A 115,343-nucleotide genomic window follows, 5' to 3' on the forward strand; every position below is an offset into this window, starting at 1 on the left:
TGTGTTAAGCACGCCGCCAGCGTTCGTCCTGAGCCAGGATCAAACTCTCCAAGATATCTTGAAGCTATTTGAATAGCTCATTTGTTTTGTTGTCGCTACCATTAAGTAGCTTTGAATTATGGTTGGTTTTGACTGTGTCAAAACCCGCACTCTGGCATATGTTCAATCATTTCGATTGATTACCTATCATTGTTCAGTTTTCAAAGATCTGTACCAGTCTACACATTCTTTCGTCGAAGTGTTTCATCAACTGGCGACTTGATTATTCTATCAAGTTAAGCTCATTACGTCAAGTGCTTTTTTTAACTTTTAAGAAGTTTTTTATACTTATCATTTGAGCTGTGTCCTAATGACTTGTATTAGTATAGCATAAATATAATAAACGTCAATATATAAAATTGCCGCCTTATCATTTTCATCTTTCTTTCATTATTTTCTTAACATTCTATATATAATATCTCATTAAAACCCATTTTAACTTGTTAAATACTTCTTTACCAATTTTTACCTTAAAATATCTATAGTTCTAAAGGAGTATATCTTTTTACCCATATATGATACAAAGCAAGTGCTATCACCATAACCAATGCAGTGAACATATATAAATATTGATAGCCCCAAGCACTAGCTAATACTGCAAGTATAACTGATCCAGCACCGACACTTATATCTAATGCTAAAAAATATGTTGCTGTTGATACACCCGCACGCTCAATAGGAGCTGATTGTATAGCCAGCGCTTGGAATGCAGGTTGTGCTGCACCATAGCCTAACCCCAATAACGAAGCGGTGAATAGAATAGCTAATGGGGTTATAGCCAATCCCAATACAAATAAGCCTAGTATAAATAATCCTAATCCTGTATAGATAATAATTTTTGAACCATATCGAGCATATATTTTTCCTACTATGGGTCGACTAATAATAATCATCAACGCAAAAATAGCAAAGAAAGCACTTCCCCATATTCCTGCCCCCATGCTATTAAGTTCTATAGGTATAAAAACTAAAACACCAGAATAGGTAAACCCAATAAATAAGCCCATTAAAGCCCAAGGTAAACTTTTATTTTCTATAAACTGGGAAATATGCCAACCTTTATATTTTGATTGTTTAGGTAATGCTAACTCTTTTGATAGGGGAATAATATTACTTAAGACCATAGCCAATCCAGTCATAACCGTTAAAAATATGTACAATGCCATACTACCGTATGACGATAAAGCATATAGGCCGATAGCAGGTCCTAATACCATTGCTATATTTGAAAAGATAGCAAACATATTAACTCCCTCACCTTTTCGACTAGGAGGTAATACTAATACTGCTAGAGTAGCCATTACAGTTGTTCCAAGGGCAAACACAACACCATGTAACCCACGTAGTACGAAAACAGCCTCTAAGGATGTAGTAAAATTAAATAATCCCATAATAATGAAAAACAAGGCTGTTGATATTAATAGAACAATACGCTTATTAAGACCATCTATTAATCGTCCTGCAAAAATCCTACATAAAATTGTACCAATTTGAAAATATGTCATCGCTAAGCCCGCATCGAGATCGCTGCCACTCAGTTCAGACGTGATTACAATTGGCAATGCCGCTACGAGAACATATTGAGTCATATATAAAATACCACTACTAATACCATAATTAGTAAAAGCAGGGCTCCATAATCTATTTGAATCCATATTTGTATCTCCCTTTTGTATCGTGTCACCTAGCCATTTTACGCCTCTATCTTATAGAATTCAAGAACAAGCCTTTTTAAATTTTATATAGTTAAAAATGACTGTTATCTGTAAAATACCTATACCGTTTTACATAATAAAAGATGGCAAAATAAAAGAACCTCTCTAAAAATAAATCAAGAGAGGTTCTTGTACTTTAATCATTAACACAATAATAATTTATAACTTATTATTGATTACGTACGTCATTTTTATTGCGGCTCTTCCACATAACCCACAAGGATGTAGCTACACAGATAGAGGAGTACGCACCGCTAGCAAAGCCAATAATCATACAAAGAGCAAAGTTCTTTGTAGTATCTCCACCAAATAAATAAAGGGATACACAGGCAAACATAACTGTTGCCAATGTATAGAAACTACGATGAATACTTTGTGTAATAGACGCATTCGCCAAATCTGCAAATGTATCAGAACGTTTATGTGTATGCGTATTTTCACGAACACGGTCAAAGATAACTACAGATTCATTCATGGAGTAACCTACAACCGTAAGAATGGCAGCTAAGAAGGATGCATCAATTTCTAGTTGGAAATAAGAGAAAACACCAAGAACCATAATCAAGTCATGGAAAATGGCAACTAACGCAGAAATGGCAACCTTATATTCAAAACGATAAGAAATATATAGAGCTAATGCTGCGAATGCTATAACAAGATTCAATAATGCATGTTCTGTAACCTCAGAGCCAATTACAGCACCTACAGTTTCAATACGTTTAACTGTATTGTTACCAATAGATTTAGTCAAAGAATCAACAACAGCGGCACTTTCACTAGACTCTAGATTACGTGTACGAATCATTACGTCTTCGCCTGCTGTATCACCAGTAGTATCACCAGAAAGCTGAATTTGTGCATTTTCAAGATTATATTCTTTTAGAACGTCACGAACTTGACTAACCTCTACAGGTTGATCAAATACAACTTCAACAATCGTACCACCAGTATAATCAATACCAAAGTTAAACCCTTTAGTAAATATGGAAATTAAGCTGATTATAACGAGTGTGGAGGAAATAGCAAACCACCAACGATGATGTTTAATTACGTCTAATGTCATTTGCGTTTACCTCCTTTCAACGATTTTGGTGCAAATGCGTCAGCACTTGTGCTTGGAGAAATATTCGCACCAAACCAGAATGGATGGTTCGTAAAGTTACAGTCAATAAGTAAGCGCAATAAGAAATGGCTCACAGTAATCGCTGTGAACATACTTACCACAACACCTACGCCTAAGCTGATAGCAAAGCCTTTTACCGGACCAGAACCTAAGATTGTCAAGATACCAGCCGTAATAATAACGGATACGTTCGCATCTGTAATTGTTGCTAAAGCACGACTGAAACCGGCTTCCATAGCTACACGCATGGACTTACCAGAGAACACCTCTTCTTTAAAACGTTCAAAGATAAGAATATTCGCATCTACAGCAACACCCATAGATAAGATAATACCCGCGATACCTGGTAATGTCATAGTCGCATTAAAGCCTTTGCCTAATACGAGCAATAAGAGCATAACATATACAAGTAAGGCAATATTAGCTACGATACCAGAAAAACGATATAAAATAACCAAGAAAATCATGATCATTGCAATACCAGCACTGAAGGCTACAACAGATTTATCCTTGGAGTCTTGACCCAAAGAAGGACCAACTGTACGCACTTCTAATACATTAATTTTAACAGGTAATGCACCGGAACGTAATAAAATAGCTAAGTCTTTAGCTTCTTCTAAACTTTGACTACCAGAGATAGTGGCTTTACCACCTGTAATTGCTTGTTGTACTACAGGATTAGTCAATTCTTTACCATCCAATGTAATGGCAATACGACGACCAATATTTTTAGATGTTAAATCAGCAAACTTCTTAGCCCCTTCATCACTTAATTCAATAGCAACGAGTGGTTGTTTATTTTGACCTAACTCTTCTTTCGCATCTTTTAAGTCATCACCAGTCATAACGGTTTGACCTTGGTCGTTTTTAAATTCCAAGACCGCTGTTTTACCGATACGTTTAATCGCTTCGTCAGGATCTTTTACACCTGGCAATTCAATGATAATACGACGAGCACCTTCACGTTGTACCAATGGTTCAGATAAACCCATTTCATTAATACGACGTTCTAAGATTTGCTTCGCCCGTTCCACTGCATCATTGTCAGCTGTACCAGTCGCAGAGTCCTCTGCTTCCAATACGATATGCGTACCACCTTGCAAGTCTAGGCCTTGTTTCAAAGAGCCTGCTAATGGTTGAATAAAATACGCAAATAATCCAATGATGGCAGCAATGACTACTAAAAACTTGATAATAGCTTTACCGTTCAAAATAGTTGCTCCCTTCTGCTATACACAATGTATAATGCCTTGCTCTGTCACAATTTTACTCATTCGTTGGTCTAATGCTTCCATTGGGATTGGTGTTTCCCATAATTGTACAGTCCAACATACGCCCATAAATGTACTTGGTGAAAGTTCCTTGAGAAATCGATCATAATACCCATTCCCCATTCCCATGCGACCACCTTGACGGTCAAAGCCAGCACCAGGCACTAAAATCAAATCCAAGTCACACGGATCAATAATATCGTATGGCTCAGCGGGAATACGTATATTTAACACACCCCGAGTGATAGATTCTAGAGACTTAAGACGAACTGCAATCATAGTCGTCTTATCAGTACATACTGGAACGTATACAGATTTACCATGTTCTAAAGCATGACGAATCACATCGTCTAAATTGGCCTCTTTAGGCATCGCCAAATAGGCCATAATGTTTTTTGCCGATATATACTCAGGACTATTAACGATTTGATTCGTCAACATCGGCGTCCACGACCTACAATCAGCAACGGATAAAGCAGCGCGCTGAGACTTACACGCCTGGCGCACTGCTTCCTTTGTATTCATTATTTTTCTTCCTTGTTTTTCTTAGACAGTACATTAGCAACTGCTGTACGAGCAAATGTTAATTCAACTTTTTCAGATACCTGTACCTTGACTTTTTCATCATCAAGTTCAACAATTTCGCCATAAATACCACCAATAGTAACGATTTTTTGGCCTTTTTTTAAGCTACCTAACAAGCTAGCACGCTCTTTTTGTTGTTTCTTTTGTGGACGCCACAATAAAAAGTAAAAAATCACTACCATTAACAAAATAGGCCAGCTAGTTTGCAAGATTTGTTGAATATCTCCCATGTTATCCTCCTAGGTTAATAAATATGTATTTCTTTTCTAGTATAGCCACCTAATATAAATTTGACTAGACTTAATTACTATTTTTTAAAGCTATCCCAAAATTGCATTCTAAATTGTGGGAACCGATCTTCTAAGATAGCTTGTCTCATTTGACGCATAAACTCTAATAAGAAATAGAGATTATGATATGTTACAAGGCGTAATGCCAAAATCTCTTCTGCCTTATATAAGTGACGAATATATGCACGGGAATAATTTTTACATGTATAACATTGGCAACCTTCTTCTAAAGGACCCCAATCATGAGCAAATTGAGCATTTCGAATATTAAGGCGACCATTCCAGGTCATGGCCATCCCATTTCGAGCAACACGAGTTGGATATACACAATCAAACATATCAACTCCACGTGCTACACCTTCTACCAGACAATCTGCGGTGCCAACGCCCATCAAATAACGAGCCTTGTTAGTTGGCAATAATGGCGTAGTATATTCTAAGATTTCATTCATTAAATCATGAGGTTCCCCAACGGATAAACCGCCGATGCTATAACCTTCAAAATCCATAGCTACAAGTTCTTCCGCACTTTGTTTGCGCAAGTCTTTGTACATGCCACCTTGAACGATACCAAACATGCCTTGCCGGTCATGAGCTTTACGAGCCTCTTGGCAACGATGCGCCCAACGCGTGGTACGCGCCGTAGAGCGTTTCGCATAATCATGATCCGCGGGATACGGAATACATTCGTCAAAAGCCATCGCAATATCAGAACCTAATTGCTCTTGTACCTTTGTAGCCACTTCAGGAGATAGAAACTGTTTTGATCCATCAATGTGGGATCTAAATGTAACACCATCCTCAGTAATTTTGCGCATATCGCCTAAACTAAATACTTGGAATCCACCACTATCAGTAAGAATCGCTTGATCCCAATTCATAAATTTATGTAAGCCCCCAGCCTCTTCTACAAGCTCCGGCCCTGGGCGAAGAAATAAATGATAGGTATTACTCAAAATAACTTGAGAACCCATAGCCTTTAGTTCTTCTGGTGTCATAGTTTTAACTGTCGCTTGCGTGCCTACAGGCATAAACATCGGTGTTTGGAAGGTACCATGTGGCGTATGCAATAAACCTGCCCGTGCCCCCGTATGAGGACATGTCTTTTGTAATTCATAAATAATACTCGGCATAGTCCCTCCTAACGTATAAACATAGCATCGCCGAAGCTAAAGAAACGATAACGTTCACGTACAGCTTCTTCGTAGGCCGCCAAACAGTGTTCACGACTAGCTAGTGCACTAATCAACATTAACAATGTAGATTGAGGCAAGTGAAAATTCGTTACCAACGCATCAATCATCTTAAATTTATAGCCAGGATAGATAAAAATTTGAGTCCAACCACTCATACCTTGTAATACACCATCATCATTCGTAGCAGACTCAAGAGTACGCACCGATGTAGTACCTACGGCAATGATACGAGACCCTTTTTGTTTGGCTGCATTGATTCGATTCGCCGTATCTTGAGGTACAACAAAGAACTCACTATGCATTTCGTGGTCTTCAATAGTCTCTGCCGATACAGGTCTAAAGGTGCCAAGTCCAACATGTAAGGTTACAAACTCAAGCTCTACACCTTTAGCTTTAATCTTTTCTAAGAGGTCAGGTGTAAAGTGAAGTCCTGCAGTTGGTGCCGCAGCAGAGCCTTTCTCCTTAGCATATACCGTTTGATAACGGTCTTTATCTTCTAACTTTTCATGAATGTATGGAGGTAATGGCATTTCACCAATTTCTTGAATCACATCATCAAACACACCGTTGCATGTGAACTGAATGATACGGCCTCCAAAATTTGTTTTATCTATAATAACTCCACTTAGGCGGTCATCAAACTCTATAACTTGCCCGATAGGACATTTTTTCCCCGGTTTAACAAGGCATTCCCATCGATTTTCACCACATGGTGTGAGTAGAAGTACCTCCACCTTGCCACCAGAACCTTGACGATGTCCATATAATCTCGCAGGGATAACCTTCGTATTATTAAATACAAGCACATCTCCTTCATGGAGTTCTTCTAGCAAATCATAAAAATGCCCTTTATGTTTAACTTCACCACTTACCTTATCTAAGGTTAAAAGCCGTGCTGTATCACGAGGTTCTACAGGATGCTGAGCAATCAGTTCCTCTGGCAATTCATAATCAAAATCTGTAACTTTCATCGTAATCCTTATTAGTACATTTTCTTCAATGTAATGCCACTATAGTAGTGACGCAAAATAGTTTGGTAATAATTTATATCTCCAGGATTAGCACGCTTTGCCATTTCCGCAGCGCCCCATTGAGACATACCAAGGCCATGACCCCAACCGTGGCCTTTAATATAAACAGTATCATTCTTGCCAGTAAAGCTATGATATGCCTTTCCCGTGCCTTTAGCAGGGTTGTGATTTACATAGAAATCAAATAGTGTAGATTTTAAACCTAAAATACTACGCAATGCATCGCCATCTACAGTAGTTTTTCCAGAGGTACCTATGAAAGTAGCACTCTTTATACGACCTGATACACCGCGGTCCGATGTTTGTTGCCCAGGCTTACCAAGAGGAGTCAACTGAATGCTCTTCAATTTACCTACCCCTTTACTTGCCGCATTAAGTTTACTTTCAAGAGCTTGACGAGAGGTAGTAACAGTCCAATTCGATGTAGATGTACCAGTACTAAAGTCTTTTACCCCTTTTAAGTATGGCACATCACTTCCCCAAACATTTACACTATCCTCTGTATAGCCACCGCCATCAGAATGGAATAAGGCATTAATAGGACGTTGATCATAAAGCATAACTACGCCTTTAGTTTTATTTACTGCATTTGTGGTAGCTTGAGATTCACCACTCACACCACTGTATACTTGATGATCCGTGGAATTACTCACATCGTAGAATTTACCTTTATTTTCTTCCATCGTATGAAGAGCATAGGTGCGAGCTGCTACAGCTTGTGCCTCTAATGCAGCAGCCGGCCAAGACGGTACTACCTCTTGTGGGACAACACCATACAGGTAATCCTCAAGGGGCACAGAATTAATGACCATCATGGTTCCATTATTGGCACGTAATGTTAAACCGCCACGATAACCTTTACCTTCGAACAAGAATGGTGCATCACTATTTGCAGGCTTCAATGTAACCACACTATCAATAGCCTTTCCATTTACAGCAATCTTGCCGCCGCGAATGCCAATAGATGTACCACGATTAGCACTGATTGTGCTAACTTGACCATTGCCGCTGTTCAATACAACCATACTAGCTGTAGATGTAACAGTAGCATCGGAGCTACGACTACCTAGTAGAACACGTACATTTGGCATGTTTTCTTTACGTTCTGTAGCAGGCGTCACTACGGAGCCCACTTTGTTGCGAGTAATAACTGCTGTATTGGCTTGAATGCTATTCACATCCGTTGTTTTTACTACCTTTTTAGTAGCAGTTTTTTCAGTAGCTCTTTTTTGTGCTACAGGTTTATCACCAGTAACTGCAGGTTTAGTAGCTGGCTTTGCAGTAGCAGAAGCCGCAGGTTTTGTAGCCGTTGTAGCTTTACCTGTAGCAGCTGATTTCGTAGCTGTTGCATTAGTACTAGATTTCGCAGTACTAGTTGATTTTGTTGCACTAACTGGTTTAGCCATCGTTACCGGCTTTGTAGCTGTAGCAGGCTTTGCTACATTAACCGGTTTTGCACTAGGTTTAACCACCGTAGATGTAGCAGTTGACTTAGAAACCGTTTTAGTTGTTGCGACCGGCTTTGCAACTGGTTTAGTAGCAAGTGGACGAAAACTAGATTTCTTCGTCGTATTTACTTTCGATACAGTTGTATTAGATACTGTTGATTTTGGCGTTGGCTTTTTCGTTACCACTGCACTTTTATTTTGCAGCGTCGCTCCATGTGCTACAGAAGCACCGCCAATGTTTACACCTAAAAATAAAGTGGCCATTATCATCAATTGTAATCGTTTCGTTTTCATTGTTATTTCCCTGTCTGTGAAATACCTAAATGCTCATAGGCCAATTTAGTAGCCACCCTCCCACGCGGTGTACGTCCTAAAAATCCTAATTGCATCAAATATGGTTCATACACATCTTCGATGGTATCTCTCTCTTCGCTGATAGCCGCCGCAATGGTATCAATCCCTACAGGGCCGCCATCATATTTTTCAATAATACATTCCAACACACGTCGATCAATTCGATCAAGTCCCATTTTGTCTACATATAAACGTTGTAATGCTTCATCTGCAATTTCTTGAGTGATAACCCCATCACCAATGACTTGTGCAAAATCGCGTACCCGTTTAAGCAGACGGTTTGCGATACGCGGTGTTCCTCGTGAACGACGTGCAATTTCGCTTGCCCCAGTCGACACAATACCAATATTAAGTATTTCTGCGGCTCGAGTCACAATAAATTCTAACTCTGGTTGTTTATAATATTCCAACCGATTAATAATACCAAATCGGTCCCGTAACGGTGCCGCCAAAGCACCCGCTCGAGTCGTGGCACCTACCAATGTAAATTTTGGCAAGTCAATGCGCACAGTTCGAGCACTTGGACCCTTACCGATGATAATATCAATAGCATAATCTTCCATAGCAGAGTACAACACTTCCTCTACACTACGAGACAAGCGATGAATTTCATCAATAAATAATACATCATGGTCGTCCAAATTTGTTAATATTGCAGCTAAGTCACCAGACTTTTCAATAGCAGGACCAGAAGTTATGCGAAAATTAACACCCAATTCATTCGCAATAATCCCTGCTAATGTTGTCTTGCCAAGACCTGGAGGCCCATAAAGTAGCACGTGATCCAATGCTTCCCCACGCTGTTTTGCAGCTTGAATATACACATTTAGATTGCCTTTAGCCTCTTCTTGCCCTACATACTCATTAAAAAGCTTAGGCCGAAGGCTATATTGCCATATATCCTCTTCGTGCTCGCCATTGCCGACAAGGCGTACTTCTTCATTCATCCTTATCGTCCTTTCCCAAGCTCAATTAAGCTGACTTTTATCAACTCAGATACATCACGCTTACCATCATCTAAAGACTCTACAATATCTGCTACATCCCGTTCCAAGTATCCTAAGGATACGAGGGCTTCAATGGCTTCTCCTGCAGCACCGTTTGCAGCAACACCAACAGGCTGAATAGTCGCAGGTGATTCCGCAGAAATATGTGTCATCTTAGCGATTTTATCCTTTAACTCTAAAACAAGTCGCTCCGCAGACTTCTTACCAATACCAGGTAACTTTGTTAATTGCTGTACCTGTCCATTGATAATCGCTAATTTGAAAGCCTCAGGTGTCATGCCTGACAAGATGCCAAGCCCCACCTTGGGCCCGATACCAGAAACAGAAATGAGGAGTATAAACAACTCATATTCTTCTTCCGTCCAAAAGCCATAAAGTTGCATTGCATCTTCTCGTACATTAAGATACGTGAATAGCGTCGCCTCATGGCCCTCTGTCAGCTGTTGACGCGTAGTGGTCGGCACATATACGCGATACCCTACGCCATGTACATCAACATAGCACGATTCTTTAAAAAGATGTGTTACGATACCTCGCACATACCCTATCATTATACCAACCTCTTTAATCGATCATTGTGAGAACTATGAGCCGTACAGATAGCAACAGCTAATGCATCTGCCGTATCATCAGGCTTAATTTTCTCACGAATCCCCAAAATATTCATCGTCATATAAATGACCTGATTCTTATCAGCTTTACCATAACCTGTGACAGCTTGTTTAATTTGTAATGGTGTATATTCATAAATAGGAATCCGTTGTTGTTCAGCAGCCAATAAAATAACACCACGTGCTTGCCCTACCTTAATGGCTGTTGTTACATTACGGTTAAAAAATAATTCCTCCACACCGAACTTATCAGGCCTATATTCCTCCAATAAATCACTAAGATCATTAAATAGAATTTCCAGTCGCTGTGAATCAGTCAATTCCTTAGGAGTTGTAATAGCCCCATAGGCTACTGGTGTTAGTTTGCTACCCTTCACGTCAATAATGCCATATCCGCATATAGCCGTGCCTGGGTCAATTCCTATAATGCGCACCCCAACCCCCTTAGTTTAAAAATGAGATAAGCTACCGCCTACCTCCATTACATAATCTATTTTATTATAGCATAATTTCACATCGAAGTTCATGAATTCCCCTATGAATTATATATGAGACATATTAATTTTCTTAACTTTAATAAATATCCGAGTTTAATTTCAATAGAAAAGGAGCACCCCATAGAGTGCCCCCTTTATTATTATTCTTCTTCATCGTCCGGCAAAATACCATTATGATATACGTTTTGTACATCATCAAGATCATCCAATACGTCAAGCATTTTCTGCATTTTCACAGCATCATCACCAGTCAACTCAATCGTTGTATCTGGAATCATCGTGATTTTAGCTACTACAGTTTCGATACCCGCATCAGCAAGCGCTGCTTCTACCGCATCAAAATCCTCTGGTGTTGTATAAATTTCAAATACATCATCTTCAGACTTAAGATCTTCTGCACCTGCATCAAGAGCAAGCAAAGTCAATTCATCTTCGTCATGACCTTCTTTATCGATAACGAAAACGCCTTTAGATTTGAACATCCAGCCTACACAGCCGCTTTCACCAAGGTTACCACCTTGTTTAGAGAACGCATGGCGCACATCTGCTGCTGCACGGTTACGATTATCAGTCATCACCTCAACAGTAACGGCAACACCGGCAGGGCCATAACCTTCGTATACGATTTCTTCATATGCATTCATGTCCATAGCACCGATGCCTTTGTCGATAGCACGTTGAATGTTATCCTTAGGGATATTATTTTCACGAGCTTTTTGCAAAGCCAATTTCAAACGCATATTACCAGTTGGATCTGCACCACCCATGCGTGCTGCAACGGTAATTTCACGACCGATTTTTGTAGCCAATTTAGCTTTTAATGCATCGGTTTTACCTTTTTTATGTTTAATATTTGCCCATTTAGAATGTCCTGACATAGACGCCTCCTATTTATTCCACCATGCTTCGCCCCGCAGCCGATCTAAGATGATTGATACGGCACTACGCACGGATAAATGATTGTATTCACCATGGCCATATATAGGTTCTAAAATATAGTCAAAGCTTTCCATCGTTTCTTTTGTCATACCATAACCGGTACCAAATAATACTAACACAGGGCGCCCCTCATTTTCAAGATGTTCACGCATCCGTGCATAGGAAATCGTATTATCATAGGTGCGAGCATCTGTTGTAGCTACTATAGGTTTTATACCTTCTATGTCTTCAATTGTTCGCACCGCTACCGCAATTGAGTTTACCAATTCTACACCTGTAAAAGCATCCTTACGATCTGGATTGTAAGTAGAGCCAAATCCAGATTTCCAATGTTCCATGATAGTACGCACCAACTCACGCTGCGCAGGTATATTGTGAATCACAAAATATTTAGACACATCATAAGTAATAGATGCTCGTGCAATATCATGAATATCATAATTTGTAATGGCCGTCGTAATGACCTCTTTATGCTTGTTCATAATCGGATAATGAACAAGTCCGATATATAAATTAGCCAATACTATATCTCCTAAATTCTAAACTAACCTTCATTAACATACATTGCCATCATATCCATTACGAAGCACTAGACCGTGCGCCAGCACTACCAAATCCAGACTTCTGTCCTATGGAAGACGCCTTTTTACTTCTATTGCGTTCATAAGTTCTATAAAAGCTCCGCCCCATAGCGCTATGTACATTCGACCCTGATGCGGTATATACATAGGGCTCCTCATACGTTTGTAATGGTGCTGCTATGCGATATGTCATGGTTCGTCCATCCATGCGTGCAGTAGGTGGATTAAAACCGTGAAATATATAATATCCTGCAGCAATACTTGGTAAGAGCCCTGCTAGCCCCGCATCCCACACCAAATTGCCACTATTATCTCGGTGAAAGGTAACGGATCGATTATCGTCGTATAAGGCTGTTTCTTTACCATCACCATGATTTAATAAAGAATATCGGTTTCCTTGGTTATCCTTTAATCGAACCTCCCCTTCATTTGCTTCTGGGTAAACCTTGTCGCACACAGCATAGGAGATATCATTCCAGTAGGAATATACACCTACAAGACCAGCAACGGCAGCGAAAGCACCTGTAAGGTATATGGTTTTCTTACTTGGCTTATACATAGAACACTCCCTTAGTGCACAGCACCGCTAATAACAAGGGCAAGACCTACGAAGATGCCAAACACGAGAATGCCTGCCGCGGTATTACCTCTCATGATTTCTTCGGATAATTTATATTTACGATGCCAAATATTGATAAAGATATAGCCAGTAACAAATAATACAATACCAAGCACAGCATATACAACACTGGCTACGATACCATGTAACAAGGAAGTATCAGCTGTAGTCACGGCTGGTGACATAATAACAGCGCGCAAAATTTCACCGATACCGATAAATGATCCCGCTGAAAGCCACGCCACAGCACAGTTACCACGCTTAATTTCTTCACTAAATTTTCCAGGCACGAAGAAATCGATAACCGTATTCGCCGTTAACATCAATATAATGCCAAAGCAAGCATAAAAAATTGTCAATAATACATCTGGTATATAAATCATAATGAGCCTCCTAATATTATAACTTTGTATTGGATGTATTGCCAGAATTGGTAGTAGGATACAATCGTTCGCGTCCCGCATTATCCCGTAGGCGAACCATGGTCGCATAGTTATCGAGTATATGAGAGCTGATTAATGTATGATCAATAATTTTCCAATCCTCTTGTGTCAATTTTGATTGTTCACATACCTTAACCTTAGTTTGTCCATCCGTATTGGTAATAATATACACTAAGTCCCCAGAATAAAATACAATAACTTCATGTCCCTCTTCTAAGTTATCCCGCTCATTCTTAATATCACCATTCACAGAATCAATCAAGTCTAATGCGGTGCTAACGGGATCCAACGAAGACGTGTATACATAGTCGCTATCCGAGTCTGCTTTTGTATAATACACAGAGGTATCTTGCATATGTTCTTTTATGGTATAAGGGAACCCAACCATATCCCGTATACTATGCCAAGACAGGTCATCCTCTAACCCAAGCAGAAATAGCATAAATAGTACAGCGTATCCTAAGCCAAAAGCGATAGATTTAAATCTCTTTCTCATAAATTTGTTACGCATCTTTTGCTTAATGGCTTGAGCGGCTGCATCATTACAAAGGCGAATATTCACTAAGGGCACTCGTGACCCTTCGGCAAACATTTTTTCACCTTCAAACCACTCTTCTTCAAAGAATACACTAGCACCACCCTCACATGGTAGCTGATATTCTCTATATCCAGCGCGGTCCCCTACGGAGGCACCACTTTCACCATCAACGTTGACAACCTTTTCTAATCCGATTTGATGTAATGTAAAATCTTTCCCCGGCCGTGTATGAAAAGATGTTCTAGATACGGTACACCATTCATTATCATTGTACTCAATGGTTAACCATATTTTATCAATTCCCTCAACAGCCTCCAGTCCATATTCATGCCAATAATCACCAGGTGATTTTGTCATAGACGGCTGGCCCCTATAGGATTGTTCCTTATCTGCTTTTGGAATAATCTCTATGTATTTAATTTTCTCAGTGATTACATAGCGGCTGCCATGAACCTCTAAGACATCATAACAATTAAACTCCATACGCACCCTCGCTAAAGTAGACATAAGCACGACTGCTGCTAAATACACCTATTATCATTCGTTTGCCCATACTATATGGTCACAAATTTCATAATATTTCGCTTACTCTATTAATAATGGTACAAAGTATGCTTCTGTACCAGCTATCTCTTCCGGAGAAAAACGGCATCCTACCGCGGAAGCTTGATCACCAAGCATAAAACAGGATAAGGTTAAAAATCCATCTTTCACTCCACAATCCACTGTATGAGTAAAACGTTTCTGCTGTATAAAGTCTTGATACATAACCTTTTTACTGTCGCGACAAATGATATCATCATAGTTATCAACTAGCTTTTCCATGTAAAGCTCAGATGTATCACCACGTTTTTGAACAACTTGTACATGCCTTCCTTCACGGCCCCAAATCTCCTTTTGAATATAAAGTCCATCATCAAGAGCGGAAAAGTCATTTTCAAAATAGGATGGTGCCAAATACTGTTCGATTATATCTCGATCAGGTTTCGTAAAAAATTGATCTGTTAAATACAACGCATACACTAAAGACATAAATGATTTGTTTTGTAAAATAATTGCCTCTGGCGGATTAAAAAGAGCAAATCTATTCTCCTCGTAAAGATCTAAAAACATCTCACCCAAAGGTTCATTATCTGGTGTTTGTTCATCAATTAAAAGTTCCATAGGATGCAATCGATACAATAGAGTCGCATGACTACAATTAGCTAAAGGAATGCCCTCATCATCAATCTTCATATCATAAAAGGATATGAATCGCGTGTCTGCCTCAGGACAGGCTGTTTTTAATTCCTTCATAAGAAATTGTGTTGTACCGTAGTCTTCAAAATAATCATGAAAGCAGGAGAATACAAAGGGATCCTTAGGTAGTCTTTCTCTATTTGCCAGCATAGACTTATATTGATTTCTACCATACTTAGCTGATAAAACAGCATCATACATGCGCTTTAAAAATGTATGTAATTCTTTTCGGCATTCTGTATTAGGATGTTTTCGTCCTACATAATTAGCTCCAATTTCATTGGCATAATAGCTTTCAATGAGAAAACATGGCGTATCCGCATTAAGTTCTACCATGCGCAAATTGCCATTTATATCGAGAACAAAATCAAAACGAGATAACCACGTCGGTAAACCTAAGGCATTCGACTTATGTAAGTAAGGAATTAAATTGTCTGGCATATCCATATTTCGAGCAAAGTCATCTGGTGCCATTTGAAATACTTTTGCTGCTTTACAAAATATTTGAAATAATCTACGTGAAGCATGGCGAATTTCATCGTAAAAGTCGGATGAAAAGGCCTGCATAGACAATGAAGGATACCGATCATCATATCCTTCATATTCCACAAAATTAAATATATTTCTATCCAGCTCATCAATATAGGATTTCATTGTTTATCCTTTCATCAGGAGGTCCCGCTTGAAGTTCGGGCGCCTACACTACCAAAGCCATATTTTTCACCAATTCTATGTGCTCGATTACTCGTTTTAGTATTGTAACGATTTCTAGTCATTTCATTAATAGTTCTAGCCACTCTTTCACTATTAGATTTACTAGCGCCTGTATTTGCATCAAAAGGTGTAAGAGGCGACGTAACGCGATAAGTCATACTTGGTGCATCCATATATGCCATTGGGGCTGAAAATCCATGAAACGCATAATACCCTACAGCCAGAGTCGGAATCAAGCTGGCTAAGCCTGCATCCCATATAATATTGCCTTTCTCATCGCGATGAAAGGTAACAGACTTCTCAGCATCATCATAAAGTGCCGTTTCTTTTCCATCACCATGATTAATCAAGGTATAGCTTTTACCTTCATCATCAACGAGCCGTACTTCACCATTATTTAATTCTGGTTTAACCACATCACATAGGGCATAGCTAACATCATCCCAATACGAATAAGCGCCTACTAGAGCTGCTATAGATGTAAAGGCTATGGCTATGTAAACAGTATTCTTACTTGGTTCATACATAAAATATTCCTTCGTTTGATTTCGTGACTGGAATCAATACTATTTCAATCTTTTATTTCTTTTAATAAAGTCTGACGTCCCTGCTTATTCTTTAATTCCACCATATACGCATACCGCAACAATATGTCACTGTCGTTTCTAATATTCGCCAATCGTGTATCCTCTGAATCAGGCAAATTTTTAAGCAATCCGACCTCAACATAAGTAGTATCATTAACCGTACTAATAACAGATACCTCATTCGTTGTATAAATAACAATCCACTTCTCTGGAGACTTTGTGTCTTGTTTAATGGTATAAACCTTGCCATACACGGCATCGATAAGATCGATAGCCGTTGCATTAGGATCTTGTTTTGACGTATACACCTTTAAACCGTCTTTTATACCTTGTGATTCATAATAATAGGAATCCTTAATGCGCTCCTCCATAGTATAGGGAAAACCCACTTCATCACGAAGCTCGTGCCAAGACAAATCTCCTATAAACAAATACCCCAAAAAGAGTAAAATAATTCCCCAACTTAGACCCAATTGAGTCCATTCTTTTCTGCGCGCTGCATTTCGCACTTTTTTACTCGCCGCTTGTGCAGCCTGATCTCTCCGTCGATGTATATCAGACAAACGAATCCGTTCGCCTTGAGCCTGATCTGTTAAACCACCACGCCAGTTCTCTATAAAAAATACAAAGGTCTTATCCTTTTGAACCGCTCTATATTCTTTATAATCTGCTTCGTCGCCACTTCTAGCCTTCGATTGCCCCTCCACAGCTACGACACGTTCTATACCTTTATCATGTAGTCTATATCCTGCAGGAGGGGTTGAACGTAAAACTGTTTCAGAAAAAGTGCAATATTCTTTTTCACCGTTTACAATGGTAAGCCATTTTTTATCCGTCCCATTAACGGGCATAAGACCATATTCGGTCCAAGACTGAGCTCCTTTGGAAACACCTAGTTCTTTTTTATAATTTTCATCATTAAGATCATAACGTATTGTTTTATCAACGATAAACTCTTGATAAGAAAGGACCTCCCCGACTACGTATCGTTTTCCCTGAATCTCTACAACATCATAACACTTAAATTTCATAGCCTAGACTCTTCTGCAATAATTTCTTTTAAAAGCTTAACTTCTTCGTTTGTTAATGGTCGTTCCAATAAATCAGGCCGTAATAATCGTGTCCGTTTTAGTGCTTCCTTTTGACGCCATGCGGCAATATTTTTATGATGACCACTGCGCAATACATCTGGAACAGCCCACCCTCTAAATTCTGGAGGCTTTGTATATTGCGGGCACTCCAAAAGAGACTCATAAAAAGAGTCCTCTTGTGCCCCACTGGCCGCACCTAATACACCAGGTATCATGCGAGCCACTGCATCAGTAACTACCATGGCTGGCAACTCACCACCGGTCAATACATAATCACCAATGGAAATCGTTTCATCTACAAGATGTTTCTCTACGCGATAATCTACACCTTCATAGTGACCACAAATAAGGACCACTTGATCATAGCTAGCCAATTCACGAGCCTTCTCCTGTGTAAAAGGCTGTCCTGTAGGTCCCATAAAGATAATACGACGTCGTATACTTTCATTAGGATTACCAATAAGACTCATTTCATCACACATCTCATCTGTGGTATAAGTATCATTAATATCACTATCATATTGAGCAATAACGGATTCTACGGCTTCAAAAATAGGAGGTGCCATCATGAGCATACCAGCCCCGCCACCATATGGTGTGTCGTCTACTTGACCATGCTTATTATGGCTAAAATCTCGAGGATTCGTTACACCTACAGATAGACGTTTTGCCTCGATAGCTCGTTTTATGATGGAATGATTAAAAAACGCATCAAAAAACTCTGGAAATAAAGATACAATATCAATACGCATAAACCGTCCCCTGTACTTATTAACTCACATTAACTCATTAGTATTATCTATATATAGCTATATTATATACCTTTTACGATAATATACCTATATGTAGATAAAACAAAACCGCCCAAAGGATTATATCCATTCAGGCGGATCTACGATCATCAATTTATTTTCCACATCGATGTCTTTAACGACCTCTTCAATGGCTGCAAATAATTGATCTGGTTCCCCATCTTTAGAGACCACATAGACATCATTAGCACCTGGTTGTAATACATCAGTAACTATGCCAAGCACATTACCCATAGTATCTTGTACCTCAAGGCCAATGATATCAAAGATATAATAGCGACCTTCTGGCAATTCCACTAAATCTTCACGGCGCACTTGAATTTCTTTCTTACTCAATAATTCAGCCGTATTACGATCAGGAATTTCCTTAAAGGATGCTAATACAAATTGTTTGTGAAATCGTGCGGATGCAACGTGGTATTCTTTACCATCGATGTAACAGGCATCCATATGCATAAACCGTTCTGGAAAATCGGTTTGAGGCATAATACGAAGATCACCCCGCACGCCGTGCGGGGCGATGATAACACCTATTGTGATGAAATCGTTATGTTTCATTATTGACGAAACGCAACGATCTTACCGTCTTCTAATAGGATTTCAGCGCCCATCAAGGCATCCAAATTATCCCCGATTTTAACGGTAACTGTTTGCTCTAATGTACCTTGAGGAATTTCAGTTCCTAAAGACAACTCCTTAGCATCCTTCAATTTAGCTGTTACTTCTTCTTTGAAAGCCAAGCGTTTATTTTTTTCTTCGTCGATTTGTTGACGAATAGCAGTGAGACTTGTAGCATCAACTTTAGCTGCATCAGCCAAAATACGTTGAGCTTGGAACTCAATTGCTTCCAAATCTTTATTCACCATATCAAGACGAGTTTCAAGATCGGAAACAATTTTCGCTTTCAAGTCATCTGTTACTTTTGCTTTTACTGCTACAGGGACACGTAATGTCATTTCTTCCATTGGAATACTCCCTTTTAAACAATATCAACAGATATCTTTTTGTTCTCTTTAATAGCCGCCGCTTTCACCACAGAGCGAATCGCTTTAGCAATTCTACCTTGCTTTCCGATGACTTTACCCATATCCTCTGGGGCTACATGAAGTTCATAAACTTCCACATTCCCCTTTTGGACCATGGTAACAGAAACGGCATCAGGCTGCTTCACTAATGATTTCGCAATTAATGAAATTAATTCTATCATCACAGTATGCCTCTCTATTAATTACTTTTTAGCGTCTGCAAATTTTTGCATAACGCCTTGTTTTTTGAACAAGGAGCGAACAGTGTCAGTAGGCTGAGCACCTTTAGCTAACCAAGCCAAAGCTTTTTCTTCGTCTACATTAACGATAGCTGGTTGTTTAGTAGCATCATATTGACCAATTGTGTCAACAGGACGACCTTCACGTGGAGCACGTGCGTCAGCAACTACGATACGGTAGAAAGGAGCTTTTTTAGCACCTAAACGAGTCAAACGAATTTTTAACATTGTGAAATTCACCTCCTTATACTGATGTGGATGGACAAGTTCAGCGCCCCTGCCCATGTATTACATAAACGGTAATTTAGGCATTCCAGGGAAGCCGCCCTTACCGCCACGTAAACCTTGCATGCGCTTCATCATCTTCCGCGCTTCTTCAAATTGTTTCAACAAGCGATTTACATCTTGGACCTGTGTACCAGAACCTAATGCAATACGCTTGCGGCGAGAACCGTTAAGAATACTTGGATTTTCTCGCTCTGCCGCCGTCATGGATGTAATGATAGCCTCAATACGACGCACCTCTTTACTATTCAAATCAAGGTCCTTTAATTGATCCTTAATTTGTCCCATGCCTGGCAACATTCCAATAATATTTTGTAATGGCCCTAACTTTCGCACCTGGTTCATCTGTTTTAAGAAGTCATCCAAGGTGAAATTGTTTTTCGCCATTTTCTTTGCCATTACACGAGCTTCTTCTTCATCGATGGCGCCTTGTACATTTTCAATCAATGTTTTAAAGTCGCCCAAATCGAGAATACGAGAAGCCATGCGGTCTGGATAGAATACATCAAAGCCATCCATTTTTTCGCTCACACCAGTGAACTTAATTGGCAAGCCTGTTACAGCTTTGATGGATAATGCGGCACCACCGCGCGCATCACCATCGAGTTTAGTAAGGATAACACCATCAACACCTAATTTTTCGTTAAAGGTTTGAGCGGTTGTTACTGCATCTTGACCGATCATAGAATCTACAACGAGCAGAATTTCATGAGGTCGAACAGCAGCTTTGATGTTTGACAACTCATCCATGAGGACTTCGTCTATAGCCAAACGTCCTGCGGTATCGATGATAACAACATCTTTCAACATATGCGTGCTTTGCTCTACAGCGCGACGCGCAATATCTACTGGATTTGCACCATGTGTTTCATCCGCAAATACTGGAATATCAATTTGCTTACCTACAACTTGCAACTGAGTAATCGCAGCTGGACGATATACGTCGGCAGCGACAAGCATCGGACGTTTACCTTGTTTACGTAGGTATACAGCTAGTTTACCAGCTGTTGTAGTCTTACCAGCACCTTGTAAACCAACGAGCATAATAATCGTTGGAGGCTTGCTAGAAATCATGATACGACTTTGCGTACCACCCAAGAGAGCCGTTAACTCATCATTTACGATTTTAATAACCGTTTGGGCTGGATTCAAGGATCCGAACACCTCTTCACCAAGGGCCTTTTCCTTAATGGACTTAACAAAGTCCTTTGCTACCATAAAGTTAACGTCAGCTTCTAATAAAGCTGTACGTACCTGACGCAACGCAAGATTGACATCATCTTCTGTAATTTTGCCCTTCCCTTTTAAGGATTGAAAGGCTTCTTGCAGTTTTTCTGACAAGCTATCAAATGCCATAATATCCCTCCATTTGCGCCAATACTTGTTGCACCTTGGTTTCGGCTAACACCTCTTTAGGCAATGTTGCTTTCAACTGTGAAAGCAAGCCTTCCCGTTGTTCATATTGTGCCACCAAGTGCAATTTAGATTCGTAATCATTTAAAATGTGTCGAGCACGCTGTAAGTTATCGTGTACAGCCTGTCGTGATACGCCTAATTCCTCAGCAATCTCGCCAAGGGACATATCATCTTCGTGGTGAAGTTGTAAGGACATGCGTTGCTTGTCCGTCAACAATGGCCCATAGAAATCTAAGAGCAAACTTATAAGTACTCGTTCTTCCATTTCGCCACCTCCATCACTGTCAAGTCATATTACTTTACATATGGTACATTATAAAAAAAGATGTGTCAAGTAGAAATACTTAACACACTTAATTCATTACTATAATACATATAAATCACAGTTATACAAGCTATCTCATCCCCTTAAATGAACAAAACCATAAACTAATTGACTACCTTAACATAATCATTCTAGACAAATTTAATTCATAATCAATGATAATTAATTCTAATTTCTACTTTTATATCTATAATAATATGCTATAATATCAATATCTAATATTTTCAATATAAAAAAACAGGAGGTATTATATGAATACCAAACAATATGACATTATCGTCTTAGGTTTCGGCAAGGCTGGCAAAACATTAGCCGCAAAATTTGGCTCTATGGGCAAATCCGTAGCCATGATTGAAGAAAATCCACTAATGTACGGTGGTACATGTATTAATATCGCATGTATTCCTACTAAAACGATGATCATTGCCGCATCAAAAGGCTTATCATACGATCAAGTATTAAATCAACGTGAAGTTGTTACATCTCGCTTAAGAAATAAAAACTTTACTATGTTAGATTCTAATGATCATGTCGATGTCTATACTGGACATGGTGCATTTATTAGCAATAAAGAAATCTCTGTTACCGCTGGCGAGGATAAGATTATATTATCTGCTGACACTATCGTTATAAACACTGGTGCTGTAGCGATTAAACCTAATATTTCTGGCATTGATACAGCTACAGGTTTCTATAATAGTACAGAAATTCAACAATTACCTACTCAACCTAGTACATTAGGTGTTATCGGCGCTGGTCCTATCGGTCTTGAATTTGCAAGTCTATATGCAAAACTTGGTGCTAAGGTAACTGTATTCAACATCGAATCTAGCATCTTAAAACGCGAAGAACCTATCGTTCAAGAGCTAGCTACTGAGTACTTAACTGAACAAGGCATTACCATTCTTAATAATGTAACATTAGACTCTGTATCCAATGATGACAACAAACCAGTTATCAAAGCTAATAATCAAAACTATACATTTGATGCTGTTCTATATGCTACAGGTCGCAAAGCCAATACAGCTAATATCGGTTTAGAACATACTGATATCGCTACTAACGAACGCGGTGCTATTGTAGTTAATGATACTTGTGAAAGCTCCGTTCCTGGTGTATACGCAGTCGGCGATGTAAACGGTGGTCCTCAATTCACATATGTATCTCTTGATGACTTCCGTATCGTATTTGGTGCACTTACAGGCAACGGCCACTATACCTTAAAAGATCGTAAAAATATACCTTATACTACCTTCCTAACACCTCCACTTTCTCGGGTAGGTCTTACAGAAGAAGATGCAATCAACCAAGGATATACGATTAAAACCAAGGAAATGCTCGTAGCTACCATGCCAAGAGCACATGTAAACGACTATTTAAAAGGTGCTTTTAAAATTGTTGTAGATGCGGATAACGACTTAATCCTGGGCGCTACACTCTATTCCCAAGGCGCAGAAGAATTGATTAACTTAATTAAAATGGCTATGGATAATAACATTCCATATACATATTTCAAAAATCAAATCTTCACACACCCTACAATGGCAGAAAACTTAAACGACCTTTGTAATTTCTAATAGTTTAATAGCTAATACAATCACTAATTATAAAATAATAACCTAACCAAAAAGCCTTTAGACGCTAAACTAATTTAGCAACTAAAGGCTTTTGTATTTATCGATATGATAGTTTATTTATCAATGTATCAGATTATTATAGCTTTTTTAGCAGTGCCTAACTAAAACATGCTAAGACATTGTAGCAATTAATTTTTAGTAAACAATCTGCGCACTATCGTTTGTAATTTAGGGGTTAATACAATAGCAACCACAATCCCTGCGGCACTTGTAATCAAAGAGTATTGAATTTTACTAGCCGCCACGACCGCACTTTCAAGAACGAACCACCACGCAAGGAAGTAGCCTAAAGCTGTCCAAACAGCACCAATAATAAGGGCTACTAAAATACGACCAAAGGATGCAGTTGGTTTTGTAATAGAGGGTGGCAGATAGCCTGCAGTCATACCACCTACGATAAGTCCTGCAATTCCTTTAATAAAGAAAGAGAATACGATGTACTGTGTATGACCACCAAAGAGATCAAATAGTGCAGATCCAATTGCCGCACCCAAGCCTCCATATAATCCACCAAAAAGTATAGATGTTGTAAAGAGTGCAGCCGATCCTAAATGAACCATAGCGCCACCTGGTATTTCAATGCGAATTGTAGTAGCCACTGCACATAACGCGGCAATAAAACCAATATAGACAATGTCTCGAGTACTTAATTTCATAATCATGAACCTCTCTTTTAAATCAATTACTATATTCAGTATAACAAATCATAAGCCGTCTAAAAACACCATTATCGTAGAAATTAAATATCCATTTCACGTCTCAATATAAGATATAAATATATACTTAACTATATGTCTGTAGATATAATAAAGCACCTATACCCCTGTATAGGTGCTTTATAGTATTCAATTATATGTATAATCTTAAATTTTAGCTCGCTTCAAACGAAGCGAGTTACCTACGACTGTTACAGAGCTAAATGCCATCGCTGTACCCGCAATCATTGGATTTAATGCACCTATTGCGGCCAACGGAATACCGATACAGTTAAAGATCAATGCCCAGAATAAGTTTTGTTTAATATTGGTCATTGTCTTACGGCTGAGTCGTACTGCTTGTACCAAGGTATGTAAATCATTTCGTACAAGGACGATGTCGGCTGCTTCTACCGCAATATCTGTACCACTGCCAATAGCAAAACCAATATCTGCCGTAACGAGAGCAGGAGCATCATTGATACCGTCACCAACCATCCCCACTACAAGACCTTTATCTTGCAATTCTTTTACCTTGCTAGCCTTATCTTGAGGCAATACTTCAGCTATAACATGGGAGATACCCGCCTGTTTAGCAATATATTGAGCAGTTCGACGATTATCACCAGTAAGCATCCATACATCAATACCTTGAGCATGTAACTCTTTTACAACCTCGATAGTTTCTGGACGTAATTCGTCTTCTACAGCCCACAAAGCACTAACAACTCCATCTACAGCGAGAACAGATACGGAGGCGCCTTGTTCTTCAAATTGTAAAATATCTTCTTGAACCGCCGTTAAATCATAACCTAGTTCGTTCATCCAACGACTGTGCCCAAGTTGTACGGATACGCCTTGGTAGGCACCTTGTAACCCTTTACCTGGTACATCGGTGAAACTTTCAAGTTCAACAGCTTTACCTTTGTAGCCCTGATCTTCACCGTAGTAAACCATAGCCTTTGCAATCGGATGAGATGTGCCACTTTCAAGAGCCATCATAATAGACATATTCGTACTTTCATCACCATTGTAATTTTTAAAAGCCGTCACATCCAATACACCCTGTGTAAGGGTACCGGTTTTATCCATAACAATGGCATCGAGCTTACCCGCCTTTTCAAGATATTCTGCACTCTTGATGAGCACGCCGTGTTCCGCACCAAGTCCAGACCCAACCATGATAGATGTTGGTGTAGCAAGGCCAAGCGCACAAGGACATGCGATAACAAGTACCGCTGTTGCGTTAATGAGAGCAACGTTAATAGAATCTCCCATAATGAAGTACCATACGAGACCTGTCAAAACAGCAAGTCCAATAACAGTCGGTACGAAATATTGAGCCACGATATCTGCAATGCGTTGAATACTAGCCTTAGAGGTTTGTGCCTCTTCGACAACCTTGATGATTTGAGATAACATCGTATCGGAACCGATACGCTTTGCTTCCATGGTAAAAGCACCACTTAGATTTATAGTAGCACCAATAACTTCAGAGCCAACTTGCTTTTCAACTGGTAAGCTTTCACCGGTCAGCATAGCCTCGTCTACTGTGGAATACCCCTCAGTAATTGTACCATCAACAGGGATTTTTTCGCCTGCACGAACTTGTAAAATATCACCCGCTACCACCTTAGATGTAGGGATATCAATAAATTCTCCATCACGCAACACATGAGCTGTTGCAGGTTGTAAAGCAATTAATTTTTGAAGTGCTTCAGAGGTACGCCCTTTTGCAATTTCTTCTAACAGCTTACCAAGAAGGATAAACGTAATAAGCCACGCAGAGGTTTCAAAGTAAATTCCATGAGGTCCTAGTTCGGGGTGGAACTGCCAATTATAAATACTAAATAGATACGCTACGGTTGTGCCCATTACTACAAGCACATCCATCGTAAGCGCTCCATTTTTTACAGCGCTCCAAGCACTCTTATAGAACATGAGACCAGGACCGAACTGAGCAATAGTAGCAAGAACAAACTCTACCCATACAGGCAATGCCTGAATACCAAATCGATGTAACGTCATATTAATCATCATCGGTACCGCCATACAGGCGGCAATAATAAGGCGTGTAATATGAGGTTTTAAGTTAACCTTTTCTATTTCTTGCTTTGTTTCGTCTGCTTCTGTAGCACCAAAGCCGATATTCGTAATGGCATCAATAATCTGTTGTGAATCTACAGCAGCCCCGTCTTTATATTCAACGCTCCCCTTTCGAGTTAAGAGGTTAACCTTAACAGATTCTACGCCATCAAGTTTAGAAACAACGTTTTCAACACGTTTTACACAGGCTGCACAGTGCATACCTGTAATATCAAATTCTTGTTTTTTTACGCTCATATTCACAGGCCTTTCTACTCTGTAGATATATCTTATCTTACAACTTACTATATTATTACAAATTCGTACTATATTTTGTATTTATGTACTTAAATATACGTCTAAACATCTATCTATAAAAAGCTATATATCCTATTGTAAATAAAATAGCAATAAACAGGTTCACTAAGAATGTTTCAATATATTCTAAAACTTCAATATATGAACATATTACATGACTAACTACTCATATATCTATATTTAATGATAACATAAATTCTCATTACGTCAATATCCTACCAAATATAGAGGGTTATTTCTTTTTTATAAGGGAATTAACCGCTTTTACCTATACATAGCCTTCATAAATAGATTATAATAAAGTGATGATGAATAAACATAAGCTTTGATTCCAAAGGAGGTGAATATATGTCTGAATCAGTAAGCCCTACGGTGGAATTTATTTCTCTAGCAAAAGAATTTCGCCATGAATATGTTGTTGAAAAATCACGGTTTATAACAACTGTACATCCTTGCAAGACTGAAGAGGAAGCCCAAACCTTTATAAGCCGCATCAATAAAGAATTCTGGGATGCACGTCATAACTGCACAGCCTATGCATTAGGACCACAGCAAGAACAACAACGATCTTCCGATAATGGAGAACCATCAGGTACAGCAGGTAAACCAATGCTAGAAGTACTCAAAAAGACTGGCATTACCAATGTAGCCGTCGTCGTAACGCGTTATTTTGGAGGTATTAAATTGGGCGCTGGTGGCTTGATTCGGGCCTATTCACACTCTGTTGCGGAAACCTTACGTCTTGCCCCTAAAGAACTACATACAACACGAACCCGACTACAAGCAAAGATTGACTATTCGCTGTATGGAGCAGTAGAAAGATATGTCCAGGACGAAAAATTACATTATGAAGCAAGCTTTGGTGAATATGTAGACATTACAATTCTAATACCACCTACTGATGTAGAGCGCATACAAAAAGAGCTCCAAGACATAAGTCATGGAGCTGCTACTTGTACTGTATTAGATTCTATTGAGGTGGTACTACCACTAGATAAATAATCTAGTTAGTAGATTCCAAACTTTTAATTGCCGTTATTAACTAAACCGGCTATGCCTTGACCGAGTTCACGACGTTTTTCCTTAGTCATAGGATAAGGCCATACTCGTTCTAATTGTTTTTTCCGGCTAATTTTATTACGAGCCGTCATTAATCTACGTGCTTCCCAATTACGAATTGCTTGACCTAAGGTTCTTTTTACCACGCCCATAGTAGTACCTACTTTCTTAACTCTTGTTGTATATCAAAATTTGTGATAAGTATAGAAAGATAATTTAAAACTCAATTTACTTTCTATTACTTTGTTGAATTTAGTATATATAGCATTTTATTAAATGTGAAATGACCGTTACTTAGTTCGTTATAATTTTTATTTATCATATTATGTGTATAATAGGGAGATTCTATGGATACATCTTACTACCACAATTTTATTACCCTTGTTCAAACGGGCAATATGACACAGGCCGCAGAGATTCTTCATATTACACAACCAGCGTTAAGTAAGCAGTTGAAATATTTAGAGGCTGAATTTGGGGCTCAATTAATCAACATTAAACGCGGCCAACGAGGATCAAACTTGCAATTAACAGATGCTGGTAAAATCTTCTACGAAAAAGCGCAACAACTCTGCTCTATTGAAGAATCTACATATAATGCTGTACAACAATTGAATTCACGCATTGAAGGTACTTTACGCATTGCGACGTCTGCATCTCGTTCAACGCCAATCGTACAGCAATATTTACCAGCTTTTTCCATGAAATATCCATCTGTCCATTTTGAAATTTATGAAGGACTTATGACAAATGTAGTGACCCAACTTATCAACGGTAGCGCCGAATTAGGTATCGCCAATATTCAAATGGTAGATATCGATAAATTTGATATTCTGCTTACCCAAGAAGAGCATTTATACGCTATTTTCCGCCGTGATGTATTCTGGACAGATCGTGAACATGATACCATCACGTGGGAAGACATAAAAAAATGTCCTCTATCCCTTTCTGGTGGATCTGTCCGAATGATTATGCAGTCTAGCTTAACAGATATGGAGCAACTTAATGCGGTAGCTATCACCACCACAAAAAGCTCAGCTATTGAATGGGCCTCTTCTGGTCGTACAGTTTCTTTAGTCCCAATGGACGCTAAGGAACTCATCAATCATCGCAAAATGGCCCGCATCAAATTGCCAGAATTCTCGGGGGATTTCAAAAAAGCTTTTATCACACTTAAAGGCCATGCACTTTCCCCAGTAGCACAGCAATTTATTGACTTCTACAAAGCATATGTATAATCATAATTATACATATTATTACCATACTATGACATTAACAGTCTATATAATTGGCATCTATGTAATTATAGACCCCAATTCAATACATAAGAAAAGACCTAGTACTAAATGTACTAGGTCTTTTTGTATCATATCCTATATAACGACAAATCTTATGGTTGTTTAAGCTCGCCGTATATATGATTCTGTTATACTTGATGAACAGCACCTACAATATCAGTGATGCTGTTAAGATTATATTGTTCTACATATTCACTCATTTCACGGGCAATACGTGAAATTGCTGTTGGATCTACCATCGTAGCTGTACCAACTTGAACGGCTTGCGCCCCTGCCATCATAAATTCGATAGCATCTGTGCCAGTCATGATACCACCAAGACCAATAATAGGAATAGTTACCTCTTTATAAACTTGGTGCACCATGCGAAGAGCCACGGGCTTTACGGCTGGGCCAGATAATCCACCATAAGTGTTCCCCAATACAGGCTTGCGACGATGAATATCTATAGCCATGCCCAACAAGGTATTAATTAGACTTACTCCATTACCACCGCCTGCTTCAACAGCCTTTGCGATTTCTACAATGTCTGTTACATTTGGTGAAAGCTTAACGATAACAGGTTTATCCGTTACCTTACGAACCGCTTTAGTTACCGATTCAACGACCTTTGGATCTACGCCAAAGGCCATGCCTTCACATTCTACATTTGGGCAAGATACGTTGACTTCTAATCCTGCAATGCCATCTACAGATAATGTCTCTGCCATCCATGCAAATTCATCAATTGTACCAGCAGACATATTCGCTAGCAATGGTACATCATATTTCTTAAGCTCTGGTAGAATTTCTCTAACAAAATGTTCAGCTCCAGGATTTTCAAGACCAATACAGTTCAATACGCCAGATGGTGTTTCTGCAATGCGAGTACCAGGATTGCCATGACGTCCTTTTGGTGTTAAACCTTTTACGGAGATAGCTCCTACCTCATTGCTAAGGTCTAAATACCCAGCATACTCAGGGCCATTACCAAAGGTGCCAGATGCAGCGATAATAGGATTTTTCATCTTAATACCGCAGTAATCAACAGCAAGCTTTGGATTAGGCGTAACGGTGTTATTTAAATCGCGTTCACGCATTAAAAGAACACCTCCTCAGCTGGGAATACAGGACCATCCTTACAAACCTTATAGCGTTTACCTTCTGCACCATCACAAGCACAGCCTAAACAACCTCCAGTACCACAGCCCATACGCTCCTCAAGAGAAACTTGGCAAGGCACATTCAGTTCTTTAGCCACTTGAGCTACGCCTTTCATCATCGGCATAGGACCACAAGTCATGATAGAGGTAAAGGAATTAGCATTAATTAGGTCTGGCATAATAGCCGTAGGGAAACCTTTTATGCCCACACTACCATCATCAGTAGTGATATGTACTGTAACAGGCCTATCTTTAAATAGATCAGCCCAGAAGGTTTCGCTTTCATTTCTAAAACCAAGAATAACTTGTGCTTCTTCACGTTTTTGCAAATGCGACGCGATGCATAGCATCGGTGCGATACCAACGCCACCGCCAATGAGAAGCATATTATTAGATGTTACAAACGGTTCGCCCAAAGGGCCTAAACAATCTAATGTATCACCAGGCACGAGACGTGTCATAATTTCAGTCCCCTTACCTACGACGCGATACAAAAGGGTAATAATACCCTTTCGGGCATCGAATCCAGCATAGCTAATAGGGCGACGCAATAATGGCGCCGTAGAGTCCGCTACGCGAACATTACAAAACTGTCCTACCTTTGCTTCTGCTGCTTGTTTTGGTGCGTGAATATCCATAATCCACACATCAGAGCCTATTTGCTCATTGCGAACGACTTCGCCCTGTTCTACATAGCCACTCATGGTTATTACTCCAATTCAAAATCTTGTAACGCTTCTACAGAGTAGTTAGCATCATCTTTACGATTCGCCACAACACGCAATACTTCCCGTGCTGTATCAAGACTTGTTAAGCAAGGTGTACCCATTTCTACAGCGAGACGACGTAATTGGAAGCCTTCGCGTTCAGGACGTTTACCTGCAGTCAATGTATTAAGTACAAGATCCACTTTATCTTGACGAATGTGATCAGCACAGTTGTCATCACCTTCAGAGATTTTATTAACCACCTTACAATCAACACCGTGTTCGATAAAGTATTTACCTGTACCACCAGTTGCTTCAATATGATAACCAAGATCGATGAACCCTTTTGCAAGTTCACAAGCTTCTGCTTTATCACGGTCTGCTACTGTCATAAGAATTGTACCATCCTCTGGAATACGCATGTTTGCACCATTGATAGCTTTGAATAAAGCTTCAGAATATGTACGACCAATCCCCATAACTTCGCCAGTAGATTTCATTTCAGGTCCAAGAGCGATTTCCACAAGCCCCATTTTGGAGAAGGAGAATACAGGTGCTTTTACAGCTACATAAGGTTTATTAGGTACAAGACCTAGTGGCAAGCCCAAATCTTTTAAGCTTTCACCAAGCGCAATACGTGTTGCACATTCTACCATATTGATACCTGTTACCTTAGAAATGAATGGTACGGTGCGGCTAGAACGAGGGTTAACTTCGATTACATTAAGTTCACCATCAGCCACGATATATTGAATGTTAAGCACACCTTTAACATTAAGACCTACTGCAATACGACGTGTATAGTCAACAATTTGATCAATCAATTCTTGACTCAAGTGTTGAGCTGGGTAAACGGCCATGGAGTCACCAGAGTGAACACCGGCACGTTCGATTTGTTCCATAATACCAGGGATACATACATCAGTACCGTCGGAAATAGCATCAACCTCTACCTCCATACCAACCATGTAACGGTCGATAAGAACAGGATGCTCCTTAGATGCTACTACGGCTTCCTTCATGTATACATCAAGCTCTTTATCATTGTATACGATTTCCATCGCACGCCCCCCCAATACATAGGAAGGACGAACGATTAATGGGTATTTTAACTTTTTAGCTGCTTCTTGTGCTTCTTCATCAGAGGTTACCAGAGCACCTACTGGACGAGGAATGCCAAGTTTCGCCAACAATTCATCAAAGCGTTCACGGTCTTCTGCCATATCGATGCTATCCACGGATGTACCAAGAATTTTTACACCGCGCTTAGCCAATGGGCCTGCCAAGTTAATCGCTGTTTGTCCACCGAATTGAGCGATAACGCCAACTGGCTGTTCTTTATCAATGATTTCCATAACATCGTCCACAGTCAATGGCTCAAAGTATAAAGAATCAGAAATATCAAAGTCTGTAGAAACTGTTTCTGGGTTGTTATTAATCATAATGGATTGGTAACCCGCTTTACGGAGTGCCCAAGATGAGTGTACGGAACAATAGTCAAACTCTACGCCTTGACCAATGCGAATTGGCCCAGAACCAAGTACTACTACAGATTTTTCACCTAGTGGTTTAACTTCATCTTCTTGCGCATAGGCACTATAATAGTACGGCGTTTTAGATTCAAATTCTGCCGCACATGTATCTACGTATTTATATGTTGGTAGAATGTTCCATTCTTTACGTTTTGCGCGAACTTCTTCTACAGTTGTATTAGCATAGCGAGCAATAACAGAATCGGTGAAGGAATAGCGTTTTGCTTTGCGCAATACATCTTCTGTTAAGCCCTGTTCAGCCAATGCTTTTTCTACATTAACAATGTTTTTGATTTTTTCAATAAAGAATGTATCAATTTTTGTAATATAGTGGATTTTTTCTACACTAATCCCCTTGCGAAGAGCTTCTGCCACAACATAGATACGTTCATCATCTACTAAGTGTAAACGTTCGATAAGCTGTTCCATGGATTCATGGGCGATTTTCTTAAGCTCAATATGGTCTAAACCGATCTCCAAGGAACGAATTGCTTTTAACAAAGACCCTTCTAAAGAGCGGTCGATAGCCATAACTTCGCCAGTAGCCTTCATTTGAGTGCCCAATGTGCGGTCCGCCAAATTGAATTTTTCAAATGGCCAACGTGGAAACTTCGTTACTACATAGTCGAGTGTAGGCTCGAAGCATGCTTTTGTTTCGCCTGTTACAGCATTTGTAATTTGATCCAATGTCATGCCTACTGCGATTTTAGCTGCTACCTTCGCAATTGGATAACCAGTTGCTTTAGATGCCAATGCAGAGGAACGAGATACGCGAGGGTTTACTTCGATAACGATATATTCGTTGCTATTTGGATTCAAAGCGTATTGTACGTTACAACCACCTTCGATTTTCAAATAACGGATAATCTCTACAGATGCGGTACGCAGCATTTGGTATTGAATATCATTTAAAGTCTGGCTTGGTGCCACAACGATAGAGTCCCCAGTATGCACACCAACAGGGTCAATATTCTCCATATTACATACTATGATGCAATTATCTGCACTATCGCGCATTACTTCGTATTCAATCTCTTTCCAGCCTGCAACGGAACGTTCTGCTAGGATTTGGTGAATTGGTGAAAGTTTCAACCCACGGCGTGTAATTTCATACATTTCATCTTCGTTATGGGCAATACCGCCACCAGTACCGCCTAACGTGTATGCAGGGCGGATGATAATAGGATACCCAATGCGATTAGCAAAGGTTACTGCTTCTTCAAGATCGTTAAAGATATCGGATTCAGGAACTGGTTGATTAATTTCCTTCATCGCTTCTTTGAAGAGTTCACGGTCTTCGGCTTGTTTAATAGCTTCAAGAGTTGTACCAAGAAGTTTTACACCATATTTTTCTAATACGCCCGCTTCAGACAATTGTACGGTCATATTAAGGCCTACTTGACCACCTAATGTAGCCAACAAGCCCCAAGGGCGTTCTTTTTTAATTACTTCTGTTACGAATTCAAGACTAATCGGTTCTACATATACGCGGTCTGCAATATCTGTATCAGTCATAATAGTAGCAGGGTTAGAGTTAACCAATACTACTTTATAACCCTCTTCTCGAAGGGAACGGCATGCTTGTGTACCAGCATAGTCAAACTCTGCAGCTTGGCCGATAATAATTGGACCAGAACCAATTACAAGTACTTTTTTTGCTTCTGAGGTCATATTATTTTCCCTTTCTCATTAAGTCTTCAAATTCGTCAAATAAATATAGGTTATCAGTAGGTCCTGGGGATGCTTCTGGATGGTATTGTACGGAGAAGATTGGCAATTCTTTATGACGCATACCTTCTACGGTGCCATCATTTACACTACGATGTGTAATTTCTACAAAAGCTGGCAAAGAAGTATCATCTACCGCATAGCCATGATTTTGAGATGTAATATATACCCGACCAGTACGTAAATCTTGTACAGGATGGTTAGAACCACGGTGACCAAATTTCAATTTGAATGTAGTCCCACCATAGGCTTGTGCCAATACTTGATGCCCCATACAGATGCCAAAGATTGGTTTCTTACCAAACATCTTCTTTACTTCTTCTACTGCATAGCCAAGATCTTGAGGGTCTCCAGGGCCATTAGATAAAAAGATACCATCTGGATTTGCTGCCAACACATCTTCGGCCTTAGCATCTGCAGGAAATACAGTAAGACGACAGCCTGCAGCTTCTAGAGAGCGAAGGATATTTTCCTTTACACCATAATCCATTACCGCTACGTGGAATTCAGCATTTTTATCGCCACGCATACCTTGCCATTTTGTAGTTACACGCATAACTTGATCTGTTGGCAAGTCTTGTTTAAACAATTTTTGAATATCCTCCATAGGATAATCAGAGCGTACAAGTACACCCTTCATTACACCATGGTTACGAAGAACACGTGTAATCGCACGTGTATCTACATCATAAAGGCAAGGGATGCCGTGCAAACGAAGATACTCACTAAATAACCCCTCATTTTGCCAGTTAGATGGAAAGTCACATAGTTCACCTACAATAAAACCTTTACAATATGGCTTAGGACCTTGAGTGATAGAATTTAAAGTACCATAATTACCAATTAAAGGATAGGTTAATGTAATAATTTGATCCGCATAGGATGGGTCAGTCAAGATTTCTTGATACCCGGTCATACCTGTGTTAAATACAACTTCACCTACCGTTGGGGCGCCACCTAATAAGGAACCTTCAAACACGGAACCATCTTCAAGAACTAACTTGCCTTTCATTATAAGACTACGCCCTCCTTCATAACAATTTTGCCATCAACTACTGTAAGTTTAGCTTTACCTGTAACAGTCATACCATCAAATGGGCTAACTTTACCTTTTGTATAAAATTTATTTCTATCTACTGTCCACTTTTCAGTTGTAGAGAATACAGTAATATCCGCTGGCTTACCAACTTCAAGAACACCTGCATCAAGGTGCATCAACTCAGCTGGTCGAGTACTCATATAGTACACAACTTGATCAATGCTAAGTTTATCAGGACCATATGCATTTGTAATAACCGCTGCCAAAGATGTTTCGAGGCCACTGAAACCATTTGGTGCACAGCAGAATTCATGGTCTTTTTCTTCGTATGCATGTGGTGCATGGTCTGTAATAATCGCATCGATTGTGCCATCTTTCAAGCCTTCTAATAATGCTTGGCGATGATCTTCTGAGCGAATTGGAGGAGCCATTTTAAATGCTGGATTATATTCGCGTAGGTATTCATCTGTGAAAGACAAATGTTGGCTTGTAACTTCACAGGTTACATTAAGGCCTTTAGCCTTCGCACGGCGCACCATATCTACAGTATTTTTACTACTTACATGGGCGATATGGATATGACCACCTGTCATTTCAGATAACAAGATATCACGAGCAACAGCCAAATCTTCAGCTACTGCAGGACGACCAATAACACCTAATTCATAAGAAACAATACCTTCATGCATATGGCCATTTTTAGTCAATGTAATATCTTCTGCATGGTCGATAACCATTTTATTAAACATGGAGGAGTATTCTAAGGCACGACGCATAAATGCAGCATTTTCTACATAGTGACCATCATCGGAGAATGCTACTACACCAGCTTCTGCCATATCGCCCATTTCAGCAAGTTCCTTACCTTCTAGGCCTTTGGATACAGCGCCAATAAATTCTACTTTCACAACGCCAGTGAGTTCAGCCTGTTTTTGTAAACCTCTTACAAGTGCAGCATTATCTACAACTGGGTTAGTATTAGCCATAGTGACAACACGTGTGAAACCACCTGCAGCAGCCGCTTGTGTACCAGAGTGGAAATCTTCTTTAGCTTCTTGGCCTGGTTCACGCAAATGTGTGTGAATATCGATAAGACCAGGTGCTACGATAAGCCCTGTTACATCATAAACTTCAGCACCTTCAGCACTCAAGTTTTGACCGATGGCTGCAATTTTACCATCTTTTACGAGAACATCTGCTACTTCGTTTTGTTTTTTTGCCGGATTAACTACCGTACCATTTTTAATAAGCAAGCTCACTACCGTCACCTCCGATAATAGTTAAGTACAATACAGCCATACGTACAGCTACGCCATTACGTACCTGTTCTTGAATTACGGATTGATTAGAATATGCTACATCTGGTGCAATTTCAAGGCCGCGGTTCATAGGACCTGGATGCATTACCATTACATCATCTTTAGCTAATTTTAATACATCATTGTTAATACCAAAGATACGAGCATATTCTCTATTTGTAGGATACAATGCAGAATGAATGCGTTCTAATTGAATGCGAAGTACGTTAACTACATCTGCATCAGCCACTGCTTCACGAATATCATGGTGTACGGTAACACCTAATTTTTCAAATTCTGGATATACCATTGTACGAGGACCAGCTAGATGTACATCAGCCCCCATTTTTGTAAGGCCATAAATGTTGGAGCGTGCTACGCGACTATGCATTATATCGCCAAGGATAACCACCTTTAGGCCTTCAATAGATTTCTTTTTCTCTAAGATAGAGTACATATCTAGTAAAGCTTGTGTTGGATGCTCATGAGCGCCATCACCTGCATTAATGATGATAGGATCTACGGCTTTCGTAGCGTATAAAGGTGCACCTTCTGCGCTGTGGCGCATTACGATAGCATCTGTGCCCATGTAGGACATTGTTAACAATGTATCGCGGAAGCTTTCACCTTTACCCATGGAAGAACCACTAGGAGAAAGATTGATTACGTCAGCCCCTAAATATTTTCCGGCTAACTCAAAGGAACTACGAGTACGAGTACTTGGTTCCATAAAAAGGTTGATAATGGATTTCCCCTTTAATAGTGGAACCTTCTTGTCATCAGAAAGAACGATTTTCTTCATTTTCTTTGCCACATCTAAAATCAATTTGATTTCTTCAGGTGACACATTTTGCAAACCCAATAAATCTTTGCCTTTTAGGCTAACTTGTCCCATGATTTCCTCCTAACTCACGTAACAAAAAAGACCTTTTGCCCAGGGCAAAAGGTCAAATAGTTTGCACAAAGAAGCCCCTATGGGCACTTCAACTATATTCCTTTCTCAGCCTCTCTGGACTAAATTAAAAGGTATTGTATTATGCAATGGTCTCTCGTACCATATATGCATTTCTTTATTTATTGTACTGAATCCACCTTTGAAAGTCAATGTAAAACACAAAATTCATATGTATTTTAAAAAGAGGACAAGCATATAAAATTGCTTGTCCTCTCTATATTTAAACAGCTATTAATACACTTCTATATCTTAAACTTTAATCTAAAATTTCTTTTTTAGAAATTAAGGGTCTTAACCTAATGGATATAATCTTGGTGGGTTTTCTTCATCATTTTGCTGTTCATTTTGTGGAGTATATGGCATTTGATCTTGTTGCGGCTCATTCGCTACAGGATTTATCTGCACATATTGCTGATTTGGCGACAATTGAGGTTGACGTTGCTCACGACGACGTGTATTTTGAGATGCAGTCGGTCTAGGTTTAGTCAACTCATCAATGGATACAGCATTTGGAATAGTTACATTTGATGTATCCCCATGAATATCATCAAGTTCACTGAAGGAAGGAGTCCTCTTAGATGCTTGAGCAGCCTTACGTTCGGCTTCAAGTTGTTGACGGGCAAGTTCTGCACGACGACGAGCGCTTTCTTGTTGATCTCGAACACGTTGAATCGCTTCAGCACGCTCTTTTGCTTTACGCTCTATTTCAGCTTGAGCCAACGCTTGTTGACGGGCAGCTTCAGCTTTACGTTCTGCCTCTAGTTGCGCTTTATATCGTTCCTCAGCAAGGCGTCGTGCCTCGGCTGCTTGACGTTCTGCTTCAGCTCGTTCTGCAGCAAGTCGCTCTTGCTCTGCCTTACGAGCTTCCGCCGCTATGCGAGCCGCCTCTGCTTTACGAGCCTCTTCGGCACGTCTTGCTTCTTCTATGCGACGAGCTTCTTCGGCTCTACGCACTTCTTCGGCACGTTTAGCCTCTGCAGCAATGCGAGCTTCTTCAGCACGGCGCGCTGCTTCGAGTCGTTCCTGTTCAGCTCTACGTTGTGCCTCAAGTCTAGCTGCTTCTGCTTTCCGAGCTTCTTCTGCTCTACGTGCTTCTGCTTCTAAACGAGCTTGTTCAGCTTTACGCGCCGCTTCAATTCTCGCAGCTTCAGCTTTGCGTGCTTCCTCTGCTCGTTTTGCTTCTGCTGCTACGCGAGCGGCCTCAGCTTTACGTTCCGCTTCAATTCGAGCTTCTTCTACTCTACGCGCTTCCTCCGCACGACGAGCCTCTTCTGCTTTTCTTGCTGCTTCCATTTGTTGTGCTTCCAAAGCAGCCTTAGCCTCTGCCGCTCTACGAGCATCTTCTTGACGCTTCGCTTCAAGAGCGGCTTGCTCAGCAGCACGTTGTGCTTCTAAAGCAGCTTTCGCTTCTGCTGCTTTACGAGCTTCTTCGGCACGTCTTGCTTCCAATGCTTCCTGCTCGGCTTTACGTTGTGCTTCTAAACGAGCTCTGGCCTCAGCAGCCAAGCGTTCCTCTTCGGCCTTTTTGGCCTCTAAAGCAGCTTTTTCTGCTGCTCTTTGCGCTTCAAAGCGTGCCTTAGCTTCGGCCGCTTTTCTTTCTTCCTCCGCTTTGCGTGCGGCCTCAATACGAGCAGCTTCAATTCTACGTTCTTCTTCAAGACGTTTTGCTTCCGCTGCTAGTCGAGCTTCTTCTGCTTTACGAGCCGCCTCTAGCCGATCTGCTTCCGCTTTTCTCGCTGCCTCGATACGTGCCATTTCAGCTTTACGAGCCGCTTCCGCCTTGCGAGCTTCCTCTGCTTTACGCTCTGCTTCGGCTTTTTCAGCCATCTTGCGCTCAATTTCAGCATGCTTGGCTTCTGCAGCCTTTCGCAACATTTCGGCTTTTTCTGCAGCTAGTCGAGCCTCTTCAGCTTTTTTACGAGCTAATGCTTCTTTCTCGTCTTTTGCTTTTTTAAGTTGTGCTTCTTTTTTTACATCTGCTACAGCTTTATCGCTTAACTTTTTAGTTTCTTCATGAGCAATTACTTCTGCCCGTTTAGCTGGACTTTCAACAGTAGATTTTTTAGTATCTACGGACCCTTTATCTCCATCTTTACCACCTACAGGTCCTACAGGTATTTGTGTTCCCCCTTGAGTTGGGTTCCCTAAAATATCTTTAACATCTTTTGGTACATTAACAGCAATAGTTTGATGTTTTTGTGGATTTGCAAGAGATTCAGGAATCAACAAGAAACGAATTGGCAAATTCGATGCACCGGCTGGCATAAAGTTTAATGTTAATAAATCGCCCGCATTATAGTTCCCTAAAAGACGGCTATCTAATATAGTACCTTCCCCTAATGCGGAAATACCATCTGCACCACCAATGTGATAAGTCCGTGTATCTGTCTGCCCCCTTCTAGCACCTTGTTGATGCAATGTTTTTACCGTAAAGGAACCAGAATAAGGTCCCCCAAGAGGGTTAAAATACAGTCTAAACGGTTCATTCCCCTTTGTAGGAATTTTTAACGTATACGATACGCCATAGTTACCACGATCTCGAACAAATGCTTTATTTTGCATTTCGTCTACACCATTAATAAACGTATCTTCTCGGTCATTACCAATTTCTACAAAGGCACCACCTAAAGAGGTATCGAATGGTGTAGTAACCTCCATATTACGCTTAGCACCAGTATAAGTACCGCGTAATTGTATTTCATCAATAGGAAGGTTTTTCACCCAATGTGACGCATCTACAGGGTCCATCCCCATAGGCAACATCATGACACGCGCAAATATAGGCCCTTCTGTTTTAATATCTACAATACCCGTAAATAATGCATCTCGATTTACCGGTGTATTTTCTAAGTCACTAAAGATTAATTGGCGCCCTTGTGGTGGGATGCTAAGAGAATATAATGGTCTTGCATCTCGGCTTTCATTAAGAGGTTGCTCCAAATCCTTTCGAGACAAATCACGACCTGCTGCAAAATAATCAGGTGTAGCTACAGATTTTAATTGTCTCATGACATGTACTGAAGTTGGATAAGCCGTTTGGTTTTCTAAGACGATAGCAATCTTGTGAGGTAAATCCATTTCATTTACATGATAGAAATAGATACGACCATTGCCATTAATTGTACCTGCACTTAACGTACCTCCTACGGGGCCTACATATTCAGGACTATCCGATAGGAGCAATGTATCAGTTTGAGACACCAACGATGGTGGCAACGGAGAAAACTGAAAATATCCAATTGATTGTAAATCTATATCACGAGCTTCTACATGGCCTGTAAGGGCAGCCATGGCAGCCATAGCCGCAGCTACACAATATCTTGATTTATAGGAAAACATATATTATTACCTCTATACTTCTTCGAGCCCCAACGGGTCATACGTAAGTGCTAATGCTTCAATCTTCTTTAGTCGATGGCCAATTCCAGATTTAGATAGTTTCCCCTCCATCAACTCTTCAAGTTCTTTTAAACTCGCTTCAGGATTCTCCCACCGAAGTCTTGCAACGACGCGCAACTTTTCAGGTAATTCTTCAATACCGATTTCTCTATCAATAATACGGATTGCTTTTACCTGACGAACTGCTGCATCCACAACCTTCTGTAAATTTGCAGTCTCACAGTTGACTTGACGATTAATTTGATTCCGTACGGTTTTCATAATCCGCACATTTTCAAATTCCATAAGCGCCGATTGAGCCCCCATGATTTGCAAACAGTTTGTTACTGCATCCCCTTCTTTAAGATATACTACATATTCTTCCTTCCGCTCCGTTAAGCCCGCATGAATGTGAAAGAACCGTAGTACATGGATAATTTCCCTTGCAAAGGTCTCGTTTCCCGTCATAAACTCAAGATGGTAATCACTTTGTGGTTTATTAACAGAGCCTCCACCTAAAAAAGCTCCCCTTAAAAAGGCACGTCGTGCTTCCATTGATTTGAGCCAACTGCGAGGGATTTGTTCGGTTACAGGCCATAAAGCGAGATCCTCTAAAGCCTGTCTCCCCTCTATAGAAGGTTCCACAGAGAGCGTATACATATTTTTTTTACGCAGGTTTAAACCTTGTCGTACTAATACATTTGTAGGTAATTCGTATTGCTTTTTCAAAATACCAAGCAACCGACGAGCTACTGCATTATTAGCCGTAGCCAAACGAATGCCAACGGCACCTTTCATCCCCAAAATGATAGATCCGCTCATACGCAATAAGCAAGACGCTTCAATTTTCATGGCCACATCCGCATCACTAGAGGCTTCATATTGGCATAATTCATTTTTTACATCTTCTGCAAATGACATGGACATCCCTTCTCATTAATGATCATCTCGTTGAAGATAATATTCTAAGATATGCGGTTCAGTGTTAGATTGCATAGCATGAATGATATCCATAATAACTTTACCTAACCGTTCAGGATCGTGAACAGCTGGTTTTTGAGGGTTAATTAAGGTAGCTCGTATAGTGCGAATTCCTTTGTCTTGTAACTTTTTAGTATCTAATACCAATGGTTCAGATCCTACAGCACTATATTGTTCAACCATTTGAATTGGCAACGGCCCATCATTGGCAAGAACAGTATCTATAATTCCTTCTCCGCCATGAGCAATTAAAGCCTCTACATGGTCATTTAATGTGTAGCCTGTGGTTTCACCCGGTTGTGTCATAACATTAGCAATATAGATTTTATTAGCCTTACTGGCACGTACATGAGAGGCCAATTTATCAGTTAGTAAATTTGGGATAATACTTGTATATAAACTACCAGGACCTAAAATAATTACATCCGCTTCATCAATGGCACGTAATGCAGCCCCCTCTGGCTTAGGCAATGCTGGATCACTATAGATATGACGAATTCGTTTACCCGAGTGTGGTATATTACTTTCACCTTCTACAATAGTACCATCTGTCATCTCTGCACGTAATTTAATGAACTCTGTAGAGGAAGGAATTACACGACCACGGACACGCAACAATTTACTAGCCGCTTCAAGAGCTTCTTCAATATCTCCATCGTAAACTTGAGCGAGCGCAGTGATAAAGAGATTACCAAAGCTGTGTCCAGAAAGCTCATTTTCCCCTTCGAAGCGGTAACGGAATAAGTTCTCCATTACCCCTTCTTGTTCAGCTAGTGATACTAAACAGTTTCTTAAATCACCAGGTGCTATCATTTGAAAATCTTCTCGCAAGCGGCCAGAAGAACCTCCATCATCAGCAACTGTTACAATCGCAGATAGGTTTGATGTATGTGATTTCAAACCACGCAATAAATTTGATAAGCCTGTACCCCCACCGATTACTACAATTTTAGGGCCCTTATCGAGTCGGATATTTTGAAAGATAATATCCGATACCTTGCTGTCAGGATTAGGTAGTACCGCACGAATAATCGTTTTTATAACTTTACTTGTACCTATGAGCATTAATACAGCGCCAATCGATAATACTACAGCCCCTACAGCAATGAGTACATTATAATTGTAAAAGCCCGTCATATTATAAGAAAAGGCAAGTACAATATCTTCAAGAACCGCAAGCCATTGATAGTTAAACATCAAGGAAATGCCAATAATTAAAAGACCTACACCACAACTAAATAGGGCAAGCCAACGTTTTATATTTAGACCCGGAATTAGCCACCGGAACCATCCTTTTCGCAACATAATCCCCCCTATCTAGTTATCAAGTGTTATAATTTCATGAGGATTATAATCTTCTTCTACATTATTTTTCATCATATCTCTATGTTCAACAGTGACACGATATCCTTTTTCTAACAAGTGGGAATATAGAGCCTCTGCCATAGCTACAGATCTATGCATACCACCTGTACAGCCTACTGCCACAATAAATTGAGATTTTCCTTCTTGTTCATAATTTGGCACAAGAAAATCCATAGTATCAAAGTAACGTCTTTTAAATTCCTCTGTTACTTCAAAGGAATGAATATATTCATTCACTGCTTTTACACGACCTGTTTTATGACGAAACTCAGGAATATAAAATGGATTAGGTAGAAAACGAACATCCCATACCATATCTGCATCGAGAGGAATACCATACTTAAAACCAAAGCTCACTACAGTAATAGCCATACCATGAGCTTCATCAACTTGAGCAAAGCGCGTTTTTAAATACTCTTTCAAGCTGGCTGTTTTCATATTAGTGGTATCAATAATAAAATCTGCTTTATGGCGCACAGAGTTAAGAATTTGGCGTTCCTTCTTTAGCCCTGTTGTAATCAGCCCATTAGGAGCCAATGGATGACTCCGTCGACTTTCCTTATATCGACGAATCAAAGTCTCATCTGTAGCATCCATAAATACAATTTCAAAATCTACCTTCATATCTTTTAATGTATCTAAAGATGAAGAAAGAGCTTCAAAAAATTCGCCCCCCCGAATATCTACAACAAGAGCAACACGATTAGTCCGTTCTCCACCTTGTCGGCAAATTTCACTTAATTTAGGGATCAGCACAGGGGGAATATTATCAATACATAAATACCCCATATCTTCTAAAGCTTGCAATACCTGAGTTTTGCCGGCACCTGACATGCCTGTAACTATTAACAAACGAAATGCTTCCATAGTTTTACTCCATTATAAAAGATTATCTTCAATCCAATGGGCTACGCCATCGTCATTATGGTGGCCACAAATTGTATGAGCCACAGATTTTACATGATCTGTAGCGTTTTCAACGGCTACAGAATAACCTGTTTTACGTAGCATAGAAATATCATTTTCTGCATTACCAAAAGAAACGATATTTTTTAAACTAATATGATTATCTAAAGCTAGTTGTGTCAAGGCACGCCCTTTTGACACATTAGGGGCAATGAGTTCTAAAAAGTCTTTTTGGCTACGAACTAGAGTCACCAAATCACCAACTCTAGGAGTTAAAATTTCAATAATTCGGTCAATTCCTTCTACTGTATCTATGGCAATTAGCTTATTCGGTTCGGAGTTTAAACTATATAACGTATCACCTAAAAATTCTGCCGTAGCACCAGTCTGTTTTTCATAGAGAGCAGACTGCCACGTCTTATGATGGCATAGTAAATAATCATCCACATAAGATTGTATATGCCAATCATATTGTTTTGCTAATTCATAAATACGACGTACGGCTACAATAGGAACAGTCTGTTCAAATAGTTTATATCCTGTTTCTAATTCTTGAATGAGGCCACCAGAAAATAAAATCAGCGGCACATTACCAAGCTTTAACGCCTGACCAATGGGCTTAGCCGTTTGGTACATACGCCCCGTAGCAATCGTAATAGCAACACCCTTTTGCTGCAACCGATGTAATACATCTACTGTATAGTCAGATATAGAATTATCGCTACGCACCAAAGTTTCATCACAATCGATGGCAACCATTTTGATATGAGAAAAAGAAGAATTCATGTTTGTCGCCTTTATAGAAATTTTAAATACTCTTTATTATACCATTAATAGTGGCACTATAGATAGAAATAAGCGGTAATAACCCTAATAATGATAAGAAAGTTTACTCATGGAAATTTCATTAAATGCAAAATCCTCTATTATCGACAAATCATTCTATATTAATTGAGTAGACAGCATTAATGAAACACTATAATAAAAAGCCTCATATAATTTTATATTAAACACAAAAAAGAGACCCCCGAAGGAGTCTCTTTCGTATGAGTAACTATCAAATTAGAATTTGTAGTTAAGGTCTGCACGGTAGAAGTCAGCTTTATCATTACCGTTTTGATCTTTCCAATCAAAACCGTAGTTAGCTGTTAAGCCTACGTTGTTTTGCAATGCATAGTCAACAGTTGCCATCCAACCTTTAGCATCTGTAGTGTAGATGTGGTTGTAAGTAGTATCAATGATAGGAGCATTTTCTTTTGCGTTGAAGTATTGACCTTTTACGCCCCAAGTACCTTGTTTTTTGATGTCGTAGTTACCATAACCTACGCCAGCTGTCCAAGCTTGAGATTCTTCAAGGCTAGAAGCTTTCAACCATTCGCCACCAACCCAAATTTTATCGAAGTTAGCATCAGCATTGAAACCATATACGTTTCTAACATCATCATCTTGGTTAATACGGTCATAGAAACCACCAACCATAGCATGTTTACCAACTTTACCATTAACATTTACGATAAGATCAGTAACATTTTCCTCTTTAGTCAAGCCAGTTGCATCGCCAGATACCATGTAACCATAAGCTACTTGTGCATTAACTTTGTCATTACCAGCATTGAATTGAGCACCATCAAAAGTACCATCAAATGCTAAGCCACCACCAACAACTTGACCGAAACGGCCAGCTTTCAAGGATACGCGTTCACCGAATTTATGGTTAACATATGCGCGATCGATTGTAGCATTTGCGTTACCTTCAGTAGTGGAGTTACCCAATTCGAAGTTACCAGAAGTCAAACGAACTACTGCATCAGTGCGATCATTTACTTTTGCGTTGAATTGTACACGTGCACGAGCGTCGAATTTGGATTTAGCATGTTCAGCATCTTTATAACGAAGACGAGCATCACCAGTAACTTTTACGTTACCAACGCGGTCTTCCAAGCGAGCTACACGAACGCCCAAGTTGTTCAATTCGTTAGAGAATTCATCAGCCAAACGGTTGATCATAGCTTGTTGTTCTGCGTTAGCGCGGTCTTGGTTAGCCATAGCTTTAGCTACCATTTGAGCCATTTCATAACGAGTGATGTTGTTTTGGCCTTTGAAAGTACCATCAGGATAACCGTTAACGATACCAGCGTTTGCCAATTGAGAAACTGCTTGGTATGCCCAAGAATCTGGAGTTACGTCGGAGAATGGGTTAGCTGCGAAAGCTGTAGTTACACCCAATACTGCTGTTGCTGCAAAGATTGCTGCCAATTGTTTTTTCATAGTTGAATTCCTTCTTTCTGAAAAAAATAGAAAATAAAATGTTACAAGTCATAACATTCACATTCTACTCGTTCTTCAGATTAAGAATGTATAGGAGTGTCCACGTTTCCTCACCATACTCTACATCGAAGATCTTCATTTCATGTATATATCATGACCTGTACGGTGATAGTATCACAACCTTTTTTCTATGTAAAGCCTTAACACCTATATTCAGCCTTATTACTGAATATTCTCTATTTTAAAAATTTCATGAATGCAGTAAAAATCTAACTTCATGAACATTTTTTCATTTTATAGTTTTATACAAAAAATTTTTATTAGATTTAAAATCTCAATTTTACATTAGTATTGTTAATTAATTAAATATATATTCACTAATGTAAAGAATAAATCTAAAGCTATATTATCATTATATTTATTTGCTAGAAAAGAATATCCTACTTACTCTTTATATTAAATTGATAATGCTCTAAGCTATTCACCGTGTATATTAATCTTCAATCTACAAAAAAAGAGACTCCCGAAGGAGTCTCTTTCATATGACTAACTATCAAATTAGAATTTGTAGTTAAGGTCAGCACGGTAGAAGTTATCTAATTTATCACCGTCTTGATCTTTCCAGTTGAAGCCGTAGTTAGCGGACAAGCCTACGTTATTTTGTAAAGCGTAGTCAACGGAAGCCATCCAACCTTTAGCATCTGTAGTATATAAGTGGTTATAAGTTGTATCTACGATAGGAGCATTTTCTTTTGCGTTGAAGTATTGACCTTTTACGCCCCAAGTACCTTGTTTTTTGATGTCATAGTTACCAAAACCTACGCCTGCAGTCCAAGCTTGAGATTCATCAACGTTAGAAGCTTTCAACCATTCGCCACCAACCCAAACTTTATCGAAGTTAGCATCAGCGTTGAAACCATAGATATTTTTGTAACCAGAATCTTGGTTTACACGATCGTAGAAACCACCCAATGTAGTGTTTTTACCTACTTTACCATTTAAGCCTACATATGTATGAGTTACATTATCAGATTTAGATAAGGAGTTATTCCATACAATATCACCAGTATCAGGGTCAACTTTTGTTTTGCCATTAAGCATACCAATGTCACCAGATACCATGTAACCATATGCAGCTTGGAAGTTTACTTTATCATTACCAGCATTAAATTGAGCACCATCGAAAGTACCATCAAATGCTAAGCCACCACCAAGAACTTGGTTAAAACGGCCAGCTTTCAAGGATACGCGTTCACCGAATTTATGGTTAACATATGCACGGTCGATTGTAGCATTTGAATTACCTTCAGTTTTGGAGTCACCCAATTCGAAGTTACCAGAAGTCAAACGAACAACTGCATCAGTGCGATCGTTTACTTTTGCGTTGAATTGTACACGTGCACGAGCATCGAATTTGGATTTAGCATCTTGAGCATCACGGTAACGAAGACGAGCATCACCAGTAACTTTTACATTACCAACGCGGTCTTCCAAGCGAGCTACACGAACGCCCAAGTTGTTCAATTCGTTGGAGAATTCATCAGCCAAACGGTTGATCATAGCTTGTTGTTCAGCATTAGCACGGTCTTGGTTAGCCATAGCTTTAGCTACCATTTGAGCCATTTCGTAACGAGTAATGTTGTTTTGACCTTTGAAAGTGCCATCTGGGTAACCATTGATAACACCAGCGTTAGCCAATTGAGAAACTGCTTGGTACGCCCAAGAATCTGGAGTTACATCGGAGAATGGGTTAGCTGCGAATGCAGTAGTTACACCCAAAACTGCTGTTGCTGCAAAGATTGCTGCGAATTGTTTTTTCATAGTTGAATTCCTTCTTTCTGAAAAAAATAGAAAATAAAATGTTTCAAGTCATAACATTCATATTCTACTCAGCTCTTCAGATTAAGAATTTCAGGAGTGTCCATGTTTCCTCGCTATATTCTACATCGAAGTTCTTCGTTTCATATGTTTGCTACTTCTTGTACGGTGATATTAGCACAACCATTTTTTCATGTAAACCCTTTTTTCTCAATTGTATTCTCAATATCTTATTTTTATAACTTAAAGTATCTTCAAGATTAGATTATATCTAGTTTTATAGGGTATAACTTTTTTCATAAAAAAATTTAATTTTATATCCCTTTCTATTAATTGAGAATTTTTATTATATTTTTTATTAAGTTAAACTTATTAATATATATATAATTAATAAGAAATTTATCGTCCTATACAGAAAGATTTTATAAATATATCCTATAATATAAGGGATATAATTCTTAATAACCACTAAATTATTCGATTACTTTTAATATTATGTATTTATAAAACATTTTACTATATATATATTATTATATATAAAATAATTCATAATACTTTTATGCAACAAAAAAAAAGACTTCCGAAGAAGTCTTTTTTTGTTTGTGAGGGAATTAGAATTTGTAATTTAATTCTGCACGATAGAAATCGGAAAGATCATTACCGCTTTGGTCTTTAGAGTTGAAACCATAACCTGCGGATAAACCTACGTTATCTTGTACTGCGTAGTCTACGCTAGCCATGTAACCTTTGTAACCATTAGATGTATTTGTTAAATCATATGCTTGATCCCAAGTGGAACTTACAATTGGTGCATTAGCTTTTTGGTTGAAGTATTGACCTTTCACATCCCATGTACCTTTTTTAGCGATGTCGTAGTTACCATAGCCAAGACCTGCTGTCCAAGCTTGAGAATTATCTACGTTGGAAGCTTTCAACCATTCACCGCCAGCCCACAATTTATTTTTACGGAAGTCCGCATTGAAACCGTAAACATCTTGTTTATCGGAATTAACTGTTACACCATTGTGGTTCAAGTTGCCGCTAGATAATCTGGAATAGAAACCACCAACGGAGGATTCTTTACCAACTTTACCTTTTAAGCCTACATAGGATACAGATGGGTTATCAGATTTGGAGTTGCCATCAGCAGCACCATCAATCATATAACCATATGCACCTTGTACTTGAACTTTATCATTACCTACATTCAATTGTGCACCATCAAATGTATCATCGTACATCAAACCGCCACCAATTGTTTGTTGGAAACGACCAGCTTTAGCAGATACGTTGCTACCAAATTTGTGATCCACGTAAGCACGATCGATTGTTGCTTGAGAACCTTTAGTAGAGTCACCAAATTCGTAATTACCTTTTACACGAACAACTGCTTGTGTTTTATCATTTACATTAGCATTAAATTGTACACGTGCACGGCCGTCAGTTAAAGATTTACTATTAGCTTTGTAAACACCTTTGTCTTCAGAACCTTGGTAACGGATACGGGCATCACCAGTTACCTTTACATTACCTACACGGTCTTCTAAGCGAGATACTCGAACGCCGAGGTTGTTCAACTCATTAGAGAACTCATCTGCCAAGCGGTTAATCATAGCTTGTTGTTCAGCGTTAGCACGATCTTGGTTAGCCATAGCTTTAGCTACCATTTGAGCCATTTCATAACGAGTGATATTGTTTTGGCCTTTGAAAGTGCCATCTGGATAACCATTAACGATACCAGCTTGTGCTAATTGGGATACTGCTTGGTATGCCCAACTATCTGGAGTTACATCGGAGAATGGATTTGCAGCAAATGCTATTGTTACACCTAACACTGCTGTTGCTGCTAACATTGTTGCGAATTGTTTTTTCATAATGAATTCCTTCTTTCTTATAAATAAGAATTTATATTTGCAGAAGACATTCACTACATAAGTAGTATCACTATGAAAGATGTATTAGGAGTGTCCATGTTTCCTCAACTAAATTATCTATCTTAGCTCCACTTCTTTGTAGCGTAGCCTTTCTGTTGATGTGAATATACCACCACCCCAAAACTTTGTAAAGCATTTTACACAACTAAATTTTATGAAATTTCTTTCATGAATAAAAATTATACCAAAAACATAGATTATTACTGCATTTTTAAAAATTTAATTTTACAAAATTTCATTTTATAGTCTAAAAAAATAGATAATTTTATTATCTATAACCACAATTTTAATAATTATCACTTATTAAATTTAGATATACTTATAATTTATATTAATTCATTTGTTTGAATTATTTATTTTCTATAAGATTGATAAGTGATATATTTAGATTCGACCTAGCCGTCTTGCTAAATTTTATTTAGTATACATTTCACAAGATACAACATAACTTAATCCTTCTTAACTTATAAAAAGCCTATCTACGATGAAATTTATCGTAGATAGGCTTTCACGATTATTAAATTGCGTAAGAAACAAATCCTAGAATATGATCAACAGGAACTGGGCCGATAAAACGACTATCACTAGAGTGATTGCGATTATCCCCCATTACAAATACATGACCTTCAGGAACTGTTACAGGTGTAGACCGGGTATAATTCATTTTTGTATCTTTTGTATATGGTTCTTGTAATTTTTCTCCATTACGCCATACATAACCATCTTTAAACTCTAGTACATCACCAGGTCTACCTATTACACGTTTTACCCATACATCATTTGTTTGAGCGGATTTATTAAAAACAGATGCATAGTTCATCAGTGGTTCTTTTACATCATCCACCCATGTACGAACACGATTAACACGACTATCAATAATAACGATTTGTCCATATTCGGGCATATCATTCATAATATGATGCCATTTGGTAACAATCAAATATTGTCCATTGTGTAATGTATCATCCATTGATTCCCCAGACACTCTAGTAGGTTGAATCAAGAAAATATGAATTACCATAGCAATGATTAATGCCAATGCAATAGCATAAATCCAATCTAATATTTCTTTTACTATTGTACTACCTAATTTATTACTCATAGTTTCCTCTTAATGACCACCTTTCGTAAATCTCCCACCAAAGACATCATGTACGTCTTGGATCGTAATAAATGCTGTAGGATCTACTTCATAAACGGTATCCTTTAATCTTGTAATTTCTAGCCGCGTTACTACAGAATATAATACATGTTTCGGTTGTTTTAAATACCCGCCTTCTCCATACATAATAGTAACACCACGATTAAGATTAGCATTTAATGCATCAGCAATAATCTTGGAATTATCTGCATCGGTAATAATCATAACCCCTTTAGATTCTTCAAGTCCAGTGATGGTCACATCAATCATCTTATAAGCAATAAAATAAGCAATTAAGGAATACATGGCACTATTCCAACTATATACAAAGCCCGCTGCTCCAAGAATAACTAAATTCATGGCCATTACAATTTCGCCTACAGAAAAGGTGGACCGTTTATCAAAGATAATAGCTACAATTTCAGATCCATCTAATGAGCCACCATTACGAATAATTAGCCCTACCCCAATACCTAAGATTATACCACCAAAGATTGACCCTAAAAATGGGTCAGTTGTAATAGGTGTAAAGCGGTGTGCAATGGTAGAAAATATTGCCATCCATATAATAGAGAACAAAGTAGACAAGGTAAATCCTTTACCAATTACTTTATAGCCTAAATATAAAAAGGGTAAGTTGAAAAGTACTACGAAAATGCTAAAAGAAATACCTGATAGTTCCGCAGCCATCAAAGATATACCAACTACCCCACCGTCAATGATACTATTGGGTACTAAGAATAAATCTAACCCTATCGTATATATTAAGGCACCTAGAGTCATCATTACACAGCGCATAATAAGATTTGACCAGTTACGCATTGAAGTTTCATTCGTCATGATTATCTCCTTTTCCGTATAACTGCTCCATAGCATGTAATCTTTTCTCTTCTAACTCACTTGAACTCATAGTTTCTTCTTTGATTGCCGCTTCGTTCTGAGCTAACTGCTTCGTATAGCGCAAGCCAATAACGAGAGCCGTCAAATCATCTACAGGTTCTGGTGGAAATTGCATAGATGTAGGAATAATCTTGCGCCACCCTGTAGGAGGATTATATTGCCAATATAATTTACGGGCCTCCTCTGTACTGTGAGATTCGTCGATTAAACTAGTTGTAATTTTATGATTGCGTCCAATTTGTTGAAGAGAAGGATACAAGTGTTTATGATTTGTACCATTTCCACAAACAATATGAACAATACCATAATATTCAGTTAAAATACGCTCAATATCTTTATTAAAAGTATTTGAAGAAATAATTTTACGGCATATCATCTCACCGAAAGGTGAAAGTATAGCTACGCCAGTTTTCTCATTTCCTGGATCCACTGCTAAAATATATGTATTTTCAGTCATTTGATTATCCCCTTTGTAAGTACAGTAGTTATATTTTAACATAAAAAGAAGGTCTTATGTTGAAAATTACATAAGACCTTCTTTTATAATGTATGAAAACAGCATACCTTCATCATATTAATTAGTTTACATTTTTGCCTTATCATTGAAATCTGGCATTTGAGTAATACGCAACTTGAGGTGAACAGGACCAGATGAATATGTGTCGCCATCAGTATAAGCTTCCACATGAACCTTGCCACGCATAGTACTTATTCTTTTAATGGCTGTAAACAAATCATCACCAGGTATCGTTCCAATATCACCTGATAAGGAATCAGGAATAATCCCCTTTGCCTTAGCACGTTCATTTACTTGTTTCAAGAATTGAAGCATAGACGATTGAGCATTAGTACCCCCATCAATTACTGTAGAGTGAATTACCTCTCCATTTTTATAGATAAATTGTTGTGGATATACTTGAATAACTGCAACTGCAGGTTCACCTGAAATAATATTTCCGGCTGCCACAACTTGAACCACCATAGGAGTCTTGGAATTGATTAGCTTTTGAGTAGCTACCTCAACATTTTGTCGATCTACATACACAACGGATTGACCATTATCTTCTATACCTAAGCGACGTAAAACAAGTTTATTTGTATCATCGATAATATGTTTAATAGCATTATTACTATCTTCTTCACTTAAACCAGGTCGTACAACAGCTTGTGCTAATAACTGATCTACTTGGAAGAGAATGGTTCCTTCCCGTAAATGAATGATGCCATTCTGCAATTGTTCTTGTGTATTTTGTAGATTCTTAATATGCGCTTCCATCTTAGCACGTGTTGCTTCAAGCTCAGCTACCTTTTGAGATACCTCTGCATAAGAGGCTTGTAAAGATGCTAGTTCGGCTTCTGTTGCATCTTTAGCAGCTTGTGCACTCGCCAATTCAGCTTTTGTAGCCTCTACTTCACGGCGAATTTGTTCGATCTCAGCCATCCGCTCTTCAAGCTCTTGTTTATTTTGTTCTAACAAAGCCTGTCCACGAATCAGTTCTTGCGTCTTTGCAGCAACCTCATTATTCAACTGCTTCATATCAGCTCTCAACTGATCCATACCGAACAATGCGGTTCGTACACTTTGAGACGTAAAAGTTAATACCCCAACCGTAGCTGCTGCAACTAAAAGGCCTGTCACAATAGTAACTATAATAGATGTGTGCTTAGGTCGTAATCCAAAGAGGGACATACGACGTTTACCAATTTTAGTGCCTAGCTTATCCCCCATGTAAGCAATGAGACCACCCATAAGAGCGATAATTATTAAGATTTTAACACCTACTAACATCATGTCCCTCCTTTCTCCTAAGAATACAATCTGTTATTTCGATACACGCCAATTCAAATACAACCCTGCAATAATACCTAATGTATCCGGTATTAATGCAGCCAATAAGGTTGGCAATGCTCCACCTTTCCCTAAAGCACCAGCAAAGGTCATCACCCCATAATAAATAAAGATGATGAGAATACTAATACCAAAGCCGATAGATGAGCTAGAGCGTTGCTTTTGAAGGCCTAAAGGTGCACCTACGAGAGCAAATACAAAACTTGCCAACGGAATTGTAAAGCGTTGGTACATTTCCATTTCAAGTTTATTAGCATTAGTATAAGCAGCCTTATAAGCTCTGATTTGGTGACGTAACTCCTTAATCGTCAATTCCTCAGGCTTACGTTGATCTTGTTGAATATCTTTTGGGGCAGACTTAATCGGCAATGATTGCTCCTTAAATTTCATGGTACGTTCAACACCATTACCAGCTGATAAATCATAGATGATACCATTCTGCATCACCCAATATTGACCATTCCAGATAGCTGTATCAGCATTTTCAACTTGTTGTAACTTGCCGCCCTCCCCAAATTGTTGAACCGTAATCATGGACAACTGTTTGGTTTCAGCATCATAGCTCTTAGCATACATCAATGTGCCTAGCTCATCACCATTCATCGTTTTTAACACAATATGATTTTGTGTTTGAGGTGATGCATTTTTCATAATTTGTTCGCGCACAATCGTTTGATACATATGATTTGTACGAGGTACAACAAATTCATTAAATGCTACTGCCCCAATGGAAATGATGAGGGCAATAATATATACAGGCATGGCCAAGCGTAAAAAGCTTAGACCTCCAGCACGCATAACAACGATTTCACTAGTGCTACTCAAACGACTAAAAGTCATAAGAGAAGCCAATAGTACTGACATTGGGAATGTTAAAATAACAATACTTGGTAAAGCCAAGACAAATGCTTGCATAACAAGCAACAATGGTGCTCCATATTCAGTAATATATTGAGCAATCCTAAACAATGTGCCTGTACCAATAAAAATACTAGTAAAAGCAAAAACCCCAAATAGGAATGGGCCTACAAAAGCTTTTAAAATATATTTATCTAATAATCGCATAGCCCCTCCTATAATTTAAAGTTATCCCCTAAATAATGTTCACGAGCGATTGGATCATTCGCAATTTCATCAGGGGTACCCTCTAGGAGGATTTTACCATTACTCAAAATATAAGCCTTATCTACAATCCCCAATGTTTCGCGAACATTATGGTCTGTAATCAAGATACCAATACCTCGGTTCTTAACGTGTAAGATAATTTGCTGAATATCAGCAACCGCAATTGGATCGACACCTGCAAAAGGTTCATCAAGAAGGATGAAATTAGGTTCTAAGGCGAGGCAACGCGCAATTTCTACACGGCGTCGTTCACCACCAGATAATTGCATCCCCATACGGTCACGGACATGTCCAATATGAAATTCTTCAATCAATGATTCCACGATAGCTTCAATCTCATCAGATTTTTTTGCCGTAATCTGTAGCATGGCACGAATATTGTCCTCTACAGACATGGAACGAAAGATTGATGCCTCTTGCGGTAAGTATCCAATCCCTTCAGCCGCCCGCTTATACATAGGAATATTTGTTATATCCTTGCCATCAACGGTAATGATACCAGAACTTGGTCTTTCAATGCCTACAATCATATAAAATGACGTAGTTTTACCGGCCCCATTAGGCCCTAATAGACCTACAACTTGGCCTTTATCAACGCGTAGACTTACACCATCTACCACATTGCGTCCGCTAAAGGTTTTAACTAAGTTTTTGGTTTCTATATACATATATTATCCTTATTTATTCGGAACAATGACGAGTGTACTACGTCCACCTAATGTTTCAGCAGAATCATCAGCTAAACGAATTTTCAGTTCCGGTGCATTCAGTACATTACCATTTTGAACGGCATGCGCAGAACCCGATAAGAGTACCACTCCATCATTTTGGTTTGGCGTTTGTGTATATGTAGCTCGGTCAGCAGAACCAGACACGTTTCGTTCAGGATTAGAGAAGGTAACATTACCTTGCGCTACAGCACGAACTTCCTTCATCCATCCTTCTACCTTATCACCGGTTAAGGTTGTCCCTTCAGCAATCAAACGGGCATTGCCTGTAACAAGACCGTATTCAGAGTCAGTACTATACTCAACACTGTCGCCAAAGATTTGGCGATCAGCACGTTGTAAATGAACGCTACCATTAGCAGTGAATTTATTATTATTGTAACTGTGAACCGCTTGAGCAGACATGGCCATATCAGAACCAATCATAGATACACCACCATCAAGATTTGCTTCTTGAGTTTTTGTATTGTACCAACCCTTGGCACCAGTCATAGTTTTATCCGCTTGGGTAATAACAACATTACCTGTTGCATCTGCACGACCTGAATTGCCATCATAAGACAATGTATCAGCGCTGATAGTCAACGGATCATTTGCAGCCCAAACTGTAACAGATGCGGTCATGAGTACAGCTAATATAGCCATACCAATCTGTTTTTTCTTATTCATCATATTTCCTCTCAATTACTTCTTTGTTAATTTCGCATGTCCAATGGCTTTAATAATTTTTAAGGACATATTGCCCTCAAGCTTGTCACCTGTGAGGGTTACATCCTTACTGTTATAAGTGAAAGCCGTTTTAGATGTCAATGTTTTCGTTTTGTTATCAAAATGAAGGGCCTCAGTTTTAAATTCTGCACCTTCCGTATTGGTAGCAGTAACGCCTTGATCAATATCAAGAGAGTTTCGATCACCCGTCAGTACAGCATGAGGAGCTGTAATCGTAGTAGTCACATCATCTTGATAGAACAGACCTTTCAAATTGGTCAGAACGATAGCTTTTGTACGCGGGTCATATTCAATCTTCTCAGCCGATAATGCCCATACTAACTTGCCATCCTTTTCCTCTTGCAAGTCCGCACCTTGGAAATTAACGAGTTGTCCACTTTGATTTTGAGTGGAATTAGCCTCATTAGAGTCTTTCATAATAAATACAATAAGACCGATTAGAGCTAATACTATAGCGACCACAATGGCAATTAACTTTTTATTGTTTTTCATGCGCTCTCTCCCGTATAGCTATCTTCTTATCGTAATCAATAATTTGATCCATCTTAGTCATCCAACGATGTTGGAACCAAAGCCACTCATCTGGATGTTCACGAATAAATTCTTCCGTAACACGTACACAGGCTTCAGTTAGACGATACATATCAACATCTTCATCGCCAGTTTCCTCATAATGTAATGCCGGCAAGATATGAACGATATGTCCTCCTTCAGGCTTACGAGATGCAAAAATAGGTACTACAGGAGAGCCGAATTTCTTTGCAAATGTTGCTGGTCCCATAACAGCTGATGAATCTTGTCCCAAAAACGGAACTGGTAAACCATTTATATATCCATCTTGGTCAGCTAAGAATCCAAGAAGTTTTTTCTTTTTTAAAGCCTTAGCAGCAGAAACGATTTCGTTGCCACCACTAGCAAATACGTCAAGCCCCACCATCTCACGATATTCATTCATAAGGCGTGTGAATTGAGCATTAGGTTGTTTCTTAACAATTGTAGTGGAAGGATATCCATGAGCCGCCATAGCAGCCCCCATCCATTCCCAGTTGCCTACATGGCCGGTAAGAACGATAACTCCCTTATCTTCAGCAATGGCCTTTTCTAAATGTTCAACACCACGCATCTCTATGTGTTTATTGATAAAGGATTTCGTCAGGTTTGGCATGTATAATACTTCCATAACACTGCGACCAAGATTTTTGAACAACTTATTAATTAATTGTTCCGCCTCTTGATCGTTCATATTCATGCCAATTTTAATATTATTTATGCCTCTAAGCTTTTGCTTCTTCGCTATTAGCCCATATACAGGACCTAAACAAGCGCCTATGAGCAAAATGAGCTTGTATGGTAGTCGACAAACAAGCCAACTAATGCCTTTAACTAAATGGTATTGCCATTCGTTATTCATTCTGCCCACCTCCTTTATTGTCCATGAGCATGGGCCTCTCGCGCATAATCTGCAACAACAGAATCCCATAAACCTTGATTCTTCAGGATATATTCTACAGCCTCTCTAACAGCACCATGTCCACCATTGACGGTAGAAATAAATTTAGCTATTGATTTAACCTCTAATACCGCATTATTTGGTGCCATCGGCAAACCTACGAGTTGAAGAGCTCCTAAATCATTAAGATCATCACCCATGTAAGCAACCGAAGCTAAGTCGATTTGATGTTTTTTACAAAGAGCTCTTAATACTTCAGTTTTATTAGCATGCCCCATAAGAAGTTCATCAAAATGCAATTCCTTTGCACGGCGCTCTACCATAGGAGATACACGAGCCGTAATAATTGCTAACTTTATCCCTGATTTACGAGCCGCAGTCAAGCCTAAACCATCTTTTACAGAAAAGGCTTTGAGCTCTTCTCCAGTCGATGTATAAATTAGAGTGCCATCTGATAAAACTCCATCAACATCGAGAACAATCCATTGAATATTCATTATACAATGCCTCTACGCAATAAATCCGTAATGTGAACAATGCCAAGACATACATTATTAGTATCAACCACAGGTAATACGGTGATAGGGCGAGGTTGATTTTTCTCCATCAAATGAAGCGCTTCTGCGGCCAATTTATCCTTTGTAATCGTACGCGGCATAGACGTCATCATATCCTCTACGGGCCATTCTAAAAAATTGCTGCCAGAATCAAGTCCACGTCGAACATCACCATCAGTCACTAGACCTAACAAATGTCCTTCTTCATCAATAACATTTGTAGCACCTAACCCTTTTTCTGTCATTACAAAGAGTGCATCACGAACGGTAGCCCCTCTAAATACTGTTGGATTATCATCGCCACCATGCATGATATTTTCTACAGTCAACAATAATTTGCGACCTAAGGAACCACCTGGATGGAATACAGCAAAGTTTTCTGGAGTAAAATGATGGCGTTCCAATAAACATACTGCTAATGCATCACCTAGTGCTAGAGCAACAGTAGTACTTGTAGTAGGTGCTAAACCCAATGGACAAGCTTCTCGTTCTACCTCTGCCAACAATACAATATCAGAATTTTTTGCTAATGTAGACTCTGGTTTCCCTACAACACAGATTAATTTAGCTCCTATGCGGCGCAGAGACGGCAAAATACTAATGATTTCTCCTGTTTCACCACTATTAGAAAATGCTAACACTACATCATCTTCAGTAATCATACCAAGATCACCATGCACGCCTTCACCAGGATGCATAAAAAGTGCCGGTGTCCCTGTACTAGCCAAGGTAGCCGCAATTTTACGACCAATATGACCAGATTTCCCCATTCCTGTACATACTACACGGCCCTTACAAGCCAAAATCATATTTACAGCATTTACAAAATTGTGATCCAAACGAGAACTTAATTCTTCAATAGCACGAGCTTCCTCATGAAGCACCTGTGCCGCTTGTTCTAAAATAGTCACAAATACCGCCCCTAACCTTTTACGATTTTATCAATAGCTACTAAATCACGAAGCACAGCTTCAAATTGATCTAAATACAACATATTAGGACCATCAGACAATGCTTCCTCAGGATTATCGTGTACTTCAAAGAATAACCCATCTACGCCACTAGCCACAGCCGCACGTGCCAAATTTGGTACAAATTCACGGTTACCACTAGATTTAGTCCCTGCACCACCTGGTAATTGAACGCTATGAGTAGCATCAAAGATTACTGGATAGTCGAAAGAACGCATAATTGGGAAGGATCTCATGTCAACTACGAGATTATTATAACCAAAGCTAAAACCACGTTCGGTAAGCATAAGATTTTCATTACCTGTTTCTTTCATTTTATTAAGAACATTTTCCATGTCCTTAGGAGCCATGAATTGACCTTTTTTAACATTTACGCATTTACCAGTTTTAGCAGCGCCGTAAACAAGATCAGTTTGACGGCATAAAAAAGCTGGAATTTGTAGAATATCTAATACTTCAGCTGCAGGTTCAATTTGCTCGATAGAGTGAATGTCACTGACAACGGGCACATTGAGTTCCTTCTTAATAGAAGCAAGCATTTTTAACCCTTCCTCAAGACCTGGTCCACGGAAGGAACTAAAGCTAGAGCGATTAGCTTTATCAAAGGAAGCTTTAAAGATATAGGGAACACCTAAACGTTCGCATATCTCTTTTGCTCGTTTACCGATAGCTAATGTGCGGTCATAGTCCTCAATAACACATGGACCTGCAAGGACAAATAAACCCTTGCCGCCACCCACAGTAATATCTTTAATTTGAACTGTTTTCATTTATTTCTCCTCTTGCTCGTAAATTGCATTAACACGAGCTAAGTCTTCAGGTGTATCAACACCGATAAATCGTTTATTTGTCAAAATAACACGAATTGTATAACCGTTCTCTAGAGCACGTAATTGTTCTAGAGATTCTGTTCGCTCCGCCGGAGTTGGCTCCATCTTAGCGTAGTTTAATAAAAACTCTCTACGATATGCATAGATGCCAATATGTTTTAGTGGCGGACGCACAAAATCATGGCGAGGATATGGGATTAAAGATCTAGAAAAATACATCGCATCATTACGATTATTTAAAATGACCTTTACCGCTGATGGCTCCTCGTACTCTTCCTCTAATAAAGGAGTAGCTACTGTGGCCATCTGCAAGTTTGGATCTTCCTCAAATAGACGTGCCAAGTCATCAATAAGATTTGGATCAATCATCGGTTCATCACCTTGGACATTGATAACAACATCCAAGTCTGTATAATGACTCGCAACCTCTGCTAATCGATCCGTCCCTGTAGGGTGATTAGGATCTGTCATCATAACAGTTCCCCCAAACTGTTGTACTGCAGAATATACGCGGTTATCATCAGTGGCTACAATTGTACATACTGTCTTTGTAGCTTGTGATACCCTTGCATAAACCCGTTCAATCATAGGTTTACCTGCAATATCAGCTAATGGTTTGCCCGGTAATCTTGTAGAACCATAACGCGCAGGAATAACACATCCAAACTTCACGATAAAACCCCATTTCTGTTATTCGTGTATCTTATTATTATACACTAAATCTCTAAATTTTCTATGAATTCTTGTTTTCCAGAAACAAATTCAATCCCTATAGATAGCACCAGAATCGGTATTTTCAAGTCTTCAATTGCATGCAACTGACTTAACTTAACTGCATCCTTTTCTGTAATGCAAATAGCATCAGCTTGATGAGCAAATGCTTGTTTCCAAATCTCAACTACATCATCATTTGAAAAGTCATGATGATCTCCAAATGGCAAGGTATGAACAACGTTATACCCTACATCAGTTAACGTTTGTGTAAAGGATTGAGGGTTTCCAATTCCACTCACAGCCATAATGCGTTGTTCCTTGTAAGCATCTACAGAAGCCCCAACAGAACCATTAGCCCACTCATCTAAGGTGTACATAAATTGCGGCTTATGTGTTGTTTCATAGACAGGTATATTGGGAATCATCTGAGTTAATCGCTTTCGAATGCCGGATACAATACCTGGTGCTACTTGATCAACCTTAGTAAGAACGATAATATCCGCACGCTGTAAACCACTAAGGGGTTCACGTAATAGTCCCCGTGGCAATACATGTTCATAGCCAAACGGATTGGATGCATCGATTAGTACAATATCAATATCTCTTGCTAGTGCACGATGTTGAAAGCCATCATCCATAATAAGACAATCGGCACCTAGCTCATTAATAGCGATTTCTGCAGATTTGGAACGTTCACGTCCAATGATTACATTAGATTTTTGTAAAACCTTAGCCAGTAACCAAGCCTCATCACCACTGATAGATGGCTCTACAAGCATTGTTCCATCTTTAGAAATAATAATATTTTTGTTATTATCTTCTGCACGGTATCCACGACTAAGAACAGTAGGATGAAGGCCCTTCTGAGTAAGCACATCACAAATAAATCGCACCATCGGTGTTTTTCCAGTACCACCAGCCGTAATGTTGCCAACGCTGATTACAGGCACTGTAACTTTCGTAACGCCTTTACCCTCATCAAATCGAGCATTGCGTATTGATACAGCTTTCTCATAACCTTTACTCAAAAGGCCTAAACTGGAGCGAGCTATATCACCTAATACGGATTGATCTTCACCACTAACGATGGATTTGAATAATGCTTCCCCACTCATAGGTGACGCCTCCTATTATGTAATACAGTAAACTAATCTACAAATTTAGTCTTACTACGGAATAATTTGATGTTTCTCAAATAGCAAACGTAACTCTTGTGTATTACGCCGCGTAGCACCACGATTTTCTTTAATGATATCCAGGCAGTTTTGCCCCATCTTTTTAGCCAAGTCTCTATCCTTACATAAACGCAAGACCATAGCGGTTAACTCTTTTCCATTCTTCACTTGCTCACAAGCATTTCGAGAGTTTAATAAGGCGAAAATTTCTTTAAAGTTAAACATATGAGGCCCAACCAAAATTGGCTTACCATGTGCAGCTGGTTCCAAAATATTATGGCCTCCAGTTTTAACAAGGGAACCACCAACAAAGATAATATCGCCTAAGCTATACAGTCGGCCAAGTTCACCAATGGTATCTAAAACGACAACGGGAATACCTTCATGAACAGGCTCCTTCATATCGCTACGACAAATAGCACTCAATTCATAACGCTTTGCAATATTTTGCACATCATGACCGCGATAAATTTCACGAGGCGCAATCAATAAACGAGCTTGTGGATACTCTTTCAATACTTGCTTGAAGGTTTCAAAAATAGCCTCTTCTTCACCTTTGTGAGTACTACCTGCAATAATGATAGGATGATTATTTCCAAAGCCAAATTCATCGAGAAGAGCTTGTTTTTCTTCATATGATACGGTGGCATATGTTTGATCGTATTTCATATTACCTGTTACGGTAATATCAGGTGTATGAGCACCTAAACTTTCAATATACGCCGCATCAAATTTGGACTGCATGCAGAAACGCTCAATAGAGCGTAACATTTCACGCGTAAAAGCACTGATATACTTATAACGTTTCATACTGCGATCTGAAATGCGTCCATTAACCATCATAACTGGAATGTTTTCCGATTCGGCGATACGCAAGAAGTTTGGCCAAATTTCAGTTTCTACGAGTAAAATAGTAATCGGCTTAATAATATGTAAAATTTTACGAGTTAAATACGGCAAATCAAGGGGAAAGAATATAATTCCTTCTGCTTCAGGAATGATACGATGAGCCATAGCATGACCAGTAGCAGTAACTACTGACACAACCACAACAGCTTCAGGAAATTCCTTTTTAACCTCTTTTACCAATGGACTGGTAGCCACAATTTCCCCTACGGAAGCGGCGTGAATCCAAATAGCACGACGCCCTTCAATTTTCTTTAATAGCGAAGCGGGCATATAGCCTGCACTTTGTTTGATACGCTCATAAAAGCCATCTTCAAAGGCAAGTCGGTATAAAATAACCGGAATCAAGCCTATCCAATAAAATATGAGCAATACGTTATATATCCAGTACATGGTTATCCTTTATTGGAGAATTGAACGGAATAAAGATGATTGTACAATCCGCCGTCAACAGCTAATAGCTCTTGGTGAGTCCCCTGCTCTACCAAGCGACCTTGATTAAGTACAACAATTTGATGAGCATTTTGAACGGTGCTCAATCGATGGGCAATGACAAATGCCGTACGCCCTTTCATGAGACGATCTAACGCCTCTTGTACAAGCTTTTCGCTCTCAGTATCTAAAGCAGATGTGGCTTCATCTAAAATTAGAATTCGAGGATCTTTTAAAATAGCACGTGCGATAGCAACGCGTTGACGTTGTCCACCAGATAGCGAACTGCCTCGTTCACCTACAATCGTATCGAGACCATCAGGCATTTTCTCAACGAACTCAAGTACATTAGCCGCTTTAGCCGCTTCATACACGTCTTCATCAGTAGCATCTAAACGACCATACAAGATATTCTCTTTAATTGTAGCATTGAACAATACGGTTTCCTGTGGTACAAGACCAATTTGTTCACGCAAAGATTTAAAAGTAACATCTTTCACGTTATAACCATCTATTGTAATAGAGCCACCTGTTACATCATAGAAACGAGGTAGTAGGTTAGCGAGAGTTGTCTTACCTGCACCAGATGGACCAACAAGGGCTACACTTTCGCCAGCCTTAACTGACAAGGTAAAATTTTCTAAGGCAGCCTTTTCTCCATCATAGGAGAAAGAAACATCATTAAACTCCACATTGCCGGTAATAGCAGGCAATGTAATAGCATCAGGTTTCTCCACAACATCTGTTTTAGTATCTAAAATTTCAAATACACGATCAGCAGCAGCCAACGCCTTTTGAATATTACCATATACTTGACTCAAACGTTTTACGGGATTTGACAAGTTAATAGCATAAATCAAGAAAGCAATCAAAGAACCTGCAGTAATAGCACCTGTTACTACGGAGTAACCGCCGTACCAAAGGATGACCGCTACAGCGATTGCCGCAGAAAACTCAACCATTGGGCTTAACAAGCTAGTCAATTTAGTAGCTTTGATAACTGCTTTAAAATTGCGATCATTTTCATCTTCAAAGCGCTTACGCTCAAAATCTTCACGAGCAAAGGATTTTACAACGCGAACTGCACTAATTACCTCTTGTAAAAGTGCCGTAATATCAGCTACACGCCCTTGGACATCATGCCCTGCCACGCGAAGCTTCTTACCAAAAACATTGATAATCACTAAAACTACGGGAACCGTAATAAAAGTAACTAACGTCAATTTCCAGTCAATGAGAAGCATGGACACCAAGGAACCGATAAGTGTTACAGATTCAGTGATAAAAGAAATCAAATTATCTACCACGGCCGTTTGCAATGCAGCTACGTCATTTGTAAGATTACTCATGATAACGCCCGTCTTACGACGATCGAAATAGGATAAGCTTAATTTTTGTAGATGATTAAAAATAGCCTCACGTACATCGATAATCACGCGCTGTCCGATGTAGGACATGTTATAAGTTTGACCATAGGTAGCAAAGCCACGAATTAGGAAAATGAGTATAATAGCACCTACAATAAGGTTCAACATAAACATATTCTTTTCATCTAATACTTGGTCTACTACATTCTTAATTAGCCAAGGTACTACCAAATAGGCAGCAGCAGCGACAATCATGCAGAATACTGCAAAAAGCATTCGCTTATAATAAGGCTTTACAAAGTATAAGAGCCTAGAATAACTATTCATTACATTTCTCCTTACCGAGATTATATACAAGATGTGCTACCCGTTTTACTGCACCCGGCTCACCTAATTTATGACGTACTTCGCGCAATTCACTGCGCATAGCTTCATTTTTGTCTACATCGCTGAGCAATGGTTCTACCAAAGACACAATTGCGTCTGGAGTGACAGCATCTTGTAATAATTCGGGAATGACTTCTTTACCCGCTACAATATTAGGCAAGCCCACATGTGTTACATTCACAACCATCTTACCAATACCATACGTAATTGGAGATACACGATACAATAATACCGTTGGCAATTCCATCATCGCCGTTTCTAATGTAGCCGTTCCTGATGCAGCAAGGCACACATCACAAATCTGCATCAAGTCATATGTATGGTCTTCCGTAATCGTAACAGGCACCTTATGAACATCGATAAACTCTTCTAGCTCACTTCGATCAATTGTATGTGCTCGAGGCAAGAAGAATTGAATATCTTCATGCTTCGCCATCAATTGCTCACCACTTTTTAACATCGTATCAAGTAAGGATAAAACCTCTTGTTTACGACTGCCAGGCATGAGCAATATCTTTTTAGCCTCTTTGCGAGCCCCAAAGTATGCTTCGGCCACATCCTTAGTCATCGTAGGATGTACGATGTCGAGTAAAGGATGCCCTACAAAATCTACATTACATTTATACTTGCGATATGCTTCAGCTTCAAATGGAAAGATAGATGCTACCTTAGTTACATACTTACGGATTGTATTACCTCGACTACTATGCCATGCCCAAATCGTTGGAGCAATATAATACAAAACAGGAATCCCCAGTTCATGAGCCACCGCAGCTAATTTCATATTAAAACCTGGGTAATCTACACAAACGAGAATATCTGGTTTCTCCTTCATCATGACGCGTTTCAAATACGTGCGCAACTTAAAGAATTTTGGCAATGATTTCACAATCTCTACAATACCAATGACACCAAGATTCTTAATATCATACACGATACGAACACCAGCACGCTCCATCAAGGTGCCACCCATACCAAACATTTCTACAGAAGGATCTATTTCTCTCAATGCATTGGCTACACTTGCCGCATGAGTATCGCCGGAAGCTTCACCGGCGGAAAACATGACTTTCATTATGCATCCTTTCTGGAATTTACAAATTCTTGGTCAACAGCACAGATAACAATACCATGACGATCTGCCATATCAAGCACATCTTGTTGTTGTACGAAAATAGTCTTTTCCGCTTCTACAGCTAGTACCTTACAACCACTATCAATCATAGACATGAGCGTTTTTATACCTACTGCCGGCACATCAAAGCGTACATCTTGATTTGGTTTTTCTGTTTTAACAACAATCGCATCTCCGCGCCCCAGTTCTCCACCTCTCAAGATACACTTGTCAGTCCCTTCAATGGCTTCAATTGCCATGACCGCCTTATGTTTAACAACAACGGTTTGACCAATATCAAGGGCCCCCATTTGTTTAGCTAGTTCAAAACCAAAACAAATGTCAGCCCATTGCTCATCTGTAGGTTGTGCTTTTGAAAGCACTCCTACCTTTGGCATAAATGGTTTCAAGTATGCTGTTTGATCTAATACTTTAAAGCCTTCTCGTTCGATTTCATCAACGATGGCAAGCATAATCGTATCATCTTTACGATTTTTAAGACGCTTTAAAACACCTAATGTTTTTAAATCAGGAAACGTAAGACCTTTAAAAAGAATCTCTTTAGTAACTTTCCCAAGCATGGTTAACTCTTCAACCTCTTCTTTTTTCAAGGTTTTGAAGATTTTACCTAGTTTAGCAACACCAATATCGTAGAAAGCATCAGCCTCAGCCTTTAGAGCCGGGTCTATATCAGGTACCACACCGATAACAACCACCTCGTGGCCCAATACATGAGCGGCACGCATGAATTCTACAGGCAAAACACCTATGCCCGCAATTAATCCTACCTTTGCCAAGACTATACCTCCTAGATGGCCTCACGGCCTATATATCAATTAGTAATTTCAAGTTCCCTATGAAAAGGCCTAAAAATAGACATAATCATATACAATATATTGTACTATAAATAGCTACTTTTTACCATTAAAAAGCCATGGTTTATGCCCTTTTCTTCATCATTTTATTATAATTCCCTTATTCCTTTTAAGCACTAAAAAATCTACGATTATATCTATCAAAACTTTTCTATAAATATAAAAATATAATGTAAATTATCATTGATATAAAACTCAACTAGTAATAATGCACACAAAAAGACCTCGTACATTGTACGAGGTCCTCATAATTAGTCGCGACGAGTACGCATAATTCCCCTATCCGCATTGCGTAGGAAGCGTAATAAATTTTCAATTTCTACGGAAGAATCCAATTGTAATTCCATTTCTTCAATCGCCTTAGATAAGCTGAATCCAGAACGATAAATAATACGGAATGCCTGTTTCAAATCACGTCGTACATCTTCGGAAATCCCTGCACGAGATAGGCCTACAGAGTTTAGACCGATAACACGTGCCGGTTGACCATCAGCAATTACGTAAGGTGGGATATCTTGTACCACCTTAGCCATCCCGCCAACCATTGCATTACGACCGATTTTAACAAATTGATGAATACCTGCAAGGCCACCAATAACAACGCGATCTTCAACGATAGCGTGCCCTGCAAGACCAGCACAATTACTCATTATTACATTATTACCAACGATACAGTTATGAGCCACATGTGTACAGGCTTGAAGTAAACAATTATTGCCTACACGTGTTTCTTCACCTTCACCAGTAGCGCGGCTAATAGTTACGAATTCACGAATAACCGTTTCATCGCCAATATTACAATAGCTTTTTTCGCCTTTAAATTTTAAATCTTGCGGTTCCAACCCAATAGATGCGTTAGGATAAATTTCACAACGCTTACCAATGGTTGTCCAACCACCAATTACAACATGTGCACCGATTTGTGTGCCATCGCCAATCTCGACATGTTCGCCGATAACAGCGCCAGGACCTACGATTACATCTTTGCCCAATTTAGCATTTGGATGGACTATGGCTGTACTATGGATGTTGGATTTCGCATTTTCCATGCCTACAACTATCACTACAATCACTCCTCATTCTATTATACAAGGGCAAACATGTATTCACCGCTAGCGCACAATTTGTCGCCAACATAGGCACGGCCTTCAACCTTGCCCATTTTACCTTTAATTTTAACAATATCTACCTCCATGCGAACTTGATCGCCAGGTTTTACAGGATGGCGGAAACGCACTTTATCAATACCTGTAAACATAGGAGTAAGACCACGATTTTCCTCAGGGTATAATAATGCAATACCACCGACTTGAGCAATAGCTTCAGTCAATAATACACCTGGCATAACTGGGTTCCCTGGAAAGTGACCTTGGAAGAACAATTCGTTGAATGTAGCATTTTTAATACCCACAGCACGTTTCATAGGTTCTAACTCAACAATGCGATCAACCAAAAGCATTGGGTAACGATGAGGTAAAATTTCTAAAATATCTTCGTGATTAAGAATCATGGCTGTGTCTCCCTTATTTCTTCCATTATACTGCGAGCCAATCTTGAATTTAATTCATGACTCGATTTCAAAGCAATTACATGGCCTTCAATCGGTCCTAACAAGAATAAATCCCCTATAACATCTAATGCTTTATGGCGAACTAATTCATCCTCAAAGCGTGGTATAGATAGACATTTCTCATCATCATAGACTAATGCATTATCTAGGCTACCGCCTTTTGCAAGCCCCATGGCCTGTAATTGTTCCAATTCCTTCATAAATCCGATAGTCCTAGCCGGTCCAATGTGTGCTTTGAAATACTCAGGCGATACTTCAAAATCACATTGTTGCGTACCAAGTAACGGATGGCTGTTAATTGATGTAAAAGTCATGCGATAGCCATCATATGGCAAAATCACAATAAAACGATCCCCATCATAAACAGCATGAGATCGAGTCACTTTGTATATATGACGCGATGCTATTTGTTCTTCAATGCCAGCCTCTTCAATAAGATTGACAAAAATAGCACTACTACCATCACCTACAGGAGGTTCTGGAGAATCCATTTCAATATAACAGTTATCAATATTCATAGCACTGAACGCTGCCATCACATGTTCAACAGTAAATACCTTTGCTTCACCATTTTCCAGCGTGGTAGCGCGCATAGTGTTCGTCACATTATCAATGTGTGCTCGCACAGAAGGATGCCCTTCAATGTCCGTGCGGACAAACACAATTCCTGTATCTTCAGGTGCAGGCTTAAAAACCATATATACTGGTTCACCGCTATGAAGGCCAATCCCTTGATATGAAACAGCCTTTTTTATTGTTTGTTGTGGCTTACTCATAAGAATGTCCTTTCATAATCCGAATTCACGTTTACTATACACCAATATGTATTATACCCTATTTGCATAGGCGTTACAAGAAATTTACCATATATTACGCTAATTGGAAAGACTATTCTTAGTCTTTAAAATTTTAATAGACTATTTTTAAACACTAAGTTATAAGTTATAAAATAAAAAGAGATTTCATCCATGCTAGTAGGAATCAGTTTCATCTTGAAGATTCCACAATCGCATAAACAAAATCTCTTTAAAATTATTAACTATTGAAAAACATCAGGTGGTGTATCTATTTGTTCACCATAAAAACGACGAGTCCATTTCCAACGGTTATGAAGCCAGAACCAATCTTCAGGATATCGCCGAATATAATCTTCAATAAACTCATTTAGACGAGTTGTTGTTACCGCTATATCACGCTTTTTATCATCTGTACGTTCCACATAAATTGGTGGATGTGCTTCAATCTCATGTTTCTCAGAAAACGGACTATAATGTATGGTTACAAAAATAATAGGCACATCTTGCATACGAGCCAGTACAGCTGGCCCAGCAGCCGTCAATGTTTCATAGCCAAAGAAGGGTGCAAGAACGCCATCATCACCAGGGTCCTGATCCATAATAAGGCCTAAAAATGCACCTTTTTTTAGTTCATTAATCATTTCACGAACACCTGTTTTATAGGTCACATGTTGATGCATAATCCGACGATATTCATTGATAAACTTATCGGCATCACCATTCTGTTTCATAGCCACAGAAATCAGCGGATATCCTTCAGAAGCAAGAACGCCACCTAAAAGTTCCCAGTTACCACTATGAACAGCAGCTAAAATTGCACCTCGACCATTTTCTAAGGCATCATCTAAGTACTCTCGATTAATAAACTCCACCATATCTTTGTATGCGCCATCTTTAATTTCAGGATAGCGCAATACATCAATAATCATACGGCCAAAGCGTGTAGTACTAGCTTTCGCAATACGTCGAGCTTCTTTAGGATCATCTGTAATATTACAGAATAAAATTTGGCCTATCGCCAGGCGCTTGCGTTTAGGTGGCACCACTAACCACACAATTTCACCAAGCAATGTACCAATAGCATATTGCAAACCTTTAGGTAATAAGCAAATAAAGGCACTAAAGATTTTCATAAACCTATACATGGATTATTAGCTCTCCTTAAGCTGTGCTTTCAAAGCGTCAATTTCTTTTTGTAATTGTTTTACAGTTTTCACCATTTCTGGCAAACGATTCTCGTAAGCAGCCAATTTCAACCACTCTTTATGAGGTCTCATTGGATACCCAGCCATAACAGAATTAGAAGGCACATTGCCAGTAATTCCTGTTTTACCTGCAAATTGTACATTATCTCCAATTGTAATATGACCTGTACAGCCTGTTTGTCCTGCAAAGATTACATGGTTACCACATTTTGTACTACCTGCAATCCCAACCTGTGCGATTAAGAAACAATCTTCTCCAATCTCAACATTGTGGCCAAGGTGAACAAGATTGTCAATTTTGGTACCGCGGCGTACCAAGGTAGATCCCATTGTAGCATTGTCGATAGTAGTGCAAGAGCCAATTTCTACATCATCTTCAAGAATAACATTGCCTACTTGAGGAATATGCGTATGAATACCATTTTCTGTGGCAAAACCAAAACCTTCACCACCGATAACTGCTTTAGCACGCAATACAACGCGTTTACCCAAAATACAGTTCTCATGTACGATAGCACCCGCATAGATGTCAGAATCTTCCCCAATTCGTACATTATGACCAATATATACATAAGGTCGAATCGTTACATTATCACCGATAACAGCATTATCATTAATAACACAATAGGCACCAATAGCTACATTTTTACCAAGTGTAACATTCTTGCCAATAATAGCAGTACTATGCACTTCACGGGGAACTACAACAGGTGGATGGAATACTTCTAGCACTTGGGCAAATGCAGATTTTGCATTATCAACTACGATTTGCGCCATCGGTGCATTTTTTACTTCTGATTCAACGATAACAGCACCCGCTTGGCATAACGCAATATGTTCAACATATTCACCAATTGCAAAAGTTATGGATTGTTTTACCGCTTGTTCAAAGCTACGTGTCTCAGTAATGACAATAGACTCATCCCCTATAAGTTGACCGCCTACTAAATTTGCGAGTTCCTGTAAAGTTTTTTCCAAGGCAAACTCCTCCCCCGTGGTAATCTTCAATTATTGTGCAGCTTCAGTTGTACTTGTTGCAGCTTGATCTGCTTGTTGTGCATTTTGCTGAGCATCTTGTTGCTCTTGGGCTTTAGCTGCATTTTCAACTTCTTTGATTTGATCGTCAGAAGCTTTACCCATTTTTGTAATCAAATCCTCAGTTACATCAGAGCCACCGCCAACAACAGCGCCTTTCTCAATAATAACATCAAGTTTTTTCTCTTTCACAAGTTCATTGATTTTTTGTTCTTGATATTGACGATATTCTTGCGCTTTTGCATTCGCAAAGGCATTTAATTCTTGATTCGCTTGATTAAATACATTTTGTTTAGATGCTTCATCGGCAGCAGCAATTTTAGCATCTAATTCCGCTTTTTTAGCATTGATTTCTTTAGTAATTTCAATACCTTTTTCAGTACTGTTTGCCACTTTCACGCTATCAACATAACCAACATTATTAGAACCACAACCACCTAAGATAGCCATAGAAGCTACTAAAGATGCACCTAATACTAAAGATTTAATACGTTTATTCATAATATAACTCCTTATTGAACTCGATAGGACGCCTTCACTGCATCAGTAATATCAAGCCCTTTAATATTACCACCATCATCGATGATGACTAAATCCAAATGTTGTTCCTCAGCAATAATTGCTACGCGCATACGAACATCTTCTAAAATAGCCTCATGAAGTGCACTCACCTCAGCTTCTTTATCTGAAAGCTTTTTTGCCCATGTATCATTCCACTCTTGCGCCACAGGCAGGTTATTATTAGCAATGATGGATTGTGCTTGTTGTTGTACCATGGAGTCTCGTTTCTCAGCTAATTCCTTCTGTAGGGATGCAGCGTATTGATTGAGCTCTTCCTGCCCTTTTTGTTGCATTGGAGCAAGCTCAGCCTGTACCTTTGCTTTAATTGAATCTACATCGAAATCCGATGGTTTTCTCTTAGCTAATAAGTCCTTTAATCTTTCTTCTTTTTTAGCTTTTTCAGCCATAGCCGCTGCTCTTTGTGCATCATCTATATATACACGTGCATCATAGGCATATAAGTCTAGTTGAAGGTTTACGATTTCCAGATCATATTCATTAGTACTAACCTTTAACTCAGCTAAATACTTTTGAGTCAATTCATTGCGTTTTGCATTTAATTGCTGATTTAGTTCATTCTCTTTTGTTGCAATACGAGTTTGCAATTCGACCGTAAGAGCATCTGACAAGGTTGAATCCAGTGCAAGCGTTTTCAACTGTTTATCTTGTGTCTCTGACTTGGCATTTAAGGCTTGTTGTTCAAGTTCATATTGACGTTGTAAAAGTTCCAGTTCATTTTTGGCTTGTTTATAATCCTCATAGGATGGATTAAACTCTAGTACATCATCAATGCGTACAACACCTATTGACATACCATCAGGACCCTGTTGGCGATTTGTTACAAAACCATAGGCCCAAACCATAGCACTTATTGCAGCAACGAGAAATATGACTAGTCCTATATATCGTTGTTTCCCGTTCATTGTCGTTCTCCCTTACATAGAACTACAGTTTATTTTTTTGCATCAGTAGCTAGTTTTTTCAATACTTGATCTGTAATATCAACACCACCGTATAGTACAGTGTCTTTAGTCATAACAACGCTAAGACCTTTAGCATCACCAACCGCTTTTGCAGCCTCCATAGCTTTATCTTGAACGGATTTAGCAATTTCTTGATCTTTTTTAGCTAGGTTTTGACGAGCTTCTTCAGCAATTTTTTGTTTAGTAGCATCATCTTGTGCTGCATCAATTTTAGCTTGCGTTTCTTGTTGTAATTGGCTTTGATAGCTCATATACTCTTGAGCTGCAGAGATATAAATTGGATTATCTTGAGACAACATACGAGATGTATCGATAACCCCAATAGTACTAGTCCCACTATTACTACTAGGCGAAGCCATTTGCGTATAAGCTAACGCACCAATACCAACAATAAAAATTGCAGCAATGACGATGGAAAAAATCTTTACATTCGCCTTGTTGTTCATCATTCGCATCATAATAGAGTGCCCTCATTTCTTTAAATCACTGCATCAAAGGATGCCATATAGAGATATTGGTGAAAGCCTCTTTAAAAAGAGGCCTTCACCATATACATTTACTATATTAGAATTGTGTACCGAAGCTGAAGTGGAATTTATTTTTGTGTTTACCCACGCCATAGTCAAGTTTAACAGGACCAATTGGAGTTGTAATACGAACACCAGCACCAACGCCATAGTTAAAGGATTTTTTGCTGTTATACCATGTAACATTTGGTGCATCCCATGCATCACCAATATCACCGAATAACACACCGCTAACTTTCTTAACAATTGGGAAACGGAATTCCAATGTAGCATTGTACATCTTCTTACCACGGAATTGATCATCTTCATAACCACGTAAGGAATCAGCTCCGCCCAATGTGAACAATTGGCTATAAGGAGCATCACCTTGGATGAAACCAGCACGTGCACGGAATGCCAATACATTTTTAGCACCCAATTTCTTGTACATACGAGTTTCAGCTGTGAATTTGTAGAAGTCGAAGTCACCGCCCAAACCATGACCAGCCCATTGTGTAGTATAGGAAATACGACGACCACGAGTTGGTTCATAGATATTATCGCGAGAATCGTATACTTTTTGCCATGTTACAGAGTTAATGCGACCGAAGTTATTTTTTACATAGTTGTCAGATGCGAAGTTATAGGAACCATTATCCCAGTTTGTACCTTTACCCGCATTTTTATCATAACGGAAACCAGAGCTATCATCATCATCCCATTTATAAGAATCTTTACGGGATTCTAATGTCAAGTAATCACGAGTATATTCCCCAGTTTGACGACCGAAGGAAATATTGAAACCACGAGATTTCTTATTGTATTCTGCTACTTCATTACCATCTTCATTGTAATCTGTGTATTCATCTTCGCGGTTGAAGAAGGAGAAGCCAAGGGATGTACCTTTGCTATCGATCCAAGGTTTCAAGTAGGAGATTTGGTAGTTCTTATATTTTTTCTTACCACCGATTTCCCAGTGAACTTTAAATTTATCGCCAGTACCACGGAAGTTATCTTCACCGAATTCAACAATACCCATCAACCCATCAGATTTAGAGTAACCAGCACCTAATGTGATGGTACCAGTCTTATGTTCCAATACATCGATTTCAATAATTACATTATTTGGATCTTGTTCACCTGGCAACATACGAACGTTTACGTCATCAAAGAAACCTAAGTTATATACGCGTTCTACAGAACGACGTACCAAGAATTTATTAAAAGGTTTTCCTTTCTTTTGAACAAATTCACGAGTAATAACTTTATTGCGGGTTTTCTTGTTACCTGCTGGAATGATATCTTCTACGATACCTTCAACAATGTGTATATGAAGTACGCCTTGGTCATCTACACGGACACCATCAACATGTGCTAACATATAGCCATCGCGAGCATATGCAGCATTAATGCCTTGAACTTTTTGCCCTACGGATACAGAGTTAAGAACTTGACCTGGTTGAATGTCCATGAACTTAGTCAATACTTCGGAGGAATATACAGTATTACCTTCAAAGGAAACGCCAGTAGTAACTGGATTTACTGTTACGGCAAAGTCCAATTTTACGCCTTCAGGCACGGAAGTGAATACAGGATTTACTTCGGAGAAGTAACCAGTATTACCAAGATTAGTTACATCTTTAAATACGCCATCAACAGATACGGCATCGCCAACTTTTTCAGTTAAAATTGGCAACAAATTTGCTTGCTGTTCAGCTGTAACGCCAGATATAGATAAACCGGTAATCAATTTACCTACGTAAGGATTAACAGATTCTGCACTAGCAGATGTAACATATTGTGCTTCTACTGTTGTAACAGCTTGAGTTTGGCCATTTTCAGCAGCCTTATCAAGATCAGTACCACCAGTAGTTTTAGATACCATTTTTACTTGTTTATCATCAGTTTTTAAAGCAGCATTATTGACTGTAACAGTTCCATCAGAACCTTTTACTACAGTGCCGTCACTAGATATAGTCGTATCACCACGAGCAGCTAAGATAGCTGCATCAGTTTCATCTTGTATAGTTGTAGTAGTTGCATCAGCATTATAAACAGCTTGTGTAGTAGCTGCATCATTTGTTGTAGCAGCATTAGTCGTCGTTGTGCTATTTAAATCTGGAGTATAGCCAGCTTGTACCTCAGCAGCAAATACACTGCCTGTCCCCATGACAGCGGTCAACACGGACGCTGCAAGCATACTTTTATAAGCTTTTGGTTTAAACATAAATTCCTCCTAGAACTCATCCCCATAAAGAGTTTACATCTTATTTATAAAGACTAATAAATCTTTATCATTATAGCATAAATTGCTTGGAATGAGTACTATATTAAACAAATTTTATGAAATTAATATGACTAGAATGTGCATACCTAAGGGGTTTACACATTCTAGCCATACTCTTAAAAGCTACGTGTCCAACGACCACCTATATAATTGTTCCCTTTTGATGTATGCCATCCCGTGAACTTAAGGTTTCGTTTAACAGAATATTCTATACCATATTTATTTTGTTTGTTATTAATACCTTGAGAATAAGTCAACATGACTCTCGGTAATACATATTTACCGATTTCAATATTATAATTACTTGCCGTATCCCTATTAGTTGGCTCATCGGGATCAATTGACCCTGTTGTAATATTGATGCGGTCTAACCCAAGTGTATTTTGTAATGCATCTTGTACATAGCCAAAAGCAAACATTTGAAGCCCTGCTGTAGCCACAGCATTCACATCTTCATTTGTCAAAGTACTACTATTTGAATCTGCACCGCGGCCGAAGGTCAACATGGAAATGATTTGCTTTCTAGACAATGTAGGATTAGAGGACAATGATAAGTCCATATGATCCACTGTCCCTTTTACGCCAAGCATAATAGTGTAATTACTTACATTTGTTTCAGCCTCTAATTGTAAGTTTGGTAAATAAGAGCCACCTACGAAATGAGCATTCCCTTTTGTAATATTAAATACATGGCTCAAATACTTAAACGTGCCATTTCTAACATCGAATTGACCACTAGCAGTTGGATTTTGTAAGGATCCACCAAAATGAACATCGCCACTGATAAACATGTTGTATAAGGTGCGATCATATAAACGTACACCTTTACCCGCATGAACAGTAACATCCACCCCCATATCTTTGGTACTTTCACTAGATTGTAAGGAAAGAGGAATTTTGAATTGAATCTTTTCAAGATTTAAAGTACCAATAAGGGTCGGCAATCCATCTCGGTCAGCAATATAAAGTTCACCATTCAAAGGTCCTCTTACATATTCACTGCGAACCTCTAAGTCTTCTAGCTGAACTGCCGCCTTGTAATTAGTAAGAGTATGTCCAGACCAATTTACTTTAGCAGCCAAACCAGCTGAGCCTTTGCCCATATTAATACGGGATTGGAAATCACCTTGTTGACCAGAGAAAATTAAGTCACCATCAATACCAGTAATTTGATTTTCTACACTTGCCAATTTCATCGTACCATTACGTACCGATACAGTACCATATGCTTCAGGCTGATCAATAGTGCCTGTAATGTGAACCGTGCCTTTTAACGGACCTGTTGCCTCCTTAACACTAGTTGTAAGAAGAGGGATAACAGCCATATCTGCTTCGTTAAAATCAATAGTTACATCCATAGATTTGCTATCATTTGCTGGAATATACCCAGACGTAAAGATTGCCGCTAATGGAATCTTACCATAGACACTTAGCTTATACCCACTTTTGGCACCTTGAATTCGTTGAATCTGAATAACTTGATCTTGCATTGTAGCCAATACAAAACCTTCATCAATACCAACACCATTAAAGGACCCCGACTCTACAGCACCGGATAATTCTACTTTAGGATTCTTAGTTTCCCCAGTGATATTTACAACGCCAGTCACCCAACCAGTAGCTTGAATATCCTTACCCATAAGTGGCAAGAACGGTACTATATCAACATCCTTTAATGCAACCTGTAAGTCCGCTTGACCATCAAGATCCATCGTACCGCCTATTGCAATGAGACCTTCATCAACAGGCAGTTTCAAAGTTGTAACTTTGAATTTACGATTAGCAAGACTTGCATCGATAGTTGCATCACCAACAATCTTTTCATCAATACTTACATCATTAATCTTGCCTGTTACATTAACGCTTGGATTGTCGCGTGTACCTCCGATTTCAACAGAACCATTTAATTTGCCATCAATGTGTTCATTGGACCGGTCTAGCAAGGTTAGCAAATTCTTTACGCTACCATTAGTAACATCTAATACACCAAATAGTTGTCTACTATCATCAAACTTCATACCACCTTTAGCAGTGTAGCGACCACCATCGGCTTCAGCAAAGGTAAAATCTTGCACATTTACAACCGATTTATCTGCATAAACACGACCATGAATATCGTTCAATAATTCCCCATTAACTGATAAGGCATCGGATGAAATATAGCCATTGAATTGAGGGTTATCCACAGATCCAGTAATTTGTCCTCGACCAGATAGCAAACCATCAACTTTGTAATCCGTATTAATGAGCAATCTGCCCATATCAATTTTTTTGCCTTCAAAATCAATATTAATTGCTTCTTTAGATACTGTACCTCCACCTGTGATAGTTGCACCATAACCTTCAATATCAAATCTATAAAGCTCTAATGTATCATTCTGATAGTTATATTTTGCAAACGCATTGGTCACGAGTTTGCCATAAGCAGAACCATCCCACAAATGAGCACGACCTTCTATAATCGGATTTGCAGCCGTCCCTGTAATATGATTGTCTGTTTCAAACCAACCTGTAATAGGAACATCTGTAACAGTACGAATCACATTTTCAATACGAGCAGCCCGAGCCTTGGCATTTAGATCTAACACATCTGTATTAAGATTATACCAACCATTAACATCATAGCCCCCATCGCCATCACCAATATGTCCATTGGTGATAGTGAGAATATGGTTATCTAGCTTAATATCTCCATGGATATTATTGAATCGAGCCCCTTTATAATGTACCTCTTGACCCCATACAGTGCCCATTACATTTGGATTATCCAATGTACCTTGTATCGCAAAAGAGGTATTCAAGGTGCCATCAACCTCTTGACCAATAATAGGACTTAGTGCGGTCAATGGCAATGCATTACCGGAAATAGTGGCATCTATATTACCATTTTGGATATAGCCATATCCGCTTAGCGCCCCATCTCCTATAGTGCCTACAACGGTCATATTTGTACTATTATCAGCATGCGTAAAGTTAGCTTTTGCAGTATCAACTACAACACCGCGAATGCCTATTTGGCGACCTTCAACAGCGCCTACAACATCTGTAACTTGATTATTTTTTCCTAAGATACGCATCTCACCATCGATATTACCTGTAACCGGTGAGGTCATATCTTTTGTGAAAGTGCCTAAAGGTAAATTTTGAATCTTTATAGTAGTATCAAAATCCCCTGTATCAACCACATATTGGCCCTTAACCTTTGCACTACCTTCGCCTACTGATAGGCGCACATCATCCGTACGAACTAAACCGTTATCATATACAATATCACCTTGTAAACGATCAATATAGTAACCATTATAAGAAATACCATCACTAGCAATCGTTGCATCTACACGAGGAGCTACTGTCGTACCACCAATATGTGCACGCCCACCTACAATACCAGAAACACCGACGTCTGTTATCGCCTCTAAATCTACTTTATCGGCCACAACATTAAGATTTAAATACTCTTCATCTTTGCCTAGTGTAACTAAGCCATTGATCTTTGTTACTTGATCATTTACCCTCCAAGAACTACGACTAATAACGATTTGATCATTATTAAGCATAATGCGACCCGTGCCATCGGTAATATTATAAATTGTATTACCCCGTTTATAAGTGCCTGTTAAACCTTTAAAGCCTACATTACCACTCATAATGTATTTGCCATCTTCACTTTTAAGATTTAAATGTAAATCTTGTAACTTACCACTCGTTACAGATAGATCCTTACGAAGTGGAACAAAACTCATAATACCAGCAGTATCAATTTCATCAGCTTGTACAAAGAGATCAAAATTAGATACATTGTTCATATCAATTTTGCCATTCAAGGTAATTGCGGAACCATCTACATCAGCAGTAAAGGCACCTTTAGACATGCCACTCATATCAAGCGCCATAGTCCCATCAAGATTTTCTACATTCCTCTTTATTCCATCTTTAGTACGTAGCGCTACGCGACCATCATTAATAGTCACAGAGCCATCAAAAGTACCCGACTTATTTGGATCGGATGGTTTTACTAACTTAGTTATACTCCACGACCCATCAGCTAGTTGCCATATATGAAAATCTGGCGCCTCAACGATTACACTAGAAATAGCCGTAGCCCCTGATGTGTTGCCACCGACAATCTTCGGCAAAGAAGATAATTTAACTCCTACAGCTACCTCTTGAGCAGTTCCAACTAAATGACCATCTCTATCTTTAATAATCACATCTGTTAGAACAACATCACCATTCCAATTAATTCGGAGAGAATCATAGTCTATAGATCCGTTTATGACATTATTTACTTGTTCTTTAACCATAGGTGCAATGTAAATTTGAGCCATAGGATTGATGCTGGCACCAACAATACCAGACAAACCTAAAATCGCTGCACCGATAAGGAGCCACTTTTTACGGGTCATAATGATACTCCCATACACATTATGAATAATATAAATATATATACTAATCTTACCACAGACACAGTAATAACTATAGTATTTTCAGGATAAATTTTATAAAACCTATCAATAACACTCATTATCTATAATGCCCACTACAAGAAAAAAGACGACCAAAGTCGTCTTTTTAAGGATCATATTATTGATTGCCGCCCAGTTTTGCCAATTGTTCAACAGCGCCACTATTAGCGATAACTTCAGCCCCTTGACCTACAGGTGTAGACAATGGAACGCCTGTTAATTGTTCAAGAGCCGCAATGCTAATATTGTAATTGTAAAGAGCTTCTACATAGTTATTACGAGCTGTTGTCAACTTAGTTTCTGCATCAAGTACATCAAGGTTCGTACCAACACCTGCACGGTAACGAAGCGTAGCAATACGGAAACTTTCTTGACCTTGTGCGACTGCAGTTTGTGTACTTTGGATTGTTTGTTCAGCAGCTCGTAAATTCAAGTATGCTTTTTGTACAGCTAACAATACAGCATCAACAGTGGCCAAGTTAGCTTCTTTTGCTTGTTCAAGTTGTGCATTTGCTTTTTTAATAGCATTTTGTGTTGCACCACCATCCCATAAGTTCCAAGTAGCACTAGCACCAACACTCCAGGACTTTGTACTTGTACCAAAGTAACCATCTGGATCACCATAGCCACGACCAGCTTTTACAGCAACCGTAGGCAAATAACCCGCCTTAGCAGATTTTACAGCTTCTTCCGCAGATTTTACATCAAGAGCTGATTTAACAAGAGCGGAACGATGAAGCATAGCATATGCTTTCGCTTGCTCCAAGGTTACATTATATGGTTTATATTGTAAATCATGCTCTGCTGTAGTAATAGCTGTTTGTGCAGGGTATGCAATAACTTGATTTAAGTTCGCCTCTGCTAAATTTGCAGCATTTTGCGCTTTTACAAGAGATGTTTGAGAATCATCAAGATTTGTTTTAGCTGCCAATACATCGGAGCTCGCCACTAAACCAACATTATACTGTGCCTCTACATTAGTTACATGACCTTGATAATCTTTAACAGCTTGTTGTGCTACATCTACCATATTACGGCTCATAATCAATGTATAATAACCGTTAAGAGCATCATATTTTGCTTGTTGTAAAGCCTCTTCATAGCTAGCACCAGTACCTTCACGAGTATAACGTGCAGAATCAATGCTTGCATCGAGTTGTGGATTGAATACAGGCGCACTAATGGAGAAGTTATGACTACCAGATTTGCCACTACCTGTGTCACCGCCCGTTTTTTGAGCACTCCAACCATAACTAACACTTGGATTCTTACCAGCTGCTACTTGGCTTACTGCAGATTTAGCAGCTTCATAACCCCATTTAGTTTGCTTAGCTGTACGATTATTAGCTAATGCTAAATCAACCGTACGGGCTTCGTTTAAAGCTAATGTACGTTCATAGGTTTTACTGTCTAAAACAGATTTTTCTGCTAATTGCTTTTGTGTTAATTGAATAGCTTCTTTTTGATATTTGCTTAATTGGTCTCCGTTGTTAACGGATGTAGTTACTACATCAGCGGCGAATGCACCAGTAGTAACTAAAGAAAGCATTACACCTAAGGAAAGAACCTTTTTATTCATAATATGTACCTCCATACTCATATAGAGTAAATGTGTTAGTCATTAGAATACTTGTTTAATACCGAAATAGGTACCTCCATTCGTAGAACTGAACGGTCTGGTCATTTGAATAACGCCATAGGTATCTTTATGCAAACGTATATCACTACGAATACGATATTTACGATGATTAAGGTCATATAACGCGGCTGATAAGGACACTGGACCACGGAGGTTATAATCCACCCCGAGACCCAATTCACTTTCAAAAATACCACCACGCACTAGCCATTTAGAACTAATAAATCGACCTGCATTCAGATCAAAAGTAGTATCATCACCCATATTAGAAAGGCCAATTTCAGCCATTCCTTTATTGTTAAAGGCACGTACTCTACCATTGACACGGAATTCATTATCCGTTGTGTTATACAACAAATCTACAGATGGTTCAATCTTGGTAGATGACTTTTTTTCAGTCATACCAACCTCTACACTATTTCCATTTACATCCGTTTGGTACGCCTTTCCGCCCATCAGTTTATTGATGCGAGCTGAAATCTGTGCCGTATTATGTAAAGTCTCCTTAATATTTTCTTGTGCTTTAGGATCTGTTACAGTTGATTCCATGGTACGAGCCATATTATCTACACGATCAGTAGTTTGTTTTAAATTAGTTAAAATAGCACGCATATCATTGCCTGCATTACCATCAGCATTAAATTGCTGTGCTGCTTGATTTAGCTGAGCCGTTACATCCGCCATATTTTGTGTAATAGCTACCGCATTATCAGCCATCACAGCTGTAGATTGCAAAGAATATTTAAGTGCACTTTGAGTTGCAGGATCACCAATAATACTATTAATAGACTGTAGCATCTTCTCAGTACCATCCATTAATTTTTGTGCACTCTGCATGGCCTTATCCACAGCATCAACGCCTTCACCTTTAACGGAGTCACCATCTTGTAAATATACTTTAGACTGTCCTGGTGAAATTTGAATAAATTTATCACCTAAAAAACCATCTGACCCCAAGGAAAAGATTGAGTCACTTGGAATCTGCGTTTTTTCATCAAGTTTCATCTTAACCACAACGCCACGCGGTGTAATTTCAATATCAGAAACAGTCCCAATGGCCACGCCGGAAAATTTAACCTGATTCCCATTTTTTAGGCCATTTACTTGAGTGAAATCACCTGTAATTGTCATTTGCGGTTTAGCCCAAATATCGATACGGCCTACAAATAGTATGCCTGCAATAAATAGAACTATACCTATTATTGTAAAAGCCCCTACCTTGGCCTCCGTCGTCCACTTCATTATATATCTCCCATCGCAGATTCGTTAATCGGCTCTGCTTCACCATGAATAAATTGTTGTACCTTCTTATTTGTAGAATTCTTAAATTCTATTGTATCAGAAATTTCTACAAAATGCCCCTGATCGAGTAAAGCTATGCGGTCAGCAACATAAAATGCTGACTGCATATCATGTGTTACCACGATAGAAGTACAACCAAGCCGATTCTGCATCCCCTTAATTAGCATACTAATCGTACCTGATGTAATAGGATCTAACCCTGATGAAGGTTCATCATAAAGAATTAAACTCGGATCTAGTGCTATAGCACGAGCTAAGCTAACCCGCTTTTTCATACCACCAGATAACTCATTAGGCATATAGGACTCATATCCCTTTAAACCAACCCAATCAAGTCTTTCTGCCACAATGCGTTTGATTTCGTCATCCTTTAACTTCGTATGTTGACGCAAACCAAAAGCTACGTTCTCACCTACCGACATAGAATCAAACAAAGCTGAATATTGGAATACCATCCCCATTTTTCTTCGTACCGTATTAAATTCATCTTCAGATAATGTAGTTATATCTGTGCCATCTACGATAATCTGCCCTGATGTAGGACGTTGTAAACCTATTAATAAGCGAAGTAATGTACTTTTACCACTACCACTGCCGCCTAATATAACTAACGTCTCCCCATCATTAATAGTGAGATTAACAGAGTCTAAAATCACACGTGACTCGTAGGCAACTACAACATTGCGTAGTTCAATCATAAATCCCTCTAAAAATATCCACTAAAATAACAATGTAGATAAAAAGTAATTTAATACAAATACTAGAATAATACTAGTTACTACAGAACTAGTAGTGGAAAAACCAACAGCTTCTGCGCCCATTTTAGTTTCCATGCCCTTATAAGCACCTACCAATGCAATGACAGCACCAAACACACTAGACTTTATAAGTCCTAAGGTGAAATCTGAAATGGTAGAAAACATTTGAATAGAATCTAAATATGTACTAGGCGCCAAACCCTTGATAACAGTGGCTACAAAGTAACCACCGGCAATACCGATAACAACACCATAAAATGCCAAAATTGGCACCATAATCATACACGCTACTACACGTGGTACCACGAGGTAACCAACAGGGTCAACAGCCATAACACGTAGGGCATCAATTTGTTCTGTTACCTTCATTGTACCAATTTCAGCCGTGATGGCGGCGCCAACACGGCCGGCTAATACTACACCAACTAAGATAGGGCCCAATTCACGGCCCATAGCTACAGCCATAAGGCCACCTACTGTACTTTGAGCACCATAGGTAATGAGTACATCTGTAATCTGTAAAGTCATAACCGCACCAGCAAAGAGCAAAGTTAAGCTAATAATAGGCAAAGAGTCTACCCCTAGGTGAGCCATCTGCTGAAATACATGCCACAGATTAATCATTTTTAATTGTTTTATTGTTTGCCACACTAATAATGTAGCACTACCCATCTGTGATAGGCCGTTTATGACGACTCGACCTATCGATTCTAGCCAACTCAACAGTGTCTCCCTTTCCCTTACAGTTTCAACTTATTCAGGTGTATTTGTTTCACCAGCATTAGCCTCATCTTTTTTATTAGTTTCTTTCGACTCTTTTTTAGGGTCCTTTTTAGACTCAGCTTTATCCGTTTTATCTTTTTTAGATTGATCTTCCAATTCTAACTTGCGTTCCATCTTAATCTGATGTTTCGCTTCTTTGACGCGTTTTGCTAATTCTTTATCACGATCAGCGGACTTCATTACATGAATCGTAAATTGACCATCACCTTGCACGATGTACTCAGTATCAACGGCAGTCTTTTCAGGTTTCTTTTCATCATCCTTACTAGAACTCAAATCTTCTTGACCTGTTTTTTTCTTTACATCCCCTGGCATAGGTTTTGATTCCACATCTTTAAGTTTAGCCTTTTTAACAGATTGAGAGCCATCTTCATCAACTAAGCTAATACCATCTTCCAAAAATTCTACAACGATTTGATTATTTGTATCAGTCTTTTGAATCTCATCATAAAGCTCATCGAAATCTTTATGAACTTTCAAACGGCGTAAAATTTCGTCTGTTAAATTATACTTTTGTTTTTCCAATACGTATGGCAATGGAATCTCGCCACCGCCACGTACCTCTAAAGTATATTTACCAATAGCTTGATCTTCTGGGACCTTAAAGAAGATTTGTTTAATAACCTTTTCGCCGCGGAACGGTTCTAATGTTACATCTACTACAATAGTATCCCCAGGAGAAACTACAGTAGACGAAGCAGAAGCATCTATAAGCTTGGCTGTTTTCTTATCTTGCGTTACGTTTGTTTCAACCGAAATATCCGAAATTTCATAGTTGATGAATCGATTGTTCATAAGCACATCGATAACATTATAAAATTCATCAACTGCTTTTTCACTAATGGAATCAGAGCTGTAGAACATATTTGTCCGCGTTAATGGCTTATGTTCTTTCCCTTTTGGCGTAATAGTATAAGAAATTGTAGCCGTACCAGAACCACTGCGATCCAATGTTTTATTCAACATATTGTATAAGGCTGTAGCTGCTAAAGTTGGTGTCATTTCACCATCTTCAATAACCTTGACGGAACTAGTTCTATCACGGCCCATATCAATATCCTTTAAATGGAATCGCAATGGAATACCTGGCGAAATCACGCCTGATACACCTGCAATACCGGCACCTCTATCTTCAGTAACAGAACCAATCTCTTTACCCATAGAGCCAAGCTTAAAGGCAGCATTATAGCTTTTTACAACGGTAAAGATACTTGCATTGTGCATAAAATAGTTAGAAGAACCATGTTTTAAGAATGGATGACCAAAGGCAACAACCTTTTCACCATCTACATGAGTAACAGTACCAATAGCGCCCAATTTAAGGTCACCATCAACTAGCAAAGCCGCTACCGAGCCACCAGCTTCTAAAGGTTTTGCAATTTCATCACCACTAGCACTTGCGGTGTCATATGTTTCATATTTATATTGTGGTAACTTCGATTTAAAGTATTCCATTGATGCCGCATCGAAGCCATACGCCATAAGTGGAGTGCCTAAAGGAATCAATTGTGTATCATCCCAAGGTTTAGATAAGTTTTTCTCATATGGTATATTCCATAGTTTGACCATATCCTCAATAGGAGTAATCATACCTATCGTACCATCCGCAAACCCCCAGCCATAAGCAACAGCCCCAACAAGTTTACCATTTATATATACAGGGCTACCACTCATACCATGCGCAATGCCACCAGTTTGATCCATAACGGGTCCGGAAAACTTGGCTAAAATAAGATGACCAGATGGTCCCTTATCCTTCATGACACCCAATACCTTTACATCAAAGGTGGAAATAGTATCCCCTACGATTACAGTTTTTGCAATACCTTCCATACCTGTTGTTACATCATTGACAGGCATAAAATCAATAGCCTGTACAGTTGTAAGTGAAGTACAGAAGAAAAGCGCCAGTATCGCTTTTCTATACCGACGCCAAGAATGAGAAAACTTCATTCCTTCTCTCCTTTATTTACTTTCTACAGTGACAACGATTTGATCACGAGAAACGTCTGAACCCACTGTAACATTAACCGCCGTTACAGTACCAGTTACAGTAGATTTAGCAGCAGCCATAGGACCAGCCAATGTCTCTACAGTCACCAATGTTTGGCCTTCTGTTACAGAAGTACCAACAGAAACTGTAGAAGCAACTTTACCTGTTAATACACTTTGGTATGATACAGGGGCCGCCATTACAGAGCTAACACTTAAAATGCCTAATGCAGCTAAAGCTAACACTACTCTTTTCATAACGATCCCTCCTTTTACAAAATTAGTTATGTATTTATAGTATACTAAATTATTAGTAATATTTCAAACAAAATTGTATGCAACGAATCTATTTTATGATTACTATATCCTCATAACTCATAGGTGCAGAAGATTTGTGTACATAATCATCATTGATAACTATATCAATGCTACCTTGATTTGATAATTCAGCGCCATCAACAACACCTAATTTAGACAATAACTGAGCTCCTTCTTTTTGAGTCACACCTACAGATTGAAGTTCGGATTTATCAACTGTTAGCACAACTAAATCATGTTCCTTTGTGGTTCCAATGAAACTACGACCTTTGTTATTAGATTCATCAGCTCCTACATAGCGACCGCCTTTCATCACCATAGTGCCCACTTCTAAACTAGCTCCACCGGTAGTACTAACTTGAGCAAGTTCTTCTCTATTTTGAATCGTAATAGGTGTTCCAACTTTTAATTTTCGTAAAGCATTTCCAGATTCGCCATGACCAGACAATACATATTGGTTTTCCCCAATTTTAGAATTTCCCTTTTGTTTACTAATAACCTTGCCATTAGCTACAGTCACTTCATAACCATATTCATTGGTCTTTGTAGAAGGACCATAAGTTGACGTATAAAGGGTCAAGGCATTCTCTTTACGAACCGTATCAACGGAGGTGATTACAAAACTCTCATTCTTTGTTTTAGCTTGAAGCAAAGGTTTTTTCTCTTCTATAAAGTATCCTCTATTAGGCGTATATCGTAACGTACCACGATTAGAAATACGCTCTAAATCAATGGCTCCATCACTCGCCACTGAGTAAGGTCGTTCAAAACTGCCCCCTTTTACCTTTGCTCCAATGATAGCTGTATGAGCTTGAGTAACAGAAGATAATGGTTTACCTTCTGGAACATGCGCCACCACCATAGGTGAATCATTATCTACGGTCAATGCAAAGGCTTGAATTTTCCCTTCAGCTACGGTGTTATTAATTTTGCTATACGTTACAGATTTATTTACATCTTTTGTAGTCTGTTGCGCATAGCCAGAAAATAAATCCACTACTATACGCGAAGGCTTTTCTAATGCAAACTCATGATGTTGTACATCCTTATTCGCTGTTAATGTTACTCGTAAGGCCCCATTAACCGGTTGTAAGCCAATGCCTTTAAGAACTCCCGTTTTTTTATCATTTTGTGATATGGGGCCAGTTAAAGCATTTGTAGTGCCCCCTAAGTTCAATGTAAGAGCATGTGTTTCTTCATTATAGGATTGAGTCCAAGATACAGGCATTTCAGATACATCTAAAACAATTCGGCTTGTACCTTCATGATTAGATACGCGCACCCCTGTTAAATTACCGGCCTCAGCATGAGGAACGGTACTACCCAGTAGACCTAAAACAGCAAAAGTCATATACAGATATCGTTTCATCTTTAATTCCTCTATAGCTACAAACCATAATAATGGCCTTATATCATTACATCAATTTTACGCAATATACTTTTACTATAGTATACAGCATAAAGATGAAAAATTCAAAAAATAAACGAAAAACGAGGTTACAGTCTAAAGATACTCCATACATAAAATAGAATAACTGTAGACCATAACCTCGTCAATTTAAGCTTACATCATCATGGTATATTATTGTAACTATATTATTGTAACTCATCTAATGTATCACGAAGCTGTGACATTTCATCTAATGCCTTTGCAACACCTTTAATCACTGCATATCTTGGAGATTCTACAAGGTATGCCGCGATTCCAATAGAACGTGTAATAACACGGTCTAATCCATCGATGAGCGCGCCACCACCAGTAAGAATTATGCCATGATCGTTGATAGCGGCCACAAGTTCCGGTGGAGTTTTTTCTAGAATAGACTTAACGCCTTCCAAAACATTCATCACTTGTGCTTCTAGAGCACGTTGAATCTCTAAAGAATTCACCGCAACCATCTTTGGTAATCCAGAACTTGAATCTCGTCCTCGTACCTCAATCGTGCGCTCCTTTGCACGGCGATCCACAGTCCCTACAGAAATTTTAATTTTCTCTGCTGTTAGCGGACCAATAACCAAGCGTTTCTTACGACGGATATAGCGAATAATAGATTCGTTAAAAGAATCTCCACCGATGCGAAGTGATTCACTTACAACTACACCCGTATCACAAAGAACGGCAATATCCGTAGTGCCACCACCAACATCGACAACCATCGCCCCTACGTGCTCAGCATCATTGAGACCAGTCCCCATAGCAGCAGCCAATGGTTCTTCAATAAGGACTGTCTTTTTTGCACCAGTTCTGAGTAAAGCTTCCAAAATAGCGCGTTTTTCAACTGGTGTAATGCCCGACGGAACACATACAATAATACGCGTCTTCATCAATCTAGAAGCAGGTACAACGGAGCGAATAAAGTACTTCAACATGAATTCTGTCATATCATAATCTGCAATAACGCCCGCTTGAACTGGACGGATGACGGAAATCCCTTTTGGAGTACGGCCCACCATAGAACGTGCAGCCTCACCTAAAGCAAGAATATCACCAGTTTTATCATCCCGTGCAATATACGCAGGTTCATCTAATACCAAGCCTTTACCCTTCGCAAAAATGAGGATATTTGCAGTCCCTAAATCAATTCCCAAATCGAAGTTTAAGGATCGATTTAAACGACTCATAAAATCCCCAACTTGCTCAGGTCGAACTAAACGTTTTAATGTCATGGCTGGTGTTGTTTTAGCAATCGCTACAGTCTCACGACTACGTCGTTCAGCACGGCGCATTTTTGTAACTTTAATCATGGTCTCACGCATATTGGAGGCCAAATGATTAGCTTGCTTTGCCACGCCATTTGAAAGCTTAGTAGACTTACGTTTTGTCCTTCTCAATGGTTTGCGTGTAGTACTCACTTTCGAATTTTCAACCTTTGCAGCACCTAAGTTCTGTTGCTCGTTGTATAAAGCCGGCCCTTTAGAGCGCCGGCTTCTTTTCTTTTTATTTTGTTTTGGCTGTGTACTCTTATTCGTCAACCCGAACAATATCAGCACCTAACCTTTGCAATTTACCTACAAAATCATCATAACCTCGGTCAATATGATGTAAACGACCGACTTCTGTTCTACCTTCCGCAGTCAATGCAGCACATACAAGCGCCGCTCCAGCACGCAAATCAGTAGCATTTACTATAGCCCCATGTAAGCTTGGCATACCTTCGACAATAGCTTGACGATTGTCAATGTCGATATGCGCTCCCATTTTACGAAGTTCAGCAACATGCATAAATCGGTTTTCAAAAACAGTTTCTGTTACTGTACTAGTGCCTTCCGCAATCGTAGTAAGAGCCATAAATTGAGCTTGCATATCTGTTGGAAATCCAGGGTATGGCAATGTTTTAATGTCCACAGCTTTAATGCCTTTACCACTACTGATAACGCGAATACCGTCGATTTCTTCCTCTACTGTTACACCAGCCTCCTTTAATTTAGCCACTACTGGTTTTAGATGTTCTGGCAATGCGTTTTCCACAAATACATCACCACCTGCCATAGCAGCTGCGATTAAATATGTACCAGCTTCAATGCGGTCAGGAATTACTGTATGAATAGCACCGTTTAATTGAGGTACACCTTCAATACGAATCACATTTGTACCAGCTCCGCGAATATTAGCACCCATAGCATTTAAGAATGTAGCCAAATCAACAATTTCAGGCTCTTCTGCAGCATTTTCGATAACGGTTTTACCTTTCGCCATAGAAGCAGCCATAATTACATTCTCTGTAGCCCCCACACTTGGAAAATCCAAATAAATTTGAGTCCCTTTAAGTCCTTCCGGTGCATGAGCATATACGTAATCTTCAGTAATTTCAATTTTTGCACCTAATGCTTCAAATGCTTTTAAGTGAAGATCAATGGGGCGTGCACCGATAGCACATCCACCAGGCATTGAGATTTTAGCCTCCCCTTTACGAGCCAAAAGTGGACCCATGACAAGGAAGGATGCACGCATTTTACGTACAAGTTCATAAGGAGCTTCCGTAGCAGTCAATGTAGAAGCATCAAAAACAATTTCACCATCTGCATTATTACGAGCGATTTTAACCCCCAAAGACTCGATAACTTGGCAAATCGTGCCTACATCTTCTAAATTTGGAATTTCAAGCAATTTACTAGGCGTTGATGCTAGCAAAGTACCGGCAATAATAGGGAGCACTGCATTTTTAGCACTACTAACACGTACACGTCCTTCCAACCGATTGCCACCTTGAATGATTAACTTTTCCAACAGAATTCCTCCTACACTTTATATCGTTCATCTTGTATAAGCTACAAGACCTTGTATTTATAACGTCATATACTAAATGTTATTATACTATTTTTCGATATATCTCATCAAGAGAATAAGAGAAAATACAAAGAAAAAAAGCCCTGAATATATCTCAAAAATTTATGTCCAATTTTTGAGTATATTTCAGGGCTTTATTCTTATTTTGCTTTTAATGTTTTAAGTTTATGATCCATATGCACGGTATCAAGGAAGCGAACCGTACCAGTTTTAGACCGCATTACAATAGTATGCGTACGCGCACCACCTGGAAAATATTGAATTGGATTTAATAAGTTACCACGTGTAATGGCAGTAGCCGCAAAGATAACATCATCAGTACGAACTAAATCATTTAATGTGAGCACTTGGTTTACATCGGCAATACCCATTTCATGGCAACGACGAATTTCTTCATCCGTTTCTGGTTTTAAGCGAGCTTGCATATCGCCGCCTACACATTTCAAGGCTGCAGCCGCTAGTACACCTTCAGGTGCACCACCAGTACCTACAACCATGTGTACCCCAGAACCTTCGATACAACATTCCATAGCTGGATTAACATCACCATCAGAGATGAGCATAATGCGAGCCCCTACTTCACGAGCTTCTTTCATCAAGCCTTGATGACGCTCACGATCAAGCATAACCAACGTGATTTCATCTACATTACGTTCCATTTTAGTCGCTACATTTTTGATATTTTCGGTCAAAGATTTCGTAATATCGATAGCACCTGCACCGCGAGGACCAACACAAAGTTTCTCCATGTACATATCTGGTGCATGTAACAAGCCACCTTTTTCTGCAATCGCCATAACTGCAATAGCACCATTTTGACCTTTAGCAATCAAGTTTGTCCCTTCAATAGGATCAACTGCGATATCTACTTCTGGTCCGCCAGCGCCTACGTGTTCTCCGATATAAAGCATAGGAGCTTCATCAATTTCGCCTTCTCCGATAACTACCGTACCAGAAATGCGAACAGAATCAAACGCTTGACGCATAGCATCTACAGCAAGACCATCGGCTGCATCCTTTTGCCCACGGCCAAGCAAACGACCGCTACGCAAAGCTGCGGCTTCAACGACACGAGCAAATTCCAAAGATAATGTACGATCCATAATGGGCCTCCTTATAAGTCCTCTATGTATTGATATGACTCTTACCTAGAGTCTCTAACTTATTGATTAGCTTGTTTCCAATCTTCCATAAATTTTGCTAGTCCTGCATCAGTCAATGGATGTTTCATAGCTTGCATAAGTACTTTAAATGGAACAGTTGCAATATGAGCACCTGCCTTAGCACATTGAATAATATGCAACGGCGTTCTCACACTAGCAGCAATAATTTCAGTTTCAATTTCATGAATAGCGAAAATATCTGCAATATCTTGAATTAATGTAAGGCCATCCATGCTGATATCATCAATGCGCCCCACAAATGGACTCACATAACTTGCACCTGCACGAGCAGCTAATAACGCTTGGTTTGCAGAAAAAATCAAAGTCACATTCGTTTTAATGTCTTCTTTGCGCAAAACAGCAACGGCTTTAAGGCCTTCTGGAGTCATAGGAACTTTAATAACCACGTTAGAGCCTAATTTCACAAGGTCATGTGCTTCCGCCACCATGCCTTCAGTATCAGAGGAAATAACCTCTGCGCTAACAGGTCCATCAACAAGATTTGCAATTTCAGAAATAACTTGTTTCAAATCGCGTTTAGCTTTCACGATAAGCGATGGGTTTGTAGTTACACCATCAATAAAACCAAAGTCATAGGCTTCTTTAATCTCATCAAATTCTGCTGTATCAATAAAGAATCTCATAAAATGCCCCCTCTTATTTAGCCGGTGAAATCACTTCAACGCCACCCATGTATGGCACGAGAACTTTTGGAATTACAACGGACCCATCGGCTTGTTGATAGTTTTCCAAGATAGCGGCTACTGTACGCCCTACTGCAAGGCCAGATCCATTTAATGTATGAACGAATTCTGGTTTACCCTTAGGTCCACGGCGGAATTTAATATTAGCACGACGAGCTTGGAAATCAGTCATATTAGAGCAAGAGGAAATTTCCCTATACTTGCCTTGTGCAGGCATCCACACCTCTACATCATAGGTTTTAGCAGAACCAAAGCCCATATCACCTGTGCACAAAGTGATAACACGGAACGGTAATTCTAATAAACGTAATACTTCTTCTGCATTATCCGTTAATGTTTCTAATTCTTTGAAAGAATCTTCCGGTTTAGCTAATTTAACCATTTCAACTTTATTAAATTGATGTTGGCGAATAAGGCCACGAGTATCACGCCCCGCGGAACCCGCTTCAGCACGGAAACATGCGGTGAATGCAGTATAGTATTTAGGCAATTCCTCTTCGCTCAAAATTTCGCCACCGTGATAATTAGTCAATGTAACCTCAGCAGTTGGAATCAAGAAATATTCCGTCCCCTCTACATGATACATATCTTCAGCAAATTTAGGCAATTGCCCGGTGCCCGTCAAAGTTTCACGAGTTACCATATATGGAGTCATCATTTCAGTATAGCCATGTTTGTCTACATGAAGATCCACCATGAAGTTGATAAGAGCGCGTTCCAAACGAGCACCTAACCCCTTATACACAGTAAAGCGAGCTCCACTCATTTTGCCTGCACGGTTGAAATCAAGAATATCGAGGTTTTCACCTAAATCCCAATGAGCTTGTACATCAAAATCAAATTGACGTGGTTCGCCCCATTTGCGTTGCTCCACATTTTCATCTTCATCGGCACCTACAGGAACAGATGCATCACACAAATTTGGCAACATCAATGCCGCATCACGCAATTTTGTTTCCACTTCGCGAATACGGTTATCAAGCTCAGCAATCTCATCGCCTACTTTTTTCATTTCTCCGATTTTTTCATCAGCATTTTCTTTATTGCGTTTTAATTTGCTAATTTCTTCTGTTACAGAATTGCGAAGCGCTTTTAATTCTTCTACTTGACCGATCAATTGACGACGTTCATCATAAGCGGATACAAAGGTTTTCAGATCGCCTTTTGTATGACGATTATCTAAATTTTGTTGCACTAAATCAATATTTTCACGGACAAATTTTAAATCTAACATACTATAAACCTCATTTTCCAACTATGTTACGCACAATATATTCAATACGTTTAAGTATACCATATATTGGTGTATTTATCATTAAATTATGTGCTATATACTAGTCTTCACACTAATAATTTATATTATTCATCATCTTCTTCATCTAGCAAATAATCTTTTGCCATCCATTTACGCGTGCCTGTAAAAGAAATGGTTACCCATTTTTCCGTTGGGTTACCACCAATTTCTTGGTCAATTTCATTGCGAATAGCATCAATTTCAGCAATGGTTTGATAGGGAAAGCTTTTACGAACTAAAATATCAATTTCAATAATTCGAGTATTGCCGTATACTTGCACACTCGTCACATAATCTTTAAAATTATACTTTTCCATAAAGCGATCCATAATTTCTTGCACTTCATTATGCAATGAAGTTGGTGCCCACCCCAATATTTGTTTCATGGATGGCACAATAATACGAAATGCAGACGGTACCATTTGTACAGCTAAAATAATTAATACAATAGGGTCAATATAAGTAGCCCATCTAGCATATTCAGTACTTTCTAGCATAGTAGCCACAATGAAGCTAATCAAGATAGCCGCTTCTAACAAAGCATCGACATACCAACTTACATTATCAAATTTAATCAAGTTAGACTGTAAACTTTTATTAATACGACGTACATAAAGATAGTAAGCAGTATCTGCAACGGTAAAGAATATAGCATAGAAAATAGCTGGTCCGAAGTCTACGTGACGTCCACCAGACAAAAGATCTGTAATGCCACTAGATAAGGCATAAATTACTATGAGAAGAATAAAAAAGCCCTCCACGGCGAGCACCAGAGGTTCAAATTGCCAAAAACCGAATTGGAATCGCTTACTCGTTTCTCTAGCAACTAACTTGGCTGTCATAAGCATCATAATCTTAATAACAACATCAACGAAGGAAAATACCCCATCTAACAACACTGCACTAGACCCTGTCACAATCCCCATTACAGTACCGCTCACCGCAACTAGCGCCATCAAAGCAACAGATTGCATTAGTAGCTTTTGTTCAATAGAGCGCCTTGCTCCTAATATATCCATTAAGACCCCCACTTTCTTAATTTGTACATTTTTTTATTATACACCAAGTGAATTGATGAGCAAAATTGCCCTGTTCAGTAATATAAACAGGAAAGCTATAAAACCTACCATAAACCATAATCAAAAGTTTATCTAACACCTCGGTCAGGTTCTAAAAGAAGCACCGAAAAGCAGCTAGTTTGAAGAGTATACAAACTAGCTGCTTTAAATATATCAGTATTTTTTTCTGTAAGATATAAACTTTACCCTTTTGGACTCGGAACTACGCGACCAACCACATAGCGTTCAATGATATGACGATCATCCCCTACGTATAACCACCGCTCTAAGCGCTCTTCTAAAGAACGTTCATTTGGGTCAAATAAGGACGTATCATCGATAATAAGGGCATCTAACTCATAGCCTTTTTCAAAGCTTCCAACATGGCCAAAAAATTGTCCACCACCCTTGGTAGCCATATAGAAGGCTTCACTTAGGGTGAGCGGTGCATAGTTTGAGTCTACTTCAGCCCATTTCATTTTGGATAAACCAATAGCTTCAGTAAGGACCTTTGCCATCGATACAATATGTCCACCAGAAATATCGGAGCCTAAACCGATTGGTATATTCCGCTCAATCAGCTTACGAATCGGTGCAATTCCGCTAGAAAGATTTACATTTGAATAGGGACAATGGGATACCATGGTCTGCGTTTCAGCCAGGCGATCCATTTCTGCATCGCTCAAATGAATGCAATGAGCCATTACAGTTGGCACAGTGCCCATCAAATGATGTTCATAGTACACATCTGTATAATTTGACGACTCAGGATGTAATGATGCGACCCAATCAATTTCGCCGTGATTTTCCGACAAATGAGATTGAACAGGGACATTGTATTCTTTCGCTAATTTAGCAAGTCCTGTCATGAGTTCACTCGTACAAGATGGTACAAAGCGAGGTGTAATGATAGGTTTAACCAAAGGATCAAACTGAGCTGCCTCATCTAACCAAGCCTTTGTATCGAGCAAAGACTGTTTCGTTTCCTCTATAAGAAATTCTGGGCTGTTTCGATCCATATTTACCTTGCCTACATAGGCTGACAATCCTGCTTTTTGTAAAAGCTCCATCAACACTAATGTACTGTCTTTATGGATTGTGCCGAACAAAATACTTCTCGTCGTACCATTGCGCCATAAATCGTGAACAAAGGCACCATATACTAGGCGAGCATAATCTGGATCACTAAACTTTGCCTCTTCAGGAAATGTATAAGTTTCAAGCCATGGTAAAAGTTCCTTATCCATGCCAAGTCCACGATTACAATATTGTGGTGCATGTGCATGGGTATCAACAAAGCCAGGAATGATGAGATTATCTCCGTAATCAACAACATCATATTCTGCATAAACTGTAGGAATACTTTCACCACAATGAACAACCACCCCGTCTACAGCAATAATATAACTCTGTTGAATGGATACAAATGCCGATGGATCAGGTGTATATAAGATATTTCCTTTTAAAATAAGTGTCGAATTCATATAACCTCCTCGCGTAATCAGGACTCTAAAGTATTGTGCCCATATAATACGCTAGATTTTTTCTTTAATAGACTATGCTATATGATTCATAGTATATGCTATTTAAATAGCAAAGTGAATAATGAACGCCACAGTCATGATGTACATAATAGGATGAATTTCGTGACGACGACCTGTAGCTAATTTAATTAATGTATAAGAAACAAATCCAAAGGATAAACCTTGAGCAATACTAAATGTTAATGGCATAAGAAGAATTGTTAAGAACGCAGGCAACGCTTCTGTGAAATCAGTAAAATCAATATGCGTTACTTCACTCATCATAAATACGCCAATAGTAATCAGTACAGGAGCTGTCGCTTGTACGGGCACCAATAAGAACAATGGTGCAAAGAACAAGGATACCAAGTATAACAGACCAGTTACTACTGCCGTAAGACCTGTACGACCACCGTCGGCAACGGCTGCCGCACTTTCAATATAAGAAGTCACTGTAGAAGTACCTACAACGGCACCTGCTGCAGCACCAATAGACGTACATAGCAATGCTTTGTTCAAACCTTCGAACTTACCATTTTCATCTACCAAGTTAGCTTTTCTCGTTACACCAATTAATGTACCGATATTATCAAACATATCTACAATGGTAATAGAAAAAATAATAGAAAAGATACCATATTTAATAGCGCCCATTACATCTAGCTGAGCGAATGTATCAACCGGAACTGGTGGTATCAAGTTAAAGATATCCGCGCTTGTAGTAGGCATCTTAGTTAAACCTAATCCCATTGCTGCGATTGTAGTGAACGCCATGCCAATGAGCAAACCGCCTTTAACTTGTTTTGCTAGCAAAATACTAGTAATAAATAAGCCTAACAAAGTCAATAATACTGCTGGATCTTGCATATTACCTAACGTTACAAAGGTAGCATTATTAGGTACGATAATATGAGCATTTTTAAAGCCAATGAAGGCAACAAATAAACCAATACCTACACCAATAGAGGTTTTCAGTACTTGTGGAATACCATCTACAATTTTATTAAGAACTTTGGTAACTGTTAAAATAACAAATACTGTACCGGAAATAAAAACGGCACCTAATGCAGTTTGCCAACTAAGGCCCATGGCACCACAAATGGTATACGAAAAAAATGCACTAAGGCCAAGGCCAGGGGCTACGATAACGGGAACATTTGCTACTAAGCCAATAAGCATAGTTGCAAAAGCAGTTGTTAAAATTACAGCCGCCACGGCACTAGCATGAGGCATTCCTGATACAGATAGTAAATTTGGTATTACCGCCAGTATATACACGGATGCAATAAACATTGTAATACCTGCAAAGAACTCAGTTTTTACTGATGTTCCATGTTTGGTCAACTTGAAAAATCGATCAAGACAACCATTAGCCTGATTACCTCTTTCATAATCCATTAAACTCATCGCACTTACCTCCTAAACTTTTAGAAACATAAATTTAGTTAAATAAAAAACGGCTACAAGAGCATCATAAATAAGCTCTTGTAGCCGTAAATCTCGGTTCACGCTAGAGAGACTTGACCCATCCCGTCAAGGTTATACAAGGTATGTAGTAGTTCTATACTGTTAATCTATATCATCACATTCAAATTCGATAAAGCGAAGATAAATAAGAAAAAACTTTATATGCATGATTTTTTATCATATATATTATGTAAATACCACATCTCGAACTTAGTATAAAATTATTTTTATACACTGTCAATAACAATTGATGAATAATCATAAACTATTTTATTATTTTAGAAATTATTTTCTATAGACTTTATATCGTTAATTTTGTTATATACTTATGTACTGGAATACGACCTCAACATATTAACCATTCCATCAATCTACCGTATAAAATTACAGATAGCATTCATTTTTAAATATATATTTATAGGCACTATCGTAGTAACAGGTTTAAAATGATATTCATATAATACTAAATATTTCATAAATATATAAAAAGCTCCCTACTCAAACAGTAGGGAGCCTTAATAGTGTCGATTATTCAGCTGCTTCTTCAGCTTCAATATGCTTAGGAGCTTCTGGTTTCATCAACGGGAACAATAATACATCGCGAATGGATGCAGAATCTGTTAAGAACATAACAAGACGGTCGATACCAACACCAAGACCAGCTGTTGGAGGCAAGCCGTACTCAAGAGCTGTTACGAAGTCCTCATCCATACGATGAGCTTCATCGTCGCCCGCTTCACGTTCTTTTAATTGATCCAAGAAACGTTGTTTTTGGTCGATTGGATCATTTAACTCGGAGAAGCCATTTGCCAATTCACGACCATAGATGAAAGCTTCAAAACGTTCTGTAGCCAATGGATTTTCACGACTTGCTTTAGCAAGTGGAGAAATCTCTTTAGGATGACCATATACGATAGTTGGCTGAATCAAGTTTTCTTCTACATAATCTTCGAAGCAAAGATTTAAGATTTTACCAATACCATCATTTTCTGTGTATTCTACATTTAAGCGATCAGCAATAGCACGAGCTTCTTCTATAGTTGTGACTGCATCAAAATCTTCACCAGTGTATTTTTTTACACCTTCAGCCATTGTGATACGATTCCAAGGAGGAGTCAAATTAATTTCTGTACCTTGGTATGTAATTTCTTGTGTACCAAGTACTTCTTGAGCACAGTAGGACACAAGATTTTCTGTTAAGCGAATGGCATCCTCTACATCGCCATAAGCTTGATAAGATTCAATAGTAGTAAATTCTGGATTATGACGATTATCGATACCTTCGTTACGGAAGCAACGGTTCATTTCGAACACGCGGTCCATACCACCAACGATTAAACGTTTTAGGTACAATTCTGGTGCAATACGCATATAAATATCGATATCAAGCGCATTATGGTGAGTGATGAATGGACGTGCAGCAGCACCACCAGGGATAGCATGCATCATCGGTGTTTCCACTTCCATGAAGCCATCACGCATCATGTATTCACGAATTTTAGCAACGATTTGAGAGCGTTTTACAAATGTATCACGTACTTCAGGATTTACAATCAAATCAACATAACGTTGACGGTAACGAAGTTCTGTATCCTTTAATCCATGCCATTTTTCTGGTAATGGACGTAAAGACTTAGATAACAATGTTAATTTATTAACTTTAATGGTAACTTCACCAGTATGAGTTTTAAATACGTGACCTTCTACGCCGATGATATCACCTATATCAAGCATTTTAACGTATTTATAAGCCTCTTCGCCCAAAACATCTTTACGGAAGTATACTTGAATATCACCAGATTTATCACGAATATTCGCAAATGCCGTTTTACCATGGGAACGGATTGTCATCAAACGACCTGCAATAACTACAGGCTGACCATCATATTTCAAGAAGAAGTCTTCTTTAATGTCTTTTGCGTAATCTTTTACGACAAAACGTTGGCCAAATGGGTAAATACCATCAGCTTCATATTCGGCTAATTTATCGCGGCGAATTTGCATTTGCTCATTCAGCTCTTCTTGTATATTTTTAATTTCTTCACTCATGTTATCGCCTCTTTGTCGGTAATTGTAAATTATTGGATTGCTAACACTTTGAATGTTACAGGACCATCTGGTGTGGAAACCTCTACTTCATCGCCCTTACGTTTACCCAAAATAGCTTTACCTACAGGAGATTCATTAGAGATACGATTGTTAAATGGATCCGCTTCAGAGGAACCAACGATAACATATTCCAATTCATCGTTGTACATAGTGTCAAGTACAGTAACTTTACTACCTACAGATACAACGTCACCTTTTACAGATTCATCGATGATCTTCGCAGTGTTAATCTTATTCTCTAACTCTACAATATGACCTTCAATAAAAGCTTGTTCATTTTTTGCATCATCATATTCAGAGTTTTCACTGATATCGCCATATTCAATAGCAGTTTTAATACGTTCAGATACTTCAATACGGCGTACAGATTTATAGTACGCTAATTCTTCTTCTAACTTCTTTAAACCTTCGGCGGTGAGTAATGTTTCTTTTACGTCTGCCATGGGTACCCCACTCTTTCTACATATAAATAATAAGAAAAAGTGTCATAATAAGATGACACCTTATCTCTTGTTTCTAAATTATCTCAATCATTATATAAAAATACTATTTATTTGTCAATCTGACTACCCTTCGGACAGTATTTTGCGATATGATTCTAGCTCATTGTGAAAGCTCGTTACAGTATGAATTGTATTCACTCGATTGCGCCAATATGCAGATTCCGGAAGTCCCTTCATATACCAGCCCGCATGAGTGCGTATCTCCTTAACGGCCATACTTTCACCCTTGTATTGGCATAACAAGTCAAAATGCTTTAATAACATATCTAGACGCTCTATATCGGTCGGAGCCGGCAATACTTCACCAGTGGCTAAATAATGATGAATACGACCAAAGATCCAAGGATTCCCCTGTGCACCACGGCCTACCATTACAGCATCACAACCGGTTTCATCAAGCATTTGCTTAGCATCTTCAGGATTCACTATATCTCCATTGCCAAGTACGGGTACAGATACCGCTTCTTTCACAGCCTTAATATAAGACCAGTCCGCATGTCCACTATACATTTGCTCCTTTGTACGCCCATGTACGGCTATAGCAGCCACACCTGTAGACTCAATGCGTTTTGCAAAATCCACAACATTAATAGAGTCACTATCCCAACCGATACGCATTTTTACAGTAACAGGTACATCAACAGCCTCAACAGCGGCTTCTGCAACACGTGCCGCTAGATCAGGATTTTTCATAAGTGCCGAACCATCGCCAGAGGTAACTACCTTTTTTACAGGACAGCCCATGTTTATATCTACAATATCGGCACCCGCATCGGCCACAACCTTAGCCCCCAAAGCGATTGCTTCTGGATTAGAGCCAAAAATTTGCATGGATACAGGACGTTCTGCCTCTTCAATGCGCAATAATTCATGAGTACGTTCATTCTTATATTTAATGCCCATAGCACTGACCATTTCGGTACATACCAAGGCTGCACCTTGTTCTTTGGCCAGTAGTCGATACGCAATATCGCTAACCCCTGCCATAGGCGCTAATATGGCTTGACCATCAATTTTGACAGCCCCAATTTGCCACTGTTTATTATTCATATAATTCTATTTCCCTTAATAAAAAAGGTACAGCATAAGCTGTACCCGAATGTACACTACTTCGTTACCTATACGTAACTATATTATAGTAGCATTATTTATTTCTTTCGTAAATAAGGCGTAAGCCTTCTAATGTAAGCATAGGTTCTACATGGTCAATGCAGTCTGTAGCACTGCTAATAAGCTGTGCCAAACCACCTGTAGCCACTACAGTTACATGATTTCCCATTTCCGCTTTCATACGAGACACGAGGCCTTCTACTTGACCTACATAACCGTAGAACATACCAGATTGCATAGAAGACACCGTATTCCGGCAAATGACTTGCCCAGGGTCTCTCACATCGATACGAGGTAATTTGGCCGCCCGTTGGAATAAAGCCTCTGCAGAAATTGTTACCCCTGGAGTAATAACCCCGCCCATATAATCGCCATTACCTTGTACCGCACAATAAGTTGTAGCCGTACCAAAATCGATGATAATTAAATCGCCCTTATAAAGCTCATGTGCTGCTACAGCATTTACAATACGGTCAGCCCCTACTTCACGAGGATTATCATACTTAATAGCGATGCCAGTTTTAGTACCTGGACCTACAATAAGAGGATTTACATTAAAGTAGCGCAAACACACGCGCTCTAATGTAGGCATTAATGGTGGTACAACCGAGGAAATAATGATAGCATTAATATCTTTTACATCAACCTTACGGTCGTGAAAGAATAAGTTCATCATCAGCATGCCATATTCATCGGTGGTACGGACCCGATCTGTGGAAATACGCCAGTGACCCACAAGTTCTGTCTTGTCGTATACACCGAGAACAATATTGGTGTTTCCCACATCAATTACTAATAACATTAATGCCTCCTATTTACGTGGACGAATTGATACGTCCCCTGCCACAATACGTTTAATTGTCCCATCTGAGATTCTTACTAATAAATTACCATCTTCATCAATATCTGTAGCTACCCCTTCATAGGTATTGCCAGGAGCACGCACTTCAATTTCTTCACCGAGCGTAACAGATAATTGCCTCCATTCATTAAGGGTTTCTTCAAAGCCGCTATCGAGCACTTCATAATATTGATGTTCTAATTCTTCTAATATAAGTCTAAATGCTTCTGTGCGCTCAATATCAATATCTTCCATCGCAAGGGATGTAGCAATTAATTTCAACTCTTCTGGTAATTCTTCTTGTTTTGTTTTTACGTTGACCCCAATGCCCATTACAATATGAGAAATTTCTTCCATAGAACCAGACATTTCTGTCAAAATACCTACTAGCTTACGACCATTCACAAGAATATCATTAGGCCACTTTATCCCCGCATCGGTGAGCCCCATCTTATGAAATGCCTTCGTCAAAGCTACAGCAGCCATCAAAGTACACTTTGGAGCCTCTACAGGTGGAAAATCAGGCCGTAAAATCAAGCTAAACCACAAGCCTTTGCCAAATGGAGAATACCAACCGCGAGATAAACGCCCACGACCAGCAGCCTGTTCCTCAGTAACCACAACCGTACCTTCTTCTGCACCTTGTTGAGCTAAACGACGAGCTTCTAAGTTCGTAGACTCCGTGGTATCCATATAAACATATCGTTTACCAAATACATCTGTTTTTAAGATTTGTTTCATTGCCAAGGGGCTCAACAAATCAGGTTCTTCCAATAATCGATACCCTCTCTTGGTATAAGATTCAATTTTGTAGCCTTTTTGACGTAACGCCTTGATATGTTTCCAAATAGCTGTGCGCGAAACATGGCAGGCTTCGGACATATCTTGTCCCGATACGAAACTACCTTGGTTTTGTCTCAAGAATTCTAGCACTTCATCACGCATAGTTTAGAGCCCCTTTCTTTGTCAACCTAGGTTTACAATTCGATTGTACAAGTGTCCCCTTCAAAATGCAAGGATTATTTAAAATAATTAATGGTATAATGTATATAGTATAAAGGTATACATAAAAAAATAGATAACAATAATGCTATCTATTATCCTTCGGAGAGATATATGAAACAGTTTACATTAGAAGAGAAAAATCAAGTTTTAGAGAACCCTTTTATCCATATTCATCGAAAACTGGATGTACTACTCAACATAGGGAAGTTACTAATGGAATGTGGGGCAAATACAAATCGAATCATTGAGGAAATGCTAAAAGCCGCAACATTTATGGGAATTCCTCATGATTACTTAAATATCCATATTTCATATACCACTATTATGGTCAATCTATTACACAAAGAACGATCCATAACGGTCTTCAGAAAAACACCGGTTCATATTCCGAATATGGCTATGATCAATGCCGTATCAAAGCTCACATGGCGCGCCTTTGAGCGACATTACTCACTAACGACCTATGAACGACTAATTGCCAAACTGGATACAACTATACCGACGTATCCAAACTGGATAAAAGGACTAGCTTGTGCACTAGGATCGGCAGGTCTTGCATACCTTTACAGTGGCGATATTATCGCATTCATTGTTACTATCATATGTTCTAGTATTGGTTATTTTACGCGCACCCTATCATGTAGATTAGGGCTTAATGAATATGTAGGAATCGCATTAGGCGGATTTGCTGCCATGATATCGGCTTATGCTTTTTATAGTCATGTAAATAATGAATCCTTACTATATGTACTCGTTTGCTGCACCTTGTTCATGATTCCTGGGGTACCATTGATCAATTGTGTCATCGATATCATTAATAATCATATTTTATCGGGCATGACACGAGCCATTAGAACGCTACTCATCGTGGGTAGCATGACTTTAGGTATGGCCATGGCACTCTATTTTAGCCCTGCACCGGCATTTAATTTCGTTGATATTAAACCTCATGTTATTTCCATAGAGCAAGTTATCGGTTCTTTTACAGCTGCAGCCGCTTTTGCGGTTCTTTTTAATGCTCCTGTCAGACTATTAGTATCCATTGGTATTGGTGGGGTACTATGTGTATGTATTCGCAATATACTATCCGTAGAATTAGGATTTTCTACACCAGGTGCTACCTTTATTGGTGCTGCCATAATGAGTATTATTTTTGTAAAAGTTTCTACTTGGCTAAAAACATCTAGCACTATCATTATTGTACCATCTGCCATCGCATTAATGCCCGGTATACTGTACTACCGATTTCTCTTCGATATGTTACATATCAATGCATTAAATGATGCTAGTCTAATCCTTATGATACAAAATGGTGTAACTGGCACATTTACAACTATAGCTATAGCAATCGGTGTAGCTATACCAAATGTTTTGGCACAAAAATATTTGCAAAAACTAAAAGAACAGCGCATGACAGAGCTTCTTGCCACACGTCATATAAACGATGGACAGTAAAAAAAGAGCTAGCCCTCAAAAAGGCTAGCTCTTTTTCATTTGAACAATATCCATTATTTAATTTCATTAGATGATATTTCACTAAAATCTGCTACAGTACTAGTTGTTTCTTTAGCATCAACACCTTCTGATACTATGTTACCGTCTGCTTCAGAAGTTACATTAGGCTCCTCAGCTTCAGGTTCTTTTGTTGTACCATATTTGTAAAGATTATCTACCGCTTTCGCATCGATTGTTTCTTCTTCTAACAAAGCATTTGCCATGTCATGTAAGAATTTTTCGTTCTCGCTAAGAAGTTTTGTTACATCTTTGTAAGCTTCTTCAACGATACGATGAATTTCAGAGTCGATTTTCGCAGCGATTTCTTCACTATAGTTGCGCTCATGGCCTAGGTTTTTCCCCAAGAAAATTTGTTCTTGTTGTTCACCGAACACGATAGGGCCAAGCTCATCACTCATCCCCCAACGCGTTACCATAGCGCGAGCAGTATTAGTTACGCTTTGCAAATCACCTGAAGCCCCTGTACTGATTTCGTCTAAAATCAAGGCTTCTGCAATTCGACCACCAAGAGCGACTCGAATATCTGCTAATAATTGAGATTTTGTTTTGTAATTTTGTTCCTCAGTAGGAAGCATCATAGTGTAACCACCAGCTGCACCACGAGGAATAATCGTTACCTTATGAACAGGATCTGCATGAGGCAATAGATGTGCTACGATAGCATGACCAGATTCATGGTATGCTGTTAATTTACGATCCTTATCGCTCACAATATGACTGCGGCGTTCAGGTCCCATGCTAACTTTTTCACTGGCTTCTTCAACTTCAGCCATAGTAATTACTTTTTTGTTAAGACGAGCCGCCAAAAGAGCTGCTTCATTTAACAAATTGCTCAAGTCTGCACCAGTAAAGCCTGGAGTTTTCTTCGCAATTATTTTCAAGTCTACATCATCAGCCAAAGGCTTATTACGAGCATGAACTTTCAAAATTGCTTCACGGCCGCGTAGGTCTGGACGACCTACAATAACTTGACGGTCAAAACGACCTGGACGTAAAAGTGCGGGATCTAGAATATCTGGGCGGTTTGTTGCAGCAATAGTAATAATACCTTCGTTGGCACCAAAGCCATCCATTTCAACAAGCAATTGGTTTAATGTTTGTTCACGTTCATCGTGACCACCACCAAGGCCGGCACCACGTTGGCGACCAACCGCATCAATTTCGTCTATAAAGATGATACATGGGGCGTTCTTTTTTGCTTGTGTGAAAAGATCACGCACACGAGAAGCACCAACACCAACAAACATTTCTACAAAGTCAGAACCAGAAATCGTAAAGAATGGTACACCTGCTTCACCAGCAACGGCTTTAGCAAGTAATGTTTTACCTGTACCTGGAGGTCCTGCTAATAATACACCTTTCGGAATTTTAGCCCCGATAGTAGTGAACTTGCCTGGATCCTTCAAGAATTCTACTACTTCTTCTAATTCTTGTTTTGCTTCTTCAGCGCCAGCTACATCTTTAAAGCTAACCTTTACATTGCCTTCACCCATCAATTTAGCACGGCTTTTACCAAAGTTCATCACTCGGCCACCGCCACCTTGAGTTTGTTGCATGATGAAGAAGAACAATACAACCAAAATAATAATTGGAATAGCAGAACCTAACAAGCTCATCCACCAAGCTGGTTGCTCAGGTGGAGCTGCAGTAATTTCTACGCCATTATCTTGTAAAGTTTTGATTAACGTTTCATCAGTTGGCGCATAAGAATTGAATTCTGTTCCATTTTTTAGTTTACCTTTAATACCATGATCATTGGTAATCGTTACGGACTCAACCTTTTTCTGTTGTACTTGTTGAATAAATCCTGTATAACTGAGTTCAGATTTATTCGCACTTTGACCAGAGAAAGCGTCAATGGCGATAACGAAAGCGGCAATGATAAGTAAATAAAGGACGATATTTTTTGTAAATCGACCCAAAATATTACCCCTTTCAATAATAGTTTAGTGGCATAAACGAATTGAGTACATCTCATTGAGAGATGCACTCATATATTATATCATATTTTTAATTTTGATACATTTCTTCCTTTAAAATACCGATATAAGGTAAGTGACGATATTTTTCTGCATAGTCTAAACCATAGCCGATAACAAAGTAGTCAGGGATGACAAAGCCCACATAGTCTACTTCTACATCCATTTTACGGCGTTCAGGCTTATTCAACAACGCTGCAAGGCGTACACTTTTAGCTCCACGAGCATGTAAATTTTCTAGCAAGTAATGTAATGTTGTACCCGTATCTACAATATCTTCTACAACGAGTACATGCTTTCCTTCTACAGAGCGATCCAAATCTTTTAAAATTCGAACTACCCCTGTACTAGTTGTACCGCTGCCATAGCTAGAGCAAGAAATAAAATCGAAGCTTACATCCACATTCTCATCGATAGAGCGAGCTAAATCTGTAAAGAAAACGATAGCACCTTTCAATACACCTACGAGAACTACGGATTCCCCTTTATAGTCAGCACTGATTTGACGACCTAATTCAGCCACACGAGCCTTTAATTGTTCCTCTGTATATAAAATATCTTTTGCATCTTGATGCATCTATATGACCTCCGCGATTCATATTAATGTTTGCAATATACCTTTATTGTATCACATTGAGCACTTACTTTTATACTTTTAATATTGAAAGTTTTCCCTTCCCCAGTGTTAACAATGTCGAGTAATTGCTCTTGATGAGCAGTGGTAAGCTTGATTTCAGGATCAAAGATGCTCACCAGTCTTTGCCACAATCGACGTTGGATAGCCAACGGCTTCTTACGTAACCCCCTACGAGATATAAACGCGCCCTCATCAGAGATAGTTACTAACTCATTAAATGCCGTATCCGTTAATTGGGAGATAAGTATTACATCTTCACGTACAGAATTCCCTAGTCTTACGACAGTATTAACAACGTTAGGATTAATAGTTTCTAACTCAGGTATAATGCGATGACGAATTCTATTTCTTTGATATCGCACATCCTCATTTGTCCTATCTACACAGTAAGAAATATCTTTTTCTTTCAAATATAAAAGTAGTTCTTCTTTTGTGACATCTAACAGAGGTCTTACTACTGGAATACTATAATCATTACTAACAACGGCCATGCCTGTCAAACCATTAAGTCCAGTCCCTCTAATGAGATGTGCTAAGATTGACTCGGCTTGGTCATCTTTATGATGAGCTACTGCAATATAGTCATACCCCTCAGACTGTGCTATATCGGTTAGCCATTGATACCGAACTTGGCGGCCTATAGTTTCCTCTGATAGCTTTTGAGCTTGACTCAATTTAGGCACGTCAAAAGTCGCCGTATAAAATGGCAGTCCTAGTGCTTCCACTTGATTTCGTAACCATAGAACCTCATCCTTACTTTCAGAACGAATACAATGATCTACGATGGCAACTCCAAGCTCATATACTGTATGGCGATGTGTAGCAATATCTTGCAATAAATGCAATAAAGCCATCGAATCAGGACCACCAGAACAAGCTACCAAGATACGACAATTCTCAGGAAATATATCATGTAATTTTAAAGTGTGATTAACGGTTCGAATGAGTGCTTTCACATTCACGGGCCATCGCCTCCATACCATCTTGGTCGCTCACAAATACATGAGAGACCTCATAAGAATCCATAAAGGACGTTAAAATCTCCGCACCAGCAACGATAATGTCGGCACGACCTGCCGGTAAACCTTTCACTTGTAATCTCTCATCGCGGCTCATATAGCGCAATTTCATAATGATACCTTCTACAGTTTCACGGCTCAATTTATGACCTTGCACCTTTGTACCATCATAGTGGTCTAAGCCTAAATCAATAGCAGCCAAGGTTGTTAGAGTGCCACCAATACCGATAAATTCACCAAATTCACCTTCGATCATCATCGGGTCCCAGAGAAATCGTGTTTCCTCCCATACTCGTTGAGGCCCTTCATCAGACATAGATTGAAGTCGTACAGCCCCCACAGGATAGGAACGGCTCCAGTACACTCCATTTTTGTTACCTAATGCAAGCTCTGTACTACCTCCACCAATATCGATGGTCGTATAATGACGTCCATCCTTTAATTGATCTCCTAACGCACCATTAAAACCATAAATAGCCTCTTCAGCACCAGATAAAATTCGCCACTCCATGGGACAGTATTCATTAATACGTTCCATAAATGCAAGTCCATTAGCCGCTTCACGAACAGCACTCGTAGCAAAACCAAAGTAATACTCAGCACCATATTGGCTTGCTATTTTTTTTATATCTGTAAAAGCTTGATAGGATGCTTCCATGGATTCAGCTCGCAAGGTACCATCTGCATTTCGTTGACCTAAACGAGTAGTCCACAACTGCTTAGGCTCATAACGCCACTCGTTATTCTCATAGGTAGCCAATAATAAGCGCACCGAATTAGAGCCAATATCGATAATTGCTAACTTCATAATCGCTCCTTACATATAAATAGATTTCTCCTAATACTATTATAGCGTTAATACTCTATACATAAGTAAAGAGATGGCTAGATGCCATCTCTCACTATTAATCTCGACGACCACCTCGGCCTCCGCGTTTTCCTTCGGTATTGCGTTTTAAATCGTGTAATCGTTCATTACTATCGCGCAAGAATGATTTCATCTTCGCTTCGAAAGACTCTATACTTTGTTTCGATTGAACACGATGAGGACGTTTTTCTTCGTCCATACCCTCTTTAGGTTGTGTTTGACGAATCGAAAGGCCAATTTTATTACCATCAATGGATAAAACCTTAACCTTTACCGGATCCTCAACCTTTAAAAGAGTATTAATATCTTCGACATACCCATGAGCTACTTCAGAAATATGAACTAACCCTGTTTGTTTTTCTCCTAAATCAACAAATACGCCGAATTTTGTAATACCTGATACGGTACCATCAATAATGTTACCAACTTCGATTGCCATGCAACCTCCTAATTAATGCGGAAACCTTAAACTACAAACTGATGAAAAGAAAAAATAATAGAATACACTCTATTTTACATATGGTACTTCACCAGGTTTTACCAATCCTAGCTCCTCACGAGCAACCCCTTCTATGGTCTTTGGATCTTGTAACCTGGCCTTTTCCTGTTCTAACTCTTCATTTCGCTGCTGTAACTCTTGCAATTGTTGCTCTATATGTTGTTTTTCTTGATATACAGCCACCAAGCGATAAGCCTGCCCTAACAGTAACAGCACCATAATCCCTATGCCAATTCGCTTGATCCACATGAGGATAATACGCTGATCCTGTGCTTTGCGATTAGGACGAACCCGTTTGCGCGGCCTTTTTGGGCGTTGTACATCCATAGTGTCCTGAGTCATAATGTCCCCCAAATATTCATCATCTGTATACTGTCATTTTTAGATTATACCACATAACAGAGCTTGGGACTAAAGAAAATTACAGATATTTCTCATTAAGAACGGTAACATAAATCCGTATAAATTTAAAACTCCATATGCAATGTAAACTTTCTATATACAAAAGTAAACATCCACTTACATAGACTCAGCCTTTACAACATGTTCACGAATGACAGCACAAGAAGTTTTAAATAAGGCTAGCTCTTCATTGGTTAGTTGCAGTTCAAAAACATCTTCGATACCATCTTTACCAATAACAGCAGGAGTAGATGCAAATATTCCTTCTTCTCCATATTGTCCATCTAAATAACAGGAGCAAGGCAATACCTTCTTTTCATCATGGAATACGGCGCGAATCAATTCTGTGGTAGCACTAGCAATCCCAAACTCCGTAGAGCCTTTACCAGCTAGTACATGATAGCCACCAATTTTAACATCATCTAGTACTTTTGTATGGTCAAGTTTAGGAAATCTATGAGGTAGCTCTCGATATAATTCTAAAAGTGGTTTACCTTGTATACAGACATGGGACCACGGCACCATGGCACTACCTCCATGTTCACCTAAACAGTAGGCCGTAATAGAGCGATTACTAATAGTAAAGATATGAGCTAATTCTTTTTGTAATCTAGCTGAGTCTAGCGCTGTTCCCGTTGAAATGATACGTTTAGGATTCCACTCAAGATGTTTACATAAATAAGTGGCTACTACATCAGCGGGATTAGAAATCGAAATGATAAAGCCTTTGAAGCAAGATTGCTTGATACGTGGAATAACATCTTTAAGTACAGCTACGGTTTCACCAAGACTCTCGAGACGATCTTGATACAAATTCGGCAAAGGTCCCGCACTAAAAACGAGAATATCACAATCTCCACATGCTTCAATAGGACCTGATGTAGCAGTTACTTGATATGGGATATAGCTAACGGCATCATTAATATCCATAGCTTGCGCTTGAGCTTTTTTCTCGTCAATATCCATCATATATAATTCATCAACCTCACCTTGTAAGGCCAAAGAAAATGCCACATGAGAGCCTACATGTCCAGTACCAATAATACCTACCTTGCGTAACTTCATAAGAGCCTCCATACCTTAGCATAAAACGATAACATATCCTCAAATGCCAATCATTTAAATCACGTATATCCGTATATGATTTACCTTAATAGAATCATAACTCATTTAAATTCATCTCATCCAAATTGAGTGGGAACAAATCTTTTTCTTCCATCGCTTGAGGAGATTTTTCTAAATATTGTTTACGCATGGACCATAAGATATCCAAATCTTTAGGATCTAATTTGGATAAAGCATATATCATAGTAAAATCAGAACCATAATGTCCACGTAAACTATCAGGCACACCCTTAGAGCCTTCACCACTAATGCGATTATTAAAAAAACCTTGGATGCGACGATTATCTAAATCTATAATAATAAAACCTGATCCATCATACACATATAATGTATGATTAACACGTTTTAATGCACGTACTGTATTCGTAATAAAATACTGGTCCTTCAAATCAATGAGAGACGACTCATAACCAGAATGGTAAAAGTCACCATAATAATGGGCCCCTCCATCGGTAGAGTCCAACAAACTTTTAAATTCGTCTTGCTCATCATTACTGAAGTCAGACAATGCTTTTACCTTTGTTATATTCCGTAAACCTCGTTGGTAATCATCCGATTTAGGAGGTTCTATATGTTGCCCTCTAAAGGTAATGGGCATCAAGCGAAGTGTATTATCAGATAAATTATAAATCCCTAGTCCTTCATAACCTAAGAAGTACACTTGTGAGCCACTGGTCTTCATCGCTAATATTCGTTTTGAAATAATGGCATCACTAGAATTAACCAGTGTATGCGCTTCTGGATCAATACGTACTGTTTTACTATCATAATTTGCCCCTACAGCAAGCCAGTAAGATATGCCCATTATAATAAGTGCCAGTACAAATAATCCAATACGTTTTATATTCATCTACGCTCTCCATGACTCCCCAATCATAAAACGTAAAAGCATGCGTACAATATGTATCGTGTTTACAATGTATCTAACATTAGCTTATATACGATTCTAGCTTATACCTCCAATTGAGATAATCGGTCGGCAACCTTAACCCCTTTATATGTGAAAGTTGGTAACAGCTGAGATAGCGGTTCTAGTACAAAATTACGATTCCAAAAATGAGGATGCGGTATCACAAGACTTTCATCACACAGAGAAATCATTTTCCCCTCTGTATCGTACACTAAAATAATATCCAAATCTAATGTGCGAGGGCCCCAATGAATCAATCGTTTTCGTCCAGCCGCCTGCTCTAATTGCTGAATAAGGCTGAGCATTTGATGTGGTTCTAAAGTGCTTTCACAAGACCATACGCCATTAACAAAGATATCTTGTTCCGTATATCCCCACGGCTCAGTTTCAATAAGAGAAGAAGTGACTAGCTTAGAAATTTCCCCATGTTGTTGTAAGGATTGAAAAGCAGAATTAATGTGGTCTCTCTTGTCCCCTATATTCGAGCCTACACTGATGTAATAGGTATACATCAAATTTGTCCTCTTGTAGTGATAACCTCAACATAATCCAAAATACCTGAAATCGGTACAGATGGTTTACGCACCGTTACAGAGAGACCTACAATACCTTGATAATGTTGGTACAAGGAATCGGCGATAAGCGTCCCTAATCGTTCTAAAAGATTGTAGTTTTCACCAGTCATAATCGCTTCTACAATTTCATATACCTCTACATAATTGATTGAGTCCTCTAATTGATCACTTTGACCGGCCTTTGTAAGATCAGTTATTATTTCTACATCTACAAAAAATCGTTGTCCTTGTTCTTGCTCAGATGCCAAATTTCCGTGGTATCCGTAGAATGCCATATTTTTTAAAACGATTCTATCCATTATTCACCTCGTAACAAGCCGTCTGCTACTGCTAAGGCGCGTTTGTGCATTTTCACATTGTGAACACGCACCATATCAACACCTTGGAATACACCTGTAATACAAGCTGCTACCGTACCTTCATCGCGATCTGCTGGAGGCAATCCGCCTAACATAGATCCGATGAAACGCTTGCGGCTCGGCGCAAGTAAAACAGGATATTCATAAGCGGTTAACTCACCCAAGCGTTGCACAACTTCAATATTTTGTTCTTCAGTTTTACCAAAGCCAATACCTGGATCAAGCCAGATTTGTTGTGGCGTTACCCCCTCTTTCAACGCTTTATCGATAGCACAGAAGAAGAACGCTTTCATATCTTCAATGATATCACCATAATTTGTATCATTACTATTATGCATGATGATAACAGGTACCTTATATTTAGCCACCACCGCGGCCATGTCAGGATCATAATGTAATCCCCATACATCATTTAAAATATGTGCCCCTTTAGAGAAAGCATATTCTGCAGTTTTAGCATGATATGTGTCAATAGATACAGGCACTGTAGAGGCCTGTAAGACAGGCTCTATTAATAGAGATAAGCGTTCTATTTCCTCGTCTGCGGTCAAAGGTGTAGAACCAGGGCGTGTAGATTCAACGCCTAAATCGATAATATCTGCACCATCTTCAATCATTTGTTTTACATGCGCTGCTGCTGTTTCTGGTGTGTTGAATTGACCTCCATCAGAGAAGGAATCAGGTGTACCATTCAGTATCCCCATAATAAGGGTTCGATCGCACAAAGACAAACTTTTGCCATCATTCCATGTATAATTTCTACGTTTAAACATTT

107 protein-coding genes and 1 riboswitch (1 of these 108 running past the window's edge) are annotated in these 115,343 nt (G+C 39.1%); of the genes, 4 read left to right on the top strand and 103 right to left on the bottom strand.

From position 1 onward, the window contains the following. Positions 1–518: 518 nt before the first annotated feature. From E6X37_RS08365 to ylxM, 26 genes are all read right to left on the bottom strand, one after another. Positions 519–1,694, bottom strand: coding sequence for an MFS transporter (locus E6X37_RS08365; protein WP_316689742.1), 1,176 nt, complete (start codon positions 1,692–1,694; stop codon positions 519–521). Between the two features lie 229 nt (positions 1,695–1,923). Next, positions 1,924–2,817, bottom strand: a complete 894-nt coding sequence (gene secF / locus E6X37_RS08370) for a protein translocase subunit SecF (RefSeq protein WP_004695602.1) — start codon at positions 2,815–2,817, stop codon at positions 1,924–1,926. Further along, positions 2,814–4,088, bottom strand: a complete 1,275-nt coding sequence (gene secD / locus E6X37_RS08375) for a protein translocase subunit SecD (RefSeq protein ID WP_004695600.1) — start codon at positions 4,086–4,088, stop codon at positions 2,814–2,816. Before secD ends, secF begins: the two co-directional genes overlap by 4 nt. Positions 4,089–4,106: 18 nt before the next feature. Then, complete coding sequence (locus E6X37_RS08380) at positions 4,107–4,673, bottom strand: 5-formyltetrahydrofolate cyclo-ligase (RefSeq protein ID WP_008715724.1); 567 nt, start codon at positions 4,671–4,673, stop codon at positions 4,107–4,109. After that, positions 4,673–4,963: a preprotein translocase subunit YajC gene (gene yajC / locus E6X37_RS08385; protein ID WP_004695596.1), complete on the bottom strand. Its 291-nt coding sequence runs from the start codon at positions 4,961–4,963 to the stop codon at positions 4,673–4,675. Before yajC ends, E6X37_RS08380 begins: the two co-directional genes overlap by 1 nt. 77 nt (positions 4,964–5,040) lie before the next feature. Beyond that, positions 5,041–6,156: a tRNA guanosine(34) transglycosylase Tgt gene (gene tgt, locus E6X37_RS08390; protein ID WP_004695595.1), complete on the bottom strand. Its 1,116-nt coding sequence runs from the start codon at positions 6,154–6,156 to the stop codon at positions 5,041–5,043. Between the two features lie 8 nt (positions 6,157–6,164). After that, positions 6,165–7,190 carry a tRNA preQ1(34) S-adenosylmethionine ribosyltransferase-isomerase QueA gene (gene queA, locus E6X37_RS08395; RefSeq protein WP_004695592.1) on the bottom strand — a complete coding sequence of 342 codons (1,026 nt, stop codon included), beginning with the start codon at positions 7,188–7,190 and terminating at the stop codon, positions 6,165–6,167. An 11-nt stretch (positions 7,191–7,201) separates the two neighbouring features. Continuing rightward, complete coding sequence (locus E6X37_RS08400; RefSeq protein ID WP_316689743.1) at positions 7,202–8,992, bottom strand: SpoIID/LytB domain-containing protein; 1,791 nt, start codon at positions 8,990–8,992, stop codon at positions 7,202–7,204. Positions 8,993–8,994: 2 nt separating this feature from the next. Then, positions 8,995–9,999: a Holliday junction branch migration DNA helicase RuvB gene (ruvB, locus tag E6X37_RS08405; RefSeq protein ID WP_101929030.1), complete on the bottom strand. Its 1,005-nt coding sequence runs from the start codon at positions 9,997–9,999 to the stop codon at positions 8,995–8,997. A 2-nt stretch (positions 10,000–10,001) separates the two neighbouring features. Beyond that, complete coding sequence (gene ruvA, locus E6X37_RS08410; protein ID WP_004698493.1) at positions 10,002–10,610, bottom strand: Holliday junction branch migration protein RuvA; 609 nt, start codon at positions 10,608–10,610, stop codon at positions 10,002–10,004. Further along, positions 10,610–11,104 carry a crossover junction endodeoxyribonuclease RuvC gene (gene ruvC / locus E6X37_RS08415; protein ID WP_004695586.1) on the bottom strand — a complete coding sequence of 165 codons (495 nt, stop codon included), beginning with the start codon at positions 11,102–11,104 and terminating at the stop codon, positions 10,610–10,612. Before ruvC ends, ruvA begins: the two co-directional genes overlap by 1 nt. Before the next feature lie 203 nt (positions 11,105–11,307). Continuing rightward, entirely contained in the window at positions 11,308–12,045 is a 738-nt protein-coding gene (locus E6X37_RS08420; RefSeq protein ID WP_316689744.1) for a YebC/PmpR family DNA-binding transcriptional regulator, read from the bottom strand. A 9-nt stretch (positions 12,046–12,054) separates the two neighbouring features. Continuing rightward, the gene (locus E6X37_RS08425; RefSeq protein WP_004698468.1) at positions 12,055–12,627 is read right to left on the bottom strand and encodes an RNA methyltransferase; all 573 of its coding nucleotides are present in this window, start codon (positions 12,625–12,627) and stop codon (positions 12,055–12,057) included. Between the two features lie 58 nt (positions 12,628–12,685). Then, positions 12,686–13,246, bottom strand: a complete 561-nt coding sequence (locus E6X37_RS08430; RefSeq protein ID WP_008603403.1) for a hypothetical protein — start codon at positions 13,244–13,246, stop codon at positions 12,686–12,688. 11 nt (positions 13,247–13,257) lie between these two features. After that, positions 13,258–13,689 (bottom strand): DUF350 domain-containing protein, encoded by a 432-nt coding sequence (locus E6X37_RS08435; RefSeq protein ID WP_278458091.1) that lies wholly within the window; start codon positions 13,687–13,689, stop codon positions 13,258–13,260. A gap of 16 nt (positions 13,690–13,705) precedes the next feature. Further along, positions 13,706–14,770 (bottom strand): hypothetical protein, encoded by a 1,065-nt coding sequence (locus E6X37_RS08440; protein ID WP_278458092.1) that lies wholly within the window; start codon positions 14,768–14,770, stop codon positions 13,706–13,708. A gap of 102 nt (positions 14,771–14,872) precedes the next feature. Beyond that, complete coding sequence (locus E6X37_RS08445) at positions 14,873–16,180, bottom strand: glutathionylspermidine synthase family protein (protein WP_278458093.1); 1,308 nt, start codon at positions 16,178–16,180, stop codon at positions 14,873–14,875. Between the two features lie 14 nt (positions 16,181–16,194). Beyond that, on the bottom strand, positions 16,195–16,767 hold the full coding sequence (locus E6X37_RS08450) for a hypothetical protein (RefSeq protein WP_105087066.1): 573 nt from the start codon (positions 16,765–16,767) through the stop codon (positions 16,195–16,197). A 44-nt stretch (positions 16,768–16,811) separates the two neighbouring features. After that, a complete protein-coding gene (locus E6X37_RS08455) occupies positions 16,812–17,858 on the bottom strand; it encodes a DUF4178 domain-containing protein (protein WP_278458094.1) in 1,047 nt (348 codons plus the stop codon). After that, complete coding sequence (gene trmD / locus E6X37_RS08460; protein WP_024060989.1) at positions 17,855–18,670, bottom strand: tRNA (guanosine(37)-N1)-methyltransferase TrmD; 816 nt, start codon at positions 18,668–18,670, stop codon at positions 17,855–17,857. Before trmD ends, E6X37_RS08455 begins: the two co-directional genes overlap by 4 nt. Positions 18,671–18,790: 120 nt before the next feature. Then, positions 18,791–19,288 carry a ribosome maturation factor RimM gene (gene rimM, locus E6X37_RS08465; protein WP_024060990.1) on the bottom strand — a complete coding sequence of 166 codons (498 nt, stop codon included), beginning with the start codon at positions 19,286–19,288 and terminating at the stop codon, positions 18,791–18,793. After that, a complete protein-coding gene (locus E6X37_RS08470) occupies positions 19,288–19,695 on the bottom strand; it encodes a YlqD family protein (RefSeq protein ID WP_004695569.1) in 408 nt (135 codons plus the stop codon). The genes rimM and E6X37_RS08470 overlap by 1 nt, the downstream gene beginning before the upstream one ends. Positions 19,696–19,709: 14 nt before the next feature. Continuing rightward, a complete protein-coding gene (locus E6X37_RS08475) occupies positions 19,710–19,937 on the bottom strand; it encodes a KH domain-containing protein (RefSeq protein WP_004695567.1) in 228 nt (75 codons plus the stop codon). Between the two features lie 21 nt (positions 19,938–19,958). Further along, positions 19,959–20,222: a 30S ribosomal protein S16 gene (rpsP, locus tag E6X37_RS08480; protein WP_004695565.1), complete on the bottom strand. Its 264-nt coding sequence runs from the start codon at positions 20,220–20,222 to the stop codon at positions 19,959–19,961. A 60-nt stretch (positions 20,223–20,282) separates the two neighbouring features. Further along, positions 20,283–21,635, bottom strand: a complete 1,353-nt coding sequence (ffh, locus tag E6X37_RS08485; protein ID WP_278621890.1) for a signal recognition particle protein — start codon at positions 21,633–21,635, stop codon at positions 20,283–20,285. Then, positions 21,625–21,960, bottom strand: a complete 336-nt coding sequence (ylxM, locus tag E6X37_RS08490; RefSeq protein ID WP_004695559.1) for a YlxM family DNA-binding protein — start codon at positions 21,958–21,960, stop codon at positions 21,625–21,627. The genes ffh and ylxM overlap by 11 nt, the downstream gene beginning before the upstream one ends. A 311-nt stretch (positions 21,961–22,271) precedes the next feature. On the opposite strand from ylxM, the gene E6X37_RS08495 reads away from it, so the two are divergent. Further along, complete coding sequence (locus tag E6X37_RS08495) at positions 22,272–23,597, top strand: FAD-containing oxidoreductase (RefSeq protein WP_278621892.1); 1,326 nt, start codon at positions 22,272–22,274, stop codon at positions 23,595–23,597. Between the two features lie 188 nt (positions 23,598–23,785). Here E6X37_RS08495 and E6X37_RS08500 read toward each other — a convergent pair whose 3' ends face one another. After that, the gene (locus tag E6X37_RS08500; RefSeq protein WP_008715744.1) at positions 23,786–24,313 is read right to left on the bottom strand and encodes an ECF transporter S component; all 528 of its coding nucleotides are present in this window, start codon (positions 24,311–24,313) and stop codon (positions 23,786–23,788) included. Positions 24,314–24,520: 207 nt separating this feature from the next. Next, complete coding sequence (locus E6X37_RS08505) at positions 24,521–26,695, bottom strand: heavy metal translocating P-type ATPase (protein WP_287531433.1); 2,175 nt, start codon at positions 26,693–26,695, stop codon at positions 24,521–24,523. A gap of 408 nt (positions 26,696–27,103) precedes the next feature. Between E6X37_RS08505 and E6X37_RS08510 the strand changes: the two genes are divergently transcribed. After that, positions 27,104–27,757, top strand: a complete 654-nt coding sequence (locus tag E6X37_RS08510; protein ID WP_278618537.1) for a YigZ family protein — start codon at positions 27,104–27,106, stop codon at positions 27,755–27,757. A 23-nt stretch (positions 27,758–27,780) separates the two neighbouring features. On the opposite strand, the gene E6X37_RS08515 is transcribed toward E6X37_RS08510, so the two are convergent. Then, positions 27,781–27,966 carry a hypothetical protein gene (locus E6X37_RS08515; protein WP_004695548.1) on the bottom strand — a complete coding sequence of 62 codons (186 nt, stop codon included), beginning with the start codon at positions 27,964–27,966 and terminating at the stop codon, positions 27,781–27,783. 195 nt (positions 27,967–28,161) lie between these two features. On the opposite strand from E6X37_RS08515, the gene E6X37_RS08520 reads away from it, so the two are divergent. Then, entirely contained in the window at positions 28,162–29,052 is an 891-nt protein-coding gene (locus E6X37_RS08520; RefSeq protein ID WP_004695545.1) for a LysR family transcriptional regulator, read from the top strand. A 188-nt stretch (positions 29,053–29,240) separates the two neighbouring features. Here E6X37_RS08520 and E6X37_RS08525 read toward each other — a convergent pair whose 3' ends face one another. The 62 genes from E6X37_RS08525 to E6X37_RS08830 all read right to left on the bottom strand — a co-directional run bounded on the left by E6X37_RS08525 (position 29,241) and on the right by E6X37_RS08830 (position 104,620). Continuing rightward, positions 29,241–30,191, bottom strand: coding sequence for a dihydroorotate dehydrogenase (locus tag E6X37_RS08525; RefSeq protein WP_195395008.1), 951 nt, complete (start codon positions 30,189–30,191; stop codon positions 29,241–29,243). Next, positions 30,191–30,958, bottom strand: coding sequence for a dihydroorotate dehydrogenase electron transfer subunit (locus E6X37_RS08530; protein ID WP_195395009.1), 768 nt, complete (start codon positions 30,956–30,958; stop codon positions 30,191–30,193). The genes E6X37_RS08525 and E6X37_RS08530 overlap by 1 nt, the downstream gene beginning before the upstream one ends. A 5-nt stretch (positions 30,959–30,963) precedes the next feature. Beyond that, positions 30,964–34,164, bottom strand: coding sequence for a carbamoyl-phosphate synthase large subunit (carB, locus tag E6X37_RS08535; protein WP_195395010.1), 3,201 nt, complete (start codon positions 34,162–34,164; stop codon positions 30,964–30,966). A gap of 1 nt (position 34,165) precedes the next feature. Then, entirely contained in the window at positions 34,166–35,233 is a 1,068-nt protein-coding gene (gene carA / locus E6X37_RS08540; protein ID WP_004695539.1) for a glutamine-hydrolyzing carbamoyl-phosphate synthase small subunit, read from the bottom strand. Then, positions 35,233–36,519 (bottom strand): dihydroorotase, encoded by a 1,287-nt coding sequence (locus E6X37_RS08545; RefSeq protein ID WP_173014561.1) that lies wholly within the window; start codon positions 36,517–36,519, stop codon positions 35,233–35,235. Before E6X37_RS08545 ends, carA begins: the two co-directional genes overlap by 1 nt. After that, entirely contained in the window at positions 36,503–37,453 is a 951-nt protein-coding gene (locus E6X37_RS08550) for an aspartate carbamoyltransferase catalytic subunit (RefSeq protein WP_155086540.1), read from the bottom strand. The genes E6X37_RS08545 and E6X37_RS08550 overlap by 17 nt, the downstream gene beginning before the upstream one ends. A 351-nt stretch (positions 37,454–37,804) precedes the next feature. Further along, positions 37,805–40,852, bottom strand: a complete 3,048-nt coding sequence (locus tag E6X37_RS08555; protein ID WP_195395011.1) for an ATPase — start codon at positions 40,850–40,852, stop codon at positions 37,805–37,807. A gap of 12 nt (positions 40,853–40,864) precedes the next feature. Then, the gene (gene whiA, locus E6X37_RS08560) at positions 40,865–41,812 is read right to left on the bottom strand and encodes a DNA-binding protein WhiA (protein WP_155086538.1); all 948 of its coding nucleotides are present in this window, start codon (positions 41,810–41,812) and stop codon (positions 40,865–40,867) included. A gap of 15 nt (positions 41,813–41,827) precedes the next feature. After that, positions 41,828–43,177: a gluconeogenesis factor YvcK family protein gene (locus E6X37_RS08565; protein ID WP_021147900.1), complete on the bottom strand. Its 1,350-nt coding sequence runs from the start codon at positions 43,175–43,177 to the stop codon at positions 41,828–41,830. 12 nt (positions 43,178–43,189) lie between these two features. Then, on the bottom strand, positions 43,190–44,104 hold the full coding sequence (gene rapZ / locus E6X37_RS08570) for an RNase adapter RapZ (protein WP_021147899.1): 915 nt from the start codon (positions 44,102–44,104) through the stop codon (positions 43,190–43,192). A gap of 12 nt (positions 44,105–44,116) precedes the next feature. Next, positions 44,117–44,929: an HAD family hydrolase gene (locus E6X37_RS08575; protein WP_155086537.1), complete on the bottom strand. Its 813-nt coding sequence runs from the start codon at positions 44,927–44,929 to the stop codon at positions 44,117–44,119. A gap of 276 nt (positions 44,930–45,205) precedes the next feature. After that, the gene (locus tag E6X37_RS08580) at positions 45,206–46,411 is read right to left on the bottom strand and encodes a putative porin (protein ID WP_155086536.1); all 1,206 of its coding nucleotides are present in this window, start codon (positions 46,409–46,411) and stop codon (positions 45,206–45,208) included. Between the two features lie 558 nt (positions 46,412–46,969). After that, a complete protein-coding gene (locus E6X37_RS08585) occupies positions 46,970–48,232 on the bottom strand; it encodes a putative porin (protein ID WP_155086535.1) in 1,263 nt (420 codons plus the stop codon). Positions 48,233–48,840: 608 nt separating this feature from the next. Next, positions 48,841–50,103 carry an S-layer homology domain-containing protein gene (locus tag E6X37_RS08590; protein ID WP_316689745.1) on the bottom strand — a complete coding sequence of 421 codons (1,263 nt, stop codon included), beginning with the start codon at positions 50,101–50,103 and terminating at the stop codon, positions 48,841–48,843. A 577-nt stretch (positions 50,104–50,680) separates the two neighbouring features. Beyond that, positions 50,681–51,265 carry a signal peptidase I gene (gene lepB, locus E6X37_RS08595; RefSeq protein WP_008603428.1) on the bottom strand — a complete coding sequence of 195 codons (585 nt, stop codon included), beginning with the start codon at positions 51,263–51,265 and terminating at the stop codon, positions 50,681–50,683. A 9-nt stretch (positions 51,266–51,274) separates the two neighbouring features. Continuing rightward, positions 51,275–52,144 carry a YitT family protein gene (locus E6X37_RS08600; RefSeq protein ID WP_012864080.1) on the bottom strand — a complete coding sequence of 290 codons (870 nt, stop codon included), beginning with the start codon at positions 52,142–52,144 and terminating at the stop codon, positions 51,275–51,277. Continuing rightward, positions 52,134–52,661 (bottom strand): RuvC family protein, encoded by a 528-nt coding sequence (locus tag E6X37_RS08605; protein ID WP_278606651.1) that lies wholly within the window; start codon positions 52,659–52,661, stop codon positions 52,134–52,136. The genes E6X37_RS08600 and E6X37_RS08605 overlap by 11 nt, the downstream gene beginning before the upstream one ends. 126 nt (positions 52,662–52,787) lie before the next feature. After that, positions 52,788–53,993: a DUF3084 domain-containing protein gene (locus E6X37_RS08610; RefSeq protein WP_012864078.1), complete on the bottom strand. Its 1,206-nt coding sequence runs from the start codon at positions 53,991–53,993 to the stop codon at positions 52,788–52,790. Positions 53,994–54,026: 33 nt separating this feature from the next. Continuing rightward, complete coding sequence (locus E6X37_RS08615; RefSeq protein ID WP_012864077.1) at positions 54,027–55,118, bottom strand: LptF/LptG family permease; 1,092 nt, start codon at positions 55,116–55,118, stop codon at positions 54,027–54,029. Between the two features lie 8 nt (positions 55,119–55,126). Next, positions 55,127–55,846 carry an LPS export ABC transporter ATP-binding protein gene (lptB, locus tag E6X37_RS08620; RefSeq protein WP_012864076.1) on the bottom strand — a complete coding sequence of 240 codons (720 nt, stop codon included), beginning with the start codon at positions 55,844–55,846 and terminating at the stop codon, positions 55,127–55,129. Between the two features lie 9 nt (positions 55,847–55,855). Then, on the bottom strand, positions 55,856–56,578 hold the full coding sequence (locus tag E6X37_RS08625; RefSeq protein WP_004698437.1) for an LptA/OstA family protein: 723 nt from the start codon (positions 56,576–56,578) through the stop codon (positions 55,856–55,858). Positions 56,579–56,590: 12 nt separating this feature from the next. Then, positions 56,591–57,127, bottom strand: a complete 537-nt coding sequence (gene lptC, locus E6X37_RS08630) for an LPS export ABC transporter periplasmic protein LptC (protein WP_004698432.1) — start codon at positions 57,125–57,127, stop codon at positions 56,591–56,593. After that, positions 57,114–58,046, bottom strand: coding sequence for a lysophospholipid acyltransferase family protein (locus E6X37_RS08635; protein ID WP_004698446.1), 933 nt, complete (start codon positions 58,044–58,046; stop codon positions 57,114–57,116). The genes lptC and E6X37_RS08635 overlap by 14 nt, the downstream gene beginning before the upstream one ends. 14 nt (positions 58,047–58,060) lie before the next feature. After that, the gene (locus tag E6X37_RS08640; RefSeq protein ID WP_004698460.1) at positions 58,061–58,582 is read right to left on the bottom strand and encodes a KdsC family phosphatase; all 522 of its coding nucleotides are present in this window, start codon (positions 58,580–58,582) and stop codon (positions 58,061–58,063) included. After that, entirely contained in the window at positions 58,582–59,553 is a 972-nt protein-coding gene (locus tag E6X37_RS08645) for a KpsF/GutQ family sugar-phosphate isomerase (RefSeq protein WP_058948513.1), read from the bottom strand. The genes E6X37_RS08640 and E6X37_RS08645 overlap by 1 nt, the downstream gene beginning before the upstream one ends. A gap of 11 nt (positions 59,554–59,564) precedes the next feature. Continuing rightward, positions 59,565–60,383: a 3-deoxy-8-phosphooctulonate synthase gene (gene kdsA / locus E6X37_RS08650; RefSeq protein ID WP_004698452.1), complete on the bottom strand. Its 819-nt coding sequence runs from the start codon at positions 60,381–60,383 to the stop codon at positions 59,565–59,567. Then, complete coding sequence (kdsB, locus tag E6X37_RS08655) at positions 60,384–61,115, bottom strand: 3-deoxy-manno-octulosonate cytidylyltransferase (RefSeq protein WP_004698512.1); 732 nt, start codon at positions 61,113–61,115, stop codon at positions 60,384–60,386. Between the two features lie 44 nt (positions 61,116–61,159). Continuing rightward, positions 61,160–62,272 carry a tetraacyldisaccharide 4'-kinase gene (gene lpxK / locus E6X37_RS08660; protein ID WP_004695492.1) on the bottom strand — a complete coding sequence of 371 codons (1,113 nt, stop codon included), beginning with the start codon at positions 62,270–62,272 and terminating at the stop codon, positions 61,160–61,162. 54 nt (positions 62,273–62,326) lie between these two features. Further along, on the bottom strand, positions 62,327–63,631 hold the full coding sequence (locus tag E6X37_RS08665) for a 3-deoxy-D-manno-octulosonic acid transferase (RefSeq protein WP_012864072.1): 1,305 nt from the start codon (positions 63,629–63,631) through the stop codon (positions 62,327–62,329). 2 nt (positions 63,632–63,633) lie between these two features. Then, positions 63,634–65,364 (bottom strand): ABC transporter ATP-binding protein, encoded by a 1,731-nt coding sequence (locus E6X37_RS08670; RefSeq protein ID WP_012864071.1) that lies wholly within the window; start codon positions 65,362–65,364, stop codon positions 63,634–63,636. Then, the gene (gene lpxB, locus E6X37_RS08675; protein ID WP_008715788.1) at positions 65,357–66,499 is read right to left on the bottom strand and encodes a lipid-A-disaccharide synthase; all 1,143 of its coding nucleotides are present in this window, start codon (positions 66,497–66,499) and stop codon (positions 65,357–65,359) included. Before lpxB ends, E6X37_RS08670 begins: the two co-directional genes overlap by 8 nt. Beyond that, positions 66,499–67,335, bottom strand: coding sequence for an LpxI family protein (locus E6X37_RS08680; protein ID WP_287507761.1), 837 nt, complete (start codon positions 67,333–67,335; stop codon positions 66,499–66,501). Before E6X37_RS08680 ends, lpxB begins: the two co-directional genes overlap by 1 nt. Before the next feature lie 329 nt (positions 67,336–67,664). Then, positions 67,665–68,477, bottom strand: coding sequence for an acyl-ACP--UDP-N-acetylglucosamine O-acyltransferase (gene lpxA / locus E6X37_RS08685; protein ID WP_004698481.1), 813 nt, complete (start codon positions 68,475–68,477; stop codon positions 67,665–67,667). A 20-nt stretch (positions 68,478–68,497) separates the two neighbouring features. Beyond that, positions 68,498–68,923: a 3-hydroxyacyl-ACP dehydratase FabZ gene (gene fabZ / locus E6X37_RS08690; protein WP_004695477.1), complete on the bottom strand. Its 426-nt coding sequence runs from the start codon at positions 68,921–68,923 to the stop codon at positions 68,498–68,500. After that, positions 68,920–69,759 carry a UDP-3-O-acyl-N-acetylglucosamine deacetylase gene (gene lpxC, locus E6X37_RS08695; RefSeq protein ID WP_215675945.1) on the bottom strand — a complete coding sequence of 280 codons (840 nt, stop codon included), beginning with the start codon at positions 69,757–69,759 and terminating at the stop codon, positions 68,920–68,922. The genes fabZ and lpxC overlap by 4 nt, the downstream gene beginning before the upstream one ends. A 263-nt stretch (positions 69,760–70,022) precedes the next feature. Then, on the bottom strand, positions 70,023–70,925 hold the full coding sequence (locus tag E6X37_RS08700) for a lysophospholipid acyltransferase family protein (protein WP_039965501.1): 903 nt from the start codon (positions 70,923–70,925) through the stop codon (positions 70,023–70,025). 6 nt (positions 70,926–70,931) lie between these two features. Continuing rightward, positions 70,932–71,963, bottom strand: a complete 1,032-nt coding sequence (lpxD, locus tag E6X37_RS08705) for a UDP-3-O-(3-hydroxymyristoyl)glucosamine N-acyltransferase (protein ID WP_004695469.1) — start codon at positions 71,961–71,963, stop codon at positions 70,932–70,934. 30 nt (positions 71,964–71,993) lie between these two features. After that, positions 71,994–72,521, bottom strand: coding sequence for an OmpH/Skp family outer membrane protein (locus E6X37_RS08710; protein WP_287507765.1), 528 nt, complete (start codon positions 72,519–72,521; stop codon positions 71,994–71,996). Positions 72,522–72,532: 11 nt separating this feature from the next. Beyond that, positions 72,533–73,504 carry a coiled-coil domain-containing protein gene (locus tag E6X37_RS08715; RefSeq protein ID WP_287507767.1) on the bottom strand — a complete coding sequence of 324 codons (972 nt, stop codon included), beginning with the start codon at positions 73,502–73,504 and terminating at the stop codon, positions 72,533–72,535. 29 nt (positions 73,505–73,533) lie between these two features. Then, positions 73,534–74,022, bottom strand: a complete 489-nt coding sequence (locus E6X37_RS08720; RefSeq protein ID WP_004695463.1) for an OmpH/Skp family outer membrane protein — start codon at positions 74,020–74,022, stop codon at positions 73,534–73,536. Positions 74,023–74,128: 106 nt separating this feature from the next. Further along, positions 74,129–76,297, bottom strand: coding sequence for a BamA/OMP85 family outer membrane protein (locus E6X37_RS08725; RefSeq protein ID WP_004695462.1), 2,169 nt, complete (start codon positions 76,295–76,297; stop codon positions 74,129–74,131). 176 nt (positions 76,298–76,473) lie between these two features. Continuing rightward, positions 76,474–80,763 carry a translocation/assembly module TamB domain-containing protein gene (locus E6X37_RS08730; protein ID WP_105087053.1) on the bottom strand — a complete coding sequence of 1,430 codons (4,290 nt, stop codon included), beginning with the start codon at positions 80,761–80,763 and terminating at the stop codon, positions 76,474–76,476. Between the two features lie 178 nt (positions 80,764–80,941). Continuing rightward, positions 80,942–82,402: a TolC family protein gene (locus E6X37_RS08735; RefSeq protein ID WP_021147875.1), complete on the bottom strand. Its 1,461-nt coding sequence runs from the start codon at positions 82,400–82,402 to the stop codon at positions 80,942–80,944. A 42-nt stretch (positions 82,403–82,444) separates the two neighbouring features. Next, entirely contained in the window at positions 82,445–83,704 is a 1,260-nt protein-coding gene (locus E6X37_RS08740) for an MlaD family protein (RefSeq protein WP_024061015.1), read from the bottom strand. Beyond that, the gene (locus E6X37_RS08745) at positions 83,704–84,462 is read right to left on the bottom strand and encodes an ABC transporter ATP-binding protein (RefSeq protein WP_004695454.1); all 759 of its coding nucleotides are present in this window, start codon (positions 84,460–84,462) and stop codon (positions 83,704–83,706) included. The genes E6X37_RS08740 and E6X37_RS08745 overlap by 1 nt, the downstream gene beginning before the upstream one ends. Positions 84,463–84,483: 21 nt before the next feature. Further along, the gene (locus E6X37_RS08750) at positions 84,484–85,245 is read right to left on the bottom strand and encodes an MlaE family ABC transporter permease (protein WP_004695453.1); all 762 of its coding nucleotides are present in this window, start codon (positions 85,243–85,245) and stop codon (positions 84,484–84,486) included. 30 nt (positions 85,246–85,275) lie between these two features. Beyond that, positions 85,276–87,258 carry a SpoIVB peptidase S55 domain-containing protein gene (locus E6X37_RS08755; RefSeq protein ID WP_316689746.1) on the bottom strand — a complete coding sequence of 661 codons (1,983 nt, stop codon included), beginning with the start codon at positions 87,256–87,258 and terminating at the stop codon, positions 85,276–85,278. A 12-nt stretch (positions 87,259–87,270) separates the two neighbouring features. Beyond that, positions 87,271–87,555, bottom strand: a complete 285-nt coding sequence (locus E6X37_RS08760) for a biotin/lipoyl-containing protein (RefSeq protein WP_004695449.1) — start codon at positions 87,553–87,555, stop codon at positions 87,271–87,273. Between the two features lie 88 nt (positions 87,556–87,643). Further along, entirely contained in the window at positions 87,644–88,984 is a 1,341-nt protein-coding gene (locus tag E6X37_RS08765) for a phosphodiester glycosidase family protein (RefSeq protein WP_156696965.1), read from the bottom strand. A gap of 227 nt (positions 88,985–89,211) precedes the next feature. Further along, complete coding sequence (gene mreB, locus E6X37_RS08770; RefSeq protein WP_156696964.1) at positions 89,212–90,597, bottom strand: rod shape-determining protein; 1,386 nt, start codon at positions 90,595–90,597, stop codon at positions 89,212–89,214. Next, complete coding sequence (gene murA / locus E6X37_RS08775; RefSeq protein ID WP_156696963.1) at positions 90,578–91,843, bottom strand: UDP-N-acetylglucosamine 1-carboxyvinyltransferase; 1,266 nt, start codon at positions 91,841–91,843, stop codon at positions 90,578–90,580. The genes mreB and murA overlap by 20 nt, the downstream gene beginning before the upstream one ends. A gap of 200 nt (positions 91,844–92,043) precedes the next feature. Continuing rightward, entirely contained in the window at positions 92,044–93,006 is a 963-nt protein-coding gene (gene glpX / locus E6X37_RS08780; RefSeq protein WP_024060969.1) for a class II fructose-bisphosphatase, read from the bottom strand. A gap of 59 nt (positions 93,007–93,065) precedes the next feature. Beyond that, on the bottom strand, positions 93,066–93,710 hold the full coding sequence (gene fsa / locus E6X37_RS08785; RefSeq protein ID WP_156696962.1) for a fructose-6-phosphate aldolase: 645 nt from the start codon (positions 93,708–93,710) through the stop codon (positions 93,066–93,068). A gap of 13 nt (positions 93,711–93,723) precedes the next feature. Beyond that, positions 93,724–95,004, bottom strand: coding sequence for a serine--tRNA ligase (gene serS, locus E6X37_RS08790; RefSeq protein WP_316689747.1), 1,281 nt, complete (start codon positions 95,002–95,004; stop codon positions 93,724–93,726). Positions 95,005–95,129: 125 nt separating this feature from the next. Next, positions 95,130–96,083 (bottom strand): cation diffusion facilitator family transporter, encoded by a 954-nt coding sequence (locus E6X37_RS08795; protein ID WP_316689748.1) that lies wholly within the window; start codon positions 96,081–96,083, stop codon positions 95,130–95,132. Between the two features lie 242 nt (positions 96,084–96,325). Then, on the bottom strand, positions 96,326–97,606 hold the full coding sequence (gene guaD, locus E6X37_RS08800) for a guanine deaminase (RefSeq protein WP_316689749.1): 1,281 nt from the start codon (positions 97,604–97,606) through the stop codon (positions 96,326–96,328). Between the two features lie 102 nt (positions 97,607–97,708). Continuing rightward, the gene (locus tag E6X37_RS08805) at positions 97,709–99,052 is read right to left on the bottom strand and encodes an NCS2 family permease (RefSeq protein ID WP_316689750.1); all 1,344 of its coding nucleotides are present in this window, start codon (positions 99,050–99,052) and stop codon (positions 97,709–97,711) included. 61 nt (positions 99,053–99,113) lie between these two features. Beyond that, positions 99,114–99,212, bottom strand: a riboswitch (purine riboswitch). Between the two features lie 428 nt (positions 99,213–99,640). Next, positions 99,641–101,161, bottom strand: coding sequence for a lysine--tRNA ligase (lysS, locus tag E6X37_RS08810; protein WP_316689751.1), 1,521 nt, complete (start codon positions 101,159–101,161; stop codon positions 99,641–99,643). A 29-nt stretch (positions 101,162–101,190) separates the two neighbouring features. Next, positions 101,191–101,664: a transcription elongation factor GreA gene (greA, locus tag E6X37_RS08815; protein ID WP_004695428.1), complete on the bottom strand. Its 474-nt coding sequence runs from the start codon at positions 101,662–101,664 to the stop codon at positions 101,191–101,193. Between the two features lie 123 nt (positions 101,665–101,787). Further along, entirely contained in the window at positions 101,788–102,774 is a 987-nt protein-coding gene (gene dusB / locus E6X37_RS08820) for a tRNA dihydrouridine synthase DusB (RefSeq protein WP_156696960.1), read from the bottom strand. A gap of 94 nt (positions 102,775–102,868) precedes the next feature. Then, positions 102,869–103,636, bottom strand: coding sequence for a type III pantothenate kinase (locus tag E6X37_RS08825; RefSeq protein WP_004695423.1), 768 nt, complete (start codon positions 103,634–103,636; stop codon positions 102,869–102,871). A 9-nt stretch (positions 103,637–103,645) separates the two neighbouring features. Then, positions 103,646–104,620 carry a biotin--[acetyl-CoA-carboxylase] ligase gene (locus E6X37_RS08830; protein WP_004695422.1) on the bottom strand — a complete coding sequence of 325 codons (975 nt, stop codon included), beginning with the start codon at positions 104,618–104,620 and terminating at the stop codon, positions 103,646–103,648. 171 nt (positions 104,621–104,791) lie between these two features. Here E6X37_RS08830 and E6X37_RS08835 point away from each other — a divergent pair, with 171 nt between their 5' ends. Continuing rightward, entirely contained in the window at positions 104,792–106,135 is a 1,344-nt protein-coding gene (locus E6X37_RS08835; RefSeq protein WP_118091604.1) for a threonine/serine exporter family protein, read from the top strand. A 53-nt stretch (positions 106,136–106,188) separates the two neighbouring features. Here the strand turns inward: E6X37_RS08835 and ftsH are convergent, their stop codons facing one another. From ftsH to folE, 12 genes are all read right to left on the bottom strand, one after another. Continuing rightward, entirely contained in the window at positions 106,189–108,117 is a 1,929-nt protein-coding gene (gene ftsH, locus E6X37_RS08840; RefSeq protein WP_287507787.1) for an ATP-dependent zinc metalloprotease FtsH, read from the bottom strand. Positions 108,118–108,205: 88 nt separating this feature from the next. After that, on the bottom strand, positions 108,206–108,751 hold the full coding sequence (hpt, locus tag E6X37_RS08845) for a hypoxanthine phosphoribosyltransferase (protein WP_287507789.1): 546 nt from the start codon (positions 108,749–108,751) through the stop codon (positions 108,206–108,208). Between the two features lie 23 nt (positions 108,752–108,774). Then, positions 108,775–109,773: a tRNA lysidine(34) synthetase TilS gene (tilS, locus tag E6X37_RS08850; RefSeq protein WP_287507791.1), complete on the bottom strand. Its 999-nt coding sequence runs from the start codon at positions 109,771–109,773 to the stop codon at positions 108,775–108,777. Then, on the bottom strand, positions 109,742–110,638 hold the full coding sequence (locus tag E6X37_RS08855) for a Ppx/GppA phosphatase family protein (RefSeq protein WP_287507794.1): 897 nt from the start codon (positions 110,636–110,638) through the stop codon (positions 109,742–109,744). The genes tilS and E6X37_RS08855 overlap by 32 nt, the downstream gene beginning before the upstream one ends. 97 nt (positions 110,639–110,735) lie before the next feature. Further along, a complete protein-coding gene (locus tag E6X37_RS08860; protein ID WP_012864039.1) occupies positions 110,736–111,137 on the bottom strand; it encodes a S1 RNA-binding domain-containing protein in 402 nt (133 codons plus the stop codon). Between the two features lie 69 nt (positions 111,138–111,206). Next, positions 111,207–111,539, bottom strand: coding sequence for an FtsB family cell division protein (locus E6X37_RS08865; protein ID WP_004698500.1), 333 nt, complete (start codon positions 111,537–111,539; stop codon positions 111,207–111,209). A gap of 177 nt (positions 111,540–111,716) precedes the next feature. Beyond that, positions 111,717–112,664 carry an L-lactate dehydrogenase gene (locus tag E6X37_RS08870; RefSeq protein WP_316689752.1) on the bottom strand — a complete coding sequence of 316 codons (948 nt, stop codon included), beginning with the start codon at positions 112,662–112,664 and terminating at the stop codon, positions 111,717–111,719. Between the two features lie 94 nt (positions 112,665–112,758). Further along, positions 112,759–113,574 (bottom strand): hypothetical protein, encoded by an 816-nt coding sequence (locus tag E6X37_RS08875; RefSeq protein WP_287507799.1) that lies wholly within the window; start codon positions 113,572–113,574, stop codon positions 112,759–112,761. A 101-nt stretch (positions 113,575–113,675) separates the two neighbouring features. Further along, on the bottom strand, positions 113,676–114,146 hold the full coding sequence (folK, locus tag E6X37_RS08880; protein WP_316689753.1) for a 2-amino-4-hydroxy-6-hydroxymethyldihydropteridine diphosphokinase: 471 nt from the start codon (positions 114,144–114,146) through the stop codon (positions 113,676–113,678). Beyond that, positions 114,146–114,508, bottom strand: coding sequence for a dihydroneopterin aldolase (gene folB, locus E6X37_RS08885; protein ID WP_058948500.1), 363 nt, complete (start codon positions 114,506–114,508; stop codon positions 114,146–114,148). Before folB ends, folK begins: the two co-directional genes overlap by 1 nt. Then, on the bottom strand, positions 114,508–115,341 hold the full coding sequence (folP, locus tag E6X37_RS08890; protein WP_316055570.1) for a dihydropteroate synthase: 834 nt from the start codon (positions 115,339–115,341) through the stop codon (positions 114,508–114,510). Before folP ends, folB begins: the two co-directional genes overlap by 1 nt. Then, positions 115,334–115,343: the 3' portion of a GTP cyclohydrolase I gene (gene folE / locus E6X37_RS08895; RefSeq protein WP_004698508.1), read on the bottom strand. Its footprint extends 560 nt past the window's final position; the window shows 10 of its 570 coding nt (coding positions 561–570); its start codon lies off the right edge, out of view; its stop codon occupies positions 115,334–115,336. Before folE ends, folP begins: the two co-directional genes overlap by 8 nt.

Source organism: Veillonella parvula, from assembly GCF_032550495.1.
GTDB lineage: Bacteria > Bacillota > Negativicutes > Veillonellales > Veillonellaceae > Veillonella > Veillonella parvula_G.

Bases quoted from the DNA above. Each gene is read 5' to 3' on its own strand.
- E6X37_RS08625 (WP_004698437.1), bottom strand. From the start codon at position 56,578: ATGATGAATAAGAAAAAACAGATTGGTATGGCTATATTAGCTGTACTC.
- E6X37_RS08525 (WP_195395008.1), bottom strand. From the start codon at position 30,191: ATGCGTGAACGCGATTTAAATAACACCGTTACGCCTAATCCAAAGCTT.
- E6X37_RS08495 (WP_278621892.1), top strand. From the start codon at position 22,272: ATGAATACCAAACAATATGACATTATCGTCTTAGGTTTCGGCAAGGCT.
- ffh (WP_278621890.1), bottom strand. From the start codon at position 21,635: ATGGCATTTGATAGCTTGTCAGAAAAACTGCAAGAAGCCTTTCAATCC.
- lpxK (WP_004695492.1), bottom strand. From the start codon at position 62,272: ATGAGTGGGGAAGCATTATTCAAATCCATCGTTAGTGGTGAAGATCAA.
- E6X37_RS08640 (WP_004698460.1), bottom strand. From the start codon at position 58,582: ATGAATATTCAATGGATTGTTCTCGATGTTGATGGAGTTTTATCAGAT.
- E6X37_RS08830 (WP_004695422.1), bottom strand. From the start codon at position 104,620: ATGCGTGATGAAGTGCTAGAATTCTTGAGACAAAACCAAGGTAGTTTC.
- rpsP (WP_004695565.1), bottom strand. From the start codon at position 20,222: ATGTTAAAAATTCGTTTGACTCGTTTAGGTGCTAAAAAAGCTCCTTTC.
- E6X37_RS08715 (WP_287507767.1), bottom strand. From the start codon at position 73,504: ATGAACGGGAAACAACGATATATAGGACTAGTCATATTTCTCGTTGCT.
- lpxC (WP_215675945.1), bottom strand. From the start codon at position 69,759: ATGAGTAAGCCACAACAAACAATAAAAAAGGCTGTTTCATATCAAGGG.
- E6X37_RS08590 (WP_316689745.1), bottom strand. From the start codon at position 50,103: ATGAAAAAACAATTCGCAACAATGTTAGCAGCAACAGCAGTGTTAGGT.
- E6X37_RS08565 (WP_021147900.1), bottom strand. From the start codon at position 43,177: ATGTTGCGAAAAGGATGGTTCCGGTGGCTAATTCCGGGTCTAAATATA.
- E6X37_RS08530 (WP_195395009.1), bottom strand. From the start codon at position 30,958: ATGAGTGGCTATGTAGAACAGGGCGAAGTCGTTCGCAATGAGCAAATA.
- E6X37_RS08870 (WP_316689752.1), bottom strand. From the start codon at position 112,664: ATGAAGTTACGCAAGGTAGGTATTATTGGTACTGGACATGTAGGCTCT.
- E6X37_RS08710 (WP_287507765.1), bottom strand. From the start codon at position 72,521: ATGAATAAACGTATTAAATCTTTAGTATTAGGTGCATCTTTAGTAGCT.
- E6X37_RS08440 (WP_278458092.1), bottom strand. From the start codon at position 14,770: ATGGAGTTTAATTGTTATGATGTCTTAGAGGTTCATGGCAGCCGCTAT.
- queA (WP_004695592.1), bottom strand. From the start codon at position 7,190: ATGAAAGTTACAGATTTTGATTATGAATTGCCAGAGGAACTGATTGCT.
- lepB (WP_008603428.1), bottom strand. From the start codon at position 51,265: ATGAGTAATAAATTAGGTAGTACAATAGTAAAAGAAATATTAGATTGG.
- whiA (WP_155086538.1), bottom strand. From the start codon at position 41,812: ATGTCATTTGCAGAAGATGTAAAAAATGAATTATGCCAATATGAAGCC.
- E6X37_RS08755 (WP_316689746.1), bottom strand. From the start codon at position 87,258: ATGAAGTTTTCTCATTCTTGGCGTCGGTATAGAAAAGCGATACTGGCG.
- carB (WP_195395010.1), bottom strand. From the start codon at position 34,164: ATGACCTCAGAAGCAAAAAAAGTACTTGTAATTGGTTCTGGTCCAATT.
- E6X37_RS08515 (WP_004695548.1), bottom strand. From the start codon at position 27,966: ATGGGCGTGGTAAAAAGAACCTTAGGTCAAGCAATTCGTAATTGGGAA.
- lysS (WP_316689751.1), bottom strand. From the start codon at position 101,161: ATGAGTGAAGAAATTAAAAATATACAAGAAGAGCTGAATGAGCAAATG.
- E6X37_RS08855 (WP_287507794.1), bottom strand. From the start codon at position 110,638: ATGAAGTTAGCAATTATCGATATTGGCTCTAATTCGGTGCGCTTATTA.
- E6X37_RS08720 (WP_004695463.1), bottom strand. From the start codon at position 74,022: ATGATGCGAATGATGAACAACAAGGCGAATGTAAAGATTTTTTCCATC.
- E6X37_RS08470 (WP_004695569.1), bottom strand. From the start codon at position 19,695: ATGGAAGAAATGACATTACGTGTCCCTGTAGCAGTAAAAGCAAAAGTA.
- lpxB (WP_008715788.1), bottom strand. From the start codon at position 66,499: ATGAAAGTCATGTTTTCCGCCGGTGAAGCTTCCGGCGATACTCATGCG.
- E6X37_RS08615 (WP_012864077.1), bottom strand. From the start codon at position 55,118: ATGCGATTATTAGATAAATATATTTTAAAAGCTTTTGTAGGCCCATTC.
- E6X37_RS08735 (WP_021147875.1), bottom strand. From the start codon at position 82,402: ATGAATAAAAAGGTTCTTTCCTTAGGTGTAATGCTTTCTTTAGTTACT.
- E6X37_RS08475 (WP_004695567.1), bottom strand. From the start codon at position 19,937: ATGATAGAATTAATTTCATTAATTGCGAAATCATTAGTGAAGCAGCCT.
- E6X37_RS08670 (WP_012864071.1), bottom strand. From the start codon at position 65,364: ATGAATAGTTATTCTAGGCTCTTATACTTTGTAAAGCCTTATTATAAG.
- E6X37_RS08835 (WP_118091604.1), top strand. From the start codon at position 104,792: ATGAAACAGTTTACATTAGAAGAGAAAAATCAAGTTTTAGAGAACCCT.
- fsa (WP_156696962.1), bottom strand. From the start codon at position 93,710: ATGAGATTCTTTATTGATACAGCAGAATTTGATGAGATTAAAGAAGCC.
- yajC (WP_004695596.1), bottom strand. From the start codon at position 4,963: ATGGGAGATATTCAACAAATCTTGCAAACTAGCTGGCCTATTTTGTTA.
- serS (WP_316689747.1), bottom strand. From the start codon at position 95,004: ATGTTAGATTTAAAATTTGTCCGTGAAAATATTGATTTAGTGCAACAA.
- trmD (WP_024060989.1), bottom strand. From the start codon at position 18,670: ATGCGTATTGATATTGTATCTTTATTTCCAGAGTTTTTTGATGCGTTT.
- hpt (WP_287507789.1), bottom strand. From the start codon at position 108,751: ATGCATCAAGATGCAAAAGATATTTTATATACAGAGGAACAATTAAAG.
- E6X37_RS08635 (WP_004698446.1), bottom strand. From the start codon at position 58,046: ATGAATAACGAATGGCAATACCATTTAGTTAAAGGCATTAGTTGGCTT.
- E6X37_RS08700 (WP_039965501.1), bottom strand. From the start codon at position 70,925: ATGTATAGGTTTATGAAAATCTTTAGTGCCTTTATTTGCTTATTACCT.
- E6X37_RS08365 (WP_316689742.1), bottom strand. From the start codon at position 1,694: ATGGATTCAAATAGATTATGGAGCCCTGCTTTTACTAATTATGGTATT.
- E6X37_RS08580 (WP_155086536.1), bottom strand. From the start codon at position 46,411: ATGAAAAAACAATTGGCAGCAATCTTTGCAGCAACAGCAGTATTGGGT.
- lptB (WP_012864076.1), bottom strand. From the start codon at position 55,846: ATGTATATAGAAACCAAAAACTTAGTTAAAACCTTTAGCGGACGCAAT.
- E6X37_RS08520 (WP_004695545.1), top strand. From the start codon at position 28,162: ATGGATACATCTTACTACCACAATTTTATTACCCTTGTTCAAACGGGC.
- E6X37_RS08745 (WP_004695454.1), bottom strand. From the start codon at position 84,462: ATGATTGAACTACGCAATGTTGTAGTTGCCTACGAGTCACGTGTGATT.
- E6X37_RS08400 (WP_316689743.1), bottom strand. From the start codon at position 8,992: ATGAAAACGAAACGATTACAATTGATGATAATGGCCACTTTATTTTTA.
- E6X37_RS08860 (WP_012864039.1), bottom strand. From the start codon at position 111,137: ATGGCAATCGAAGTTGGTAACATTATTGATGGTACCGTATCAGGTATT.
- E6X37_RS08510 (WP_278618537.1), top strand. From the start codon at position 27,104: ATGTCTGAATCAGTAAGCCCTACGGTGGAATTTATTTCTCTAGCAAAA.
- E6X37_RS08555 (WP_195395011.1), bottom strand. From the start codon at position 40,852: ATGTTTTCCTATAAATCAAGATATTGTGTAGCTGCGGCTATGGCTGCC.
- E6X37_RS08505 (WP_287531433.1), bottom strand. From the start codon at position 26,695: ATGAGCGTAAAAAAACAAGAATTTGATATTACAGGTATGCACTGTGCA.
- E6X37_RS08865 (WP_004698500.1), bottom strand. From the start codon at position 111,539: ATGACTCAGGACACTATGGATGTACAACGCCCAAAAAGGCCGCGCAAA.
- E6X37_RS08445 (WP_278458093.1), bottom strand. From the start codon at position 16,180: ATGAAATCCTATATTGATGAGCTGGATAGAAATATATTTAATTTTGTG.
- E6X37_RS08760 (WP_004695449.1), bottom strand. From the start codon at position 87,555: ATGAAAAGAGTAGTGTTAGCTTTAGCTGCATTAGGCATTTTAAGTGTT.
- E6X37_RS08805 (WP_316689750.1), bottom strand. From the start codon at position 99,052: ATGAGTTTAATGGATTATGAAAGAGGTAATCAGGCTAATGGTTGTCTT.
- E6X37_RS08765 (WP_156696965.1), bottom strand. From the start codon at position 88,984: ATGAAACGATATCTGTATATGACTTTTGCTGTTTTAGGTCTACTGGGT.
- E6X37_RS08725 (WP_004695462.1), bottom strand. From the start codon at position 76,297: ATGTTTAAACCAAAAGCTTATAAAAGTATGCTTGCAGCGTCCGTGTTG.
- E6X37_RS08455 (WP_278458094.1), bottom strand. From the start codon at position 17,858: ATGAAATTTAAGTGTTATGATGTTGTAGAGATTCAGGGAAAACGATAC.
- E6X37_RS08825 (WP_004695423.1), bottom strand. From the start codon at position 103,636: ATGTTATTAGTAATTGATGTGGGAAACACCAATATTGTTCTCGGTGTA.
- carA (WP_004695539.1), bottom strand. From the start codon at position 35,233: ATGAAAGGCAAGTTAGTTCTTGAAGATGGTTCCGTGTTTGAAGGTTCC.
- ruvA (WP_004698493.1), bottom strand. From the start codon at position 10,610: ATGATAGGGTATGTGCGAGGTATCGTAACACATCTTTTTAAAGAATCG.
- folP (WP_316055570.1), bottom strand. From the start codon at position 115,341: ATGTTTAAACGTAGAAATTATACATGGAATGATGGCAAAAGTTTGTCT.
- greA (WP_004695428.1), bottom strand. From the start codon at position 101,664: ATGGCAGACGTAAAAGAAACATTACTCACCGCCGAAGGTTTAAAGAAG.
- glpX (WP_024060969.1), bottom strand. From the start codon at position 93,006: ATGGATCGTACATTATCTTTGGAATTTGCTCGTGTCGTTGAAGCCGCA.
- E6X37_RS08420 (WP_316689744.1), bottom strand. From the start codon at position 12,045: ATGTCAGGACATTCTAAATGGGCAAATATTAAACATAAAAAAGGTAAA.
- E6X37_RS08380 (WP_008715724.1), bottom strand. From the start codon at position 4,673: ATGAATACAAAGGAAGCAGTGCGCCAGGCGTGTAAGTCTCAGCGCGCT.
- E6X37_RS08585 (WP_155086535.1), bottom strand. From the start codon at position 48,232: ATGAAAAAACAATTCGCAGCAATCTTTGCAGCAACAGCAGTTTTGGGT.
- tgt (WP_004695595.1), bottom strand. From the start codon at position 6,156: ATGCCGAGTATTATTTATGAATTACAAAAGACATGTCCTCATACGGGG.
- kdsA (WP_004698452.1), bottom strand. From the start codon at position 60,383: ATGAAAACAGTTCAAATTAAAGATATTACTGTGGGTGGCGGCAAGGGT.
- folK (WP_316689753.1), bottom strand. From the start codon at position 114,146: ATGTATACCTATTACATCAGTGTAGGCTCGAATATAGGGGACAAGAGA.
- dusB (WP_156696960.1), bottom strand. From the start codon at position 102,774: ATGAATAATAAACAGTGGCAAATTGGGGCTGTCAAAATTGATGGTCAA.
- E6X37_RS08550 (WP_155086540.1), bottom strand. From the start codon at position 37,453: ATGGGACAAGTTAGCCTAAAAGGCAAAGATTTATTGGGTTTGCAAAAT.
- fabZ (WP_004695477.1), bottom strand. From the start codon at position 68,923: ATGATTCTTAATCACGAAGATATTTTAGAAATTTTACCTCATCGTTAC.
- rapZ (WP_021147899.1), bottom strand. From the start codon at position 44,104: ATGGAAGCATTTCGTTTGTTAATAGTTACAGGCATGTCAGGTGCCGGC.
- E6X37_RS08450 (WP_105087066.1), bottom strand. From the start codon at position 16,767: ATGTATGAACCAAGTAAGAATACTGTTTACATAGCCATAGCCTTTACA.
- E6X37_RS08605 (WP_278606651.1), bottom strand. From the start codon at position 52,661: ATGACTGAAAATACATATATTTTAGCAGTGGATCCAGGAAATGAGAAA.
- E6X37_RS08665 (WP_012864072.1), bottom strand. From the start codon at position 63,631: ATGTACTGGATATATAACGTATTGCTCATATTTTATTGGATAGGCTTG.
- ruvB (WP_101929030.1), bottom strand. From the start codon at position 9,999: ATGAATGAAGAAGTACGCCTTGTCGGCAATGGCGAGCACGAAGAGGAT.
- rimM (WP_024060990.1), bottom strand. From the start codon at position 19,288: ATGAAACATAACGATTTCATCACAATAGGTGTTATCATCGCCCCGCAC.
- E6X37_RS08430 (WP_008603403.1), bottom strand. From the start codon at position 13,246: ATGTATAAGCCAAGTAAGAAAACCATATACCTTACAGGTGCTTTCGCT.
- E6X37_RS08600 (WP_012864080.1), bottom strand. From the start codon at position 52,144: ATGACGAATGAAACTTCAATGCGTAACTGGTCAAATCTTATTATGCGC.
- E6X37_RS08610 (WP_012864078.1), bottom strand. From the start codon at position 53,993: ATGTTAGTAGGTGTTAAAATCTTAATAATTATCGCTCTTATGGGTGGT.
- E6X37_RS08500 (WP_008715744.1), bottom strand. From the start codon at position 24,313: ATGAAATTAAGTACTCGAGACATTGTCTATATTGGTTTTATTGCCGCG.
- ylxM (WP_004695559.1), bottom strand. From the start codon at position 21,960: ATGGAAGAACGAGTACTTATAAGTTTGCTCTTAGATTTCTATGGGCCA.
- lptC (WP_004698432.1), bottom strand. From the start codon at position 57,127: ATGAAAAACAATAAAAAGTTAATTGCCATTGTGGTCGCTATAGTATTA.
- folB (WP_058948500.1), bottom strand. From the start codon at position 114,508: ATGGATAGAATCGTTTTAAAAAATATGGCATTCTACGGATACCACGGA.
- E6X37_RS08730 (WP_105087053.1), bottom strand. From the start codon at position 80,763: ATGACCCGTAAAAAGTGGCTCCTTATCGGTGCAGCGATTTTAGGTTTG.
- E6X37_RS08875 (WP_287507799.1), bottom strand. From the start codon at position 113,574: ATGAATATAAAACGTATTGGATTATTTGTACTGGCACTTATTATAATG.
- secF (WP_004695602.1), bottom strand. From the start codon at position 2,817: ATGACATTAGACGTAATTAAACATCATCGTTGGTGGTTTGCTATTTCC.
- E6X37_RS08740 (WP_024061015.1), bottom strand. From the start codon at position 83,704: ATGAAGTGGACGACGGAGGCCAAGGTAGGGGCTTTTACAATAATAGGT.
- E6X37_RS08575 (WP_155086537.1), bottom strand. From the start codon at position 44,929: ATGAATTCTTCTTTTTCTCATATCAAAATGGTTGCCATCGATTGTGAT.
- guaD (WP_316689749.1), bottom strand. From the start codon at position 97,606: ATGAATTCGACACTTATTTTAAAAGGAAATATCTTATATACACCTGAT.
- E6X37_RS08795 (WP_316689748.1), bottom strand. From the start codon at position 96,083: ATGGATATATTAGGAGCAAGGCGCTCTATTGAACAAAAGCTACTAATG.
- E6X37_RS08435 (WP_278458091.1), bottom strand. From the start codon at position 13,689: ATGATTTATATACCAGATGTATTATTGACAATTTTTTATGCTTGCTTT.